Source organism: Luteibacter sp. 329MFSha (assembly GCF_900111665.1).
In the GTDB taxonomy this organism is placed as follows: domain Bacteria; phylum Pseudomonadota; class Gammaproteobacteria; order Xanthomonadales; family Rhodanobacteraceae; genus Luteibacter.
The window spans coordinates 1,775,954-1,889,875 of the sequence record NZ_FOJE01000001.1 but is presented as its reverse complement, the minus strand read 5'-3'; the positions used below and the strand labels follow the sequence as shown (position 1 = coordinate 1,889,875).

The 113,922-nt window shown below is 66.5% G+C and carries 99 protein-coding genes, 6 tRNA genes and 1 pseudogene (1 of these 106 running past the window's edge); 55 read left to right on the top strand and 51 right to left on the bottom strand.

Annotation, left to right across the window (positions count from 1 at the left end):
* The first annotated feature begins 239 nt into the window (after positions 1–239).
* The 10 genes from BMW54_RS08515 to BMW54_RS08470 all read left to right on the top strand — a co-directional run bounded on the left by BMW54_RS08515 (position 240) and on the right by BMW54_RS08470 (position 11,539).
* On the top strand, positions 240–755 hold the full coding sequence (locus BMW54_RS08515; RefSeq protein WP_090054601.1) for a chemotaxis protein CheW: 516 nt from the start codon (positions 240–242) through the stop codon (positions 753–755).
* Between the two features lie 21 nt (positions 756–776).
* Positions 777–2,492 carry a methyl-accepting chemotaxis protein gene (locus tag BMW54_RS08510; protein WP_090054600.1) on the top strand — a complete coding sequence of 572 codons (1,716 nt, stop codon included), beginning with the start codon at positions 777–779 and terminating at the stop codon, positions 2,490–2,492.
* A gap of 3 nt (positions 2,493–2,495) precedes the next feature.
* A complete protein-coding gene (locus BMW54_RS08505; RefSeq protein WP_090054598.1) occupies positions 2,496–3,365 on the top strand; it encodes a CheR family methyltransferase in 870 nt (289 codons plus the stop codon).
* A complete protein-coding gene (gene cheD, locus BMW54_RS08500; protein ID WP_090054596.1) occupies positions 3,362–4,021 on the top strand; it encodes a chemoreceptor glutamine deamidase CheD in 660 nt (219 codons plus the stop codon). Before BMW54_RS08505 ends, cheD begins: the two co-directional genes overlap by 4 nt.
* Positions 4,022–4,105: 84 nt before the next feature.
* Complete coding sequence (locus BMW54_RS08495) at positions 4,106–5,203, top strand: protein-glutamate methylesterase/protein-glutamine glutaminase (RefSeq protein ID WP_090054595.1); 1,098 nt, start codon at positions 4,106–4,108, stop codon at positions 5,201–5,203.
* 17 nt (positions 5,204–5,220) lie between these two features.
* The gene (locus BMW54_RS08490; RefSeq protein ID WP_090054593.1) at positions 5,221–6,399 is read left to right on the top strand and encodes a methyl-accepting chemotaxis protein; all 1,179 of its coding nucleotides are present in this window, start codon (positions 5,221–5,223) and stop codon (positions 6,397–6,399) included.
* A 12-nt stretch (positions 6,400–6,411) separates the two neighbouring features.
* Entirely contained in the window at positions 6,412–6,717 is a 306-nt protein-coding gene (locus BMW54_RS08485) for an STAS domain-containing protein (RefSeq protein ID WP_175472811.1), read from the top strand.
* Between the two features lie 315 nt (positions 6,718–7,032).
* Complete coding sequence (locus tag BMW54_RS08480; protein ID WP_090054591.1) at positions 7,033–8,574, top strand: collagen-like triple helix repeat-containing protein; 1,542 nt, start codon at positions 7,033–7,035, stop codon at positions 8,572–8,574.
* A gap of 111 nt (positions 8,575–8,685) precedes the next feature.
* Complete coding sequence (locus BMW54_RS08475; protein WP_090054590.1) at positions 8,686–10,350, top strand: ShlB/FhaC/HecB family hemolysin secretion/activation protein; 1,665 nt, start codon at positions 8,686–8,688, stop codon at positions 10,348–10,350.
* Between the two features lie 82 nt (positions 10,351–10,432).
* Complete coding sequence (locus BMW54_RS08470) at positions 10,433–11,539, top strand: catalase family protein (RefSeq protein WP_090054588.1); 1,107 nt, start codon at positions 10,433–10,435, stop codon at positions 11,537–11,539.
* A 101-nt stretch (positions 11,540–11,640) separates the two neighbouring features.
* On the opposite strand, the gene phbB is transcribed toward BMW54_RS08470, so the two are convergent.
* Complete coding sequence (gene phbB / locus BMW54_RS08465) at positions 11,641–12,381, bottom strand: acetoacetyl-CoA reductase (protein WP_090055833.1); 741 nt, start codon at positions 12,379–12,381, stop codon at positions 11,641–11,643.
* A gap of 56 nt (positions 12,382–12,437) precedes the next feature.
* Positions 12,438–13,319, bottom strand: a complete 882-nt coding sequence (gene gluQRS / locus BMW54_RS08460) for a tRNA glutamyl-Q(34) synthetase GluQRS (protein WP_090054587.1) — start codon at positions 13,317–13,319, stop codon at positions 12,438–12,440.
* Between the two features lie 198 nt (positions 13,320–13,517).
* On the opposite strand from gluQRS, the gene htpX reads away from it, so the two are divergent.
* The 4 genes from htpX to BMW54_RS08440 all read left to right on the top strand — a co-directional run bounded on the left by htpX (position 13,518) and on the right by BMW54_RS08440 (position 18,102).
* Positions 13,518–14,408 carry a protease HtpX gene (gene htpX / locus BMW54_RS08455; RefSeq protein ID WP_090054585.1) on the top strand — a complete coding sequence of 297 codons (891 nt, stop codon included), beginning with the start codon at positions 13,518–13,520 and terminating at the stop codon, positions 14,406–14,408.
* Positions 14,409–14,720: 312 nt separating this feature from the next.
* A complete protein-coding gene (htpG, locus tag BMW54_RS08450) occupies positions 14,721–16,589 on the top strand; it encodes a molecular chaperone HtpG (protein WP_090054584.1) in 1,869 nt (622 codons plus the stop codon).
* A 167-nt stretch (positions 16,590–16,756) separates the two neighbouring features.
* A complete protein-coding gene (locus BMW54_RS08445) occupies positions 16,757–17,662 on the top strand; it encodes an AEC family transporter (RefSeq protein WP_090054582.1) in 906 nt (301 codons plus the stop codon).
* A gap of 41 nt (positions 17,663–17,703) precedes the next feature.
* The gene (locus BMW54_RS08440; RefSeq protein ID WP_090054581.1) at positions 17,704–18,102 is read left to right on the top strand and encodes an RNA-binding S4 domain-containing protein; all 399 of its coding nucleotides are present in this window, start codon (positions 17,704–17,706) and stop codon (positions 18,100–18,102) included.
* A 461-nt stretch (positions 18,103–18,563) separates the two neighbouring features.
* Here the strand turns inward: BMW54_RS08440 and mutS are convergent, their stop codons facing one another.
* The 33 genes and pseudogenes from mutS to BMW54_RS08255 form a co-directional block, all read right to left on the bottom strand.
* Positions 18,564–21,152 (bottom strand): DNA mismatch repair protein MutS, encoded by a 2,589-nt coding sequence (gene mutS / locus BMW54_RS08435; protein ID WP_254779164.1) that lies wholly within the window; start codon positions 21,150–21,152, stop codon positions 18,564–18,566.
* 350 nt (positions 21,153–21,502) lie between these two features.
* A complete protein-coding gene (locus BMW54_RS08430; protein ID WP_090054579.1) occupies positions 21,503–23,185 on the bottom strand; it encodes a type IV secretory system conjugative DNA transfer family protein in 1,683 nt (560 codons plus the stop codon).
* A gap of 116 nt (positions 23,186–23,301) precedes the next feature.
* Positions 23,302–24,744, bottom strand: coding sequence for an XVIPCD domain-containing protein (locus tag BMW54_RS08425; protein ID WP_090054578.1), 1,443 nt, complete (start codon positions 24,742–24,744; stop codon positions 23,302–23,304).
* Positions 24,745–24,746: 2 nt separating this feature from the next.
* Positions 24,747–25,265 (bottom strand): hypothetical protein, encoded by a 519-nt coding sequence (locus BMW54_RS08420; RefSeq protein ID WP_090054576.1) that lies wholly within the window; start codon positions 25,263–25,265, stop codon positions 24,747–24,749.
* An 84-nt stretch (positions 25,266–25,349) separates the two neighbouring features.
* Positions 25,350–26,843 carry an XVIPCD domain-containing protein gene (locus BMW54_RS08415; protein WP_175472810.1) on the bottom strand — a complete coding sequence of 498 codons (1,494 nt, stop codon included), beginning with the start codon at positions 26,841–26,843 and terminating at the stop codon, positions 25,350–25,352.
* Positions 26,844–26,917: 74 nt separating this feature from the next.
* Entirely contained in the window at positions 26,918–27,610 is a 693-nt protein-coding gene (locus tag BMW54_RS08410; RefSeq protein ID WP_139206070.1) for a hypothetical protein, read from the bottom strand.
* 2 nt (positions 27,611–27,612) lie between these two features.
* Positions 27,613–28,131, bottom strand: coding sequence for a hypothetical protein (locus BMW54_RS08405; RefSeq protein ID WP_139206069.1), 519 nt, complete (start codon positions 28,129–28,131; stop codon positions 27,613–27,615).
* A 136-nt stretch (positions 28,132–28,267) separates the two neighbouring features.
* Positions 28,268–28,579, bottom strand: a complete 312-nt coding sequence (locus tag BMW54_RS08400) for a hypothetical protein (protein ID WP_090054570.1) — start codon at positions 28,577–28,579, stop codon at positions 28,268–28,270.
* A 35-nt stretch (positions 28,580–28,614) separates the two neighbouring features.
* Entirely contained in the window at positions 28,615–29,106 is a 492-nt protein-coding gene (locus BMW54_RS08395; protein ID WP_090054569.1) for a DUF4189 domain-containing protein, read from the bottom strand.
* Positions 29,103–30,179: a TrbL/VirB6 family protein gene (locus BMW54_RS08390; RefSeq protein ID WP_090054567.1), complete on the bottom strand. Its 1,077-nt coding sequence runs from the start codon at positions 30,177–30,179 to the stop codon at positions 29,103–29,105. Before BMW54_RS08390 ends, BMW54_RS08395 begins: the two co-directional genes overlap by 4 nt.
* A gap of 78 nt (positions 30,180–30,257) precedes the next feature.
* Positions 30,258–31,064, bottom strand: coding sequence for a hypothetical protein (locus BMW54_RS08385; RefSeq protein ID WP_139206068.1), 807 nt, complete (start codon positions 31,062–31,064; stop codon positions 30,258–30,260).
* Positions 31,065–31,067: 3 nt separating this feature from the next.
* Positions 31,068–33,527 (bottom strand): VirB4 family type IV secretion/conjugal transfer ATPase, encoded by a 2,460-nt coding sequence (locus tag BMW54_RS08380; RefSeq protein WP_090054564.1) that lies wholly within the window; start codon positions 33,525–33,527, stop codon positions 31,068–31,070.
* 59 nt (positions 33,528–33,586) lie between these two features.
* Positions 33,587–33,898, bottom strand: a complete 312-nt coding sequence (locus tag BMW54_RS08375; RefSeq protein ID WP_090054562.1) for a VirB3 family type IV secretion system protein — start codon at positions 33,896–33,898, stop codon at positions 33,587–33,589.
* Positions 33,891–34,274, bottom strand: a complete 384-nt coding sequence (locus BMW54_RS08370) for a TrbC/VirB2 family protein (RefSeq protein WP_254779263.1) — start codon at positions 34,272–34,274, stop codon at positions 33,891–33,893. Before BMW54_RS08370 ends, BMW54_RS08375 begins: the two co-directional genes overlap by 8 nt.
* Positions 34,275–34,453: 179 nt before the next feature.
* Complete coding sequence (locus BMW54_RS19155; RefSeq protein WP_175472837.1) at positions 34,454–35,464, bottom strand: transglycosylase SLT domain-containing protein; 1,011 nt, start codon at positions 35,462–35,464, stop codon at positions 34,454–34,456.
* 43 nt (positions 35,465–35,507) lie between these two features.
* A complete protein-coding gene (gene virB11 / locus BMW54_RS08360) occupies positions 35,508–36,548 on the bottom strand; it encodes a P-type DNA transfer ATPase VirB11 (RefSeq protein ID WP_090054557.1) in 1,041 nt (346 codons plus the stop codon).
* A gap of 2 nt (positions 36,549–36,550) precedes the next feature.
* Positions 36,551–37,828 carry a TraB/TrbI/VirB10 family type IV secretion system protein gene (locus tag BMW54_RS08355; RefSeq protein WP_090054555.1) on the bottom strand — a complete coding sequence of 426 codons (1,278 nt, stop codon included), beginning with the start codon at positions 37,826–37,828 and terminating at the stop codon, positions 36,551–36,553.
* The gene (locus tag BMW54_RS08350; RefSeq protein ID WP_254779261.1) at positions 37,825–38,562 is read right to left on the bottom strand and encodes a TrbG/VirB9 family P-type conjugative transfer protein; all 738 of its coding nucleotides are present in this window, start codon (positions 38,560–38,562) and stop codon (positions 37,825–37,827) included. Before BMW54_RS08350 ends, BMW54_RS08355 begins: the two co-directional genes overlap by 4 nt.
* Positions 38,563–38,633: 71 nt before the next feature.
* Entirely contained in the window at positions 38,634–39,641 is a 1,008-nt protein-coding gene (locus BMW54_RS08345; protein ID WP_090054552.1) for a VirB8 family type IV secretion system protein, read from the bottom strand.
* Between the two features lie 21 nt (positions 39,642–39,662).
* Complete coding sequence (locus BMW54_RS08340) at positions 39,663–40,130, bottom strand: hypothetical protein (protein ID WP_090055828.1); 468 nt, start codon at positions 40,128–40,130, stop codon at positions 39,663–39,665.
* A gap of 2,589 nt (positions 40,131–42,719) precedes the next feature.
* A complete protein-coding gene (locus BMW54_RS18805; protein WP_175472809.1) occupies positions 42,720–42,863 on the bottom strand; it encodes a hypothetical protein in 144 nt (47 codons plus the stop codon).
* Between the two features lie 1,817 nt (positions 42,864–44,680).
* Positions 44,681–45,160 (bottom strand): DUF4189 domain-containing protein, encoded by a 480-nt coding sequence (locus BMW54_RS08310; RefSeq protein ID WP_090054544.1) that lies wholly within the window; start codon positions 45,158–45,160, stop codon positions 44,681–44,683.
* Positions 45,161–45,167: 7 nt separating this feature from the next.
* Complete coding sequence (locus BMW54_RS08305; protein ID WP_090054543.1) at positions 45,168–46,259, bottom strand: TrbL/VirB6 family protein; 1,092 nt, start codon at positions 46,257–46,259, stop codon at positions 45,168–45,170.
* A gap of 24 nt (positions 46,260–46,283) precedes the next feature.
* Positions 46,284–47,111 carry a hypothetical protein gene (locus tag BMW54_RS08300; protein WP_090054541.1) on the bottom strand — a complete coding sequence of 276 codons (828 nt, stop codon included), beginning with the start codon at positions 47,109–47,111 and terminating at the stop codon, positions 46,284–46,286.
* Between the two features lie 15 nt (positions 47,112–47,126).
* On the bottom strand, positions 47,127–49,571 hold the full coding sequence (locus BMW54_RS08295) for a VirB4 family type IV secretion/conjugal transfer ATPase (RefSeq protein WP_090054540.1): 2,445 nt from the start codon (positions 49,569–49,571) through the stop codon (positions 47,127–47,129).
* Between the two features lie 47 nt (positions 49,572–49,618).
* Positions 49,619–49,930, bottom strand: coding sequence for a VirB3 family type IV secretion system protein (locus BMW54_RS08290; RefSeq protein ID WP_090054539.1), 312 nt, complete (start codon positions 49,928–49,930; stop codon positions 49,619–49,621).
* Entirely contained in the window at positions 49,923–50,345 is a 423-nt protein-coding gene (locus BMW54_RS08285) for a TrbC/VirB2 family protein (protein WP_254779259.1), read from the bottom strand. The genes BMW54_RS08290 and BMW54_RS08285 overlap by 8 nt, the downstream gene beginning before the upstream one ends.
* Positions 50,346–50,612: 267 nt before the next feature.
* Positions 50,613–51,035, bottom strand: a pseudogene (locus BMW54_RS19005) (lytic transglycosylase domain-containing protein); the annotation flags it as partial.
* Between the two features lie 8 nt (positions 51,036–51,043).
* Positions 51,044–52,114 (bottom strand): P-type DNA transfer ATPase VirB11, encoded by a 1,071-nt coding sequence (gene virB11 / locus BMW54_RS08275; RefSeq protein WP_090054534.1) that lies wholly within the window; start codon positions 52,112–52,114, stop codon positions 51,044–51,046.
* A gap of 1 nt (position 52,115) precedes the next feature.
* Positions 52,116–53,429 (bottom strand): TrbI/VirB10 family protein, encoded by a 1,314-nt coding sequence (locus tag BMW54_RS08270; RefSeq protein WP_254779161.1) that lies wholly within the window; start codon positions 53,427–53,429, stop codon positions 52,116–52,118.
* Complete coding sequence (locus tag BMW54_RS08265) at positions 53,426–54,178, bottom strand: TrbG/VirB9 family P-type conjugative transfer protein (RefSeq protein WP_090054532.1); 753 nt, start codon at positions 54,176–54,178, stop codon at positions 53,426–53,428. The genes BMW54_RS08270 and BMW54_RS08265 overlap by 4 nt, the downstream gene beginning before the upstream one ends.
* An 89-nt stretch (positions 54,179–54,267) precedes the next feature.
* Complete coding sequence (locus BMW54_RS08260; RefSeq protein ID WP_090055822.1) at positions 54,268–55,185, bottom strand: VirB8 family type IV secretion system protein; 918 nt, start codon at positions 55,183–55,185, stop codon at positions 54,268–54,270.
* 10 nt (positions 55,186–55,195) lie between these two features.
* A complete protein-coding gene (locus BMW54_RS08255) occupies positions 55,196–55,612 on the bottom strand; it encodes a hypothetical protein (protein ID WP_254779159.1) in 417 nt (138 codons plus the stop codon).
* Positions 55,613–56,417: 805 nt separating this feature from the next.
* Here BMW54_RS08255 and BMW54_RS08250 point away from each other — a divergent pair.
* From BMW54_RS08250 to BMW54_RS08225, 6 genes are all read left to right on the top strand, one after another.
* Entirely contained in the window at positions 56,418–56,927 is a 510-nt protein-coding gene (locus BMW54_RS08250) for a CinA family protein (RefSeq protein WP_090054531.1), read from the top strand.
* 97 nt (positions 56,928–57,024) lie between these two features.
* Entirely contained in the window at positions 57,025–58,065 is a 1,041-nt protein-coding gene (gene recA, locus BMW54_RS08245; RefSeq protein ID WP_090054529.1) for a recombinase RecA, read from the top strand.
* Positions 58,052–58,558: a regulatory protein RecX gene (locus BMW54_RS08240; RefSeq protein WP_090054527.1), complete on the top strand. Its 507-nt coding sequence runs from the start codon at positions 58,052–58,054 to the stop codon at positions 58,556–58,558. Before recA ends, BMW54_RS08240 begins: the two co-directional genes overlap by 14 nt.
* A 68-nt stretch (positions 58,559–58,626) precedes the next feature.
* Entirely contained in the window at positions 58,627–61,260 is a 2,634-nt protein-coding gene (gene alaS / locus BMW54_RS08235; RefSeq protein WP_090054526.1) for an alanine--tRNA ligase, read from the top strand.
* Between the two features lie 304 nt (positions 61,261–61,564).
* Positions 61,565–61,759, top strand: a complete 195-nt coding sequence (gene csrA, locus BMW54_RS08230; protein ID WP_090054525.1) for a carbon storage regulator CsrA — start codon at positions 61,565–61,567, stop codon at positions 61,757–61,759.
* Between the two features lie 71 nt (positions 61,760–61,830).
* Positions 61,831–61,923, top strand: a tRNA-Ser gene (locus tag BMW54_RS08225).
* 55 nt (positions 61,924–61,978) lie between these two features.
* Here BMW54_RS08225 and BMW54_RS08220 read toward each other — a convergent pair.
* From BMW54_RS08220 to BMW54_RS08210, 3 genes are all read right to left on the bottom strand, one after another.
* The gene (locus BMW54_RS08220; RefSeq protein WP_090054523.1) at positions 61,979–63,991 is read right to left on the bottom strand and encodes a beta-L-arabinofuranosidase domain-containing protein; all 2,013 of its coding nucleotides are present in this window, start codon (positions 63,989–63,991) and stop codon (positions 61,979–61,981) included.
* 96 nt (positions 63,992–64,087) lie between these two features.
* Positions 64,088–64,630 carry a DUF922 domain-containing protein gene (locus BMW54_RS08215; protein ID WP_090054522.1) on the bottom strand — a complete coding sequence of 181 codons (543 nt, stop codon included), beginning with the start codon at positions 64,628–64,630 and terminating at the stop codon, positions 64,088–64,090.
* Positions 64,631–64,849: 219 nt separating this feature from the next.
* Positions 64,850–64,926: transfer RNA gene (locus BMW54_RS08210), tRNA-Pro, on the bottom strand.
* A gap of 154 nt (positions 64,927–65,080) precedes the next feature.
* Between BMW54_RS08210 and hisS the strand changes: the two genes are divergently transcribed.
* Together hisS and BMW54_RS08200 are read left to right on the top strand one after the other, a co-directional pair.
* Positions 65,081–66,466, top strand: a complete 1,386-nt coding sequence (gene hisS, locus BMW54_RS08205) for a histidine--tRNA ligase (protein WP_090054519.1) — start codon at positions 65,081–65,083, stop codon at positions 66,464–66,466.
* Between the two features lie 28 nt (positions 66,467–66,494).
* A complete protein-coding gene (locus tag BMW54_RS08200) occupies positions 66,495–68,384 on the top strand; it encodes an HAL/PAL/TAL family ammonia-lyase (RefSeq protein ID WP_090054517.1) in 1,890 nt (629 codons plus the stop codon).
* Here the strand turns inward: BMW54_RS08200 and BMW54_RS08195 are convergent.
* On the bottom strand, positions 68,305–69,084 hold the full coding sequence (locus BMW54_RS08195; RefSeq protein WP_090054515.1) for a response regulator: 780 nt from the start codon (positions 69,082–69,084) through the stop codon (positions 68,305–68,307). The two genes, BMW54_RS08200 and BMW54_RS08195, sit on opposite strands and share 80 nt — an antisense overlap.
* Before the next feature lie 146 nt (positions 69,085–69,230).
* Between BMW54_RS08195 and BMW54_RS08190 the strand changes: the two genes are divergently transcribed.
* From BMW54_RS08190 to hisIE, 9 genes are read left to right on the top strand one after another with little or no spacing between them, the layout of a single operon-like run.
* Positions 69,231–69,551 carry a YerC/YecD family TrpR-related protein gene (locus BMW54_RS08190; protein WP_090054513.1) on the top strand — a complete coding sequence of 107 codons (321 nt, stop codon included), beginning with the start codon at positions 69,231–69,233 and terminating at the stop codon, positions 69,549–69,551.
* Positions 69,548–70,441: an ATP phosphoribosyltransferase gene (gene hisG / locus BMW54_RS08185; protein WP_090054511.1), complete on the top strand. Its 894-nt coding sequence runs from the start codon at positions 69,548–69,550 to the stop codon at positions 70,439–70,441. Before BMW54_RS08190 ends, hisG begins: the two co-directional genes overlap by 4 nt.
* A complete protein-coding gene (gene hisD / locus BMW54_RS08180; RefSeq protein WP_090054510.1) occupies positions 70,438–71,745 on the top strand; it encodes a histidinol dehydrogenase in 1,308 nt (435 codons plus the stop codon). The genes hisG and hisD overlap by 4 nt, the downstream gene beginning before the upstream one ends.
* Positions 71,742–72,806 carry a histidinol-phosphate transaminase gene (gene hisC, locus BMW54_RS08175; protein ID WP_090054508.1) on the top strand — a complete coding sequence of 355 codons (1,065 nt, stop codon included), beginning with the start codon at positions 71,742–71,744 and terminating at the stop codon, positions 72,804–72,806. Before hisD ends, hisC (BMW54_RS08175) begins: the two co-directional genes overlap by 4 nt.
* On the top strand, positions 72,803–73,867 hold the full coding sequence (gene hisB / locus BMW54_RS08170; protein WP_090054506.1) for a bifunctional histidinol-phosphatase/imidazoleglycerol-phosphate dehydratase HisB: 1,065 nt from the start codon (positions 72,803–72,805) through the stop codon (positions 73,865–73,867). Before hisC (BMW54_RS08175) ends, hisB begins: the two co-directional genes overlap by 4 nt.
* Positions 73,867–74,457 carry an imidazole glycerol phosphate synthase subunit HisH gene (hisH, locus tag BMW54_RS08165; protein WP_090054504.1) on the top strand — a complete coding sequence of 197 codons (591 nt, stop codon included), beginning with the start codon at positions 73,867–73,869 and terminating at the stop codon, positions 74,455–74,457. The genes hisB and hisH overlap by 1 nt, the downstream gene beginning before the upstream one ends.
* Positions 74,454–75,206: a 1-(5-phosphoribosyl)-5-[(5-phosphoribosylamino)methylideneamino]imidazole-4-carboxamide isomerase gene (locus tag BMW54_RS08160; protein ID WP_090054502.1), complete on the top strand. Its 753-nt coding sequence runs from the start codon at positions 74,454–74,456 to the stop codon at positions 75,204–75,206. Before hisH ends, BMW54_RS08160 begins: the two co-directional genes overlap by 4 nt.
* Positions 75,200–75,970 carry an imidazole glycerol phosphate synthase subunit HisF gene (gene hisF / locus BMW54_RS08155; protein WP_090054500.1) on the top strand — a complete coding sequence of 257 codons (771 nt, stop codon included), beginning with the start codon at positions 75,200–75,202 and terminating at the stop codon, positions 75,968–75,970. Before BMW54_RS08160 ends, hisF begins: the two co-directional genes overlap by 7 nt.
* A complete protein-coding gene (gene hisIE, locus BMW54_RS08150) occupies positions 75,967–76,572 on the top strand; it encodes a bifunctional phosphoribosyl-AMP cyclohydrolase/phosphoribosyl-ATP diphosphatase HisIE (protein ID WP_090054498.1) in 606 nt (201 codons plus the stop codon). The genes hisF and hisIE overlap by 4 nt, the downstream gene beginning before the upstream one ends.
* A gap of 165 nt (positions 76,573–76,737) precedes the next feature.
* On the opposite strand, the gene arsC is transcribed toward hisIE, so the two are convergent.
* The 4 genes from arsC to BMW54_RS08130 all read right to left on the bottom strand — a co-directional run bounded on the left by arsC (position 76,738) and on the right by BMW54_RS08130 (position 80,270).
* On the bottom strand, positions 76,738–77,073 hold the full coding sequence (gene arsC / locus BMW54_RS08145) for an arsenate reductase (glutaredoxin) (protein WP_090054496.1): 336 nt from the start codon (positions 77,071–77,073) through the stop codon (positions 76,738–76,740).
* A 5-nt stretch (positions 77,074–77,078) separates the two neighbouring features.
* Complete coding sequence (locus BMW54_RS08140) at positions 77,079–78,527, bottom strand: pseudouridine synthase (RefSeq protein WP_090054494.1); 1,449 nt, start codon at positions 78,525–78,527, stop codon at positions 77,079–77,081.
* Positions 78,524–79,363, bottom strand: a complete 840-nt coding sequence (gene scpB / locus BMW54_RS08135) for an SMC-Scp complex subunit ScpB (RefSeq protein WP_090054492.1) — start codon at positions 79,361–79,363, stop codon at positions 78,524–78,526. The genes BMW54_RS08140 and scpB overlap by 4 nt, the downstream gene beginning before the upstream one ends.
* A gap of 100 nt (positions 79,364–79,463) precedes the next feature.
* Positions 79,464–80,270: a segregation and condensation protein A gene (locus BMW54_RS08130; protein WP_217642649.1), complete on the bottom strand. Its 807-nt coding sequence runs from the start codon at positions 80,268–80,270 to the stop codon at positions 79,464–79,466.
* A 394-nt stretch (positions 80,271–80,664) separates the two neighbouring features.
* On the opposite strand from BMW54_RS08130, the gene dinB reads away from it, so the two are divergent.
* Both dinB and BMW54_RS08120 read left to right on the top strand, forming a co-directional pair.
* On the top strand, positions 80,665–81,852 hold the full coding sequence (gene dinB / locus BMW54_RS08125; protein ID WP_090054488.1) for a DNA polymerase IV: 1,188 nt from the start codon (positions 80,665–80,667) through the stop codon (positions 81,850–81,852).
* A 129-nt stretch (positions 81,853–81,981) separates the two neighbouring features.
* Positions 81,982–82,338, top strand: coding sequence for a PilZ domain-containing protein (locus tag BMW54_RS08120; RefSeq protein ID WP_090055818.1), 357 nt, complete (start codon positions 81,982–81,984; stop codon positions 82,336–82,338).
* A 32-nt stretch (positions 82,339–82,370) separates the two neighbouring features.
* Here BMW54_RS08120 and BMW54_RS08115 read toward each other — a convergent pair whose 3' ends face one another.
* The gene (locus tag BMW54_RS08115) at positions 82,371–84,059 is read right to left on the bottom strand and encodes an AMP-binding protein (protein WP_090054486.1); all 1,689 of its coding nucleotides are present in this window, start codon (positions 84,057–84,059) and stop codon (positions 82,371–82,373) included.
* Between the two features lie 113 nt (positions 84,060–84,172).
* Between BMW54_RS08115 and BMW54_RS08110 the strand changes: the two genes are divergently transcribed.
* Positions 84,173–84,619 (top strand): hypothetical protein, encoded by a 447-nt coding sequence (locus BMW54_RS08110; protein ID WP_254779156.1) that lies wholly within the window; start codon positions 84,173–84,175, stop codon positions 84,617–84,619.
* 63 nt (positions 84,620–84,682) lie between these two features.
* Here BMW54_RS08110 and acnA read toward each other — a convergent pair whose 3' ends face one another.
* Positions 84,683–87,427: an aconitate hydratase AcnA gene (gene acnA / locus BMW54_RS08105; protein WP_090054484.1), complete on the bottom strand. Its 2,745-nt coding sequence runs from the start codon at positions 87,425–87,427 to the stop codon at positions 84,683–84,685.
* A 215-nt stretch (positions 87,428–87,642) separates the two neighbouring features.
* Between acnA and BMW54_RS08100 the strand changes: the two genes are divergently transcribed.
* Complete coding sequence (locus tag BMW54_RS08100) at positions 87,643–88,584, top strand: LysR family transcriptional regulator (protein ID WP_090054482.1); 942 nt, start codon at positions 87,643–87,645, stop codon at positions 88,582–88,584.
* A gap of 47 nt (positions 88,585–88,631) precedes the next feature.
* Here the strand turns inward: BMW54_RS08100 and hflD are convergent, their stop codons facing one another.
* The 3 genes from hflD to BMW54_RS08085 are packed head-to-tail and all read right to left on the bottom strand — an operon-like array spanning position 88,632 to position 90,874.
* Positions 88,632–89,258 (bottom strand): high frequency lysogenization protein HflD, encoded by a 627-nt coding sequence (gene hflD / locus BMW54_RS08095; RefSeq protein ID WP_090054480.1) that lies wholly within the window; start codon positions 89,256–89,258, stop codon positions 88,632–88,634.
* A gap of 33 nt (positions 89,259–89,291) precedes the next feature.
* Positions 89,292–90,389, bottom strand: coding sequence for a tRNA 2-thiouridine(34) synthase MnmA (gene mnmA, locus BMW54_RS08090; protein WP_090054478.1), 1,098 nt, complete (start codon positions 90,387–90,389; stop codon positions 89,292–89,294).
* Complete coding sequence (locus BMW54_RS08085; RefSeq protein ID WP_090054477.1) at positions 90,386–90,874, bottom strand: NUDIX hydrolase; 489 nt, start codon at positions 90,872–90,874, stop codon at positions 90,386–90,388. The genes mnmA and BMW54_RS08085 overlap by 4 nt, the downstream gene beginning before the upstream one ends.
* Positions 90,875–90,996: 122 nt before the next feature.
* Here BMW54_RS08085 and clpS point away from each other — a divergent pair, with 122 nt between their 5' ends.
* Together clpS and clpA are read left to right on the top strand one after the other, a co-directional pair.
* Positions 90,997–91,329, top strand: a complete 333-nt coding sequence (clpS, locus tag BMW54_RS08080) for an ATP-dependent Clp protease adapter ClpS (RefSeq protein WP_090054475.1) — start codon at positions 90,997–90,999, stop codon at positions 91,327–91,329.
* A 78-nt stretch (positions 91,330–91,407) separates the two neighbouring features.
* Entirely contained in the window at positions 91,408–93,675 is a 2,268-nt protein-coding gene (gene clpA, locus BMW54_RS08075) for an ATP-dependent Clp protease ATP-binding subunit ClpA (RefSeq protein ID WP_090054473.1), read from the top strand.
* Between the two features lie 180 nt (positions 93,676–93,855).
* On the opposite strand, the gene infA is transcribed toward clpA, so the two are convergent.
* Both infA and BMW54_RS08065 read right to left on the bottom strand, forming a co-directional pair.
* A complete protein-coding gene (gene infA, locus BMW54_RS08070; protein ID WP_019466733.1) occupies positions 93,856–94,074 on the bottom strand; it encodes a translation initiation factor IF-1 in 219 nt (72 codons plus the stop codon).
* A 102-nt stretch (positions 94,075–94,176) separates the two neighbouring features.
* Positions 94,177–94,452, bottom strand: coding sequence for a polyhydroxyalkanoic acid system family protein (locus BMW54_RS08065; protein ID WP_090054471.1), 276 nt, complete (start codon positions 94,450–94,452; stop codon positions 94,177–94,179).
* Between the two features lie 127 nt (positions 94,453–94,579).
* Here BMW54_RS08065 and BMW54_RS08060 point away from each other — a divergent pair, with 127 nt between their 5' ends.
* Positions 94,580–95,350, top strand: coding sequence for an FHA domain-containing protein (locus BMW54_RS08060; protein WP_090054469.1), 771 nt, complete (start codon positions 94,580–94,582; stop codon positions 95,348–95,350).
* 4 nt (positions 95,351–95,354) lie between these two features.
* Here the strand turns inward: BMW54_RS08060 and BMW54_RS08055 are convergent, their stop codons facing one another.
* Positions 95,355–102,101 (bottom strand): Tc toxin subunit A-related protein, encoded by a 6,747-nt coding sequence (locus tag BMW54_RS08055; protein ID WP_175472808.1) that lies wholly within the window; start codon positions 102,099–102,101, stop codon positions 95,355–95,357.
* Positions 102,102–102,130: 29 nt separating this feature from the next.
* Here BMW54_RS08055 and serC point away from each other — a divergent pair, with 29 nt between their 5' ends.
* The 17 genes from serC to BMW54_RS07975 all read left to right on the top strand — a co-directional run.
* On the top strand, positions 102,131–103,216 hold the full coding sequence (gene serC / locus BMW54_RS08050) for a 3-phosphoserine/phosphohydroxythreonine transaminase (protein ID WP_090054465.1): 1,086 nt from the start codon (positions 102,131–102,133) through the stop codon (positions 103,214–103,216).
* An 81-nt stretch (positions 103,217–103,297) separates the two neighbouring features.
* Entirely contained in the window at positions 103,298–104,398 is a 1,101-nt protein-coding gene (pheA, locus tag BMW54_RS08045; RefSeq protein WP_090054463.1) for a prephenate dehydratase, read from the top strand.
* Entirely contained in the window at positions 104,395–105,507 is a 1,113-nt protein-coding gene (gene hisC, locus BMW54_RS08040; protein WP_090054461.1) for a histidinol-phosphate transaminase, read from the top strand. Before pheA ends, hisC (BMW54_RS08040) begins: the two co-directional genes overlap by 4 nt.
* Positions 105,504–106,814 (top strand): 3-phosphoshikimate 1-carboxyvinyltransferase, encoded by a 1,311-nt coding sequence (aroA, locus tag BMW54_RS08035; protein WP_090054459.1) that lies wholly within the window; start codon positions 105,504–105,506, stop codon positions 106,812–106,814. The genes hisC (BMW54_RS08040) and aroA overlap by 4 nt, the downstream gene beginning before the upstream one ends.
* 76 nt (positions 106,815–106,890) lie before the next feature.
* Positions 106,891–107,682 (top strand): 3-deoxy-manno-octulosonate cytidylyltransferase, encoded by a 792-nt coding sequence (kdsB, locus tag BMW54_RS08030; protein ID WP_090054457.1) that lies wholly within the window; start codon positions 106,891–106,893, stop codon positions 107,680–107,682.
* A gap of 212 nt (positions 107,683–107,894) precedes the next feature.
* Positions 107,895–109,718, top strand: coding sequence for an excinuclease ABC subunit UvrC (uvrC, locus tag BMW54_RS08025; RefSeq protein WP_090054455.1), 1,824 nt, complete (start codon positions 107,895–107,897; stop codon positions 109,716–109,718).
* A gap of 48 nt (positions 109,719–109,766) precedes the next feature.
* A complete protein-coding gene (pgsA, locus tag BMW54_RS08020) occupies positions 109,767–110,381 on the top strand; it encodes a CDP-diacylglycerol--glycerol-3-phosphate 3-phosphatidyltransferase (RefSeq protein ID WP_090055814.1) in 615 nt (204 codons plus the stop codon).
* A 38-nt stretch (positions 110,382–110,419) separates the two neighbouring features.
* Positions 110,420–110,495, top strand: a tRNA-Gly gene (locus BMW54_RS08015).
* Between the two features lie 80 nt (positions 110,496–110,575).
* Positions 110,576–110,649: transfer RNA gene (locus BMW54_RS08010), tRNA-Cys, on the top strand.
* A gap of 19 nt (positions 110,650–110,668) precedes the next feature.
* A tRNA-Gly gene (locus tag BMW54_RS08005) sits at positions 110,669–110,744 on the top strand.
* A 76-nt stretch (positions 110,745–110,820) separates the two neighbouring features.
* A tRNA-Leu gene (locus BMW54_RS08000) sits at positions 110,821–110,907 on the top strand.
* 274 nt (positions 110,908–111,181) lie between these two features.
* A complete protein-coding gene (locus BMW54_RS07995; protein WP_090054453.1) occupies positions 111,182–111,637 on the top strand; it encodes a carboxymuconolactone decarboxylase family protein in 456 nt (151 codons plus the stop codon).
* Between the two features lie 54 nt (positions 111,638–111,691).
* Positions 111,692–112,138, top strand: a complete 447-nt coding sequence (locus BMW54_RS07990) for an Rrf2 family transcriptional regulator (RefSeq protein ID WP_090054451.1) — start codon at positions 111,692–111,694, stop codon at positions 112,136–112,138.
* On the top strand, positions 112,131–113,045 hold the full coding sequence (locus BMW54_RS07985; protein WP_090054449.1) for an NAD(P)/FAD-dependent oxidoreductase: 915 nt from the start codon (positions 112,131–112,133) through the stop codon (positions 113,043–113,045). Before BMW54_RS07990 ends, BMW54_RS07985 begins: the two co-directional genes overlap by 8 nt.
* 108 nt (positions 113,046–113,153) lie before the next feature.
* Complete coding sequence (locus BMW54_RS07980; RefSeq protein WP_090054447.1) at positions 113,154–113,408, top strand: hypothetical protein; 255 nt, start codon at positions 113,154–113,156, stop codon at positions 113,406–113,408.
* A 201-nt stretch (positions 113,409–113,609) separates the two neighbouring features.
* The gene (locus BMW54_RS19110) at positions 113,610–113,735 is read left to right on the top strand and encodes a hypothetical protein (protein ID WP_256374574.1); all 126 of its coding nucleotides are present in this window, start codon (positions 113,610–113,612) and stop codon (positions 113,733–113,735) included.
* A gap of 88 nt (positions 113,736–113,823) precedes the next feature.
* Positions 113,824–113,922, top strand: the 5' portion of a protein-coding gene (locus BMW54_RS07975) for a hypothetical protein (RefSeq protein WP_090054446.1). It continues 114 nt past the right edge of the window; only the first 99 of its 213 coding nucleotides appear in the window; it begins with the start codon at positions 113,824–113,826; its stop codon lies off the right edge, out of view.

The window sequence follows — 113,922 nt, the reverse complement described above, 5'->3', positions numbered from 1 at the left end:
GCTTCTCGCCGGAAGCAACAGGCCCTGCGGCTCTTCGCCAAAAGCAGTCGCGGCCTGGTCCGCTCCCACAGGAGTCAGCGGCTTCACGGGTGTCCGAGGCACAGCCCCGGCCAGGGCCGCTCCCACAGCGTGTCGCGGAGCGCCCTGCCATTGAGATTACTCCTCAAGTCCGGCCTGCCGCGGCCGATACCTCACAAGTAAGGGGTTACACCGCCGCTCTGATCCGCCGTGGGAAAGACATGAACCAGCCAGTCAACAGCGCCATCGACGCGACCGCCGAGGCCGCGCAGTACCTGACCGTGAACCTCGGAAACGAGGAATACGGGGTCGACATCCTCGCGGTCCGCGAGATCCGTGGCTGGACCCCGGTCACCCGCATTCCCCAGGCGCCGTCCTACGTGCTGGGCGTCCTCAACCTCCGTGGCGCCATCGTCCCCGTGCTCGACCTCCGCCTGCGCTTCGGCCTGGCGCGCGAGGAGTACACCGCGACCACCGTCTGCGTGATCGTGATGGTCGCCGGCCGCCAGTTCGGCGTGGTGGTGGACGCCGTTTCCGACGTGGTCGAGGTCCTGCCCGGCGCCGTCCGTCCGGTGCCGGACATGGGCACCACCGTCGATACCGAATACCTCAAGGGCCTGACGTCCGTGGGCGAGCGCATGGTGCTCCTGCTCGACGTCGATCGCCTCCTCCAGCCGCAGGATGCGCAGATGCTCGAGGCGGCCCTCGCCTCTCCCGAAGTCAAAGCCGTCGCCTGACGCCTGCCGATTGGAATCGTGATGAAGAAGTTCAAGTTCAAGCTCCCCGCGATGACCGTACGTGGCCGCCTGTATGGCGTGCTCGGCCTGCTCACGCTCATGCTCCTGGGCGGCGCGGCCGTCGGTCTCGGCGCCATGCATTACCAGAACGAGGGCATGCGTCAGGTCTACGAGGAAGAGCTCGTCCCGTCGGAGATGCTCACCCGGATCAACACTAACTCGCTGATGTCGTTCATTGTCCTCGGCGAGGCGGCGGCCAAGGTGGGCAATCCCGATCAGGTGAAGCAGAAGGTCGCCGAATTCCAGAAGTATCAGGCGGACCTCGACGCGACGAAGGCGGAGTTTCTCAAGGTACCGATGTCGGCTGACATCAAGAAGCTCTACGAGAAATGGCAGGCGACCAACGACGACTACGCCCAGGCCAAGGCCGACATGGTCGACGCCCTGAACCAGGGTGACCAGGGCGCGACCGACGTGCTCGAGCTGCAGGTGCGCCCGCTGCTCATGGATCGTCAGTCGCAGCTGAGCAAACTCGTCGAGGCCAAGCGCGACGAAGCGGCCGCGATCTTCGCGAAGGAGACCGCGCAGTACAAGACGATCCGCGCCATCAGCATCGTCTCGCTCGGCGTGGGCCTCGTGGTCTGCCTGCTGATCGCCGCGCTCGTGGTCCGCTCGATCATCCGCACGCTTTCGCACGCCGTCTCCGTCGCGCACCTCATCGCCGAGGGCAAGCTGGGCCACGACGTGCAGGTCACGCGCAGCGACGAGCTCGGCCAGCTGCAGGGCGCGTTCCGCGCGATGGACGAGCGTCTCAGCGCCATCGTCTCGGAAGTGCGCCATGGCGCCGGCTCCGTCAGCACCGCCGCGCAGCAGATCTCGCGCGGCAACGACGACCTCTCGCAGCGCACGCAGGAGCAGGCCTCCAGCCTCGAGGAAACCGCGTCGTCGATGGAGGAAATGACCTCCACGGTGAAGCAGAACGCCGAGAACGCCAGCCACGCCAACCAGCTCGCCCGCGGTGCGCGCGAACAGGCCGAGCGCGGTGGCGAGGTCGTCGCGCAGACCGTCGTCGCCATGCGCGAGATCAATACCTCCAGCAAGAAGATCTCCGACATCGTCAGCCTCATCGACGAAATCGCCTTCCAGACGAACCTGCTGGCGCTCAACGCGGCCGTCGAAGCCGCCCGCGCCGGCGAGCAGGGCCGCGGCTTCGCGGTCGTCGCCACCGAGGTGCGCAATCTCGCGCAGCGTTCGGCGGGTGCCGCGAAGGAGATCAAGGGCCTCATCAACGACAGCGCCAGCAAGGTGGCCGCCGGTTCCGAGCTGGTCGACCAGTCGGGCAAGGCGCTCGCCGAGATCGTGGACAGCGTGAAGAAGGTGACCGACATCGTCGCCGAGATCGCCGCCGCCAGCTCCGAGCAGTCGGCCGGCATCGACCAGGTCAACCACGCCGTGCTGCAGATGGACGAGATGACCCAGCAGAACGCCGCGCTGGTGGAAGAATCCGCGGCCGCCGCCCGTGCCATGCACGAGCAGGCGACCGAGCTCAGCCGCCAGGTCGCGTTCTTCCAGATCACGGGCCAGGCGGGCGGTGCGCCGGCCGCGCGTGCGCCGCGCAAGGACGCCGCGCAGGAAGAAATGGAAACCGTCTTCGCCGCCGTCCGCAGCGCACCGGCGCCGCGCGCTCCGCGTCCGGTCGCCGAGTCGGCCGACGCCGGGGTGTGGAAGGAGTTCTGATCGATGAACGCGCTCGTCGACAACGGCGATGCCGCCGGTCTGGCGGGCGCGGGACCGAGCCTGGGTGAAGCCGAATTCGCGTTCCTGCGCGAATTCGTGCTCCAGCACTGCGGCATCTCGCTGGGCGACCACAAACGGCAGCTGGTCCAGGGTCGCCTGCTCCGTCGGCTGCGCGCGCTGGGACTTAGCGGGTTCGCCGACTACTGCGACCTGTTGCGCCGCGATCCGGACGCGGAACTGGGCGAGCTGGCCAGCTGCATCAGCACGAACGTGACGTCGTTCTTCCGCGAGATGCACCATTACGACCTGCTGGTCGACGAACTCCTGCCGCGCTGGCTCGAAGAAAAACGCGGCGGTCGTCTGCGCATCTGGTCGGCGGGCTGCTCCACCGGCGAGGAACCCTACGCCATCGCGATGGTGCTCGCCGAGGCGCTGGAACGCACCGGCGCGGGCATCGACGCGAAGATCCTCGCGACCGACCTCTCGCCGCAGGCGCTGGCGGCGGCGCGCAAGGGCGTCTATCCGATCGATCGGCTCGGCGGCGTGAGCGACGCGCGGCGCAAGCGCTGGTTCCTGCGCGGCGAAGGCTCGTTCGACGGCTTCGTGCAGGTGCACCCGCGCCTGCGCGAGCTGGTGACGATCCAGCCGCTCAACCTTCTCCACGACTGGCCCATGCAGGGCCGGTTCGACGCGATCTTCTGCCGTAACGTGGTCATCTACTTCGACAAACCGACCAAGCAGCGCCTGTTCGCCCGCTACGCGGGCAAGCTGGAAGATCGCGGCTACCTGTTCCTCGGCCACTCCGAATCGATGTACGGTCTGTCCGACGATTTCGACCTGATCGGCCGTACCGTCTACCGGAAGCGGCCATGAGCGACGCGTTCGCGGCACAGCCGCGCACTTTCGCGGGGTTCGATCCCAAGAGCGTGCTGCCCGGCTTCGAGCACGTCCGCCGTTTCTGGGATCCCGCCCAGGAAGTGGTCACGGTAAAGATCCTGCCGGGCGAGTACTACGTCAGCACGCAGGAGGAGATGATCTCCACGGTGCTCGGCTCGTGCGTGTCGGCCTGCGTCCGCGACGCGCGCCGGCGCATCGGCGGCATGAACCATTTCATGCTGCCGGAACCCGCCGGCGAGCGCGACAGCTGGAGCTCCACGATCGGTCGCGCGGCGCGCTATGGCAACGACGCCATGGAGCAGCTGATCAACGCGATCCTCAAGGCGGGCGGTCGTCGCGACGACCTGGAAGTGAAGATCTTCGGGGGAGGGCGCGTCCTCGCCACCATGACCGACATCGGCCAGCGCAACATCGCCTTCGTGCAGCGGTACATCGCCACGGAGAAGCTGAAGCTCTGCGCTGCGGACGTCGGCGACATCTACCCCCGCCAGGTCCAGTTCTTCCCGGTCAGTGGCAAGGTGCGGGTGCGCCAGCTGCGGGCCATGCACGACCACAGCCTGGCCGATCGCGAGAAACGATACCTCAAGCGATTGGCCGACGATCCGATAAAGGGAGAGGTGGAACTTTTCTGACGTGTCCCGTCGGAAGTCCGCCCAGTGAAACCATCCGGTCGGTTCGCCGACAGGGACGTCCCGCCACCCGAGTTGCAAGAGCCCATGCAGAAAGTACGCGTTCTCATCGTCGACGACTCCGCGCTGGTGCGTAAGGTGCTGTCGACCATGCTCGAGTCCGATCCGGGCATCGAGGTCGTGGGCACCGCGGCCGATCCGCTGATCGCGCGCGACAAGATCAAGCAGCTCAACCCGGACGTCCTCACGCTGGACGTCGAAATGCCGCGCATGGACGGCCTGACGTTCCTCGAGAACCTCATGCGGCTGCGCCCGATGCCCGTGGTGATGGTGTCCACGCTGACCGAGCGCGGCGCCGACGTCACGCTCCGCGCCCTCGAACTGGGCGCGGTCGATTTCTTCACGAAGCCGGCGGCCGATCTGGCCAACACCTTCATGGAGCACGCGCCGGAGATCTGCGCCAAGGTGCGCCTCGCCGCCGGCGCGAAGCCACGCGAGCGCAGCGCGGTGACCAAACTGGATGTCGCGCCACGCCTTTCCGCCGATGCCGTGCTTCCGCGCGCCCAGAGCGCAGGTACCCGCGGCGGCACGCGCATCATCGCCATCGGCGCCTCCACGGGCGGCACGGAGGCCATCCGCGTCGTGCTCGAGGCCATGCCGCCCACCGCGCCGCCGATCGTCATCACCCAGCACATCCCAGCCGCCTTCAGCGGTCCGTTCGCGGCGCGCATGGACGCCTGCTCCGCGATGCGCGTCTGCGAAGCGCGCGACGGCCAGCCGATCCAGGCGGGTCATGCCTACATCGCCCCCGGCAGCCAGCATCTGCTGGTGATGTGGGACGGCGCACGTCATGTCTGCCGCCTGCACGACGGCCCGCCGGTCAACCGGCACAAGCCCGCGGTCGACGTCCTGTTCCGCTCGATGGCCGCCAGCGTCGGCGCGGCGACCATCGGATGCCTGCTCACCGGCATGGGCGACGACGGTGCGCGCGGCCTCGGCGAACTGAAGGAAATCGGCGCGCCCACGCTCGTGCAGGACGAAGCCAGCTCCGTCGTCTGGGGCATGCCGGGTGCCGCCTGGAAGGCCGGCGCCGCCGGCGAAATGTTGCCGCTCGACGCCATCGCCGCGCGTCTGCTCGCGCTTGCCCACACTCCCGTGTCCGTCGCCGCGCGCGTCGGCACCTGAACTCTCGAGACGTCATCATGTCGATTCCGAAAAACGAACGCATCGTGGGATTCGCCGCCAGCGCGGTCGCCCTCGTCGTTGTCCTCGTGTTCCACGCCGCCTGGGTCGCCCCCGTGGTCGTGGCCCTGCTGACGGCGACGTGGATCGCGATCGGGCTGCGCCCGGCACGCCTGCCCGACGTCGAAGTGGTGCTCAGCAGCGCCACCAGCGACGAGGCCTCGGTGCGCGAAGCCATGGAAGACGTGCGCAGCGCGATCGTCGACGAACTCGGCCATGCCAGCCGTGAACTCAACCAGGCGCTCGACCTGCTGCGCGACGCGGTCGCCGAACTCGGCGGCGGCTTCAACGGCCTGTCGCAGAAGACCGGCAAGCAGCAGAAGCTGCTCAGCGAGATCATCGAAGGCGGTGGCAAGGGCATCTCGGTGCAGGACTTCGCCGACCGCACCGCCGGCTTGCTCGAGCACTTCGTCGGCCTGATCGTGCAGCTCTCGCGCGAGAGCCTGCGCATCGTCTATCGCATCGACGGCATGGCGAAGGAGATGGACGCCGTGTTCGCCCTGCTGAAGAACGTCAACACCATCGCCGAGGAAACCAACCTGCTGGCGCTGAACGCGGCGATCGAAGCGGCGCGTGCCGGCGAGTCCGGTCGCGGTTTCGCGGTCGTCGCCGGCGAGATCCGCAACCTCGCGCAGCACAGCAACCAGTTCAACGAGAAGATCGGCACGCACGTCGAGCGCTCGCGCACCGCGATGGAGCAGCTGCGCGAGCTGGTCGGCCACATGGCGTCGCAGGACATGAACGTGGCGCTCTCCGCCAAGGGCGGCATCGACGCGATGATGTCGACGATCACCGAATCGAACGCGCGCACCAGCGCCGCCGCCGACGAAGCCGCCACGATCAACCGCGGCCTGGGCAACGACGTTTCCACGACGATCCGCTCGCTGCAGTTCGAGGACATCCTCAGCCAGTTGCTGCACCAGACGCGGTCGCGCCTGGTCGAGCTGCAGGAGATCACCGCGGACTGCACCCGCGACATCGAGGAACTGGCCTGCGCGCCGTCCGACGCCGCCGAACTCGGTGCCCGCGCCCAGCGCGTCCGCTCCCGTCTCGCCGAGCAGCGCGAGCGCGCCCGCCTGCGCTCGCGTGGCCCGGCCCTCCAGCAGTCCATGGCTGCCGGCGACATCGACCTGTTCTGAGGAAGCCCACGCATGTCCATCAACGTCCACCACGACACCGAGCAGGGCTGCCTCACCCTTCACCTGGGCGAGCGCTTCGACTTCTCGATCCACCGCGCCTTCCACGACGCCTGCCTGGGCGATGTCACGCCCGCGCGCAGCTACGTGCTCGACCTGGAGCAGGTCACCGGCATGGACAGCTCGGCGCTGGGCATGCTGATGCTCCTGCGCGAACATGCGGGCGGCGACCGCGCCGAAATCCGCATCGTGAACGCCGGCGCGGAACTGCGTAACACGCTGCGCATCGCCGGCTTCGACAAGTTGTTCACGGTGCACTGAAGCGCCGTTCCAAAGGCGATTCCATGGCCCGCTGGCTGGTCCAGCGGGTTTTTTTTGCCCGGCGAACGCGTCTGGCTAGGTCGCATTGACCATCCCTCTACGCTTCGTCGAGGCGGCCGCAATCTTCCTCTAAGCAACGTATAGAAACGGCCGAAATTGCATGTCGGAAGCCGGCTGCCGTGCCGCTTTTGCGCAGTCGCTCATCGGGCCTCAGCGTCTCATGAAATCGCGGTGTGACGAGGGTCACACTCGATATTTCGGGCTCCCGAATGGCAGGGGGCACTACCCAAGGCGTGCGACGCCTGAGGAGTGATCATGAGCGAGCAGACGATCGGTAAGGTTTTGACGCGTACCCTCCTGGCGAGTTGCATCCTCGCCGCGTCGGTGTCCATCACGGCATGCAGCGGGCACGGGTCCACCCGCTCGGGCGGCGGCTCGGGCGGGACGGTTCAGCCCGGCGGTGCCGGCGACACCGGCGGTGGCGGTGCTGGTGCCGGTGGCGGTTCGGACGGTGGCGGATCGGGTGGCACGGGCGGCACCGGCGGGACAGGTGGCGGCACGGGTGGCGGTACCGGCGGTGGTGGTACCGGCGGTGGTGGTACCGGTGGCGGTGGCACGGGCGGTGGCGGTGGAACGGGTGGCGGCGACGGCGGTGGAACCGGCGGTGGTGGCACGGGCGGCACGCCCGCACCGAGCAACGCGGTCGGGGCGGTGGCAACAGGCACCGGAAACATCATCACGGCACTGGGCAACACCGTCTCGGGCGTCGGGGCCCAGATTCCCGCGACGACGATTCTCGGCGGCACGTCGGGGCTCGGCACGGGTCTCGGCAATGCCGTCGACGGCATCGGCGGCGCCCTCACGACGATCGGGAACGGCGTCAGCGATGGCCTCGGCCAGACCGGCAACACGGCCAATCCTGTCGGCACCACGACGGATTCCCTCGGCAACGCGGTCGTCCAGATCGGTGACGGCGTGCAGGACCTCGGTGGCGGTCTGCCGACCGTGGGCGAGGGCACACCGATCGCGCCCATCACCTCGCTCGTCGGCAACGTCGTCGACGGCACCGGGAACGCGGTGTCGCAGGTCGGGCAGGGGCTCGACGGCGTCCTGCAGTCAAACGGCACGAATGCGCTCACGCAGACGCTGAGCGACACGGTGACGCCGCTCGCCAGCGCGCTGGGCGACAGCAGTTCGCCGATCCAGTCGACGAACCTCATCGCCGCCACCGGGAATGCGAGCGGTGGTCTCGTCGGTGGCCTCGGCGGCGCCGTGGCTGGACTTGGCGCGAACATCGCCAGTGCGCAGGTGCCCGGAGCGGCGAACAGCCTGACGTCGCCCCTGGGCAACACGATCGAAGGCGTCGGCACGTCGCTCGCCTCGCTGAGCAGTGGTTTGCAGGGTGGCCTTGGCACGTCGGCGCCGGGCGCTGGCGATGTCGTGGGCACGACGCTCGGCGGGCTCACCGGCACCGTCTCGGGCCTTGGCGACACCGTGGTCGGTGCTGGTACGGGCGCCCTCTCGCCCCTGGCTCCGCTGACGACCGCCGCCGGCACGGCCATCGGCAGCATCGGCGAGGGTACGACGGCGGCCGTGAGTCCCGGCGGTGCCCTGTCGGGGGTGACGGGCGCGGTGAGTGGTGTGGTGAACGGCGTCGCCGGCGTCACGACGATCAATGGTGGGACGACCTCCGGCGGCACCGGAGCGACGGCGGGTCTCGTCAGCACGGTCTCGGGCGTCACCAATACGGTCGGCGGCGTGGTCGGTGGGCTGGTCGGTGGCCTTACGAGCGCCGCGGACGGTGGCGGTGCGGGCGACGCACCGCTGAAGGGCATCCTCGGCAAGCGCGGCCGCTGATCCCGATGCTCCCCGGGTGGACGGCGCCCCCCGCGCCGTCCACCCCGGCCTTCGGGCCCTTCGCGCGCGGAGGCACCCGCGCGTTTTTTTTGAAATGAAGAAGGAACGTCCATGTCCCGATGGTTCGGTTGCCTCCTTGGCATGACCGTCGTCTGCTCCGCCCACGCGCAGGTCCGCGCCCCCGCCAACCCTTTGCAGACCCTTCCCCGCGCGGAAGCGCCGAAACAGGCGCCATCGGTGCAGGTGAACGTGCAGGCGCCCAACCCGGCGCTTGAAGCCCTGTTGTCGACCCATCTCACGCCCACGCGCTTCGACGTCATGGGCGTGCACTCGGTGCCTTTCGCCGAGGTGGCTGCCGTGTTCACGCCGCTCAAGGGCAAGGACGTGACCGTGCGCGACCTCGTCGCGGCCGCCGACAAGGTCACCGCGATGTACAAGGCGCGGGGCTATGCGCTTTCGTTCGCGTTCGTTCCGGCGCAAAACCTCGCCGGCGGCGTCGTCCGCATCCAGGTGGTCGAGGGCTATGTGGCCTCCGTCGACGTGACGGGCGATCCCGGCAATCTCGAACCGCGCATCCGCGCGATGGCCGCGCATGTCGTCGGCGAGCGCCCGCTGCGCCAGGAGACGTTCGAGCGTTACACGCAACTGCTCGGCCAGCTGCCCGGCGTGAAGATCGCCGCGAACGTCCCGCCGCCGACGACCACCGATGGCGCGACGAAACTCGATCTCGCGGTGACGCGACAGCGCTACGACGTGAGCTATGGCCTCGACCTCAACCATCCCGGCGCGCAGGGCGTGTTCACGCTGCTGGAAAATGGCGCGACGCCGCTGGGCGAGCAGCTCAGCCTGTCGACGCTGTTTCCGAACGGAGGCGGCCAGCGCTTCTATTCGGCCGGCTACCTTCAGCCCATCGGTTCGCGCGGGTGGCAGGGCAAGGTGGATGCGAGTCGTTACTGGGGCCAGCCGGACACCGACGAGCAGCTTCCGTCGTACCTCGATCACCGGCTCACGCAGGAGCGTCTCGCCCTGTCGGCCATCTATCCGATCGTGCTGAACAATTCGGAACGCCTTGGGGTAACGACGGGCATCTACGCATCGCGCCAGGACGATCGTTATCGCAATGTCGACACCGGCGCCATGGTCGCGCTGCAATCGAGCGTGCGCGTACTCAACGCGGAACTCTCATGGTTGAAAGTGAGCACGACGCAGACGCGGCAGTTCTCGTTCGCCGTCGCCCACGGATTCGCGAGCCTCGGTGCGTATTCGCGCGCGGTCAGCAACGTGGGTGAGCTGGGTCTGGCGACGCCCGACGTCTCGTTTACCCGTTACACCGGCAACCTCGTCTGGTCGAACCAGTGGGCGCACCATCTCGGCACGGTGTTCCGCGCGACCGGACAGTACAGCGACTCCGCGTTGCCCTCGACGGAGCAGATCAACTTCGGCGGTCCGAGCTTCGCCTACGCGTACGACCCCGGCGACGCCGCGGGCGACAGCGGTTGGGCGGCGTCCGGGGAGGTGAATCGCAGCTTCGTCTCCGGTGCCCGATGGATCAAGTCGATCGTGCCGTACGTGGCCTACCAGACGGCCCGCGTCTACCTCAACGGCGCCCGCCCGTTGATCGATCGGCTCGATTCCGCGGCGGTGGGCGTGCGGGCCTCCGACAACAAGCACTACTCGGTCGATTTCGCGCTCGCCTGGCCCACGGGTGACAAGCCGCCCGAAACCCGTGACCGCGACATGCGCTGGAACCTGACGTTCAGCTACAAGCTCATGTGACCGGGCAGGGGCGTCCGGCGCCGACCGGTCCTTCACGGCACCGGCGCCAATATCCTGCGACACGCCAGCGCCGAGCCATGCCATGCCCCTCAACCTCAGCCCACCGCCGATCCTCTTCGACGAATCGCTGGAGCATGTCGAACCCGACGAGGCGGAGACCACCGAGCAGCTGATCGAGACGCTGACGAAGATCAACCAGACGACGCTGGAACACGAGAAGCACGCGCATCGTTCCGTGCATGCGAAGAGCCATGCGCTGCTGACGGGCGAACTGATCGTCCCGGACGACCTGCCGCGCGAGCTCGCGCAGGGCATCTTCGCGAAGCCGGGGCGCTATCCCCTGGTGATGCGCCTCTCGACGGTGCCGGGCGACATCCTCGACGACAGCGTTTCGACGCCGCGCGGCATGGCGGTGAAGATCGTCGGCGTGGAGGGTGAGCGTCTCCCCGGCAGCGACGGGGACGTGACGCAGGACTTCGTCCTGGTCAACGGTCCGGCCTTCTCGGCGCCGAACGCGAAGCGTTTCGCGGGCACCCTGAAGCTGATCGCCGCGACGACGGATCGCGCCGAAGGCGCGAAGAAGGCGCTTTCCGCGGTGCTCCGCGGCACCGAGCGCGTGATCGAGGCCTTCGGCGGCCGGAGCCCGACGCTGCTCGCGCTGGGCGGCCAGCCGGAGACGAATCCGCTAGGCGACACCTACTACTCGCAGGCGCCTCTGCGCTTCGGCGATTACGTGGTGAAGGTGTCGATCGCGCCGCACTCGCCGAACCTGACGGCGCTCACGGATGCCACGCTCAACGTCAACGGCAAGGCCAACGGCTTGCGCGAGGCGATGGTCAACCACTTCGCGGAAGAAGGCGGGGAATGGGACCTGCGGGTGCAGTTCTGCACGGACCCGGAGACCATGCCGGTCGAGGACGCGTCCGTGGTCTGGCCGGAGGAGAAAAGCCCTTACATCGATGTCGCGCGCATCGTCGTGCCGCCGCAGGCCGCGTGGAACGCCGCGCGTCGCGCCGCCATCGACGATGGCCTTGCCTTCAGCCCGTGGCACGGCATCGCCGCGCACCGGCCGCTCGGATCGGTCATGCGCGCCCGGAGGCTGGCGTACAAGGTCATGGCGAAGTTCCGCGCGCACCATAACAACGTGAGCGTCGTCGAACCCCGTTCGATCGAAGAACTCGGCCTGTAGGAAAGGCCCTGGCCGCGGTTTCCGGGTTCACGCGTCAGCGCGCAGATTGGGCGAGAAGCTGTCGCGGCCGGGTCCGCTTCCACACGGCCTCTCCGGTGTTCCTACCAGCCCATGTAATGGCCGCCATTGATGGCGAGGTTCGATCCGGTGATCCAGCTGGAATCCTCGGAGGTGAGGAACGCGACCGCGTGGGCGATTTCCTCGGGCCGGCCGAGGCGGCCGACGGGGATCTGCGCGACGATCTTGGCGCGGATGTCCTCGGGCACGGCCATGACGAGGTCGGTGCCGACGTAGCCGGGCGAGACCGTGTTCACGGTGATGCCGAACTTCGCGTTCTCCTGCGCCAGCGAGATGGTGAAGCCGTGCACGCCGGCCTTCGCGGCGGCGTAGTTGGCCTGGCCGTACTGGCCTTTCTGCCCGTTGATCGAGCTGATCTGGACGATGCGGCCCCACTGGCGCGAGCGCATGCCCTCAATCACGGGGCGCGTCACGTTGAAGCAGGCATTGAGGTTGGTGTTCACCACCTCGGTCCACTGCTGGTAGTCCATCTTGTGGAACGTCGTGTCGCGGGTGATGCCGGCGTTGTTGATCAGGATCTCGACCGGGCCGGCCAGGTCCTCCACGCCGCGGATCATCGCCTCGGCCGACGCGGGGTCCGACACGTCGCCCGGCACCATCACGACATCGATGCCGTCGCGGATCATGTCCTCGCGCCAGGCGGCCGCGCGGGCCTCGTCGCGGTAGTTGGTGGCGACCCGGTGGCCCTGCCGGGCAAGGTAGCGCACGATCGCCGTACCGATGCCGCCCGTGCCGCCGGTCACCAGTGCCGTGCGCTGCGTCATACCCTGCTTCATCGTCCCGATCGTCCCGTCGTGGCCCGCGTGCGGGCAAACCTTCGTTATAACGTCGCGCCCCGGGTAAGACTACTGCGGCGGAGCGTCGCAGGCGCGAATTCGCGCAGGGCGTCGCGCAACAGGTCGGCGGGGTTCGTGGCGGCGCTCGTGGTGGGCACGCCGAGCCGATCCAGCGCCAGACGCAGGGCGGGCAGGGGATCGGTCGGATCCACCGGCAGGGCGGCCGACGACTTCGACAGTTTCCGGCCTTCCGCGTCGACGACCAGCGGCAAGTGGAGGTAACCCGGGCTACGAAGACCCAGCAGGCCCTGCAGGTAGATCTGCCGCGCGGTGGAGTCGAGCAGGTCGGCGCCGCGGACGACGTGTGTGATGCCCTGTTCGCCGTCGTCGACCACACAGGCGAGCTGGTACGACCACAACCCCTCGACCCGGCGGATGACGAAGTCGCCGGCGACCTCCCGGAGGTTTTCGGCCTGGGGACCCTGGAGGTCGTCCGTCCACGCGATCACCCGGTCGGGCGAGCGCAAGCGCCACGCCGGTGCGCGCGACGGATCGGGAGGCGCGATGCACCGGCCGTCGCGATGCAGGCCGCCGTGCGCGGCGAGCTCGGCGCGGCTGCACCAGCAGGGAAACAGATGGCCCTCGTCGCGCAGGCGTGCGAAGGCGGACTCGTAGAGCGCATCGCGCCGCGACTGGAAGACGGGCGGCGCGTCGGGCGTCATGCCGAAGGCGTCGAGCGTCGAGAGGATGGCCGCGGCCGATCCGGGAACCTCGCGCGGAGGATCGATGTCTTCGATGCGTACCAGCCACTGCCCACCGGCGTGGCGGGCCACCAGCCAGCTGCCGACGGCCGCGACCAGCGAGCCGAAGTGCAGGGCGCCCGTGGGCGAGGGAGCGAAGCGTCCGCGATAGGCAGGCACTGTCATGGATCGGTAATTGAGAGGTTTCTCATGGCCGCGACGGGCGGATATGTCAGTGTAGGCGATGCGCGTTCCGCTGCCAGCGGCCACGTGACGCCCTTCGCGCCGGTGGATGCCCGTGCGGCCATTGAATCATTCAGTGTCCGCCCCGAAAAATTGCCTTGTGCGGCGCCACTTAGCCAGCCGCCATGAGAGAGACAAACCATGTTCAAACGCATCGCCTTGTTCGTCGCCACCAACCTCGCGGTCATCCTGCTCCTGACGATCGTCTGCCGGGTCCTCGGCATCGATCAGTGGGCCGCCCAGCGCGGCATGGGTATCGGTGGCCTGATCGTCTTCGCCTCCGTCTTCGGCATGGGCGGCGCCTTCATCTCGCTGGCCATCTCGAAGTGGACCGCGAAGATGTCCACCGGCGCCCAGGTCATCAAGGAGCCGCGCAACGAAACGGAGCGCTGGCTGCTCGAGACCGTGCGCCGCCACGCCGAGAAGGCCGGCATCGGCATGCCCGAGGTCGCCGTCTACGACGCGCCGGAAATGAACGCCTTCGCCACCGGCATGTCGCGCAACAACGCGCTCGTGGCCGTGAGCACGGGTCTCCTGCAGCAGATGGACCGCGAGCAGGTCTCGGCCGTGCTCGGCCACGAGATCGGCCACGTCGCCAATGGCGACATGGTCACCCTGACCCTGATCCAGGGCGTGCTGAACACGCTGGTGATCGTGCTCGCCCGCGTCGTCGGCCGCGTGGTCGACAGCTGGCTCAGCGGTGGCCGCGAGCGCGACGGCGAGGGCGGCATCGGCTACTTCGTGGTCGTGATGGTGCTGCAGATCGTGTTCGGCCTGTTCGCCTCGATGATCGTCATGTGGTTCTCGCGCTGGCGCGAGTTCCGGGCGGACGCCGCGGGCGCCAGCCTCGCCGGCCGCGCCTCGATGATTTCCGCGCTGCAGCGCCTCTCGGGCAACCACGGCGACACGTCGCTGCCGCAGACCATCCAGGCCTTCGGCATTTCCGGCCACCTGGCCTCGGGCTTCAAGCGGCTGTTCATGAGCCACCCGCCCATCGAGGAACGCATCGCGGCGCTGCAGGCCGCGAGGTGATCGGAACAGGAGGCCGCCGGAAGGCGGCCTCTTTCTTTTGCGGGGACCGGAGAGGGACTACGTGGAGGTGGGGGATGGGAAGTGGGGGCGCGGTCCCGGCGTGCGGTCGAGGGGGCGGCAGCGCCTCGAGCGCCTCACGCACCCGGTGGGCGACCGGTGCCCTCGGACGCACGATGTCGCGCCCCCATTTCCCATCTCCCATCCCCAACGCCCCCCCTCACGGCCTCAGGACGCGGCACCACCCACCACCCCCTTTTCCCGCCCCCGTCCCATCCCCATACTCCCCTGCCTGTCCCACCCTGAAGGAACGGCATCGTGAGCCAGGAAACCCGTAAGTTCGAAGCCGAGGTCGCGCAGGTCCTGCACCTGGTGACCCACTCCCTCTACTCGCACAAGGAAATCTTCCTGCGCGAGCTCATTTCCAACGCCTCCGACGCGTGCGACAAGCTGCGCTTCGAGGCGATCGCGGATCCCTCCCTGACCGACGGCGATGCCGAACTGCGCATCCAGGTGACCTGGGATCCGGACGCACGCACGATCAGCATCCGCGACAACGGCATCGGCATGAGCCGCGAGGACGTCGTGGCCAATATCGGCACGATCGCCAGCTCCGGCACCCGCCGCTATCTCGAAGCGCTGTCGGGCGAGCAGAAGGCGGACGCCCGCCTGATCGGCCAGTTCGGCGTCGGTTTCTACTCGGCATTCGTCGTGGCCGACAAGGTCACCGTCATCACGCGCCGCGCGGGTCAGCCGACCGAGGCCGGCGTGCGCTGGGAAAGCGACGGCAAGGGCGAGTACTCGCTCGAGGACACGAACGTCACCGAGCGCGGCACCACGGTCGTGCTGCACCTGAAGGCCGACGAGGACGAGTTCCTCAACGCCTGGAAGCTCCGTTCGCTGGTGACCAAGTATTCGGACCACGTGGCGTTCCCGATCCGCATGCCCGCCGAGAAGGACGGCAAGCCGGACCCGACCGAGTGGTCGAACGTCAACTCGGCGTCCGCGCTGTGGTCGCGCCCGAAGAGCGAGATCACCGACGAGGAATACAAGGAGTTCTACAAGTCGTTGGGGCACGACTTCAACGATCCGCTTGCCTGGAGCCACAACCGCGTCGAAGGCTCGCAGAGCTTCACCACGCTGCTCTACGTGCCGGAACAGCCGCCGTTCGACCTGATGATGGGCGGCCGCGAGGAGCGCAAGGGCCTCAAGCTCTACATCAAGCGCGTCTTCATCATGGACGCCGCGGAGGAACTGCTCCCGAACTACCTGCGCTTCGTGCGCGGCGTGGTGGACGCCGACGACCTGCCGCTGAATGTCAGCCGCGAGATCCTCCAGCAGAATCGCCAGCTCGAGCGCATCAAGAGCGCCTGCGTGAAGCGTGTGCTCGATGTGCTCGAGAAGATCGCCCGCGACGAGCCGGAAAAGTTCGCGACGTTCCTCGCCGGCTTCGGCAACACGCTGAAGGAAGGCATCGTCGAGGACACTGCCAACCGCGAGCGCATCGCGAAGCTGCTGCGCTTCGCCTCGACGAAGGGCGACGGCGCGGCGAAGACGGTTTCGTTCGACGACTATATCGGCCGCATGGCGGTGGGACAGGACGCCATCTGGTACGTCACCGCCGATAGCTACACCGCCGCCGCGGGCAACCCCGCGCTCGAGGCGCTGAAGGCGAAGGGCATCGAAGTGCTTCTGATGTCCGACCGCGTCGACGAGTGGATGCTCGGTTACCTCACCGAGTACGAAGGGAAGCGTCTGCGCAACGTGTCCAAGGGCGAGTTCCCGCTCGACGAGGCCGACAAGGCGAAGCAGGAAGCCGCCACGGCCGAGGCCGCGCCGCTGATCGAACGCGCGAAGTCGTTGCTCGGCGATCGCGTGAGCGACGTGCGCGTGTCCGCGCGCCTGACGGATTCGCCGTCGGTGCTCGCGCTGGCCGATTTCGACCTCGCCCCCCACCTGGCGCGCCTGCTGCGCGAAGCGGGCCAGGACGTGCCGGCGTCGAAGCCGGCGCTGGAACTGAACCCGTCGCATCCGCTGGTGCAGCGTCTTGCCGGCGAAGCCGACGACGCGAAGGCTGGCGACCTCGCCAGCCTGTTGCTCGAGCAGGCGGAGATCACCGCGGGTGCTCAGCTCGCGGATCCCGCGGGCTTCGTGCAGCGGATGAACCGGGTGCTGCTGGGGTAAGCGCGAGACCCTCCGCGCTCCGCGAAAAGCGGTCGCGGCCGGGTCCGCTCCCTCGCCGTTGTGGAGCGGACCTGGCCGCGACATCTCCTCGCGAGGCGCCACAGGCCCACCGGTCTCACAGCCACGTCACCCCAAGGACGACCGCCTGCCTGCTATCGTCCCCGCCCATGTCCGCGCTCCTGATCCTCTTCCTCTGCCTCGCCCTCGGCATCCTCGCGCGCCGTTTCGCGACGCTGCCGGACGGCATCGTGCCGGGCATCAACTGGTGGGTGCTCAACATCGCGCTGCCCGCGCTGGTGCTGGCGCTCGTTCCCCACGTCACGATCGACGTGAACCTCTGGTTCCCCGTCGTCGGCATGTACGTGACCTTCTTCGGCGCCTGGGCGCTGTTCGCCACGCTGGGCCGGCTCTTCGCGTGGAGTCCCCAGCGCATCGGCTGCCTCACGCTCGTCTGCGGCCTGGGCAACACCTCGTTCATCGGCTATCCGATGATGGAGGCCTTGCACGGCAAACCCGGCCTCTCCATCGCCGTCATCGCCGACCAGCTCGGGTGCTTTCCGATGCTCGCCGCGGGCGGCATCGTCGTGGCGTCGATGTACTCCGGGCGCGGCGCGAGCGCCGCGTCGATCGTCCGCCGGGTGCTGACGTTTCCCGCGTTCGTCTGCCTCGTGATCGGCGTGACCGTCGGCCTCCTCGGCGGCTGGCCGGCGATGGTCGAGAAGGTGTTGCTGCAGATCGGCCAGACGCTGACGCCGCTCGCGCTGTTCTCGGTCGGCCTGCAATTCCGCCTGCACCTGCGTCGCGGGCAGGTGGGGGCGCTCTCCGCCGGCCTGGCGTGGAAGCTGCTGCTCGCACCGCTGCTGGTGCTCGGCATCGGCGTGGCGGCCGGCGTCGGCGGCCTGACCCTGACCGTCGGTGTGCTGCAGGCGGCGATGGCACCGATGATTTCCGCGGCCATCCTCGCCGACCGGTACGACCTCGAGCCGCAACTCGCCAACACCGTGCTCGGCGCCGGCATCCTGCTCTCGCTGGCGACCATTCCGATCGGCAACCTCTTCCTCCCCGCGGCGTAAGCGGGGCTTGCGATCGCCCGGGCCGACCCTATCACTCGAAGATGACCGATACCTCGACGACCTCCGGCGTTCGCGCCGACGTGTGGCTCTGGGCCGCACGCTTCTTCAAGACCCGCAGCCTCGCCAAACAGGCGATCGACGGCGGCAAGGTCGAACTCAACGATGCCACCTGCAAGCCGGCCAAGGCGGTGCAGGTGGGTGACACGCTGCGGATCACCCGTGGGGAGGAGCGAATCGTCTGCACCGTGACGGGGCTGTCGCAGAAGCGCGGCCCGGCGCCGGAGGCACGCAAGCTCTACGCGGAGACGGAGGCCAGCGTCGCCGAGCGCGAACGCCAGCGTGAAGACCGCCGCCTGACCGGCGGCGCGTTGCTGCGCCCGGACGCGCGTCCCGACAAGCGCGATCGCCGGCTGATCCAGGATCTGAAGAAGACGCTCTGAAGACGGAGGTCGCGGCGGTCCCGTGCGCCCTATCGCCGATACGATCGGCTCCCACCCTCCGGTAGTCGCCCCACCGCAAGCCCGCTACCGGAGGGGTAGGAGCCGATCGCATCGGCGATCCCGCGTAGCGGGCCAAGGGCCGGTGTAGCCAAAAAAACAGCCCCCGCGAGTCCACCCCGGGCTGCTGACGCGGGATGGGGCGGGGGCTGTCGCGGGCCGTTGGATGGAGAGTCGTCTTGCCCGCTTGAAGCCGGTGCGCGTTCGGCGCCGCACCGGAGATGACTATAGGAAACCGGACCGATCGATGGAATTCGTTTGTTCGAATGGCGTCGATAGGCCATCCCAATCGCAAGCGATCCCTTGTAGGAGCGCGCCCTGCGCGCGACATCTTCTGGCGGTGAGCGTCAGGCCCTGAGCTCTTCGCGAAAACATGTCGCGCGCAGGGCGCTCCTACGACCGCATCAGCGCAGCATCTTCTTCAGCTTGTAGAGCTGATCCAGCGCCTCGCGGGGCGCCAGATCGTCCGGATCGAGCGCACGCAGGGCCTCTTCCACCGGCGACGGCAGCGGCGGCGCGAACAGGCCCATCTGCGGGGCCGCGGGCACCGGCGCGGCGACCGCGGCGGTCACCTCGTGTCCCTGTTCCAGCGCGGCGAGGTAGCGCCGCGCATCCGCGATCACCGTCTTGGGCAGCCCCGCCAGCGCGGCCACCTGAAGGCCGAAGCTGCGGTTCGCCGGGCCGTCCTTGACCGTGTGCATGAAGACCAGTTGCTCGCCGTATTCCACGGCATCCAGATGCACGTTCGCGATGGTGCGGAACTCGCCCGCGAGCTCCGTGAGCTCGAAGTAATGCGTGGCGAACAGCGTGAACGCGCAGCTGGTCGCCGCCAGGTGCACGGCGGCGGCGCGCGCGAGCGACAGGCCGTCGTACGTGCTGGTGCCGCGGCCCACCTCGTCCATCAGCACGAGGCTGCACTCGGTGGCGTTGTGCAGGATGTTCGCCGTCTCGCTCATCTCCACCATGAAGGTGGACTGGCCGCGCGACAGGTCGTCGCCCGCACCGATACGCGTGAAGATCCGATCGATCGGGCCGATCGTCGCGCCCGACGCCGGCACATAGCTGCCGACGTGCGCGAGCAGCACGATCAGCGCGTTCTGGCGCATGTAGGTGGACTTACCGCCCATGTTCGGGCCGGTGATCACCAGCATGCGGCGGCTCTTGTCCAGCGCGAGATCGTTCGGCTCGAACGGCTCGTCGCGCACCTTCTCCACCACGGGGTGACGGCCGCGGTCGATGCGAATGCCGGGCACGTCGGTGAGCTCCGGTGCGGCCCAGTCGAGGGCTTCGGCGCGATCGGCGAGATCCGCCAGGACGTCCAGCTCCGCCATCGCGGCCGCGCCGATCTTCAGCGCCGGCAGCCGCTCGATGAGCCGGTCGAGCAGCAGCTCGTACAGCGCGCGCTCGCGCATCAGCGAGCGCTCCTTCGCGGAGAGCACCTTGTCCTCGAACTGCTTGAGCTCTTCGGTGATGTAGCGTTCGGCGTTCTTCGTCGTCTGTCGGCGCGTGTAGTGCTGCGGGGCCTTGTCGGCCTGCGCCTTCGTGATCTCGATGTAGTAGCCGTGCACGCGGTTGTAACCGACCTTCAGCGTCGGGATGCCGCTGGCCGCCTTCTCGCGTTCTTCCATGTCGACCAGGAACTGGTCCGCGTTGGTCGAGAGGCGCCGCAGTTCGTCGAGTTCCTCGTCGTAGCCTTCGGCCAGCACGCCGCCGTCGCGCAGCAGCACGGGCGGCTGCGCGATGATCGCGCGCGCCAGGAGATCGGCCGTCTCGGCGTGATCGCCGATGCGGTCGACGAGGCCGTGCAGCAGCGGGCTGTCGAGGCCCGCGATCTCCTCGCGCAGCAAGGGCGCCGCGGCGAGGCCATCGCGCAGCGTCGACAGGTCGCGCGGACGCGCCGAGCGCAACGCCACGCGCGCGAGGATGCGTTCGAGGTCGCCGACGCCGCGCAGCCGCTCGCGCAGCGACACGTGCCGGCGCGAGTCGATCAGGCTGCCGATCGCCTGATGCCGGGCGCGCAGCACGCCGCGGTCGCGCAGCGGACGGTTCAGCCAGCGGCGCAGCAGGCGCGCGCCCATCGGCGTCACGGTCTCGTCGAGCACGCCGAGCAGCGTGTTGTCGACGCTGCCGCTCTGGTGCGTGTCGATTTCGAGGTTGCGCCGGGTCGCGGCGTCCATCGCGATCGTCTCGCCCGCGTTCTCGACCGCCATGCCCGTCAGATGGGGCAGGGCGCTCTTCTGGGTTTCTTCCACGTAACCCAGCAGGCAGCCCGCCGCGGCGATGGCGAGCGGCATGCCGTCCACGCCGAAGCCGAGCAGGTCGCGCGTGCGGAAGAATCGGCAGAGTTCGCGCGTCGCCGCATCACCGTCGAAATGCCAGGGCTGCCGCTTGCGCAGGCCCGGTAGCGACGAGACCAGCTTCGGCCATGCGACATCCTCGCTCACCAGCGTCTCCGCCGGTTGCAGGCGCGCGAGTTCGGCGGCGAGGCCCTCGGGGGAGGGCACCTCGGTGAGCAGGAACCGGCCGGTCGAGAGATCCACCCATGCGAGCCCGTAGCCCTTCGGACCCGCGGAGATCGCCAGCAGGAGGTTGTCCCGGCGCTCTTCCATCAGTGCCGCGTCGGTGACGGTGCCCGGGGTGACGATCCGCACCACCTCGCGCTTCACCGGGCCCTTCGACGTCGCCGGGTCGCCGATCTGCTCGCACAGCGCGACGGACTCGCCGAGCTTCACAAGCCGGGCCAGGTAGTTCTCCACGGCGTGATACGGGACGCCCGCCATGGGAATCGGCGCGCCGGCCGACTGCCCGCGCTGGGTCAGGGTGATGTCCAGCAGGCGCGCGGCCTTGCGCGCGTCGTCGTAGAACAACTCGTAGAAGTCGCCCATCCGGAAGAACAGCAGGATGTCGGGATGCTCCGCCTTCGCCGCCAGATACTGGCGCATGAAGGGCGTATGCCCTGCGGTGGCGGAGCGGTCTTCTTCAGCGATGGCCATGCGTGTCTTCGGTCGATGCGTGACGGCGCGCCACCCATGGCACGCCAGCCACACATGATAAGCGACCGGGGGAGGGGGTGCCGCCTGGCGCCCAGGCATGAAAAAGCCCACGGAGGGGAGGCCGTGGGCTTTTGGGGTATTCCATCTTCGCACCAGCGGAAGGGGAACCGCCTTATGTGCCTGGGACCGGCGCCATCTCGGCTGCCTTGGGAATAACTATACCGACCGGTTTATGAACTCAGGTTAAGCGGGCCGGGCAAGCCCATGCCAGAATCTCGAATCTTCCGCGAGCCCGCCGAAGGGTGGGAGCCGATCGCATCGGCGATCCGGCCGGCCCCTCCCTAGGACCCTCAGACCGCCAGCGTCGGCACGTTCACCTTCGGCAGCAGCCGTTGGGTGAAGTACTTGTCCTGGTAGTAGCGGATCTTGGTGCACATCACCGGGTGCGGAATGCCCTCGTACAGGAAGACCTCCTTGTCCGGCCCCATGGCCTTCAGCTCCTGCGGCAGCATCAGGGCGCGCTTCTCCTCCGAGTGGCTCTTCGAAACGTCGCCCTTCTTGCTCTTCGTGATGTTCTCCCGCCGCACGGTGGTGTAGCCGAGCATGTCGGAGTAGTCGTTCGCATCCTGCTGCTCGCGCGGCGCATAGACGATCTGCAACGCGTGGTTGGTGATGACGGTGCGCGAGACATCCTTGCCGTACACCGCGTCCAGCTGCGCCATGCTCTGGATGATCGGCAGCAGGCGGATGTTGTAGCCGGCCATGTACGCGACCGCGGACGCGATGATCTCGACCTTGCCGATCGACGTGAACTCGTCCATCAGGAGCAGGCACTGATGCTTGAGGGCCGGGTTGTTCTCCGGCCGCTCCTTCGTGTTGAGGTTGATCAGCTGACTGAAGAACAGGTTCACGATCAGCCGGCTCTCGGCCAGCTTGTTCGGCTGGATGCCGATGTAGATCGTCATCTTCTTCTTGCGCACATCCGTGAGCAGGAAGTCGTCCGCGCTGGTCGCGGCGTCCAGCACCGGGTTGATCCACGCGTTCAGGGGCTCCTTGAACGTGCCGAGGATCGACGCGAAGGTCTCCGCCGCCTGCGACAACAGGTTGGCGAACGCCGACTGCGCGTTGGCACTCAGGAAAGGCTCTTTCGACAGGCGCGTGTAGAGCTCCCGCAGATCGGTGCCGTCGCCCGAGGACAGCCGGTAGATCATGCCGAGCGTCGGCTTGCTCCGCACGATTTCCGGGCGACCGTGCTTCTCGTCGTCGTCCCACTTCTCGCACAGGTACAGCGAGAACGCCATGAACGCGTTGCGCGCCTGGCTGACCCAGAATTTCTGGTCGTCCGAACCGTCGGGGTAGAGCATCGCCGCGATGCTCATCAGGTCCGAGACGCGGAACGCCGGGTCCTTCGATACGTAAGTGAGCGGGTTCCAGCGATGCGTGCGCCGATCTTCCGCGAACGGGTTGAACAGGTAGATCTCCTGCCCCTGCGACGCCCGCCAGCCGCTGGTGAGGTCGAAGTTCTCCTGCTTGATGTCCAGGACGACCGTCGATTCCTGGTAGTCGAGCAGGTTCGGAATCACCACGCCCACGCCCTTGCCCGAACGGGTCGGCGCCGCGAGGATCACGAACTGTTGCCCGGGCAGGCGCACCAGCTGGCCGCCGAACTTGCCGACGAGGATGCCGTTCGGCGACGCCGAGAGCATCTTTTGTTTACGCAGATCGGCCGCGGTCGCGAAACGCGCGTCGCCATGGATCGCCTTGGCCTTGCGCTTCATGAGCAGGTAGAGCGCGAACAGCCACGCCACCATCGGCAGCAGGAAGCCGACGATACCGGCGGTCTCGATCCGCCACGCGTAGGGCTGAACCTGTGGATGGTTCAGCGCGCGGATGTAGCTGAGATAGGTACCCCATCCCGTCGGCACGTCCGGGAGGCGAAGAAACGCCAGCGTCAACCAGCCCGCGAAAAAGTTACCGACCACCAGAGCGACGACGCCTAGCACCGCCGCCCAAAATCCCTTGTTCTTCATCATGCGTGAATCTGCCTCGATCCTTGTGGTGTTTGATCGAACGTATCGAATGTTCTATGCAGAGCGAAGGAGCGGACCCGGACGCGACCTCGTTTCGCGAACGCCCTTCGGGACATGCATCAAGCCCGCCCGGGGACGGGCGCCGGCGGCTCCGGCGAGACCTGCTGGCGCTGCGCCTCGGCCACCTGGCGCTGTTGTTCGGCGACCGTTTTCCAAGCCTCGGAGCTTTGCTCGACCGGTGTCTGCAAGGCCTGCACGGTCGGCACCTCGGTGACGCGTTTCAGTGGCGAATCCATGGAACCCTGCACGGCGTACAGGCGTGACGCGTCGGCGCTGAGGACGGCGTGATCGATGCGGTCCAGCCCATCGCGGCGCGCGGCTACCGTGAGCACGGCCGCGGCGTTGCCGCTGCGTTCGTCGGAGGCTCGCCCGTGCTGCGCGTCGAGCCGACCGATAGCGCCGTGAGCCTGCTCGAACAACGCGTGATCCGGGTGCGACGGGTGATCGATCCGCGGCACATCCTTCTTGTCGTGATCGAACCACGAACCCGGGTGCGTGATCGTGTCCCATGCACCGCGCGCCTTGTCGCCGATGGCATGCACGCCCTCGGCGATATCGTCCCTGACGTGCTCGAAGGTTTCCTTCACCTCGTGCGCGGCCTCGCCGATGGCGTGTTCGATGGTGTGCACGCCGTCGCGGACCGCGTGGGCCACGGAACGCCCCGCGTCGATCGCCCCCTCGATCGCGTGCTTCGGCACTTCCCACGGCGCGGAAAGACCCTCCCGTAGCGCCATGACATCGCCGCGGTAGCGATCGATCATGGTGTCGTGCGCGCGGTACCTTGCCTGGTTCTCGGGGGAGATGATGCTCTGGCCCAGCAGCTTGCTGTCTGGGACGAAGTTATCGATCGCATGCGCGTCGAAATCCGTCGCCTTGAGCGGGTTGCGCAAGCTGAGCGGTCCGCCGTCGTCGCGGTAGCCCGCCTTGCCGAGCGTATCGATATCCTGCTGCGCGGCGTAAACGCGCACCTCACCAAAGTGCGGGCTCGCGGCACTGACGAGGTCGCCGGCCCGTACGTGGTCGATGACCTGATTGCCACCATCGGGCACACCGAACAGACTGCCCGCGCCATAGGCATTGAACGTTTCGCCACGCAGGCCGTATTTCGCGGCATTGATCTCAGCGAGCGTGCCGCCGAGGGAGTGGCCGGTGACGGTTACCGTGATCGCTTCGGCTCTGTTCCCCTGTTGTTCCTTGGCGGCAGTAAGAACCCGCTCGGTGAACGCGGCAGCATCATGTTGCTGGCCATTCAAGCCAAGTAACACCATGCCCGCATCGACACCTCCGTCATGGACCGGCTCCCTATCGAACTCGGTGCCGCGGTAGGCGATGACGATCTCGCGCGTATCCTGCCGCTGATACGCCGTTCCCTGAAAGCCGGTGGCCGGGTTATTTTCCGTCGCGATCGCCGCATAGCTCACGCCGCCGAGCGTGAAGACTTTGTTCAGCTCGGGATCGCGGTAGCTCTCTTGCGCAAGCAATGCATAGTCCGTGGACCGCATGCTCACGGCGACATCTCCGTCGCCTTCAGAGTGATGGAGAATGTCTCGTCGGGCTTCTTGTATGCGTTACGTGTATCCGCGCCGATCTCGATTCGGTTGACCTTCGCATCGCGGTAGTCGCCGTTTGCAAACCAGCGCTTCACCGACCCGCGCTCGAAGATGTCCTTGTGCATGATCGCCGGGCTGAACCGCACGGGGCCGTGCACGAGACTCGCGCTGGCGCCCACGACCGACCAGCGGCACACCCCTTGACCGAAATAATCCTCATCGAGAAACCGGTCGGCGTAGAAGAATGCCTTGTAGACGTTACCGCCCACATGTTCGAACGTCAGTGGCGCATCGGCCTGCGGTTCCACCGTGGCGCCGCTGAACGGCGTCAATGGAACGCTGTTCGGATTGCTGACGTGGTAGTCCACATGCCCCTCGATCTTCTCGAAGGGACCCGGCGCTCCTTCCACCGTCATCGTGATCTCATAGCGCATCTTCGGATGAGGATTGAGCTTGATGTCCGGCTTGTTCATGGGTGCACCGTGGGCCTGAAGGGAAAGGGCGAATAGCGTGGCGAAGGGTAGGGCGAGTCGTCGTGACATGGCGCTCTCGTGCTCCTATCGGCTGAAACTCGGGCCGGCGTGGCCCTGTGTGGGTTCAGCGGGCGACTGCACCAGGGCGGCCGTCGCCGCTCTGGCCTGCATGTCCCGGTCGTCCGCCCGCTGCCACGCGTCGCTGCTCTGCGCGACCGTCGTCGAGATGCCGAGTTCAGTGGCGACCGTCGCTACTTTCTTGTGCGGATCGCTTTCGCTGCCCTGCACGGCGAAGGCCCAGCTGGCATCCTTGCTCAGCTTGACGCTGTCGATATGCGACATCCCTTGCTCCCGTGCCGCGGCGGTCAGCGCGGCGGCGAGATTCGCGCTGAGCTGATCCGGCTGACGGCCCACCTCGGCGTCCAGCTTCTCCACGTCGAACAGCGCAGTCCTGAACATGCCATAGGCAGGGTGGGTCGGCTCGTCGAGGCGTGCGTTCCGGGTTGGCGTGTCGTACAGGTCTCCTCGATCCGTCAACAGAGGCGATGTGAGGGGACTGGCATAAGCCGCGACGCGTGTCGCGTCGCTGAGCCGTTCGCCGATGCCGTTACCCACAACGCGCAGGTCGTTCCCAAGGGCACTGGCGTGCCCGGCGAGATAGTCGTGAGTACGGTCCGCCGCGGTCTGCGCGCCGTCGCCAAGAGCGTGGCCGAAGCGTCCTGCCTCATCGAAAACGTGGCCGGCACCGGAGGCGACGCCCAGGCCAAACGCTTCGGCACCGTGCTCCACGTGTCGGGCGGCGCGCGTAACCGTGCGATGGACCTCCCGGCCGATCGCATCCGGCACCTCCCAACTCAACGACGCGCGCTCCCGGATGAAATGGATGTCGGACCGGTACATGTCCACCAGCGATTGATTCGCTCGGTAACGAGCCTGCGACTCGGGCCCGAGGATCGATGCGCCGTTGATGGCGTTGCCGTCGACGAAGTTATCGATGCCGTGCGCCGCGAAATCCACAGACCTCACCGTGGTGAGGTGGCTCTGCCGGTCGTGCGCGGTGTAGCCGGATAATTTCAGTCGGTCGATGTCGCTCTGCGTGGCGTACACCTTCACCGTGCCGACGTGATCGGCCGCTGCGCAGACAGGATCGCCGGCGCGGCAGTGATTGACGATGCGGCCGCGGCCCTCGTGAAGGTCGGGATCGAGATTCTGGGAGCCGTACGCATTGAACGTGTGGGCGTCGAGGCCGAACTTCGCGGCGTTTAGCTGGGCGAGGGTGCCGCCGAGGGAGTGGCCGGTGACGGAGACCTCCGAAGTGACGCCCGTCTGTTGACGGTGCTGGTGCACCTGATCCAGGACTTGTCGGGTGAAGGATTCAGCCGCGGCACGCTGTGGATTGACGCCGGCAAGTACCATTGCAGCGTCAACGCCGCCGTCGCGGAGAGGTTCGCGGTCAAGCTCAGTCCCCCGATAGGTGATGACGATATCAGACCAGTTTTGGGTTCGATAGGCAGTCCCTTGGAAGCCGAATGGGGAGCCCTCGCTGGTATCCAGGACAGTGAATGCCTCCCCACCCAACTCTACTTCCTCTTTCCTCTGCCTCGCGGTGTATGAGTCTCTGGCTAGCAAGGCGTACGAGTCTGCTGAGCGCGTCATTGCCGCACCTCTCGCGCAACGACCGAGATCGTGAACAGGTCATCGCGGTTAGGATAGATCGATGGCGTGATGGACCCGCCTTCAGCGAATCCTGTTTCCTTCGATCTTAGCCAGCTTCGCGGGTAGTAAATGAGGATATGGCGTCCCTCGAACATGTCCTTGGAAATGAGCGAGGAAGTGAGCTCCTTGCCCTGTCGTTTCCAAACCAGCGTGGTCGCGGTCAGCGCCCAATGACACACGCCATGTCCAAAGTAGTCCTCGTCAAGCAATGCGTCTGGATACGCTGTGACCTGATACGTGGAGCGGTCGATCGGACGAGTCGTGAGAGGAATGACTTTGTTCGGAACCTTTCTCACGCCAGACACAGGCACACGCGGCGCGCACGCCTCGTTCGTTACCTGATACGAACCGATCGCTTCTACGCTATCGAAGGCGACCGAGGGATCATCCACTGTGTACGTGATCTCATACCGCATCGACGGGTCAGGATTCAGATGAATATTCGGTTCCACGTTTCCACCACAAGCTGCGAGTGAGAGAAACAGGCCAGGGACGGTGACCTGCACGAAACGCCGTAATAGTCCTTTCAGGACAGAGCGGCGTGGTGCGATCGGGACGTATCGCGTTACGGCTTTATCGACAAAAGCCAGCACCCGCTTTGCGAGTCGGGCGTAGTCCGTCGAGCGCATGCTCACGGCCTCCGCCCCGTCGCCTTGAGCGTCACCGAGAACGTGTCGTCCGGCTTCTTGTAATCGGAGCGCTTCTCCGTCCCGATGTCCGGCCCGCTAAGAGGTGAGTCGCGATACGACTGGTTTGCGAACCAGCGTCGGCTTTGTCCCTGCTTGAAGACATCGTCGACGACGATCGCCGGGCTGAACTTCGCCTTGCCATGCAGGAGGTTCGCACTCACCGCCACGAGCGACCAGTGGCATGTGCCTCGGCCGAAATAGTCCTCGTCGAGAAAGCGGTCCGCGTAGACGTACGCCCTGTACGTCGTGTCGTCGACGCGCTCGAACTCGATCGGCGTGTATTCCTGAGGCTCGACGGTGGCACCGGTGAACGGTGTCAACGGGACGCTGTCGGGATTGCTCACGTGATAGTCGACGCGGCCTTTGACGGACTCGAAGCCGCCGGGCGCTCCCTCCACCGTCATCGTGATCTCGTAGCGCATCTTCGGACGAGGATTGAGCTTGACGTCCGGCTTGTTCATGGATGCACCGTGGGCCTGAAAGGAAAGGGCGAACAGCATGGCGAAGGGTAGGGCGGATGCCTTGGTCATCGCGTTCTCACGTTGCCGTTGTCCGTGGTGCGTTACCGTCCGGGGCTCCGGTTCCGCCACGGTGTCGTCAGAGCCCGGGACTGGCGTCGGCAGGATCACGCATCGCCGACCGGCTCGCGGGTGTCGCGGCGCTCATGCCACCCTTCGAGCAGACACGCTCATACATCTTCGCCGAGTAGCTCTTGAAGCATTTTCGGTCGATGACGCGGTACTTGCCACGTTGTGGATCCGTCGGAACCCAGCAGTCTTCCGGAACGCCTAGCTTGCAGAACACGAATGGATTGTTGCCGTAGTAAGGGATGAACTCATAGTGGCCCATTTGCGCGAACGCGGATGGGCAGAGGCCGATCGTCATGATCATCGCCATGAGCTTTCGCATATTCACTCCTTCCTCCTTTCGACAAGCGGACGTGACTACTGCTTTGTGGGCAGACTGCACGCCGAATAGTAGACCTCGCACTTGCTATTCCCACGCCGGCATCCTTGCATCGCACTTTCCTCGGCTTCCGCCTTCGTCGCGCCCATCTGGATTTCCCTCGTCGTAACCCCGAGGACCATCGCGACACATCCGTTGACAAGAGCGATGTCGATCTTGCAATCCTGCCCGCCCTTCGCCTCGCAATCCGCCAGGGCGTCACGGATCGCGCTTTGATTCGTGGTCCGGTCGACCGCCGAACCAAGAATCCCCAGGTGCGAATCGGTGGCGATGGCCTGATAGTGATTTGTCCAGCGGACCGTGGGTACCGACATCTGTTGGTTCTGCTCTCCCGGAATGGGTACGCACGCCTGCCAGCCCTGACCGCCCTGAGGATATTGGCCAGGTGGGCAGCCTCCCTCCGCCTGGGCGGCGGTTGCGAACATGGCGAGCACGAGTGTGAAGAGCAGTGCGGGCAGACGTTTCGTCATTGTCGGGTTCTCGCGACGGATTGCTGATTCTTTATCGCTTCTTGCGTGGGCGCGGGGCCTGCGCCCGTCACCCGATTGGCGAAGCCATCCACGGGCTGCGATCCTGTTTGGCCATTCGTAGCGCCCCGCGCTTCGGGTGACCCGGGAGGTTGACCCTGGGGGCCGGGTCTCGTGCCGACACCGCCGAACACCGTATATGTCAGAGCGCTCCCCAACGTGCCCTGGAAGAACATGGCCGCCATCGGCGGCACCGACACGATGAGGATGCTCAGCAGGAGGCCGATGCCGCCCTGTTGCATGGCGGTACTGGTCAGACCTTCGGTCTTGTCGCCGAGGAGCAGGTGATTGACGATCTTGGCACCCCACATGGCACCACTTACACGAAGGGTGAGTTCGAGCACCATGCTGGCGACGACGCTCAGGAGGGCCATCGAGAAGATGGTGCCGATGCCGTACAAGAGCCAACGACGGAAGAGGTCCTTCGTCTGATCGAAGATCAGGCAAAGAATGAACAGCGGTCCGAGGCCGATGAAGAGAGCGATGGCGAACTGATAAAGCAGAAGCATCGCGCCAGCGGCCATCGGCGGGCTTGCGCTTCCGATGGTGGCGATGAAGGCGGAGCGCTCCTTGGCATTGAGCATCTCGGGGTCGGTGCTCACGACCTTGACGGAGTTGATGGTCGAAAGCGCGATCTGGGTGTAGGCGAGGTTTTCATCGATCGCGCTCGAGGTCCGCTTGTTCTCGTTGCCGGTGAACAGGTAGTGGATTTCCTTGTCGAGCTGCACGGTGAGGAAGTTGTTCAGATCGGTGCTGGCGATCGCCATCGTCGTCGCGGCACCGACGATGACGACGATCCGACCCATCTGGAGGACGATCTCCATCAGCGGTTCGCGCGAACGGCCCGAGACCACGCGGAAACCCTGGACGAGGATCCACAAGGTAACGAGCGTCAATGCGATGGCGCTCGCCCATGTCATCATCCGGCGCATCAGCTCCATGCCGAATGTGTTGATCTCATCGCTGAGATAATCGTAGATCAGCTGAAAGTAAACGTAGTTCGCGATATCTGACATGTCTGACTCGTTCCATGTCATGCAGGCTCGCTGCCATGACCGGGGGTGACCGCGCCGCATCGTGCAGCGCGGGCCGGATTACTTCGTAAGCGCAGCCTTCAGTGCTGCCATGTTCACCAGTGTGCCGAGGGTCGTCGGCTCCTGGCCGTTGATCGCCTGCCTCGACAGGACGCTCTGGCGCCGCTCGAGCATGGCTATCTGCATATCGAGCTGCGCCTGGTTCGTCTGCCAGACTTCACGCGCGTGCGTCATGTCCGCTGCGTACTTGGTGGTGTCCGCGGTGTACGACGACAGCTTTCCCGGCGACTGCATGATCTGGAATATGCGCATGTTCGCCAGCTGCTGCAAAGCGTTGCCCTGCGCGCCGATCTCCTGGAGATACTTGCGCGTGCCCTCGTATTTCTGGTTCTTCGTCAGTTCGATCATGACGCAGACGTTCTGTTGCTGCGTCGTGATGTCGTTCGTGATCGACCCGAACAGGTTGCGAAGGCCGCTCGTGATGTCGCCAGTCACGCCACCACCGGAGGCACCGGGACAGTTCTCCTTGACGCCGAAATCCGCCGGAAGCTTCGGGAATTGCTGCTGAACGGTGAATAGCTGGAAGTTGAGGCTCTGTATCTTGACGAGCTGCTCCTGCCAGAACGCGAATTCGTCGCTCCATTGCTTGAGCGTCTGACCCCAGCGGGCAGCCGTCTGCCCATATTCGATGAGGCTGTTCGAAATCTGGGCGGGATCCGCGACGATCCACTGGGCGCGCGTGGGTGGCGATGCCGTACTGGCGATGGAAGCCAGGGTCGCGCCCAACGCGAGCTTGAGGGTCGTCGTGCGCCACACCCGGGCGCCGGACTTGGGCATATCCATATCTGTCTCCGGAGATGTCTTCATGGCTCAGGCCGCCTGCCTGGAGCGCGAGGGCGTGGGGCTCGACGGGCCCTTGCCGCTGCCTTTGCGATGTTCGTAGAACGTCGCCAGCCACTGCTCGGGCCGCAGGTCGTCCGGCGCGACGCCTTCGGCTTCCGCGCGCACCTTGAGTACGTCGTGCATGATTTCGATGTTGTCGGTCGACGCCGAAATAACGGCGAGAACGTCGTCCATGCCGCGCAGATTGAGCTGGCAGACCGCCGAGGCATGACCCTGCTTCACCAGGAAGCAGCGGGAGCGCTCGTCCAGGCTCACCACGACGTTGTACTCGGCTTCGGTGAGCTTCAGGCCATCCACGTAGTCTTCGCGGCTGGCGTTCGGGTTCGGCAGAAGGATCATCGTCGCCGTCTGTTCTATGAGCGCCGAGGCGATGTCGCTGGCGAGCGCGTCTTCGGGGCTCTGCGTGGCGAAGATTCCCATGCCGTTTTGTTTACGGATGGTCTTCTGCTTGTTCTTCGCGAATTCCTTGAGCCCGCCCTTGCCGTCGAGGATCTTCCAGAACTCGTCCATGACGTAGATCAGGCGGCGACCGTCGATGAGATCCTCGAGTCGGTGCAGCAGGTAGTTGATGACCGGCGCCCGGACTTCCGGATTGTCGATGATATCCGTGTAGTCGAAGCCGATGATGTTGGCGCGACTGAGGTCGACGGTGTCGCGCGGATTGTCGAAGACCCAGCCGAGCGAGTTGCCGGCGGTCCACTTGCGCATGCGGATGAAGAGTCCGTCGTCGCCCAGGTTCGGCAGGCTCTTCTGGAAATTCGTCATGGTGCGCAGATGCATCGGCGTGTCGAGGATGTTCTCGACGGCACGGAAGATGTCTTCCTCTTCGCGGGAGCTATAGATGCTCTTGCCCGCCAGGACCTTGATCAGCTCTCCGAGGAACTGGACGTTCTCTTCGGTGCGTGCGCACTGGAACGGGTTGAAGCCGGTGGGCTTGCCGTTCTCGAGCGCCAGGTAGTTCCCGCCGCAGGCCCGCACGAAGATCTCGGCACCGCGATCCTTGTCGAAGAAGAAGATCGTGGGCGACGGATCGAGCTTCTGCACCTGACTGAGCAGGAAGTTGATCAGGGCGGTCTTGCCGGTGCCCGACTTGCCGATGACCATCGTGTTCGCGATCGCCTTTTCGCCCAGCGAGTTCTCCGCCGGATGGGTGGCATGGAAGTTGAAGAAGTAGGGCTGGCCGTTGGTGGTCTGCAGGGTGGTGACGCAGTCGCCCCACGGATTGCTGTCCCGCTTCCCGGTGGCGAAGTTGTGCAGGGGCGACAGGCCGAGGAAGTTCAGCGAACTGACGTTCGCGAGCCGCGTGCGGTACTTCCAGTTGCCTGGCAACTGCGCGAAGAAGGCGGCCGTGACGGCGAGATCCTCCTTTACCGTCACGAAGCCGGCATTGGACAGTTCGGCGCGCGTGGTGGCGATCTGTTGGGCCAGGGCTTCCTGTGTCGGGGCGTAGATGGCGATCGTGAAGTGATATTCGCCCAGGACGAAATTGCCCGATGCCAGCTGGTCCATGGCGTGGTCCAGCTCGATGATCTGGCTCACGGCCTTGTCCCCCGACGACACCATCATGCCCTTGGTGCGGTCCAGCGCGCGCAGCGCATCCTGCCGACCCATGGGCGTGAACGAGTGCGTGATGACGTACTCGAAATCCAGGAACTTGAGGCCGTTGAGGATACCGGGGTAGGTCGAGTCGACGTATTCCTTCAGATTGAGGATCGCGCCGAAGTGGTTCGTACCGCTCGGTGTCGTGAGCACGAAGTCGCCGGTCTTGGCGGAGAAGCGTTGACGGCTGACGGGCAGGTAGTCGTAGACGGCGGCGTTCAGCACCGGAACGGGCTCGTCGACACGATTGAGGATGAAGCCGAAGAGCTCGAGGACCTCGGAGAACACGATGCCGTTCGAGGCTTCGTACATGCCCAGACGCGTCGGTGCGTAGTCCTTGAGCACCGCCTCGATGTTCCCCGCCAGTTCGAGGACCTGGGCGATGGCGGCGTCCTGCTCGGCTCTCAGGCGTGCGACGTCCGAGCTCTTCTCCGCGAACATCTTCCCGGAGACGATCGGACGGTAGATCATCGTCAGGTAGAGCTCGTTCTGCATGAGCTTCTGTTCGGAGAGCGACGCGAAGTAGGCGTCGGACAACTCCTGGTTGAAGCGCTGGCCGAACTTCGAACGATCGCGGATCGCGCGGCGGCGACGGATGTCGTGCACCCAGAACGCCACGTTGGTGTAGTCGGGCGCACGCAGCGTCTGCAGCATGCGGTTGAAGGTATTGTGGCGGTGTTCGAGCTCCCACTCGTCGCGGCCCACGAACGGAAGTCCACCCAGGCGCCAGGTCAGCAGATAATCGCCGCCGGTCGTCTTGACCACGGAAGGCGATACATGGGCGGATAGCGTGATGTGGACCGAGATGGGAGCGTCTGGAGTGAACATGTCGTCGTTGGCCGGTGGAAACCGAAAGTCCCTGGCCCAGGGGCCAGGGAACCCGTCTTCTATTTCTTCTTTTCCGTTTTCGGATCGCGGTAGTTGTTGGGCGTGAAGACCCACATACCGTCGTGCAGCGGAACGTTCCGGATGCGCGAGCGGAACTGCAGCCGCAGGCCGAGCAGGCGGAAGATCATCTCGTCCCGCCTCGCCATCTGCCGCATCACGAGGATGGCGACCGGAATGAAAAGCAGGAACCAGAGGTTGAAGTACATCCCGAGCAGCAATCCGGTACCCGCGCCCATGAAGAACGGGACGTAGGGAACGCCCATGAACATGGGCGGCCGGGTGCAGCCGCGGAACAGGGCGTTCTTATGCATGGATCTGCAGCAGATGCATCGCGGCGTTCACGGCGTCGATGAGGAAGGCGCCGCCGCTGCTCGAGGTGCAGGCGGTGGCACCGCTGCCGCTGCCGTTGCCGCCGACGACCATCTTCGCGACCTGGGCGGCCGCACCGATCAGCACGCCGCCGCCGAGCGCCGGGGCGACTTCCGCGATGCGCTTATGGGCGAACGCGATCTGATAGCCCGAGAAGATCACGGCGATCGTGACCACGACGATCGACGCGGCATTGAGGAGCGAGTTGATGTTCTCGAAGAATCCGCACACCTTGGTGCCGGTTTCTCCGACCTGCGCGATCGCGATGCCCGGCACCATGAGGGCCGTGAACAGCGCGGCGAGGCCCACGGCGGTCATGACCGGGCGCGTGGACTTGGCAAAGACCTGGGACAGGGAGGGCAGGGACATCTCGTGGTTCCTTATCGGTAGTTCAGGTGTTGACGACGGCGGGTGCCGCCACGCTGGAAGACGGCTCGGCGACGAGCCGCGTCGGGGGTCGCCATGCGCGTGTGGCGAGGGCGATGCATGAGTGGACATCAGAAGACGAACGCATCGTCGTGGCCTCCTGTGCGCAGGTCCGCCGGGTCGCGCGCCGGCGCGGCCTGCCGTGCGGGAGCGCGATTGGACGGCGCGGGTGTTTCTCCGGGCGCGCGCACCTGGGGCACGAAGATGGACGCGTCGCCTTCAGGAGCGGCCGGCGCGCTGCCGGTCGCGTTCGAGCTGATGCCGATCTGTGACATGACGGCGGCCGTGCCGGCGTCGGTCGCGATGCGGCCGGGCGGCGGCGGAGTGGTCGCCTGCGGAATCCGCGGCCCGACCTGCGACATCGCCGCCGCGGTAGCCGCGTCCGTGGCGATGCGGCCGATGGGCCGCGGCGCCCCGGCCGACGCCGGTGCGTCCGCGACCGGCATGGTGGCGTTGCCCGGCGGAATCACGGGCGTCTGTTCGGACGCCATGGCGGGAGCGATCACCGCCGAGGTGGCGGCATCGAGCACCCGGCGCATGGCGATGCGGTAATCCGGGGTATCGGTCTTCAGGCCGTTGACGTCGGTGCCCTTCGCCACCACCTTCACCGGGCCGCGCGGCCGCTCGAGCGGGATGGGCGACGCCGTGCTGACCATGCCGCTGCGCGTCATCGAGTCGTAGATGCGCTGCACGTAGCCGTGCTCGTAACCGGTCGTGAAGTTGCCCGAGTAATAGCAACTGAAGGCCTTGCCCCAGTTTCGGCCCGCGCTTTCGTAGCACTGCGCGAGGATGCGCGAACCCGCTGTCACGTTGGGGCAGTATTCGAAGGCTTTCTCGAACGTGTCGAGGCCGAACTTTCCCAGGTTGGATCGGTTCACCTGGGCGATGCCCAGCGAATAGTTGTAACCGCGCTGCTCGAGCATGCGGACGGTGGCGACGGCCTCGCCGATATTGGTCGGCTGGCGCACGAGACGACCGCCCACGACGCCGATGGCGAAGGGATTGCGGCTCGATTCCACATTGACGACATGCTGCATCACCTCGGCCGGTACGGCGAGGTTCTGACAACCCATCATTTCCATGCCTGCGATCACGTCGTTTCGGGCTCCATTGCCAACTGACCGATCAACCCGCGCCCGCGCCGAGCGCGCGCGACGGGTCGAAGTCGATACCGGTGATGTAGCGCCGGCCGCCATGCGCCTTGATGTGCACGACGATGTCGATCGTCAGCATCAGCAGACGCTTGATCGTCGCGAACTCGAGGCCCGCCCCTTCCGAGGAGGCCTTCACCATCAGCGCGAGCTGGTCCCAGGTCTGTTCCACGCTGCCTGCATGACAGCTTGTGATCGAACCGGGATGTCCGGATGCGCAGTTTCGGATGAAATAGAAGGACTCGTCGCCGCGAAGCTCCGCCAGGATGATCCGGTCCGGCTTCATGCGAAGGCACGCCTCCATGCAGCTCTTGGCGGTGACATTGGCCGCGCTCTGCCCTCCCTTCGAATACAGGAGGTGCACGACGTTCGGCTGTCCGATGAACAGCTCGCGGGCGTCCTCGATCGTCACCAGGCGCTCGTCGTCCGGAATGTGGTTGACGAGCGACTTCATGAAGGTGGTCTTGCCGCTTCCCGTCGCGCCCGCCACGACGATGTTCTTCTTACCGAGCACGGCATGCCGGAAGAAGTCCTCGTAGCGTCGCGCGGAGCGCAGCTCGAGAAGCTCCCGATCGATCTGACTGATGGTGTGGGCGCCCTCGAGGATCTCGTCGAAGAAACCGTCCTCGCTGTACTGCGCGAGCGTGCGCGTCTGCCGGGAGGGCAGGCGGATGGTGATCGAGACACGGCCGGCTTCGCATGCGGGAGGAATCACGAACTGCGCACGTTGTCCCGTCGGAAACGTGAGCGAGACCACCGGGTCGGTATCCGTGATGCGCTGGCCGGTGTTGCTCTCGTTGACCACCGCCGTGCAGAACTGCCGTGCCCGCTCGAAGGTCAGCGAGGGCACCTCCACGCGCTGCCACCCGCCCCGGCGCTCCAGATAGAGCTCGCCGGGGCGGTTGATGCATATCTCGGTGACGTCGGCGGACGCGAGGAAATCCTTCACGCCCAGTACCTCGTACTGGTAGTCGAGGAAATCGCTTCCGACGGCGGCGAGTGCGCTCTCGCTCATGCTCAGTACCGCGCCACGACGCCGGTGAAATCGACGTCCTTCGCCACGTAGATCGCAAGCACCGTGCCCTGGTTGATCGTGACCGTGGCCGGGCGGTTCGCGGCACGGCGTACCGCCTGGTTGGCAAGCTGCTGCACCGTGTCGGCGGTGTTGCTCTCGAACGGACTCTGCGTCACGACGCCGTTGCTGATCTGCGTCTGGCGCGGGCCGTGCTCGGCGGCCTCGTACTTGAAGGCGTCGCTGAGCAGGCTGATCAGCAGGGCCGAGCCGATGCGGCTGCCCCAATGGGCGTCGTAGTGACCTGGGTGGCCCGCGCCGCCCAGCGTATCGATACCCGGGCTGGCCATGTTCACGTCGATTCCCGTCGGCGTGACGATGCGGTCCCAGATCACGGCCACGCGCGGACCGTTAGGCTCCATCTCGTACTTGCCGAGGACCTTGGAACCCTTCGGCAGAAGCATCCGCTTGCCCGTGAACGAGTAGATCGGCTCCGTCACCACGCACGACGTGAAGCCGGGCATGTCGGTGATGATCCTCGTTTCGAGCACGCAGCGAATGAAGGTTCCTCGGACCATCAGGGTGTCCGGGTGCTGCAGCGGCGTGGCCGTGGAGACTTCCGGCAGATCTTTCGCGGTGTACGCGATGTTGTTGGTCGCACTCATCAGCGCGCGCTGCTCGGGCGTCGCGGGTTCGCCAGGCATGCCGGTTCCGGGCATGGTCATGCCAGCTGCGAGACCTGCCGCATAGGGGCCACCCGGCGCGTCGGCGACGGCCTGCGTGCCTCCGTTGGCAGCCGCGATACGGCGTTCCAGCAGCGTCGGCACGTGTGGCGCCGGCGTCGCGGGTTGTTGCGGCTCCGGCGGGAGCGGGGGCACGTCGCGCTGCGGCGGCAACTCCGGGGCGAGGCTGATCGCCCGTGGATCCGTAGCGGGGGCGGTCGCCAGCGACGTGATGGGCGCATCGGGAACCGAGACGGTCTCCTCGCGCGGCTTCGCGACGGGGCTCTTCCCGGTGTCCGAACTGTGGAAAAGCCAGAAGGCGACGACGACCAGGAGCAGGACGATGCCCGCGAGCAGGCCGAGGGCGCTGCGGTTCATCCGGCGCATGTCGCTGCTGGTGAGTTGCGGCGCGCCCCGGTCGAGGTCCGGCTGCGGCGCTTGCCGCTGCTGGTTCAGGTAAGGGTTGCCGGCGAGCGGGTCGCGATGATCGCCCGACGCGTCGGCATGACCGTCTGCACCGCGCGCCTCGTCTTCGGGATGGTGGGGAGTGTTCTGGCTCACTTCTTCGTGTTCCTTCGCAGACCGACGACATTGTTGTCGTGGCGAATGACCAGGTAGGGGTACGTACCGTGGATGACGATCGTGTTTCCTTCGACCGTCGAGTTCACCAGCGAGTCTTCGCCGTGCTCTTTCTCGCGCATGTACACGGTCGGAAAGTTACCCGTCGGAAACTGCTTGAGGTCCGGCATCTTGATGTACGTGAAGCGTCCATCGTCGTAGACATTCGTCGGGACGAGCCACGGCGCGGTCTTGCGGGTCTTCGCGTAGTCGTAGTCGAAGTTGTAGTCACGCCCCTTGACCAGCGAGGTATCCAGCTCGGGCGTTTCCTTCACCTTCTTCGCTTCCGAGAGGAAGCTCGTGTCGGCCGGGTACGTGAACGCGACCTTGTACTGCACGCCGGCGCGTCGCGCCTGCTCGAGGGTTTTCCAGTCGGTGGCGACGACCTTCAGCTCGAGGATGTACGAGTGCGTCGCCGTGCGGATCATCATGTTCGTGTCGACGTCGACGTTCTTCGGCTTGACGTAGAACACGTTGTCGCGTCGCGTCAGGTCCCAGCCGCTGCTGAAACCCGTGCTGTAGTCGAGGATCTGCTCGTTCGGGCTGAGTTCGATCTGCGTCGTGATGCCCAGGCCGGTACGCACCTGGTAGATGCGTTCGGGCTGGTATTCGTACGGCTGCACGGCGTCCGTGGCGGGGCCGGCCATCGCCGTGGATGCGGGAGGCGTGGAATCCATCGCGACCGACGTCGTCGCATGAAACGCGACGACGGCGGCGAGGGCCAGCGTGAGCTTGCGCATTCGGGTCATCAACGGCGCCCTCCATTGGCGGCGCTTCTAGGGTTGGTGCGTGCCCCGGGCTGTGCCGTGGCCTGCGTTGGGGTGACCCCGGCGTTGCCTTGCGGCGACGCGTAGGCGTCGTCGCCGGGAATGGTGGAAAGAGGAATGGCCGTGGCGGTCGGCTGGGCGTTCGCGGGCGGAAGCGCCTGTGGATTCTGCGTGCCGTCCTGAGGGAGCGACGACGAGCTGTCGTCCGATACCGGCTGGGCGGCCGACGTTGCCGCCTGGCCTGGAACGAGGACCTCCGAGGGCGGCGACGACGCGTAGTCGTTATCGACCCGGTAGCTCATGACCTGGAAGCCGAGCGGATTCTCGATCCGATACTGGTCGTCCATGCCGAGATTCGCTTTGTAGGTGAACTCGATCGTCGCGATCTTGCTGTCGATGGGTGTGGTCGCGCCGTTGGTCTTGTCGAAGAGACTGCGCTGGAAGCGAACGGTGGCGCCCGTCGGCGGAGTGTCGGGCCCACCACCCAGCAACACGATGCTCAGGATCTTCACCCGGATCGCCTTGGACTTGCCGTAGAGCTTGTACGGGCTCTTTTCGTTGTTCTGCGCATGGAGCGCGAGGTAGGGCTTCGCGACCGGCTCCGAGGCCATCGTAAGCACCGTCGGCCAGTCGCGGAGATTGGTCAGCGCAAGGTCGTAGGACTCGCGCGCCAGGACGAAGTGGGCCACGTTGCTGCGGTTGACCGCTTCGCTGGAGGTGATGCGTCGATTGACGAGGTCGTCGGACAGGCGAGCCAGCGACGAGACGCCCGAGGCGGCATCCGCCAGCACGACATAAGGCACCGTCTGCTTCAACGGAAGCATGTAGAAGTAGCCGCCCGCCAGAATGAGCGACATGCCGACCGCGCACCACGCGACGATCCAGGCACGGCGCTCGCCGCGGCGCGCGATATCGGCGATCGATACCTCGAAGTTCACGCCCTGGGCGACGGCGGCATCGATCTTTGGAGAGTTTCTTTTCCTGAGCATGGTACGGGCAGCCTTCCTGACTCAGTGGGCGTTCGGCGTGGCGGCGACGCTACCGATCGTCGTCCGTGTCTGCGCTTCCGCCTGCGGCGCCGAAGGCGCGCTGCCGGCATGGGGGACGATCGCCGAGGTTTCTTCGACGACGAGCGAGGGACCATCGACGAGCACGGACACACCCTGGGGCGCGTAGATCGCGCTTAGCTGGGACGCCGCATCGCGTACTTCGGTCGTGTGAATGCCGGACGCGGCCTTGGTGAGGGTGAAGTCGGAGCGCAGCTTGTAGTCGAGTTTCATGCCGTTATCGCTTGTCCAGCGCGTCAGCATGTTCTTCAGGGTGCCGTCCATCGGAGCGGCGTAATACGTGTAAGGAACCGCAAGCGGGATCTCGACGACCTTCTCGTCGTACTTGTTCACCGGCCTCCATTGGCCGCCGAAGTCCTTGGCGGGAGGCGTGCCGCAGGCAGCCAGGGCGGCGACGAGGCAGAGGGTCAGGGGAAGAGTCAGGACTTTATTCACGCGGCACTCGTTCGATCAGGAGGCAAGTGGAAATCGTCGGCGGCCCAAGGGGCTCGCCGGACGGCGCGGCCGTGTAACCGTTTACATCGCGACGAGAAAATGCGCCCGCGCGCCGGCCTGGCGCCGGATCGGGTGGCAGCGATGAGCAGGCCCTGCGCCGCAGGTCGCGGACACACCGGATCCTGCGCCGTACGGCGCCCGGCGGCGGCCTGAATGTCGCGCCACCGCGGCGCGAAACGTATGCAATTCGTCCATACAACATCCTGTAGCGGGCGCTTTCGCGCCCTTGCATCTGATCCAAGCGAAGAAGGGTCGACGCGGCATGGGGCGGAATGACGCGCCAACCATGGGTTGCGATAAAACGACCGTGATTTTCCCCACCCCTACGCGGCACCCTGTCCGCGACGTAAAGGTAACGCAACAAGAATTTTCTGACTACCCATCCAGGCCACTGATTTCGCGTGCTATGTCACACATTCTCGGCATGTAATGTGTATGAAACGCTTCAAACGGTTGACCGAATTCTCATTCCTCATGAGCGCACGCTCACGAAATCGCAAGAATGTGCATGGCACGTGAAGGTTGCCGTCGCAACCTTCACGGATCGATCACGAATGTCGTTTCGTGCGCGGGGGGCCGCCATGCTTGCCCTATCGCGGCGCGCGCGAACGCGCCGGCGATCCCGCGGGGCGGGGCCAGTGCTCTCTATACCGAAAGCTTTCCCGCATGCCGACGAGGACGCGCTTGCTGGCGTTCTCTCGGCAGCGGGACATGCGACACGCCGCCAGGACATGCGAAGCCATACCCTATGACCGCGCCCCCGGGCGACCGTCATGCGGATGGCCAAACGCGGATGTGCTCGGCGCTATCGCGGTGCGCCCGACATCCGTCCGCTATGGAGCACGACGGTATCCATTTCCCGGCGCTTCCACGGCGATCATCGAGACTGAGTCTGATCCCCGCGCCGGACTCACGAGTCAGTGGCCTTCCATCGTGCCGGTAAACGCTAATGCCGGGTGTTCTCAGGGAACCCACTCGGCCGGGCTACAGGAGGAATGGTAGATCCTTGGTTGCTTCGCGGCTCCGACACAATGATCGAGCGCGTTTCGTTTCAGCGGCCAGTGCGCTGACAGGGCGGAGCCGCGTCTTCAGGTCTTCAGGCCAAACCTATCGTCGGACCGGATCCGCCGGCCGGAGCTGTCTGCCTACATGGGATCGTGGAAGAGGCGACCGTTTACGGCACGAGTTCCGCCTTTCGGCAGAACGAGTGAAAGACCCTGCATTTTTGGTTGTGGTCGAGGCACGATTCCATGGCGCGACTCTCAGCGTCATCTAGCTCCGCTGCGGAGCTGAATAGCATTTTTTTCTCGCCAACTGCCATCGCCAGGCATCCGTTTTTTGCCGATATCTGGAGCTTGCAGCGAGTGCCGCCTTGACGCGTGCAGTCATGAACAGCGTGACTCTCGGCTCCGAGTTGACTTCCGAAACCGGCAGCCGTCCCTATGACGCCTATGTCTGCATCGGTCGAGATGGCATTCCAGCGTGCCTCCCAATGCGGAGCGACCCGAGCCGGTGCAGATGGTGCGCCCTCTGGATCGGGAACGCAGGCCTGCCATCCTTGCCCTTGTTGAGGAAAGTGTCCTGGTGGGCATCCGCCCTCGGCACATGCGAGAAAAGGAATCAGTGTCGAAGCGATCATCAAAACGTACTTCATGCGGTGTCTTATTCCTTCAAGTTTGGACGCACGGCTTTACCTTCATTACGCGGCGTGGCCTGGGGCGAGCCTGAAATTCGTCCGCCGAGAAGCATTCCGGCATCGAAACCCCTGGCGTGGCCACGGCGATCCTCAGGACCCTCGTTTGATTCCCGTACTGGGCTCCACGAGCCAGGCGGCCTTCCATCCGGGCCATACCCGTGTTGCCACCGCCGAAGGCGAGTAGCTCATGGAGCTAGCCAGAGCACCCTAGAAAACAACACGGGAGACGCCGGGGCGAAATGCATGTCTGTCAGGTTGGCGTCTTTCATTCACCTGAGCGTCCTCAAGGGACCAATTCGGCCGGGCTACAGAACGAATGGTAGATCCTTGGCTGCTTCGCAGCTCCGACACAATGATCGAGTGCGTTTCGTTCCGCCCGTTCGATAGTAGTTCCAGAACTGAAGCATATCCTGTCCCCACCAATGGCCATGGCGACGCATTCGTTGTCGCGAGTTATCTGTAACTTGCACTCCGAGCCACCTTGCTTCCTACAGTTCTCCAAGGCTTCCGCCTTTGCCTCGTCCTCGCTCCGCGCCCGCGAGGCGGTGCCTAAGGCGGCAGCCTTTCCATCGGTGGCAATGGCCGCCCATCGAGTCTCCCAGTGCGGCGACGACCGCGTGGGCTCATCATAAGCGGACGGATCAGGTACGCATGCCTTCCAGCCCTGGCCTTGCTGCGGAAGTTGCCCACGCGGGCATCCGCCTTCGGACCATGCTTCGGTAGACAAGGCAATGGCCATTAGCGATACGAGCTTCTTCACTGCATTGACTCCGCGCGTTCGGTGGGTCCGCGATGTTTGGTGGCATCTGCTACGGCGGGTGCAGCCTGTTGTCGCCGCCGAAGGCGGAATAGCTCATGAAGCTGCCGAGCGTGCCCTGGAAGAAGGCGGCGGCCATGGGTGGGACGGAGACGATGAGGGCGGTGAGGAGCAGGCCGATGCCGCCTTGCTGCATGGCTTTGCTCGTCGGGCCTCGGTGTTGTTGCCGAGGGAGTTTGGTTGACGGCGGTGCACGCGCTCACGGGACGAGCTCGGCAAGACTGCAAAAGGAGTGATATATCTTGCATCGCTTGTCCGTTCTGCCGCATTCATCAAGGGCGCGACGTTCGGCCAACTCGAGATCGCGTCCTGGCATAAAGTTCATCATCTTTTCCCCGACGGCCATCGCGACACAGCCATTTCCATGTGAGATTTGAAGTTTGCATGTCGAGCCGCCCTGTCGCCGGCAATCGTGTATCGCCTGAGCCTCGGCTAGTTCCCTGCTTCGTGCGCCCGCCGCTGTGCCGAGCGCGGCAGCCTTCGCATCGGTCGCCATGGCCGCCCATCGATCTTGCCAGTGCGGTGAGGAACGCCTGGGTACGTTGTATTCCGTTTGGTCGGGCACGCATGCGCGCCAGCCTTGGCCCTGTTGGGGATAGTGACCTGGGGGGCAACCACCTTCTGCCAACGATGTTGAGGAGTAGGCCATCAGGACTAGAAATAGTTGCTTCTTCATCGCGGGGAATCCTCTCGAGATATCGATGGCGCGCGCTTGATCGCGTCGTTTGCTGCGGGTGGGGAGTCCGATGAGACGCGGCCAGAGAAGAGTTCGCTCTCGTGCCTTGAGTTTTTCTCCCCAGCTCGCTCCCTTGACTCGTTGCGCCCGTCAGCTACGGAACCCCACGAGCCAGGCGGCCTTCCATCCGGCCCGTACCCGTTGTTGCCGCCGCCGAAGGCGGAGTAGCTCATGAAGCTGCCGAGCGTGCCTTGTTAGCCATGGGTGGGACGGGAGAGAAGCACAGAGCAGGCGGATGAAATCGAGAAGCGAGATTTTCTCCGTCGGCGGCCCCGGGGGGGTGAGGGGAGGGCCAGCAACGCGGCCGACAAGGGTACGTCGTGCTTCAAGGTCTGCGCGTGCGCTCATGGCACCAACTCCGCCATGCTGCAGAACGAGTGATAGATCTGGCATCTCTCGTCGCTGCGACGACATTCAGCCAGCGCTCTTTCCTCGGCGATCTCGATCTTCTGCCCGGTGGCGTACGACGAAGTTTTCCTACCGACGGCCTTTGCGAGACATGTGTTCCCACTCGCTATTCGAGGCCTGCAGTCGAGGCCACCCTGCCGCCTGCAATCCTTGACAGCTTGGGCTTCAGCCGCCGCCCGGGTTGGCGCACCAAAAGCCGTGCCGAGGACTGCCATGTCGTTGTCGGTAGCCATCGAGCCCCAACGTGTTTCCCAGTGCGGAGTCGGACAGGTGGTTGTTCGATTGTCTGTCTCCATCGGGACGCAGGCTTGCCAGCCTTGGCCATTCTGTGGGTGATGTCCTGAAGGGCATCCCCCTTCGGCCAGCGCTGGTAAGGCGAAGGCGGCAAGGAGGAGGGTGATGAGATTCTTCACTGTTGGTAATCCTTCACAGGACTCGACGCGCCTCGTTTGATTGCGTCGAGAGTGCGAGCTTCCTGTCGTGCACTAAGTCGATGAACTAGGGTGGTTTCGTCAAGGCTGGCGATAGCGTTACCGGCCTGTCGATTCATTTCCTTTCCCGGTCGCCTCGCTATGCCAAGACCCGAATAGCCCCTTGCAGCAAGCACCCGCTGTTACCACTGCCGAAGGCGGAATGGCTCATGAGCATGCTGGGTGCCCACCGGGCGTGGCGGACATGTGCGATAGGGACACGGCCAATGCGCAAATAAGATGGGGCCGCCTCACTAGATTTCAGGCTAATCCTATCGTCGTTCTGAATCCGTACGTCGACGCGGTCTGATTACATGAGATCGTGGGGCAGGCGACCGTCTACGGCACGAGTTCCGCCTTTCGGCAGAACGAGTGAAACACCCTGCACTTTGAATTCTTTTCTAGGCAGGACTCCATGGCGCGACTCTCGGCCTTTTCGAGTTCCGATCCAGTACTGAACATTATCTTCTTCTCACCAACGGCCATCGCCAGGCATCCATTTTTTACTGAGAGCCCGACCTTGCAGCTGTTGCCGCCCTGACGCGTGCAGTCATGAATGGCGTGCTTTTCTGCTTCGGCCTGGCTTCCGTAACCGACGGCCGTCACGATAGCGCCTATCTCCGTATCAACCGAGATGGCGCTCCATCGTGCCTCCCAATGCGGAGCGGCCCGAGGCGGTGCTGACGGAGCGGCCTCTGGATCGGGAACGCAGGTCTGCCACCCCTGCCCCCGTTGAGGAAAGTGCCCCGGTGGGCATCCGCCCTCGGCATATGCGAAATAAGGAATCAGTGTCGCGGCGATAATCAGAACGTACTTCATTGGTGTCTTATTCCTTCAAGTTTGGACGCCCGGCTTTGACTTCATCGCGTGGCGTGGCCTGGGGTGAACCTGAAATTCGTCCGCCGAGAAGCATTCCGGCATCGAGACCCCTACCGCCGCCACGGTGATCCTCAGGACCCTCGTTTGATTCCCGTAATGGGCTCCACGAGCCAGGCGGCCTTCCATCCGGTCCATACCCGTTGTTGCCGCCGCCGAAGGCGGAGTAGCTCATGAAGCTGCCGAGCGTGCCTTGGAAGAAGGCGGCGGCCATGGGTGGGACGGAGACGATGAGGGCGGTGAGCAGCAGGCCGATACCGCCTTGCTGCATGGCTTTGCTGGTCAGGCCCTCGGTGTTGTTGCCGAGGATGAGCTGGTTGACGGCGTTACCGGCCCACATCGCGGCGCTGACTCTCGCGGTGAGGTCGAGGACGATCGTCACCACCACGCTGAGCAGGCCCATCGAGAAGACGGTGCCGAGGCCGTAGAGCAACCAGCGTTTGAACAGGTCCTTGGTCTGCTGGAACATCAGGCAGAGGATGAAGATCGGGCCGAGGCCGATGAAGAGCGCCATGGCGAAGTGGTAGATGAGCAGCATCGCGCCGGCGACCATGGGCGGGCTGGCGGTGCCGAAGGTGGCGATGAGGGTCGATCGCTCTTTCGCCGTCTGCATTTCGTCGTCGCCGGGCATGACCTGCACCTTGTTGAGCAAGGCGAGCGCGATCTGCGTGTAGGCGAGGTTGCGGTCGATTTCCTTCGAGGTATCGCCTTCGGTACCCGTGAACAGGTAGTGCACCGCCCGGTCGACGTCGTGCGTCAGCAGGTTGCGCAGACCCGTCCCGGCGACCGCCATCGTGCTCGCGGCGGCGACGATCACGGCGACACGACCGAGTTCGATGACCGTGACCATGAGCGATTCGCGCGATCGACCGGTCGCGATGCGGAAGCCCTGGATGAGGATCCACAGCGTCACCAGGGTAAGCGCGGCGAAACTTGCCCACGCCATGGCGCGTTCGAGCAGGCCGGTGCTGAACTTGTCGATCTGGGCAATGAGGAATTTGTAGATCAGCCGGAAATAGACGTAGTCGGCCAGATTGGACATGAGGATCCGCGCTCCTTCGCGAGGTCAGAGTTTGAGAGCGGCCTGGAGGGTCAGCGTGTTCACCAGAGTTCCCCATACGCTTGGCTTGCCGTTCATGGCGCGACGGGAGAGGATCGACTGCTTTTGCGTGAGCATGGCGATAATCGTTTCCTGCTGTTTCATGTTGGTTTCCCACTGAGCCCGGGCGTTTTCGAGGTTGGACGAATAGCGCTGCGTATCGGTGAGCACCGAATTCAGGTCCGCCAGTGACTGGGTCACCTTGTCGAGTCGTGAGGTGTGCACGTCGACGAGATCGGCCGTGGACTTCTTCACGAAGTCGAAGTAGTCGACCGTCATGTTGTATTTCAGGTTCTTCGCCTTGACGATGGCGACGCAGACCTCTTTCTGCTGCGACACGATGTCGCCGCTCAGATCGGACGCGAGAGCGCTGAGGATCGACTTGATGTCGAGGCTGCCACCGGTGGCGCCCTGGCACGTTTCCGCGACGCCGAAGTCTTCCGCGATGCGCTTGAACTCGTATTCCGATTTGAAGAGCTCGAGCTTGAGGCCCTTCAGCTTGACGAGCTGTTCTTTCCAGAACTCGACCTGCTGCAGGAAGTGCTTCGTTGTCTGGGCGTAGTGCTGGACGGTTTCGGCATAGTGCTTGGCGGTTTCGATCCATCGCGCCGCTTCCCGTATGTGCTCCGTTATCGCCGTGACGATCGCCGCCGGGTCGTTGACGATCCACTGCGCCGTAGCGTCGGGACTGCGGACGCTGAGGCTCGCGACCAGGCACGCGGCGAGCGCCGTCCGTGTGAGTCGCCGGCGGTATCCGGAACGGGGCGTCGGGGTGGTTGGTGGCTTGGTGTCCATGCGTATCCTCGGGCTTCAGATGGCGCGTTTCGGCGCGGCGTCGTGCTTTCCGCTGCCCTTGCGCTCTGCGTAGAACCGGGGCAGCCATTGCTCGGGCATCAGCGCGCTGGGGGTCGAGCCATGGGCGGCGGCGGCTTCGTCGAGCACGCGATGCATGACGTCGATGTTGTCGGTCGATGCCGAGATGACCGCGAGCTCGTCGTCCAGGCCGCGCAGGTTGAGCTGGCACACCGCGGAGCACTGGCCCTGCTTCACGAAGAAGCTGCGTGAGCGCTCGCCGAGCCCGACGACCACCTTGTACTCGGCCTCGGTGAGCTTCAGGCCGTCCACGTAGTCCTCGCGGCTGGCGTTGGGATTCGGGAGCAGGATCATCGTCGCCGTCTGCTCGATCAGGGACGACGCGATGTCGCTGGCCAGGGCGTCCTCGGGGCTTTGCGTGGCGAAGATGCCCAGGCCGTTCTGCTTGCGGATGGTCTTCTGCTTGTTCTTCGCGAACTCCTTGAGACCGCCTCCGCCGTCGAGGATCTTCCAGAACTCGTCCATCACATAGATGAGTCGGCGGCCGTCGATCAGGGCTTCGAGCCGGTGCAGAAGGTAGTTGATGACCGGTGCGCGGACCTCGGCATTGTCGATGACGTCGGTGTAATCGAAGCCGATGATGTTGGCCCGGCTGAGATCGATGGTGTCCTCGGGGTTGTCGAAGACCCAGCCGTGGGAGTGGCCGGCGGTCCACTTGCGCAGACGGACGTAGAGTCCGTCGTCGCCGAGGTTTGGGAGGCTCTTCTGGAAGTTGGTCAGGTTCCGCAGCGGCATGGGCGTGTCGAGGATGTTTTCGACGGCGCGGAAAATGTCTTCTTCCTCGCGTGAGGTGTATTCGCGTTTGCCCGCCAGCACCTTGACCAGGTCGGCAAGGAACTGGACGTTGGCCTCGGTTCGCTCGCACTGGAAAGGGTTGAATCCCGTCGGCTCGCCGTTCGCCAGGGCGAGGTAGTTGCCGCCGCAGGCGCGCACGAAGATCTCGGCACCGCGGTCCTTGTCGAAGAAGAAAATCGTCGGTGCCGGGTCGAGCTTCTGCACCTGGCTGAGCAGAAAGTTGATGAGCGCGGTCTTGCCGTTGCCGGACTTGCCGATGACCATCGTGTTGGCGATCGCCTTCTCGCCCCGGGAATCCTCGCCCGGCTGCGTATAGTGGAAGTTGAAGTGGTAGGGCTGACCGTTGTTGGTCTGCAGCGTGGTGACGCAGTCGCCCCACGGATTCATGTCGGCCTTGCCGCTGGCGAAGTTGTGCAGCGGCGACAGGCCAAGGAAGTTGAGCGAGCTGACGTTCGCCAGCCGCGTCCTGTACTTCCAGTTGCCAGGGAACTGGGCGAAGAAAGCGGCCGTGATGGCGAGGTCTTCCTTGACGGAGACGAATCCCGCGTTGGAAAGCTCCGCCCTGGCTGCGGCCAGTCGTTGGGCGAGCGCCTCCTGGCTCTCGGCGTAAATGGCGATGCCGTAGTGATACTCGCCCAGGACGAAATTGCCTGAAGCGAGCTGGTCCATGGCGTGGTCCAGTTCGACGATCTGGCTCACCGCCTTGTCCCCCGACGAGATCATCATGCCCTTCGTGCGGTCGAGCGCCTTGAGGGCGTCCTGGCGTCCCATCGGCGTGAACGAGTGCGTGATCACGTACTCGCTGTCGAGGAACTTCATGCCGTTGAGGATGCCGGGCCAGGTGCCGTCGACGTATTCCTTGATGTTCAGGATCGCGCCGAAATGGTTGTCGCCGTGGGGCGTCGTGAGCACGAAGTCGCCCGAGCGAGGACTGAAGCGCTGGCGCGAGAGTGGCAGGTAATCCGGCACCGGCGCTTTCAGCACCGGCACCGGCTCATCGACGCGGTTCAGGATGTACCCGAAGAGCTCCAGGACTTCCGAGAACACGAAGCCGTTCGGACCTTCGTACATGCCGAGCCGGTTCGGACCGTAGTCCTTCAGCACCGCCTCGACGGTACCCGCCAGGTCGAGCAAGGTCGCGATGGCGCGGTCCTGCGCCGCTTGCAGTCGTACCGGATCGGCGACCTTCTCCGCGAGCGCTTTTCCGTGTACCAGCGGGCGGTAGAGCATCGTCAGATAAAGCTCGTTCTGCATGAGCTTCTGCGTGGACAGCGACGCGTAGTAGCCGTCGGACAGGCGTTGGTTGAACGACTGGTTGAAGGTTGGCTTGTGGCGAAGGCTGCGTCGCCGACGGATGTCGTGCACCCAGAAGGCGACGTTCACGTAGTCGGGCGCGCGCAGCATCTGCAGCATGCGATTGAACGTCAGGTGTCGGTGCTCCAGCTCCCAAGGTTCCCGGCCGACGAAGGGGAGGCCGGCGAGCCTCCAGGTCAGCAGGTAGTCGCCGCCGGTCGTCTTGAGGACGGTCGGTGAGACATGGGTCGAGAGGGGGATGTGGCTGGCGATGGGAGCGTCGGGTGTGAACATGGCATCGATCGGAGTGTCGCCCTGGCTGAATGTGCCAGGGCGTAGGTTTACCGGCGCTTTTCCCGGGCCGCATCGCGGTAGGCGTTCGGCGTGAAGGCCCAGGCGCCATCGTGAGCGGACACGTTGCGGACCCGGGTGCGGAAGCTGAGGCGGAGGGCGAGAAGCCGGAAGATCATCTCGTCGCGCCGTGCCATCTGTCGCATCGCGAGGATCACCGGCGGCATCAGCAGCAGGAGCCAGAAGTTGAAGTACATGGCCAGCAGAAGACAGGTGCCCGCGCCCAGGAAGAACGGGATGTACGGCACGCCCATGAACATGGGCGGACGCGTACAGCCGCGGAAGAGGGCGTCCTTACGCATGGAAGGCCAGCAGCCGCATTGCGGCGTCGACGGCATCCATCAGGAAGGCGCCGCTCGGCGAGCACGCCTTGGTGCCGCCGCTGCCGCCTTCGCCGACGACCATCTTCGCCACCTGCGCCGCCGCACCGATGAGTACGCCGCCGATCAGCGGCGGTGCGACGTCTGCGATGCGCTTGTGCGCGAAGGCGATCTGGTAACCCGAGAAGATCACGGAGATGGTCACTACGACCACGGATGCCGCATTGAGCAGCGCATTGATGTTCTCGAAGAACCCGCAGACTTTCTCGCCGGCTTCGCCGATCTGGGCCAGCGCGAGTCCCGGCATCAGGAGGGCGGTAGCCAGGGCCGCGAGCCCCACCGCGCGCTGGAGGCTTCGGGTCGCGAATACGGAAGGATGCGGGGCGTTGGGATGCAACATGTGGAACTCCTTGTCGCTTGGGGCTGAGGGAAACGGTCAGAAAACGAATGCGGGATCCGATGCGCCGGGCACGGCCGGCTTAGGATCGGCGGCGGGTTCGCGCGGTGTAGGCGTGGCGGCCGGAGGGGGCTCCGCCGGTCCGCGTACCATGGGTACGAAAGCGCGCGTGCTCGTCTCGGCGTCGGTGTCGAGGGATGGCGTCGCCGTCGCCTCGAACCGCGTCCCGGCCGGCATCGCCGCTGCCGGTGACCGGGAAGGATCCGAGGCCCGGCCCATCGCGGCGAAAACGCGCTGGACGTAGCCGTGCTCGAAGCCCGTGCGGAAGTTGCCGGAGTAGTAGCAGCTGAAGGCCTTGCCCCAGTCGCCGCCGGCGCGCTCGCGGCACTCGGCGAGAATGCGGGCGCCGACGGCGAGGTTGCGGCAGGGATCGAAGGCGACGTCGTAGTCGTCGAGCCCGAATTTGCGCAGGTTGCTACGGTTCACCTGGGCGAGGCCGAGCGAATAGTTGAACCCTTCGCGCTCGAGCATGCGTGCCGTCGCGACCGCCTCGGCGAGCGTTGCGGGCTGGCGCGCGAGACGACGGCCGACGACACCGATGGCGAACGGATTCCGGCCCGACTCGACGGCGACGACATGCTGCATGACCGCGTGGGGCACGGCGAGGTCGGGACAGGCGGCCATGTCGATGGGCGCGATCATGGCGTGGCTCCCGTCACGGAAGCTTGGCTATCCGGAACGACGCCGAGAGTACGCCACGGGTCGAAGTCGATACCCGTGATGCGGCGCTTGCCTGCATGCGCGCTGATGTGCACCACGATGTCGATCGTGAGCATGAGCAGGCGCTTGATGGTGGCGAATTCCAGTCCGGCGCCTTCGGTCGACGCCTTGACCATGAGTGCGAGCTGGTCCCATGTCTGGCTGACGCTGCCCGCATGGCAGCTGGTGATGGAGCCGGGGTGGCCGGACGCGCAGTTGCGGATGAAGTAGAACGACTCGTCGCCTCGCAGCTCGGCCAGAATGATGCGGTCGGGCTTCATGCGCAGGCAGGCTTCCATGCAGCTTTTCGCCGTGACGTTGGCAGTGCTCTGCCCGCCCTTGGAATAGAGCAGGTGCACGACGTTGGGCTGGTCGAGGAACAGCTCGCGCGCGTCTTCGATCGACACCAGCCGTTCCCCGTGGGGAATGTGGCTGACAAGCGACTTCATGAACGTGGTCTTGCCGCTACCGGTGGCTCCGGCCACGACGATGTTCTTCTTGGCTAGCACGGCTCGCCGGAAGAATTCGGCGTAGCGCCGCTCCGCGCGAAGTCGCAGCAGTTCCTCGTCGGCCGCGTCGATAGTGGGTCCACCTTCGAGGATATGCTCGAAAAAGCCGTCGGCCTGGTATTGGTCGAGCGAGCGCGACTGCCGCGAAGGCAGTCGGATGGTGATCGATACGCGGCCGGCTTCGCACGCCGGCGGCAGGACGAACTGGGCGCGTTGGCCGGTGGGGAACGTCAGCGACACGACCGGATCGACATCGGTGATGCGTTGCCCGGTGTTCGTTTCGTTCACAACCGCGGTGCAGAACTGACGCGCGCGGTCGTACGTGAGGGACGGTACCTCCACGCGCTGCCACCCACCGCGGCGCTCGAGATAGAGCTCGCCCGGACGATTGATGCAGATTTCGGTCACGTCGGGTGACGCGAGGAACGGCGCGATGCCGAGCACCTCGTACTGGTAATCCAGGAAACCGCGGGCGATCGTGGCGTGCGTCTGGCCGTCCATGTTAGTAACGCGCCACCACGCCAGCGAAGTCGACGTCCTTGGCGACATAGACCGCCAGGACGGTGCCCTGGTTGATCGTGACGGTGGCGGGGCGATTCGCCTGCCGCCGCACGGCCTGCTTCGCGAGCTCCTGGATCGTGTCGGCCGTGTTGCTTTCGAACGGGGTCTCCGTCACGACACCGTTGGTGATGGTGGTCTGTCGTGGCCCGTGTTCGGCGGCCGCGTATTTGAACGCGTCGCTCATGAGGCTGATGAGCATGGCGGCGCCGATGCGGCTGCCCCAATGAGCGGCATAGTGTCCTGGGTGGCCGGCGCCACCCAGGGTGTCGGCACCCGGGCTGGCCATATTCACGTCGATGCCGCTTGGCGTGACGATGCGATCCCAGATCACGGCCACGCGCGGGCCGTTCGGTTCCATCTCGTACTTGCCGAGCACCTTCGAGCCCTTAGGCAGCAGCATGCGCTTGCCGGAGAACGAATACACCGGCTCGGTGACGACGCAGGACGTGAAGCCTGGCTGGTCCGTGACGATGCGGGTTTCAAGGACGCAGCGGATGTAGGTGCCGCGCATCATCAGCGTGTCGGGGTGCGTCAACGACGCCGCGCTTGACACGTCGGCCAGGGGCTTCGCTTTGTACGCCACGTTGGGCGGGATCTCGCTGAGGTCGCCGGACGATGCCGCCGCGACCACGGGGAGGTTCGGCATCTGGAACGCCGGGGGTGCCGCTGGTCCGGCGTCGCCCGTACCCAGCGCGCTCCCGGCCTGAGCGGCCGCGATGCGTCGCTCGACGAGCGTCGGGCCTTGCGGTCGTGGCGCGGGCGCGTCGGTCTGGGGCGAACCGTCGCGATCGCGGGACGGAGCGCGTTCGTCGATCGCGCCGGCGCGTCGCGACCTCGTCTCGGGAACCAGGGGAATGGGAAAGCCGTCGCGCGTCGACACAGCCTGCTCATGGGTGCCCGTGGCAGGGGGCGCCTTCTCGGACGCCCCTGGCTGGAGAGGGGATTCCGGCACCGATACGGACTCGTCGCGCCGCGCTGCCGTCTTGTCGGAGGTGCTTCCCGACCGGAGGAGCCAGATGCCGGCGACGGCAAGGAGGAGCACGATGGCCGCGAGAAGTCCCAAGGCCTTGCGGTTCATGTCGCGGACCTCGGTCTGCGTCATGCGCGGCACGTTGCGCTCGAGATCCGGAGGCGGCGACGCGTGCCGCTGCGCGTACGGGTTGTCGAAGGGGACCTGCGCCTCGTCGTTCGCGCTCGGCGGCTCGACCGCGGCGACATCGTCGGTGTCAGAGGGATTCGGGGTATGCGGCTTCACTTTTTCGCGTTCCTTCGCAGGCCGACGACATTCTTGTCGTGGCGGATCACCAGGTAGGCGTAGGTGCCGTGCACGACGATCGTGTTGCCTTCGATCGTCGTGTTGACGATCTCGTCGTCGCCATGGCCTTTCTCGCGCATGTAGATCGTGGGGAAGTTTCCGGTTGGGAATCGCTTCAGGTCGGGCATGTGGATGTACGTGAAGCGGCCATCGTCGTAGACATGTTTCGGCACGAGCCAGGGCGCCGTCCGACGGCGTTTCGCGTAGTCGTAATCGAAGTGGTAGTCGCGGCCCTTGACCAGGCCGGTATCGAGTTCGGCCGTCTCGGTGGGCCGGCTCGCGTCTTCGGCGCGCTTTCCGTGTGCGGGCTTTGTCTCGGGCTGGAAGCGCGTGTCGGGCGGGTAGGTGAAGGACACCTTGTACTGCACGCCTTCGCGTCGGGCCTGGTCGAGCGTTCGCCAGTCGGTGGCCACGACCTTGAGCTCGAAGATGTACGAGTGCGTCGCCGTACGAATCATGAGGTTGGTATCGACGTCGACGTTCTTCGGCTTCACGTAGAAGACATGGCCGCGGCGCTCGATGTCCCAGCCCGTGCTGAACCCGCTGCTGTAATCGAGGATCGTCTCGCTCGGACTGAGTTCGAGCTGCGTGGCGATGCCGAGACCCGTGCGGATCGTGTAGATCCGGTCGGGCTGATACGCATACGTGTCGACACCGGACGTGCGGCTCGTGGGCGTAGCACCTGTCATAGATGCGGCGCTTTGCGCGATCCCCGGGTGGGAGCTGGCGATCGCGACGAGCGCTAGCGCACATCGCAGTCGTGGGGGAGTGGTGCGGATCATCGGGTGCGCCCTCCATTGGCGTTGCCGCGTTTGGCGGATGTCGGAGAAGTCGGTCGAGATGGTTGGGTGGCACGCTCGGTGGTGCTGTCATCGGCCTCGACGGCCAGCGGGGCAGGCGGGATGCCGTCGTCGGTCAGGAGGTCTTCCGACGTCGCGTCAGCACGGGGCCTGGCGGATGCGACTTCGGCGGGCGGCGCCGAGCCGTAGTCGTTGTCGACGCGATAGCTCGTGACCTGGAAACCGAGCGGATTCTCGATCCGGTTCCGGTCGTCCATGCGCAGATGCGGCTTGTAGACGAACGCGATCGTCGCGATCTTGCTGTCGAGCGGGTAGGTGGCGCCGCTCGTCTTGTCGTATACCGTGCGCTGGAAGCGGACCGTCGCACCCTTGGGCGTCCGTCCGGGGTCGCCGACGAGGACGATGCTGAGAATCCGTACACGGATCGCACTCGTCTTGCCATATTGCCGATACGGACTCGCCTCGTTGCTGGTCGCGTGCAGAGCCATGTAAGGCTGCGCGACCTCGGGCGATGCCATGGTGAGGACCGTCGGCCAATCCCGCAGGTTCGTCAGCGCGAGATCGTACGACTCGCGCGCGAGGACGAAATGCGCGACGTTGCTGCGATTGACCGCTTCACTTGCGGTGATCTTCCGGTCGACCAGGTCGTCGGTCAGGCGCGCGAGCGTACTGGTGCCCGAAAAAGGATCGGACACGACGAGGAACGGTACGGTCTCCTTCAACGGCAGGACGGCGATGTAACCGCCGGCAAGCACGAGCGCGACGCACAGCGCGGCCATGGCGACGGTCCAGGCGCGTCGTTCGCTGCGTCGCGCGACGTCGGCGAGCGTAATCTCGTAGTTCACGCCCGCGGTGACGGCCTGGGCTATCTTTTCAGTGTTGCGCTTCTTCAGCATCGACGTGCGCTCACGGTGCGCCGGCCGCGGCATCCGCCGCACCCGCCTCGACGAGAAGCGAAGGTCCCTCGATGCGCACGACGATGCCCTGCGCCGCATAGATGGCGGTGAGTTGCGCGGCGGCATCGCGTAGTTCGGTGGTCCGCACCTTCGCGGCCGGGCGCGTCAGCGAGAAATCGGACCGCAGGCGGTAGTCGAGCTTCATGCCGGTATCGCTCGTCCAGCGCGTCACGAGCGCCTTGAGCGTGCCGTCCATCGGCGCGACGTAGTACGTGTAAGGTGCTTCCAGAGGCATCTCGACGACCTTGTCGTCGAAGCGATTCACGGGACGCCAGCGTCCGCCGAAGTCCTTCGGGCCGGGCACGCCGCAGCCGGCAAGGGTGGCAATGAGCAGCAGGACCAGGAGCGGGTGCGGGAAGTTCTTCACGTCGGACTCGATAAGCAGTGTTGAGGGTTTGCAGGCGCGCACGAGCGCGTTGCCGATGGAGACGGCTCGCGGGCAGAGGTAGCGAGTGTTCGCGCCGGTCGGCGCGGGACACGGCGACGGTCAGGCGGTGGCGCTGGAGAGGCGGCTCCGGGCGCAACTTGCCGGCGGTCTCGACCGGAAAGATCGATGGGCTTGCTTTGAAGAGCCGACAGCGCGGGGGACGGACACCGCGAGAGGGGCGAGAGATTGCTGCTTCATCGTTACTACATCCTGTAGTTGGGCGACGGCGCCTGGTCGGGCACGCGTCCTCCGGTTCGATCGTCATCGGCTCATCTGGCCGCGACGTGGCACGTATCGGGTGTCGAATCTTATGATCCTGGCACCCGAGAAGTGCGCGGGGCGGGACGATAAACGACTTGCGTAGCTTTGGCTAGTGGTTTCTTTGTTCTCCCTGTCAGACGCGGCGGTAGGCGGTCGTCACTTGTCGCACTGGCGTTCTATGTCACGTCGCGGTGTCGTTCGAATCGCATTGATCGCACGAAAGCATTGTGTTTTGCGTCCGACCCGGCTGAGGGGCTTCTCGCGCGGCGTGGAAGCGGCCGTCGATGCCGCTAAGACCTTAGCTGCGTGGTTCGTATGATCCTGAACGCGGGCAGCCTGATGCAGAGGATGCGGCTGATGATTCGGTAGGTGGGAAGCGGGAGTAGACAGCGGGCGCACCCTTGTTGGGCCGGGGGCGAGCCCTTGCGGCATCGACAAGGCGGGGAGCCGGGAGTAGAACGTGGCCTTTTACCAAGGAGCCCGCATGGCCCTCGAAACCTCCCCGTCCGACGCCGAATTGACCGCCCTCGCGAAAGATGTGGCCGCGGCGGCGCAGGAAAGGCGCGTCATGGTCGCGACGGCCGAGTCGTGCACCGGCGGATGGATCGCGAAGACGCTGACGGACCTTCCCGGCAGTTCGGCCTGGTTCGAGGCGGGCGTGGTCACCTATAGCTATAGCGCGAAGGAGTCCCTGCTCGGGGTCAATCCGCGCACGCTGGAGCGCACGGGTGCCGTCAGCGAAGAGACGGTCCTGGAGATGGTGTCGGGCGCGCTGGCGCGCTATGGCGCAGGCGTGGCGGTGGCTGTCACGGGGATCGCCGGGCCGTCGGGCGGTACCGCGGACAAGCCCGTTGGCACCGTCTGGATCGGCTGGAAACGGCGCGGGGGCTATGCCCACGCGAAGCTGTTCCATTTCGACGGGGATCGCGAGGCGGTCCGGCGGCAGACGGTGGCGGCCGCGCTTGCTGGAATGACCGCCGAACTGCAGGGCTGAACCCGGCCGCCTGTGGCAAACTTGCCGGTCGCGGATCGCAGTCCCTGAGATCACGCTGCGGCAAGATACCTACCTACACACGAGATCGGAAACCACGATGGACGACAATAAGCGCAAGGCGCTGGCGAGTGCCCTCGGCCAGATCGAAAAGCAGTTCGGCAAGGGTGCCGTCATGCGTCTTGGCGACCGGGTCGACGACCAGATCGACACCGTGTCGACCGGTTCGCTCGGCCTCGACATCGCCCTGGGCATCGGCGGGCTGCCGCGTGGCCGCATCGTCGAGATCTACGGCCCCGAATCCTCGGGCAAGACGACCCTCACGCTCCAGGCCATCGCGTCGTGCCAGCGCAACGGCGGCACGGCGGCGTTCGTCGACGCCGAGCACGCGCTGGATCCCACCTACGCCGAGAAGCTTGGCGTGAACGTGGCCGATCTCCTGGTCAGCCAGCCGGATACCGGTGAGCAGGCCCTCGAAATCGCCGACATGCTGGTGCGCTCCGGCGCGGTGGACATGGTGGTGGTCGACTCGGTGGCGGCGCTGACGCCGAAGGCCGAAATCGAAGGCGAGATGGGCGATTCGCACGTGGGTCTGCACGCCCGCCTGATGAGCCAGGCGCTGCGCAAGCTCACCGCCAACATCAAGAAGTCCAACTGCCTGGTCATCTTCATCAACCAGATCCGCATGAAGATCGGCGTGATGTTCGGCAGCCCGGAAACCACCACGGGTGGTAACGCGCTGAAGTTCTACGCCTCGGTGCGCCTCGACATCCGCCGCATCGGCGCGGTGAAGAAGGGCGAGGAGGTCATCGGCTCCGAGACCCGCGTGAAGGTCGTGAAGAACAAGGTGGCGCCGCCGTTCCGCCAGACCGAGTTCGAGATCCTCTACGGCGAAGGCACGTCGCGCGAAGGCGAGATCATCGAGCTGGGCGTCCGCGAGAACCTGATCGACAAGTCCGGCGCCTGGTACAGCTACAAGGGCGACCGCATTGGCCAGGGCAAGGAAAACGTCCGCCAGTTCCTGCGCGACAACCCGGCCATCGCCAACGAGGTGGATGCCGAACTCCGCGCCCGCCTGCTCGTGAAGCCGGGTACCAAGTCCGAAGCCTCGACCGAGGCCGACGAGCTTGAGGAAGTCTGATAAGGGCAGGGGGAAGGGCGACGGCAAGGCCGATCGCCCGACCCGCACGGCCTACGACAAGGCGCTGGGGCTCCTGGCGCGACGCGAACACTCCCGCCGCGAACTCAAGCAGAAGCTCGAGCGCGGCGGTTTCGCGCGTGAAGAAACGACGGCCGCCGTCGAGCGCCTGGGCGACCAGGGCTATCAGGACGACAGCCGCTTCGCCGAAGCGCTCGTCCGCAGCCGGGTGGGGCAGGGCTATGGGCCGGCCCGCATTCGCGCGGAGCTGCGCAGCCAGGGTATCGGTGACGCCGCGGTCCGCGAACTGATCGAATCGGCCGACGTCGACTGGCACGATCTGGCGGCCAATCAGCTGCGCCGACGGTATGGCGGCCCCTCCGCCGACCCCGCTGAGCGGGCTCGACGGGCTCAATTCCTCTTGCGTCGCGGCTTCGCCGCCGCCACAGTACGTGTTCTTACCCACGCCGATGCGGAAGACGCCGACGACGACTGAAGGCAGCGAGCCTTGATTCTGGACGGAGCGTCTTGCGCGACCTCGCAGCTCCCAAGCCACGATCGCTCATGAAAACCGCCGAAATCCGTTCGACCTTCCTCGACTTCTTCCGTTCCAAGGACCACACCATCGTGCCTTCGGCATCGCTGGTGCCGTCGAACGACCCCACGCTGCTGTTCACCAATTCGGGCATGGTGCCCTTCAAGAACGTCTTCCTCGGCAGCGAGAAGCCGGGTTACGTGCGCGCGGCCGACGTCCAGCGCTGCCTGCGTGCCGGCGGCAAGCACAACGACCTCGACGCCGTCGGCTATACGGCGCGGCATCACACGTTCTTCGAGATGCTCGGTAACTGGTCGTTCGGCGACTACTTCAAGCGCGACGCCATCCGCTATGCCTGGGAACTGCTCACGGCCGTCTACAAGCTGCCGGCCGAGCGCCTGTGGGTCACCGTCTATCACACCGATGACGAGGCCTACGACATCTGGCACAAGGAAGTCGGCGTGCCGGCCGAGCGCATCGTGCGCATCGGCGACAACAAGGGTGCGCCGTTCGCCTCCGACAACTTCTGGCAGATGGCCGACACCGGTCCCTGCGGCCCGTGCACGGAGATCTTCTACGATCACGGCGCCGATGTCGCCGGCGGTCCCCCGGGCTCGCCCGACGAGGATGGCGATCGCTACATCGAGATCTGGAACCTCGTCTTCATGCAGTTCGATCGCGCGCCGGACGGCACGCTGACGCCGCTGCCCGCGCCGTGCGTCGACACCGGCATGGGCCTGGAGCGTCTGGCGGCCGTGCTGCAGCACGTGCATTCGAACTACGAAATCGACCTGTTCGCCCACCTGATCCGTGAAGCGGGCCGGCTGACGAACACGGCCGATCTCTCGAACAAGTCGCTGCGCGTCATCGCCGATCACATCCGCGCCTGCTCGTTCCTCATCGTCGACGGTGTGCTGCCTTCGAACGAGGGGCGCGGCTACGTGCTCCGTCGCATCATCCGTCGCGCGCTGCGCCACGGATGGATGCTGGGCGTGCGCGGCGATTTCTTCTGGAAGATGGTCGCGCCGCTGGTGGAGGAGATGGGCGAGGCCTATCCCGAGATCGCGGCAAAGCGCGCCTTCGTGGAGCAGGCGCTGAAGACCGAGGAAGACCGTTTCGGCGAGACGCTCGAGCACGGCATGCGCCTGTTCGACGACATCGCGGCGAAGTCGGGCCAGATCATCCCCGGTGCGGACGCGTTCCGCCTGTACGACACCTACGGTTTCCCGGTCGACCTCACCGCCGACATCGCGCGCGAGCGCGACATGAGAGTCGACATGGAAGGCTTCGAGCGCGCCATGGGCGAGCAGCGCGCCCGCGCGCGCGCGGCCAGCAACTTCGGCACCAAGGCCCAGCTGCCGGCCGAGGTCGCCAGCGCCGTGGCGCCGACGATCTTCACGGGCTACGACGACCTCGATCTCGCCGACGCGAAGGTCGTCGCCATCGTCCGCGACGGCAAGGCGGTCGAGTCCCTTTCCGAGGGCGAGGACGCCTTCGTGCTGCTCGACCGCACGCCGTTCTACGCCGAGTCCGGTGGCCAGGTCGGCGATACCGGCATGCTCAGCAATCCGTCCGGTGCGTTCGCCGTCTCGGACACGCAGAAGGTCGGCGGCGCGTTCTTCGCCCACTTCGGCTCGTGGCAGGGCTCCGCGCCGCTCCTGCGCGGCGCCGTCGTGGCCGCGTCGGTGGATGCGGCCCAGCGCAAGGCCACGGTCCTGAACCACTCCGCGACCCACCTGCTGCACGCCGCCCTGCGCACGGTGCTTGGCGACCACGTCGCCCAGAAGGGCTCGCTGGTGGCGCCGGAGCGCCTGCGCTTCGATTTTTCGCATTTCAAGCCGCTCACGCCGGAAGAACTGGCGCAGATCGAGCGCATGGTGAACGATCAGATCCGTCATAACGACGACGCCGAAGTCCATCACATGGGCTACGACGAGGCGATCGATTTCGGCGCGATCGCGCTGTTCGGCGAGAAGTACGGCTCCGAAGTGCGCGTGCTGAAGATGGGTGGGTTCTCCACCGAGCTGTGCGGCGGCACGCACGTGTCGCGCACCGGCGATATCGGCCTGTTCAAGATCGTGTCGGAGTCCGGCGTGGCCGCGGGCGTTCGCCGCATCGAGGCCGTCACCGGCGCCGGCGCGATCGCTCGCGTGGCCGACGAGGAGCGCATCCTCGCCGAAGTCTCCGGCCTTCTGGCAGCGCAGGGTGACGATGTCGTCGAGAAGCTGCGACAGCTGTTCGACAAGCAGAAGAAACTCGAACGCGAGATCGAATCCTACAAATCCAGGGCCGCCAGCTCGGCCTCGGCGGACCTCGCGGCGTCGGCCGTGGACGTGAACGGCATCAAGGTCGTCGCCGCGCGTCTCGAAGGCCTCGACGCCAAGTCGCTGCGCGACAGCATGGATGTCCTCAAGCAGCAGCTCGGCGACAGCGCGATCGTGCTCGCCGGCGCGTTGGACGGCCGGGTGTCGCTCGTGGCGGGCGTCGGCGGCTCGGCACTGGGACGGGTCAAGGCCGGCGATCTGGTGGCCGAGGTCGCCTCGCGGATCGAAGGCAAGGGCGGCGGTCGTCCGGACATGGCGCAGGGCGGCGGCGTCGACAGTCCCGCGTTGCCGGGCATCCTCGCGGGCATTCCCGCCTGGGTGGAGGCGCGCCTGCGCTGAACGGCAGATGGCCGGGGTGTGCGCCGGATTGCCGTAAAGGCGCTCCGGTGCACGCATTAGCGGCCATGTGCGTTGCGTCCCCCGCTTTGGCTCGGCTAGTATGATCCGAATGTCGAAATGCATCCGTCGACATCGATCCATCGGATCGCGATGGCAGGACAGCTGGTCAGCGACACACACAACTAGAGCCGGGGAAGGCAGTTCGGCCTTCGATGGTCGAAACGTCGATCCATTGACGGCAAGCACTCGGGGTGAGGTTGTCGTTGGTGGGGAAGCCAATACCTGATTTTATGGAGTATCAATCATGCTGATTCTGACCCGCCGGGTCGGTGAAACCCTGATGATCGGCGACGAGGTGACCGTTACCGTTCTGGGTGTCAAGGGTAACCAGGTGCGCATCGGCATCAATGCGCCGAAGGACGTCGCTGTGCATCGCGAGGAAATCTACCAGCGCATCAAGAACGAGGGCGATACCGGCCACTCCGGGGACGAGAAGTAAAGACTTGTCGGGCCGTGCAAGGCCAAGTATCCTTGCTGGCTCGTTAAGGTGCCTACCTCGACGAACGATCCGGAGAGTTGCCCGAGAGGCCGAAGGGGCTCCCCTGCTAAGGGAGTATAGGGTCAAAAGCCTTATCGAGGGTTCGAATCCCTCACTCTCCGCCAGTTTGCAAAAAGCCCTGTTTATCAGGGCTTTTTTGTGTCCGGAGCGCGGGCGCGGTCAGCCGGCCGGGCTGTCGGCCTTGAGCGCCGGGAACGACGTGATGCGCAGCTTGGCACCCGCGTATGGCACGAGTCGAAGCGTCGTGACGGGGTCGCCCTCGGCGATCACTTTCGCCGGCACCGGGTCGGCTGCGCCTTCTTCCGCCTTCCACGCCACGAGTCGCCCGCGCACGTTGAGCGTCATCGCCGGGGTCGCACCAGCGAAGGGGCGTTCGCCGATCGGATGGCGCTCCATCGTCGCTCCGGGCAGCACCCCGTAGTTCCACGACGACGTCGGATACACCTGCCAGTCGTTGGTCAGGCCGCGCTTGCGCCACTTCACCCATGCTTCGCCGATCGGCAACGAGAACACCAGCGGGCCACGGCTGAAGCTCACGGATTCGTTGAATCCCGTCTCGGCCACGACCTCGGCGGGGAGCGATAGCTGGATCGTGTCGCCCGCTTTCCACTGGCGGTCCACCGTGACGAAGCCATCGACCGGTGCCGTCTTCACGGCTTCGCCGTTGATCCGCACGGATGGCGAGCGGCACCACGCCGGTATGCGCAGGCGAACCGGAAACGCCACCGGCGATGCGGGGCGCAGCGTCATGGCGATGTCGTCGCGGAAGGGATAGTCGGTGTCTTCGTCGATGTCGACCGGAACGCCGCGCACCGTGGTGCTGACGCGACAGGGTGCATACAGCGCCGCCGCGAGGCCGCCGTCGGCGCTGGCCATCCATAAGCTCGCTGTCAGCTTGGGCCAACCCTGGTGGAAATTCGCCGTGCAGCAACCGAAATGCGGATCGAGGCCGAACAGGTTCGCTTCCGGCCCGTTCGTCGTCCACGGACGTTTGTGCAGGCTGCACTCCACTTGGTTCGGCTGCTGGTCGTACTGGTGTGCCCACATGTCGTCGGTGAACGCGCCCGGCAACGCGTTGTAGGCGATGCGCTCGATGCGATCGCCCAGCGTGGCGTCGCCCGTGATCGCGAGCGCGACTTCGAGCGAATACATGGCCTCCACGACGGCACACAGTTCCACACCCTGCGACGGGCTGCGCCCGGCGAGATGCTCGTCGGCCGAGAACATGCCGTTGGCGAGCCCGTGGTACCGGTCGAGTTGCGCGAGCTGGTGGCGTACGGCGGATCGGTCGTCCGCGTTGCGCGATATCAGCGACCACACGGCCGAGGCCTTGAGCGCCTGCGCGACGTTGACGCCGTGCACCTGAAGCCCGTCGTCTTCCATGAAAGCGTTCTTGCCGCCCTTCGCCTCGACCACGCTCGCGTCGGTCTTCTCGCGGAAGGGGAAGTCCGCGAACATGGCCTGCCAGTCGTAGCCTTGCCTTTTCAGCAGCGCCGCCAGCTCCAGAAGCTTCGGATCCTGGGTGCGCGAGTGCAGCCAGACGATCACGGCTACCTCGTCCTGCCAGCGCATGCGGCCCCAGTCGCGCAACGGGCGGTCGGGCAGGGCGCTCAGCTGGTAGTGGAAGTAGCGCGTCATGAACGGCACCACGCGCGCGTCGCCGGTCAGCTCTTGGTACTGCGCGAGCACCTTGAGCATGACCATGCGCGGCCACCAGTCGTCGTTGCTCTTCGGGCCGAACATGCCGTTCGGCCAGGGGTTCTCGAGCGTCCAGTCGATGAACCGCTGCGCCTTCGCCTTCAGCGTCGGCGAGTCGAGCTGCCAGGCGAGCGGCAACAGGCCGTCGAGAAAATACGGACCGCGCTCCCACGCCTCGCCGTCGCCACCAAGCCAGCCACTGCGAGGGCCAAGGTCCGGCCATGTCTCATCGACGCGGCCGCCAAGTCCGGCCGCCTGGATGTCCAGTTGCCGGCGCAGCCATCCGGACGGCCGAATCGATCCGGCGGAAAGCAGCTGGAATGGTTGCGGTGCGAGAGGTGGCCGCGGGAATGTCGCCGCGGCGGGAGGTTTCGATGGTGCGACGGTTTCCGCTGTCGCCAACCATGGCGTCAGTGCGCCGATGACGGATGCGCGGAGAAATCCGCGCCGGCCTGAAAGGTGGGACTCGCGCATTCGGGAAGATCCTCTCGCTGTCGACCGGAATCGTAATGTATGACATTTTCGCGAGAGGGGTGTCGCGTCATGGCGCATGGCGACGAAGGCGAACGATCACCACGCGATACCGACGCCTTCCGAGCTGCCGTGCGCGGTGCGGGCGTCGAGTTCGGCGTTCCGTTTTTTCTCCGCGTCGAGGATCGCGCGTCCGCGCGCCCGTAGCGTCGCGTCGAGTCGCGCGCAGGTCGTGTCCGATGCCTGCTCGCGCATCAGTGAGGTGAGCGCGTCGCCGGTGTCGCGGCTGAACTGCGCGTGTTCGTTCTCGTGTTTCTTCAGCGCGTCGAGCATGCGGTTCCACTTCGCGACAATCGTCGCGTCGACACCGAGGGGTGGTTTCCACGAGGGAAGGGTGATGTCGATCGTGACGAGCACGCCCGGCTTCACCAGGACGCAGATGCCGCCTGCCAGGCGGACGTCGTAGCTCCAGGACACGCCTGCGTCCGTCCTTGCCCAGTACCTTCCATCCGGCTTCGTCGGACCTTTCCGGTTCATCTCCCTCACGAGGTCTTCTTCCCGCGACCCGGTGATCTCGTAGTAGGCGATGTGTTCCCGAACGACGGGTTCCGGAACGACGACGGGCGGTACGGCGAAGAGCATGGCTTCGGTCCGTGAGGGCGATGCCGTGGACGAGCAAGGCGTGTGCCAGCACGGCGACCGCGTCGCGGCGCGCCACGGGCGTCGTGTGTCGCGTCCGCGGACGACCGGCGGTGTCCGCGATGGGCCCAGGCCGAAGCGGGGCCGATCACAGCACGGCAAAGAAAAAGGCCCTGAAAGCTCGCGCGGACGCGGTTTTCAGGGCCTTTAAACTTCGAATATTGGTCGGGGAGACAGGATTCGAACCTGCGACTTCTACGTCCCGAACGTAGCGCTCTACCAGGCTGAGCTACACCCCGACGGGAGCCGCGTATATTAGCCATGGCCCGGTCCCTTGGCAACAGGTCGTCGCATCTTTTTTACACGCGGGCGTCCGGGGCGTCCCTGGCCATCTGCTAATCTATGCGGCTGCCGCATGGCGGCGCCCGTACAGCCTGTCCGAAGAGGAATTGCATGGCACTCACCCCGGCCCGCACCATGCCCGGTGTCCTCGAGCTCCTTCCGCTCGACCAGATCGCCTTCCAGCGCATGCTGGACACGATTCGCCGCAACTACGAGCGATTCGGCTTCCTGCCGATCGAGACGCCGGTGATCGAGCATAGCGATGTGCTGCTGACCAAGACGGGCGGGGAGACCGAGCGCCAGGTGTACTTCGTCCAGTCGACCGGCGCGCTGGGCGCGGCGGCCGAAAAGGGTGGCGTGCCGGAGCTGGCGTTGCGCTTCGACCTCACGGTGCCGCTGGCGCGCTACGTCGCCGAGCACGAGCACGATCTGAGCTTCCCGTTCCGTCGCTACCAGATGCAGCGCGTCTACCGCGGCGAGCGTGCCCAGCGCGGCCGCTTCCGCGAGTTCTACCAGTGCGACATCGACGTCATCGGCAAGGATTCCCTCTCGGTGCGCTACGACGCCGAGATCCCGGCGGTGATCTACAGCGTGTTCAAGGAACTGAACATCGGCGCGTTCACGATCCAGCTCAACAACCGCAAGCTGATGCGCGGTTACTTCGAGAACCTGGGCGTCGCCGATCCGGACCAGCAGATGCTCGTGCTGCGCGAGGTGGACAAGCTCGACAAGCGCGGCGCCGATTACGTGCGCGAGACGCTCACCGGCGACGCGTTTGGCCTGTCGGCCGAGGTCGCCGCGAAGATCCTCGCGTTCGTGCAGGTGCGTTCGACCTCGGTCGACGACGCGTTCGCGAAGCTCGACGCGCTCGGCAGCGGTTCCGAGACGTTCGAACAGGGCAGGGCGGAACTGAAGGAAGTGCTCGGCCTGATCCGCGACTTCGGCGTGCCGGAGACGCATTTCGCGCTGAATCTGTCGATCGCGCGCGGCCTCGATTACTACACGGGCACGGTCTACGAGACCACGCTCAACGACCACCCGGGCATCGGCTCGATCTGTTCCGGCGGTCGCTACGAGAACCTCGCCGGCCAGTACACCAAGTCGCACCTGCCGGGCGTCGGCATTTCCATCGGCCTCACGCGCCTCTACTGGCAGCTGCGCGACGCCGGTCTCGTCTCGACGGCGCGCAGCACGGTCGACGTGCTCGTGACGCAGATGGACGCGGCGCAGATGCCGGTCTACCTCGCCGTGGCTTCGGAGCTCCGCAGCGCGGGCATCGCCACCGAAGTGGTGCTCGAGGGCGGCAAGCTCGGCAAGCAGTTCAAGTACGCCGATCGGGCCGGCATCCGCTTCGTCGTCGTCCTCGGCGAGGACGAAATCGCCAAGGGCGTCGTCACGGTGAAGGACCTGCGCCGCGAGGACCAGTTCGAGGTGCCGCGCGCGGATCTCGTCAAGACACTCCGCGTCGAACTCGCCCAGGCCGAAATCGGCCGTTGATCCTCCACTTTTTCGCACGGCGCCAACCATGACCAGCAGCATCCTCCTCGACGGCCGCAGCCTCACGCGCGCGCAGGTCGCCGCCATCGCGCGCCAGGGCGCCACGATCCGCCTCGACGAGGCGCAACTGGTGAAGGTGAAGCGCGCCGCGGATTTCCTGGCCGAGAAGGTGGGTGGCGGCGAGCCGATCTACGGCGTCACGACGGGGTTCGGCAGCAATGCCGACAAGCTGCTGGGCGCGCACCGCGTGCGCGACGAACTGCCCGGCGGCAACCCCGAGCCGCGCTCGGGCACGCTGCTGGAAGAACTGCAGCACAACCTCATCATCACGCACGCGGTCTGCGTCGGTAAGCCGTTCTCCGTGGACGTCGTGCGCGCGATGCTGGCCATCCGCGTGAACACCCTCATGCGCGGTCATTCCGGCATCCGGGTCGAAACGCTGCGCGCGCTGGCCGAGCTGCTCAACCGCAACGTCATTCCCGTGATTCCGGAGAAGGGTTCCGTCGGGGCCAGCGGCGATCTCGCGCCGCTGTCGCACCTGGCGATCGTGCTGCTCGGCGGTGGCGAGGCGTTCTACGAAGGGCGGCGCATGCCGGGCGCGGAGGCGCTGGCCGCCGCCGGTCTCGAACCCGTGCGCCTGTCGTTCAAGGAGGGCCTCGCGCTCAACAACGGCACCACGCAGATGCTCGCGACGGGCGTGCTCGCGCTCGACACCATGGACATGCTGATCCGCACGGCGGACCTCGCCGCCGCGATGACGCTGGACGCGTTCGCGGGCCGCACCGGCGCCTACGCCGAAGAAGTCCACGCGCTGCGCCCGCATCCGGGCCAGGTCGCGGCGGCGCGCAACATCCGCGATCTGCTGGAAGGCTCGACGCTGGCGGATATCGCGTATCACCTCGTGCCGCGGTTCCGTCCGTGGCTGTCGGACTCCTGGGCCGATCCGGCCGACCAGGCCCATCGCTTCGACATCGGCTGGGACTGGGTTCCGGCCACGCAGCGTCACGGCAAGGAAGCCTTCTATTCGCGCTTCCTGCCCTTCAAGGGCGGCAAGAAGCACCAGCCGCAGGATGCGTACTGCCTGCGCTGCGCCCCGCAGGTGCATGGCGCCGTGCGCGACGCCTGGGAGCAGGCCTGCCGCGTGTTCGACGTCGAACTCAACGCCGTGACCGACAACCCGCTCGTCTTCCCGGACGCCGAGAACGCCGAGGTCATCGAGGATCAGGTCATCTCCGCCGGCCACTTCCACGGCATGCCGCTCGCGCTCGCGATGAGCTACGTGAAGGCGTCCATTCCGGTGCTCGCCTCGATTTCCGAGCGCCGCACGGCGAAGCTCGTCGATCCCGCGAACAACGACGGCCTGCCGGCATTCCTCATCGGCAACGAGGACGCCACGGATTCCGGATTCATGATCGTCCAGTACACCGCCGCGGCGCTGGTCAACGACCTCGCGACGCGCGCGCATCCGGCGTCGGTGTATTCCGTGCCGACGAGCGCCAACGCTGAGGACCATGTGTCGATGGGCGCCAACGAAGCCCGCCACGTGCTGGAGATGACCGAAGACCTCGGCCACGTCCTGGCCATGGAGCTCTACACCGCCGCCCAGGCGCTGGAATACCGCCAGGACATGCTCAACGCCGCTCGCACCCTTGCGCATCGCGGCGACTGGCAGGCCCTGGCATCGAAGATCTCGGGTGCGCCTCGCTCGGATTCGCCGCACTACGCCCGGTTCGAGGCGGAAGTGCGGGCGCTGATGGACGCCCTGGCGTCGGCGGACGACTTCCACGGCGGCGTGGCCGTGCGCGCCGCGCTGAAGACGCTGCGCGACCACGTCGCGTTCATGCAGCGGGATCGCGCGATGGACGGCGACGTGCGCGTGGTTTGCGAGCTGGTGGCGTCGGGGCGGCTCGTCGCCTGACGCCGCCCCCGGGCACGATGCGCTTCGCGGCGGCTTCGATCGCCGGCGACCAGTCGTCGAGCGATGCCGCGCGCACCCCGGCGAGGAACTGATACAGCTGGGCGTCGTTGACCAGACCCAGCTTCGCCATGGCCGAACGCTTCTGCCGGCTGATCGTCTTGAAGCTGCGGCCCATCATCTCGGCGATGGCGGCCTGCCCATGGCCTTGCGCATAGGCGCGGAGGACCTCGATCTCGCGCGGTGACAGCCGCGTGGCGAGCTCGTCGTGCCCGGAGGCGCAGTCGGCTTCGTGAAAGAGTCGGCGTATCGCGGGGCTGAGATAGGAGCGGCCGACTTCCGCGGCATGCACGGCCACCGGGATGTCCCGGAGGTTGGTGCGTTTGTCGAAGATCGCGGCGACGCCCATGTCCAGCAGGCTGCGCAGGATGGCCGGATTGGACAGCATCGTGAGCACGACGATGCCGGCGTCCGGGCGGACCGTGCGGATGCGGCGGATCATCGGCATGCCGTCGGGCTGCGAGCCTTCGGGCATCGAGTAGTCGGTGACGACGACGTCGCAGGGGTTGTCGCGGAGGGTCTCGAACAAGGTGTCCGTGTCGTGGGCGCGTGCCACGACGTCGTAGCGGTGGGCCCGGAGGATGGTCTCGACCCCTGCGACGACGACGGGGTGGTCGTCGGCAATGATCACGGAACTCGACATGGCGGGCTCATGGCATGGAAATGCCCGCCATGGTGGCGATCGCTGAATCCGAAATATATGGAAGAAAAGCGCAATTTCGCGTCGGCGGTTGCCACGGCCCCGTTGCAGAGTTACGATGCGTTATCGTATTAACGCGTTAGTACACTATGAAGCGTCGTTCGCTCGATCCCGATACCCCGGCCGACTCGGCCGAGACCAGCCTCTGCGAAGCGATGGCCGCGCTCTCGAGCGTCGACGAGATGCGCGCCTTCCTGCACGACCTCTGCACCCCCGCGGAGATCGAGGTCATGGTCGACCGCTGGCGCGTGGTGCCGCACCTGCTGGAGGGGCGCTCCTACCGCGAAATCCACGAGCGTACGGCCGTCAGCATCACCACGATCGGGCGGGTCGCCCGTTACCTCAACCAGGGCAGCGGCGGTTACATGGCCGCCGCCGCGCGCCGGAACCTGCTCGGGGGTGCCGCATGAAGTCCCGCGACCGCCTGCGCATCGCCATGCAGAAATCGGGACGCCTGACCGAGCCGGCGCAGGAGCTGCTGGCGCGCTGCGGCCTGAAGTTCCGGCAGAGCCGCGACAAGCTGTTCTGCTTCGGCGAAGGCGAGCCCGTCGATCTCCTCCTCGTCCGCGACGACGACATTCCCGGGCTGATCGCGGAGGGCGTGTGCGACCTCGGCATCGTCGGCCGCAACGTGCTGCGTGAGTTCCAGCTCTCCAATCCGGAGCCGGGTGCGGGCCTCGACGAACTGCGCTCGCTCGGCTTCGGCCATTGCCGCCTGTCGATCGCCGTCCCGCAGGAGGACGCCTACGACGGCCCCGCCCAGATGGAAGGCCTGCGCATCGCGACCTCGTATCCCGGCCTGCTCGGCGAATGGCTCCGGTCGAACGGCGTGGACGCGAAGGTGGTGATGCTCGCCGGTTCGGTGGAGATCGCGCCGCGCCTCGGCACCGCCGACGCCATCTGCGACCTCGTGTCGAGCGGCGCGACGCTGGTGGCGAACCAGCTGCGCGAGGCCGCGGTCGTGGTCGAGAGCGAAGCCGTGCTGGCGGGTCATCGCGAGCTGCCGACGGACGAGCGCGGCGAAATCGCGGAACTGCTGCTGCGACGTCTCGATGGCGTCATCCAGGTGCGCGATTCGCGCCTGATCCTCATGCAGGCACCGCGCGACGCGCTGGCCGCGATCACCCGCCTGCTGCCGGGCAGCCCCGTGCCGACGCTCACGCCTGTCGACGGCGCCCCGGATCAGGTCGTGCTGCAGGCGCTCTGCGCCGGATCGGTGAGCTGGCGACAGCTCGAGGACATGAAACGCGCCGGGGCCCGCGACATGCTGGTGCTGCCGGTGGAGAAGATGCTGGCATGAAACGGATCGACTGGAACACCCTCGACGAGAGCGGCCGGGACGCGGCGCTCGCGCGCCCCGCGCAATCCCGCGCCGCCGAACTCCGCCAGGGCGTGGAGGCCATCGTCGCCGACGTCCGCGCGCGCGGCGATGTCGCGCTCATCGAACTCACGGCCCGCTACGACGGCAGCACCCTCGACGCGCTGGCCGTGACCGACGACGAATTCGACGCCGCGGAAGCGCGCCTGTCCGCCGAACTGAAAGCCGCGGTGCTGGAAGCCGTCGGTCGCATCGACACCTTCCACCGCGCGGCCGCGCCGCGGCCGGTGGCGGTCGATACCGCGCCGGGCGTGCGGGTCGAGCGCGTGTTGCGACCGATCGCACGCGTCGGCCTCTACGTGCCCGCTGGTGGCGCGCCGCTGCCGTCCACCGCCATCATGCTCGGCGTGCCGGCGGCGATCGCCGGTTGCCGCGAGGTCGTGCTGTGCACGCCGGTGCAGGCGAACGGTCGTTGCGACGACGCCGTGCTGTTCGCGGCGCGTGCGGTCGGTGTGCACCGCGTGTTCAAGCTCGGCGGAGCGCAGGCCGTCGCCGCGATGGCCTATGGCACCGCGTCGGTGCCCCGCTGCGACAAGATATTCGGCCCCGGCAACGCGTGGGTGACGGAAGCCAAGCTGCAGGTGGCCGGCGATCCCGCGGGCGCGGCGATCGACATGCCCGCCGGCCCGTCGGAGGTGCTCGTCATCGCCGACGATGGCGCGGACCCGCGGTTCATCGCCGCCGACCTGCTGTCGCAGGCCGAGCACGGCCCCGATTCGCAGGTGCTGCTGGTCAGCCCGTCGGCGGCGTTGCTCGATCGCGTGGCGGAGGAGGTCGATCGCCAGTGCGCGCTGCTCCCGCGCGCGGACGTGGCGGCCATCGCGCTGGGCGAAAGCCGGCTGGTGCTGGTGCGCGATCTCTCCGAAGCGCTGGACGTCAGCAACCGCTACGCGCCGGAACACCTGATCGTGCAGACGGCGGACCCGCGCTCGCTGCTCGACGGCGTCGAATCCGCCGGCTCGGTCTTCCTCGGCGAGTGGACGCCCGAGTCCGTAGGCGACTACTGCAGCGGCAGCAACCACGTGCTGCCGACGTACGGCTATGCGCGCAGCTACAGCGGCGTGTCGGTGGCGAGCTTCCAGAAGCAGGTGACCGTGCAGGAAGTCACCGCCGACGGCCTGCGCGCGATCGGCCCGTGCGCCGCGACGCTGGCCGAGGCCGAGCAGCTCGAGGCGCACCGCCGCGCCGTGACCCTGCGCCTCGCCGCGATGGATGCCGCCGCATGAGCGTCCTCGACCTGGCCCGCGCCGAAATTCGGGCGCTCTCGCCTTACTCCAGCGCACGCATGGAAGCGCAGGGCGGCACCGTGCTGCTCAACGCGAACGAATCGTCCCGGCCGCCGAACATCCCGGGCGGTGACGGTCTGAACCGCTATCCCGACCCGCAGCCGCGCGCGCTGGTCGACGCCCTCGCCGAACTCTACGACAGCGGCCCCGACCGCATCCTGGTGACGCGCGGCAGCGACGAAGCGATCGACCTGCTCGTGCGCGCGTTCTGTCGCGCGGGCGAGGACGCGGTGCTGATTTCGCCGCCGACGTTCGGCATGTACGCCGTCTGCGCGCGCATCCAGAACGCCGCCGTCATCGAATCGCCGCTCGAACCCTCGGGCGCGTTGCGCGCCGACACGCTGCTCGCGGCGGTCACGCCCTCGACGAAGCTCGTGTTCGTCTGCACGCCGAACAATCCCACCGGCAACCTGATCGGGCACGACGTGCTCGCGCATCTCGCGCGCGAGCTGTCGGGCCGTGCCGTGCTCGTCGTCGACGAGGCCTATGCGGAGTTCAGCGGCGCGCCGAGCGCCACGTCGCTGATCGACGCCCACGACAACGTGGCCGTGCTGCGCACGCTGTCGAAGGCCTGGTCGCTCGCGGGCGCGCGGGTCGGCGCGCTGGTGGCACGGCCCGAGGTGATCGGACTGCTGCGCCGGATCATCCCGCCGTACCCGCTGCCGTCGCCTTGCGTCGATGCCGCGCTGGGCGCGCTGTCGTACGAGGGGCGGCGCGTGCAGCGCCATCACCTGCAGGAGATCCTCGGCGAGCGTGCGCGGATGTTCGCGGCGCTGCCGGGCCTGCCGGGCGTTCGCGACGTGCTGCCTTCGCACGCGAACTTCCTCGCGGTCCGCTTCGACGATCCGGCGGGAACCTATCGGCGCCTGATCGCCGCGGGCATCGTCGTCCGCGACGTGACGAAATACCCCGGCCTGGAGGATGCCCTGCGCATCACCGTGGGCACGGGCAATGAGAACGACCGCGTGCTCGCGGTGCTGCGTGCGGGAGCGGGCGCATGAGCCGCAAGATCCTCTTCGTCGATCGCGACGGCTGCCTCATCGAGGAGCCGGCGGACGAGCAGATCGACAGCTTCGACAAGCTGGCCCTGATGCCTGGCGTGATCGCCGCCCTCCAGCGCTGCGTCGCCGCCGGCTACGAGCTGGTGATGGTGAGCAATCAGGATGGCCTCGGCACGCCGTCGTTCCCGCAGGAGGCCTTCGACGGACCGCATGCGCTCATGCTGCGCATCTTCGCCTCCCAGGGCATCGCGTTCCGCGAGCAGCTGATCGACCGCAGTTTCGCGCACGAACATCGCGACACGCGCAAGCCGGCCACGGGCCTCGCGCGCCACTGGCTCGCGGACGACGGCTGGAGCCGCGCGCAGTCGGCGATGGTCGGCGACCGCGAGACCGATCTCGCCTTCGCCGCCAACATGGGCGTGCGTGGCTTCCGCGTTGGCCCCGAAGGCATGACATGGGGCGAAGTGGCGCATGCGCTGCTCGACGCGCCGCGTACCGCCCAGGTGGTGCGCCGCACGCGCGAGACGTCGATCCAGGTCGATGTCGACCTCGACCGGGTGGCCGATCCCGTCGTGCATACCGGGCTGGGCTTCTTCGATCACATGCTCGAGCAGATCGGCAAGCACGGTGGTTTCGCGCTGCGGCTTCGCTGCGACGGCGACACGCACGTCGACGAACACCACACCATCGAGGATTCGGCGCTGGCGCTCGGGCAGGCGCTGCGCGAGGCGCTCGGCGACAAGCGCGGCATCGGCCGCTACGGGTTCGCGCTGCCGATGGACGAGAGCGCGGCGCGCGCGGAGCTCGATCTTTCCGGGCGGCCGTACTTCGTGTTCGACGGCAGCTTTCCGCGAGAGCGCGTCGGCGACATCCCCACCGAACTCGTGCCGCATTTCTTCCGCTCGCTGTGCGAGACGCTCGGCGCGAACCTGCACCTGACCGTGCACGGCGAGAACGCGCACCACATGGTCGAGGGCTGCTTCAAGGCCGTCGCGCGCACGCTGCGGCAGGCCATCCGCCGCGAGGGCGAAGAGCTGCCGAGCACGAAGGGGACGCTCTGATGGCCGTCGTCCTCGTCGATGCCGGCGGCACGAACATCGGCTCGGTGCGCTACGCGCTGCAGCGCCTGGGCACGGACGCCGAACTCACGGCGGACGCCGATGCGATCCGGGCCGCCAGCCACGTGATCCTGCCCGGTGTGGGTGCCGCGGGCCCCGGCATGCGGCGCCTGCGCGAAGCGGGGCTCGTTGACGTCATGCGCGGACTGACGCAGCCGGTGCTCGGTGTCTGCCTCGGCATGCAGTTGCTGTGCGAGCGCTCGGAGGAGGCCGACACCGAATGCCTCGGCGTCATTCCCGCGCCGGTGCGCCGGTTCGCCGAGGCGCCGGGACTGCGCGTGCCGCACATGGGCTGGAACGGTTTGCGCGTCACGTCGACGCATCCGCTCGTCGACGGCGTGCGCGATGGCGACAGCGCGTATTTCGTGCACAGCTACGCGGTTCCCACCGGCGACTGGGCCCTGGCCGAGAGCGAGCACGGCATACCGTTCGCCGCGATCGTCGCCCACCGCAATTTCATGGGCATGCAATTCCATCCCGAGCGCTCCGCGTCCCTCGGTGCGCAGCTCCTACGGAACTTCCTTTCGCTATGACGTTACCCATTCCCGCCATCGACCTCCGCGAGGGCCAGGTGGTGCGCCTGTTCAAGGGCGACTACGCCCAGCAGACCACGTTCGCCTTCGAGCCCGAGGCCCTGGCCGCGCGCTACGCCGACGAAGGCGCCTCGTGGCTGCACGTCGTCGACCTCGATGGTGCGCGCTCCGGCCGCTTCGAGAATCTCGCGGTCATCGCCGGTATCGCCTCCGCCGGACGCTTGCGGGTGCAGGCCGGTGGCGGCATCCGCGACGAGGACGGCGTGCGCCGGCTGTTCGAAGCCGGTGTCGAGCGGGTGGTCGTCGGCAGCCTCGCCTCGCGCGATCCGGAAACCGTCGCCACGTGGATCGCGCGTTACGGCGCGGAGCGCATCGTGCTGGCACTGGACACCCGCTTCCGCGACGGCCTGTGGAAGTTGCCCAGCGCGGGCTGGACGGCCGACGAGGCGCGCACGCTCGACGAACTGCTGCCGTGGTACGAGGCGGCCGGTGCGCGCCACCTGCTGTGCACCGACATCGATCGGGACGGCACCATGACCGGGCCGAACACGGCGCTCTACCGGCACGTCGCGGCCCTGGCGCCGACGCTTCGCGTGCAGGCGTCCGGTGGCGTGAGCTCGCTCGGCGATGTGGAAGGCCTCGCGTTGCAGGGCGTCGCCGGGATCATCCTCGGCCGCGCGTTGCTGGAAGGCGCGTTCGGTCTGCGCGATGCGTTCGCCGTCGCGGCGAAGGCGGATGCGACATGCTGAGCCGGCGCATCGTTCCCTGTCTCGATGTCCGCGACGGGCAGGTGGTCAAGGGCGTGCGGTTCCGCGACCACGTCGTCGTCGGCGAGATCGTCGAGCTGGCGCTGCGCTACCGCGACGAGGGCGCCGACGAGCTGGTGTTCTACGACATCACCGCGAGCCCCGAAGGTCGCCGCGTGGACCGCGACTGGGTCGAGCGCGTGGCGCGCGAGATCGACATTCCGTTCTGCGTGGCGGGCGGCATCCGCAGCGTGGACGATGCGCGCGAGGTGCTGCACGCGGGCGCGGACAAGATCTCGATCAACTCGCCCGCGCTCGAGCGGCCCGAACTCGTGCGCGAGATCGCCGACGCGTTCGGCGTGCAATGCGTCGTGGTCGGCGTCGACAGTCTCCGCGACGACGACGGCGAGTGGCGCGTGCGCCAGTACACGGGCGATCCGTCGCGAACGCGCGCGCTGCGCAAGCGCACCCTCGACTGGATCGAGGAGGTGCAAGGCCTGGGCGCCGGCGAGATCGTGCTCAATTGCATGGGTACCGACGGGGTGCGCCGCGGTTACGACATCGAACAACTGAAGGCCGCGCGCGCTGTCTGTTCCGTGCCACTGGTCGCGTCGGGCGGCGCCGGCACGCCGGCGCATTTCGTGGACGTATTCATCGAGGCCGACGTGGACGCGGCGCTGGCCGCCAGCGTGTTCCACGGCGGAGACATCGCCATTCCCGCGCTGAAGCGCGAGCTGCGCGCGCAAGGTATCGAGGTGAGGTCATGAGCATGCGGGATCCGGATTTCGCCAAGGGCGGCGGGCTGCTTCCCGCCATCGTGCAGCATGCGCGCACGGGCGAGGTGCTGATGCTCGGGTACATGGACGCGGCGGCCCTGGCTGCGACGCGCGAACTGGGCCTGGTGACGTTCTTCAGCCGCAGCAAGCAGCGGCTGTGGACGAAGGGCGAGACGTCGGGCGACACGCTCGCGCTCGTGGACCTGCGCCTGGATTGCGACGCCGATACGATCCTGGTGCGCGCCCTGCCGGCGGGACCGACCTGCCACACCGGTACGTCGAGCTGCTTCGGCGACGACGTGTCGCCGCCGCTGGGCTTCCTCGCCGAACTCGACGCGCTGGTCGCATCGCGGTACGCGGAGCGGCCCGCTGGAAGCTACACGACGAGGCTGTTCGAGGGCGGCATTCGCCGCATCGCGCAGAAGGTGGGCGAGGAGGGCGTCGAGACCGCGCTGGCCGCCGTCGCGGAAGACGACGACGCGCTGATCGGCGAGGCCGCCGATCTGGTGTTCCATCTCATGGTGGTGCTGCGCGCGCGCGGCATCGGGTTCGACGCGGTGGCGGCGAAGCTGCTGGAGCGGCACGCGGGGTAGACGGTCGCCATCCCGGGAACCGGGGCCGTGGATACCGGCGTACGCCGGTATGACGATGAGGGGTGACCAGCGTGCGTCGTAAGACGGTGAGGGGGGTTCCCGTCGCACCGGCGTACGCCGGTGCCCACGGCGAGGCGATCGGTTGTCGCGACAGCGCCGCCCGCGCTACAGGATCGCGAGCACTGCTTCCGGTGGACGACCGATCGCGGCCTTCTCGCCGTGGATCACCACGGGACGCTCGATGAGCTTCGGCGTCGCGATCATCGCGGCGATCAGCGCGTCGCGTGACGCATCGGCCGGCACCCCGGCGTATTCGGCTTCGCCCTTGCGCATGAGCGCGCGCGGCTCGATACCGAGAAGCCCGAGCACGCGCTCGAGCTCGGCCGCCGACGGCGGCGTCTTCTGGTAATCCACGATCACCGGCGAAAGGCCACGCGCTTCGAGCAGGGCCAGCGTTTCCCGCGACTTCGAGCATCGCGGGTTATGCCAGATCGTCAGCATCGCGATCAGCGATTGCCGCCGCGATTGCCGCCACCGCCACGGTTGCCGCCACCGCCGCCCGGACGGCCACCACGGTTGCCGCCGGGACGCGGACCGCCCGCCCGGTTGCCGCCGCCACCCGGGCCGCGACCACGGTTGCCGCCGCCTTCGAAGCGGGCACCCGGCGCGCGGTTGCCCTCGGCGCGACCCGGGCCCGCCGCGCGGTTGCCGCCGGCGTTACCACCGCGACCGCCCGGACGAGGACCACGGTTGCCCGTCGTGTTACCGCCAGCAGCGTTGCCGCCACCCGTGCGGCTGTCGCCCGCGAACCAGGTGCGGATCGACGGCAGTTCCTGGCCCGGGGCCACGCGGCGCGACTTGCGCTGACCGCCGCCCGCACCGCGCTCGGGACGAGCCACGTTGCCGTTGACCTCGCGGCGCGGACCGCCGCCCTGGCCGCCGCGACCGCCCGCGGCACCGCGACCACCACGACCGCCACGCGGGTTGTCGTCGCGGATGCGATCGAACGCGGTCAGCTCGCGCGCCTCGTCATGGCGGCCCGAGCTCCAGGCGCCGGTCGCGCGGTTGTCCGGACGGTATTCCGTGACATGGCGCGGCGCGCGGCGCTGGTGCACGACGGCGCTCAGCGTGAGCACCGGTGCCGGCGCGCCGAGGCCCGCGCGTTCGCGCAGTTCCTTGATGGCCGTCTCGTCGAGCGACTCGCAGTCGCCGCGACGCAGGGCGCGGGGCAGTTCCACGGTGCCGTAGCGGATGCGCTTCAGGCGGCTGACCAGGAAGCCCTGCGAATCCCACAGACGGCGGACTTCGCGGTTGCGACCCTCGCGGATCGTCACGCGGAACCAGCTGTGGCTGCCGCCACGGCTGATCACGGCGATCTCGTCGAAGCGGGCGGGGCCGTCTTCCAGCTCCACGCCGGCCTTGAGGCGTTCGATCACCTCGTCGGGCACTTCGCCGTGGACGCGGCAGAGGTATTCGCGCTCGAGGCCGCTCTTCGGATGCATCAGCGCGTTGGCGAGTTCGCCGTCGGTCGTGAGCAGCAGCAGGCCGGTGGTGTTGATGTCGAGGCGACCCACGGCGACCCAGCGCGCGCCGCGCAGGCGGGGCAGCTGTTCGAACACGGTGGGGCGGCCTTCGGTGTCCTCGCGCGTCGTCACCACGCCTTCCGGCTTGTGGTAGACGAGCACTTCGGCGTCGTTGCGGTTGTCGGTGGCGACGACGAACTGCTTGCCGTCGAGGGCGACGCGGTCGCCCGCGTGGACGCTCGCGCCGATGGTGGCGACGGTGCCGTTGACCTCGACCTCGCCGGCCTGGATGCGCTGTTCGAGCATCCGGCGCGAGCCGAGTCCGGCGTTGGCGAGCACCTTGTGCAGGCGCTCTTCAAGCTGGGCGGTGGATTCGGTGGCGTCGCCGCCGCCGCGCTTCAGGGTGAGCAGGGATCGCTGGGGCGCATTCATGCGCGTGACTCCTCGGTATCTTTCTCGGCGTCGTCTTCGACGTCGCCTTCGGGGTTCTCTGCCTCATCGGCAGTGGGGGAAGCCGCGGCGACATCGTCGCCGTCTGGCAGCTGGTTCGCGGCCCCGCTCGCGTCGCCTTCGGCGGCGTCGATCGGGGCGGCGGTGTCTTCGATCGTCGTGGACCGCGCCACGACATCATCGTCGTCTTCGGTATTCGTGGAACTTTCGCCGGTGCCTTCGTCAGGCATCGCGGCCCGCGCCGCCGGCGGCACCGCGTCGCCTTCGAGGCGCATCTGCGGGTTGAGCTCGTCGAGGTCGCGGATCTCGGACAGCGGGGGCAGCGCGTCCAGCGACTTCAGGTTGAAGTAGTCGAGGAAGAGGCGGGTGGTACCGAACAGGGCGGGCTTGCCCGGCACGTCGCGGTAACCCACCACGCGGATCCACTCGCGTTCTTCCAGGGTCTTGATGATGTTCGAGGAAACGACCACACCGCGGATCTGCTCGATTTCCGGGCGGGTGATCGGCTGGCGGTAGGCGATCAGCGCGAGCGTCTCGAGCAGGGCGCGCGAGTAGCGGCTCGGCTTCTCGGCCCACATCCGCGACACCCAGCCGTGCACCTCGCGGCGCACCTGGTAGCGCCAGCCCGAGGCGACCTCGAGCAACTCGACGCCGCGCCCCTCGCAATCCGCCGCGAGCGCGTCGAGCGTCTGCTTCAGTTCGTCCGTACCGACCTCTTCGTCCTCGCCGAAGATCGCCTTCAACTGCGCGATCGTCATCGGCTGGGTCGACGCCAGGAGCGCCGCTTCCACGATGGGTTTGAGTTGTTCGGGTTGCATAGGCCTATGTGTGCCGCGCCCGTCTGGCGCGGTCAGGTCGGTTCGTACGCGGGAGGATCGCTTCCGCGACGTCCCGGTGTCGTGCCCCTTCGCGGGGCCGTCAGGCGAGCGCTTCTTCCGGCGCGGCCTCCGTGTGTACCTTGGTCTTCAGGTAGATCGGCCCGAGGGCCTCTTCCTGAACGATCTCGATGAGCATTTCCTTAGCCAGTTCGAGCATGGCGAGGAAGGTGACCACGACGCCGAGCCGGCCCTCGGTGACGTCGAACAATGTTTCGAAGCGGTGGAAGCCGCCGGTTTCGCCGAGCGAGCCGAGCAGGTCGCCCATGCGCTGGCGCACGCTGAGCGGTTCGCGCTGGATCGCATGGTGCGTGAACAGATCCGCGCGGTTGAGCACATCCTTGAGCGCGAGCAGCAGTTCCTTCAGATCGAGCGGTGGCGGCACGCGGACCACGTTGTGCTCGCCGACGAAGGCGTGGACCACCGTGGTGTCGCGTTCCAGCCGGGGCAGTTCCTCGATGTCCGCCGCGGCCTTCTTGAAGCGTTCGTACTCCTGCAGGCGACGAACGAGTTCGGCGCGGGGATCCTCCTCGAGCCCTTCCTCGGCCGGCGGCCGGGGCAGCAGCAGCCTGGACTTGATCTCCGCGAGGATCGCGGCCATCAGCAGGTATTCCGCCGCCAGCTCCAGCCGCATCACCTCGCGCATCATGTCGATGTAGTCCATGTACTGCCGGGTGATCTCGGCGACAGGGATGTCGAGGATGTCGAGGTTCTGCCTGCGGATCAGGTACAGCAGCAGGTCCAGCGGCCCTTCGAACGATTCGAGGATGACTTCGAGCGCGTCCGGCGGGATGTAGAGATCCTGCGGCATCTGCAGCACAGGCTGCCCGCGCACCAGCGCGAGAGGCATTTCCTGCTGCTGCGGGATGCCTGCGAAGGCACCCTGAGTTTTTTCGACCACCTGGACGTCGGTTGTCTCGTTAGTCATCGGCACACGTCAGAAGGGTCGCGAGTGCGACCAGGAACGCAACAATCGATGCCGTCCGGCGGCTGTACCGCCACCTCGTCCGCGCTTGCCACGCATCGTCGCCGACGAGCGAAGGGCAGGCCACTGGACACCCCAGGAGGGTCACCGTCTGTGAAGGAACGTCGGGAGCAGAGCGCGGCCGGTCCGTGAAAGGGACCGGTGAGGGCGCGACGCCCGAAAAAAGTTCACCCGATTGACATACAGGGTATCGCCTGCGCCTGCGCAAGTCCAGCGGCCGGGCCGCCCGGCGGCATGCCCTTGCGGCACAATAGAGGGCATGCAGCCGGGTCAGCGAGCCATCATCCACGTCGACATGGACGCGTTCTACGCGTCCGTGGAAGAGCTGGACGATCCCTCCCTGGTCGGCAAGCCCGTGATCGTGGCGGGCCTCGGCCGCCGGGGCGTCGTCTCCACGGCGAACTACGAGGCGCGGAAGTACGGCGTCCGCTCGGCCATGGCCACCTCGGAAGCCCGCCGGCGCTGTCCGGACGGCGTCTACATTTTCCCCCGGCACGACCGCTACGCCGCGATCTCCGCCGTCGTGTTCGGCGTGTTCGCCGAGGTCACCCCGATGATCGAGGGGCTGTCGCTCGACGAGGCGTTCCTCGACGTCACCGCCAGCCTGCGCCTGTTCCATTCCATGGAGGCGATCGGGCGCTGGGTGAAGGACACGATCCGGGAGCGGACCGGCCTCAACGCGTCGGTGGGGATGTCGCACAACAAGCTGCTCGCCAAGCTGGCCAGCGAGCTGTCCAAGCCCGACGGCTTCCTCGCCATCGCGCCGGAGGACGTGCGCGGATACCTCGATCCGCTGCCGGTCGGCCGCATGTGGACCGTGGGCAAGGTGGCCGAGGAGGCCCTGCAGAAAGCCGGCATCCGTACGATCGGCGACCTCGTCCGCTCGGACGCCTGGCGGCTGAACCGGGCCGTCGGCGAACGCCATGCCGCGCAATTGCGGGAGCTGTGCCGCGGAGAAGATCGCCGGCCGGTGGTGACCGACGCCCCGGAAGTCTCGATCGGTTCGGAATGGACGTTCGAATACGACCTCGAGGAACTGGCGATCGCGGAGGCCTGGCTGCTGCGGCAGTGCGAAAAGGTGGGGGCCAGGGCGCGGGGCCGTGGCGTCGACGCGCGCACGGTGTCGGTGAAGCTGCGCGAGCCGCCCTTCGTGACCCATAGCCGGCAGGCCCAGATGCCGGTGCCGGGCAACGCCACGCCCGACATCTATGCCGTGGCACGGCGCTTGCTTCAGGTCTGGTGGAACCAGCATCCCAGGCCGAGGCTTCGCCTGCTGGGCGTCACGTTGTCGGGGTTCGACGCCCGGCGCGGCGACGAGCAGCAGGACATGTTCGCGGCGCCCGCTTCGGACAAGCGCTCCGACGGCGTACAGGACATGATCAACGGTCGCTTCGGCGCCGGGGCGCTGGTCCGCGCCGGCGTACTGAAGACGCGCGGCAGCGAATGAACGCAGACGGCGGCATGTGGCACCGGGACTGCGCTAATGTGTCCGTTTGTGACACGGAAGGTAAGGCGACGAGGTGCGGCCATGCCAGGCACGGGCAGGGACCGAATGACAGGTTGGGTGGAGGACGTGATGTCGAGTGACAAGGACGACGCGAATACGCGCTATCGCCATGCCCGCATGCGGGTACAGACGGCGGTGCTGATGAGCCGTGGCGGCGAGGCGCACCCGACCGACCTGGTCGACATCTCGGCGACCGGCGCGCTGCTGCGCCGTCCGCTCGGCTGGCGCGGCGAACCGGGGCAGACCTGGATCCTCGACATGATCTTCGGCCACGACCTGCACATCCACCTCGAGGCGTCGGTCGCCCGCGTCTCCGCGCGGCAGATCGGCATGGCCTACACGCTCATTCCCGAGGACAAGCAGGCTTCGCTCTGGGAGCTGCTCGGCGGCTATGCCGACACGCTCGAGGCGTGGCACGACGAATAGCGGCGCTCCCACCCGAGGGTGGGGAGCTCCCGTCAGGCCTTCGCTTTTTTCCGCTCTTCGTCGCGCAGTTCGCGGCGCAGGATCTTGCCGACGTTGGTCTTCGGCAGCGCGTCGCGGAACTCGATCTGCTTCGGACGCTTGTAGCCGGTGAGGTTCTCGCGGCAGTACTCCTTGAGCGCCTCCACCGTGAGCGACGGATCCTTGCGGACCACGAACAGCTTCACCACCTCGCCGGAGTGCTCGTCGTCGACGCCGACGGCCGCCACTTCCGCCACGCCCGGGTGGCGCATGACGATGTCCTCGATCTCGTTCGGGTACACGTTGAACCCCGAGACGAGGATCATGTCCTTCTTGCGATCGACGATGAACGCCTGGCCGGTCGGATCCATGCGCGCGATGTCGCCGGTGCGCAGCCAGCCGTCGGCGTCGAGCACCTTCGCGGTTTCGTCCGGCTGGCTCCAGTAGCCCTTCATCACCTGCGGGCCGCGGATGCACAGCTCGCCCACCTCGCCGATCGGCAGTACCGCGCCATCGTCGCCACGGATCTGCGCATCGGTGCCGGGAATCGGGAAGCCGATGGACCCCGTGTAGTCGGTGATGTCGACGCGATTCGCGAAGGCGACCGGCGAAGTTTCCGTCAGGCCGTAACCTTCGATGATCGGCTTGCCCGTGACATTCTTCCAGCGCTCGGCGACCGCGCGCTGCAGCGCCATGCCGCCCGCCATCGACAGGTGCAGGTGCGAGAAGTCGACCTGATCGAAGCCCGGCGTGTTGAGGAGGCCGTTGAACAGCGTGTTGACGCCCGTGATCGCGGTGAACTTCGTGGCGCGAAGCTCCTTGACGAAGCCCTTCATGTCGCGCGGGTTCGTGATCAGGTGGTTGAGGCCGCCGAGGCTCGTGAAGATCAGGCAGTTCACGGTCAGCGAGAAGATGTGGTACAGGGGCAGCGCGGTGATCACGGTTTCCGCGCCCGGCGTGGCATGGCCCGCGACCCAAGGCCGCGTCTGCAGCATGTTCGCGACCATGTTGCGATGCGTGAGCATGGCGCCCTTGGCCACGCCCGTCGTGCCGCCCGTGTACTGCAGGAACGCGAGGTCGTCGTGGTCGATCTGCACCGACGGCAGCGCGTGCGCCTTGCCGCGCGAGAGGGCGTCGCGGAAGCGGACGGCCTTCGGCAGGCGGAACGGCGGGACTTCCTTGCGGACGGTCTTCACCACGAAGTTGATGATGTTGCCCTTCGGGAAGCCCACCATGTCGCCGACGGCCGTCGTGATGACGTTCTGCACCTTGGTGCCGTCGAGCGCCTTCTCCGCCGTGGCGGCGAAGTTGTCGAGGACCAGCAGCGCTTTCGCGCCCGAGTCTTCTAGTTGGTGATGCAGTTCGCGCGTCGTGTACAGCGGATTCGTGTTCACTACCGTCAGGCCGAGGCGAAGCGCACCGAACAGCGCGATCGGATACTGCAGCAGGTTGGGCAGCATGATCGCCAGGCGGTCGCCTTTCTTCAGGCCCAGCTCGCCGGAGAGGTAGCCGGCGAAGGCGCGGGAAAGTTCGTCGACCTGACCGTACGTGAGGACCTTGCCGAAGTTCGAGAACGCGGGGCGGTCGCGAAATTTCTCAAAGGACTCTTCGAAGACGGCCGCCACGGAGCGGTACGCGTTGACGTCGATGTCGGCGGGAATGCCGGCCGGGTAATGGTCAAGCCACGGACGCTCAATGCTCATGAATCGGACGGACTCCAGAAAGTGACATTCGCACGGCGCTCGCCGTCGTACGATCGCGGCATTGGAGCATACGCCCGCGTATAGCGGCAAGCCGCATTGCAACGGGAAAAAACATGGGCAAATACGGTATGTGGAAGGTGGCGGCGGTGGCGATGTCGCTCGCGCTCGCGGGGCTGGGCGGATGCCGCCATGCGCCGGACGAGACGCGCGTTCGCGACGCCATCGCCGCGACGGCGGAGGCCGCGGAGGGGGGCAAGGCGGGCGACACGGTCGCTGCGCTCACCGAGGATTTCGACGGCAACGCAGGGCAGCTCGACCGGCGTTCGCTCGCGAATCTCGTGCGGGTGTTCGCGCTGCGCGGCCAGAAGGTGCACGTGCTCATGGGGCCCGTCGACGTGGACCGTCGCGGCGAGCGGATGACCGCCACGTTCACGGTGACGCTGACGGCGGGAGCGGGTGTGTTGCCCGAGAACGCCGGGGCGTACGTCGTCGAGACGGGCTGGCGCAGGGAGGGCGGCGACTGGCGATGCTTCACCGCGACGTGGAAGCGCGCGCTGTAACTCCCCTGGCGCCCGGACGAAAAAAAACGCCCCGGTTTCCCGGGGCGTTTCGTCGGTCGGCTATCAGGCCGCCTTCGCCAGCTGGCGCAGCACGTACTGCAGGATGCCGCCGTGGCGGAAGAACTCGCGCTCCTTCGGGGTCAGCAGCAGCACCTTCACGGTGAACTCCTTGCTGGTGCCGTCCGGACGCGTGGCCTTCACCGTCGCGCGCTTCGACTCGCCGCCTTCCAGGCCGGTGATGTCGAACACCTCGTCACCCTTCAGGCCGAGCGTCTGCGCGTTCTCGCCGTCGAGGAACTGGCAGGGCAGCACGCCCATGCCGACCAGATTGGAACGGTGGATGCGCTCGAAGCTCTCCGCGATGACCGCCTTGACGCCCAGGAGCAGCGTGCCCTTCGCCGCCCAGTCGCGCGACGACCCGGTGCCGTATTCCTTGCCGGCCAGCACGACCAGCGGCGTACCGTCGGCCTTGTACTTCATGGCGGCGTCGTAGATCGCCATCTGCTCGCCCGTCGGGATGTACTTCGTGTAGCCACCCTCGACGCCGTCGAGCATCAGGTTCTTGATGCGGATGTTGGCGAACGTGCCACGGACCATGACGTCGTCGTTGCCGCGACGCGAACCGTAGGAGTTGAAGTCCTTCGGCTCCACGCCCTTGGAGATCAGGAAGCGGCCCGCCGGGCTGTCCTTCTTGATCGAACCGGCCGGCGAGATGTGGTCGGTGGTGATCGAGTCGCCGAAGATGCCCATGGCGCGCGCGCCGTGGATGTCTTCGATCGTGCCGGCCTCGGCGGACATGCCGTCGAAGTAGGGCGGGTTCTTGATGTACGTGGAATCGTCCCACGCGTACGTCTGGCCATCCGGCGAGGCGATCTGGTTCCAGCGGCTGTCGCCCTTGAAGACGTCGGCGTACGCGCCCTTGAACATCTCCGGGCTGATCGCGCCAGCGATGAGGTCGGAGATTTCCTGGTTGCTCGGCCAGATGTCCTTCAGGTAGACCGGCTGGCCGTCGCTGCCCACGCCGATCGCGTCCTTGGTGAGGTCGATGTTCAGCGTGCCGGCCAGCGCGTAGGCGACCACCAGCGGCGGCGAGGCCAGGTAGTTCATCTTCACTTCCGGATGCACGCGGCCTTCGAAGTTGCGGTTGCCGGAGAGCACGGACGCCACGGCGAGGTCGCCCTCGGCGATGCCCTTGCTGATCTCGGCCGGCAGCGGACCGGAGTTGCCGATGCAGGTGGTGCAGCCGTAGCCGACGACGTAGAAGTTGACCTTCTCGAGTTCCTCGAGGAGGCCGGTCTTCTTGAGGTATTCGGTGACGACCAGCGAGCCCGGGCCGAGCGAAGGCTTGACCCACGGCTTGGACGTCAGGCCACGCGCGGCGGCCTTCTTCGCGACCAGGCCGGCGGCGAGCATCACGGCCGGGTTGGAGGTGTTGGTGCACGAGGTGATGGCGGCGATGACCACCGAGCCGTCGTTGATGCGGAAGCTCTTGCCGTCCTTCTCGACGAGCACGCCTTCCTCGGTGATGGCGTTCGTTTCGTTGCCGATGGCCGTGCCGCCGCCTTCGTTGCTGAAGCGCGAGGTGTCGCCGTTCTTCGTCTTGCGGTTGGCCGTGAGCGGGCCGACGACGTCGAGGAAGCTCTGCTGCACGCCTTCGAGCAGGACGCGGTCCTGCGGACGCTTCGGACCCGCGAGCGACGGCTTGACGTCGGCGAGGTCGAGTTCGAGCACGGTGGTGAATTCCGGCTCCGGCGAATTCGCGTCGTGCCACAGGCCCTGGGCCTTGGCGTAGGTCTCGACCAGCGCGATCTGCGCTTCGTCGCGGCCCGACAGGCGCAGGTAGTTAATGGCTTCCTGGTCGATCGGGAAGATGCCGCAGGTGGCGCCGTATTCCGGGGCCATGTTGGCGATCGTGGCGCGGTCGGCGAGCGGCAGGTTCTGCAGGCCATTGCCGAAGAACTCCACGAACTTGCCGACGACGCCGAGCTTGCGCAGCATCTGAGTGACGGTCAGCACGAGGTCGGTGGCGGTCACGCCTTCCGACAGCTTGCCGGTGAGGCGGAAACCGACGACCTGCGGGATCAGCATGGACGACGGCTGGCCGAGCATCGCGGCCTCGGCCTCGATGCCGCCCACGCCCCAGCCGAGCACGCCGATGCCGTTGATCATCGTCGTGTGCGAATCGGTGCCGAAGACGCTGTCCGGGTACGCGAACGACTCGCCGTTCTGATCGTTGACGAACACGACGCGCGCCAGGTTCTCGAGGTTCACCTGGTGGACGATGCCCGTGCGCGGCGGCACGACCTTGAAGTTGTTGAAGGCCTTCTGGCCCCAGCGCAGGAACGAGTAGCGCTCCTGGTTGCGCTCGAACTCGATCTCGACGTTCTTCTCGAGGGCCGACTCGGAACCGAAGGCGTCGACCTGCACCGAGTGGTCGATGACCAGTTCGGCGGGGGCGAGCGGGTTGATGCGGTTCGGGTCGCCGCCGAGCTTCGCGACGGCGTCGCGCATCGCCGCGAGGTCGACCACGCAGGGCACGCCGGTGAAGTCCTGGAGGACCACGCGGGCGGGCATGAAGGAGATTTCGGTATCCGGCTCGGCCTTGGCGTCCCACTGCGCGACGGCCTCGATTTCCTTCGAGGTGACGTTCACGCCGTCTTCCTGGCGGAGCAGGTTCTCGAGGAGGATCTTCATCGAGAAGGGCAGGCGCTTGATGTCGAACTTCTCGCCGAACTTGGCCAGGCTGGCGATGCTGTGGCGCTTGCCGTTGACTTCGATGCTGTCTCGTACCGAGAACGAGTCTTTCATGCTGTACTCCTGGCGTGACGTTCTTTGCTGGGGAGGCCGGACGGACCGGAGGCGGGCCGTCCAAAGGCGTCGATTATCGCGCAGTCCGGCGCCGCCGTGCGACCGTCGTGAGACGGGTCCCGGCTAGAATGCCGGTTCGACGGGCTGGCCGCGCTGGAATCGGGGCGGCAAAAGGATGAGGGCGGCGGTCCATGGGCGCAAACGTATTTGATGGCATGCAGCGTTCGATGATTTCGATGGCCCTGTCGTCGGTCTCGCTGCGCGACCTGGCGCTGGTGCAGGCGGTGGCGCGTGAAGGCAGCTTCAACAGCGCCGCGCGCGCCATGTACATCAGCCCGTCCGGGCTGTCCCACCAGGTGCAGAAGGTGGAGCAGGCCCTCGGAGTGCCCCTGTTCGAGCGCGGCGGCCGCCGCGTGGTGCCCACCGCCAGCGGTCAACGCCTGCTTGGCTATATAGAAGAGGTGCTGGCCTCGGCCGAGCACCTCGAGCACGCCGCCCGCGCCGGCGACGTCGCCTTCGGAGGCGAGCTGCGGCTCGGCGTGCCGTCCACGCTGGGCCCGTACCTCCTGCCGCATTTCATCGAACCGTTCCCGCAGCGGTTTCCCGGGGCCCGGCTGACCATTTCCGAAGGCAAGCCGCGCGGCCTGCTGCGCCGGCTGCAGGAGGGCGAGCTGGACGCGGTGCTGGCGCCGCCCACCGCGTCGGTGACGGGGCTGGACGAGACCGCGCTGTTCTTCGAGCCCTACGAGTTGCTGTTGCACCGGGGGCATCCCCTGGCACACCGGCCGTCGATGGCGCTGGCGGACCTGGACGCCGCCGACGCCACGCTGATGACCGAAAGCCACGGCAACGGCATGTCCGACCTGGGCATGACCGGCTCGGCGCGGCCCGAGCGCATCCAGGATCTCAGCCTGGAGAGCCTGGCCACGCTGGTGGCGCTGCGCGGCGGCTATACCCTCGTGCCGATCCTGGCGCACGACCGCCTCGGCTCCATCCCGAACGTGGTCCTCGCGGCGGTGGACGGCGCGCGGCCCGGGCGGCACATCGCGCTGTTCTGGCGCAGCGCCACGCCGTGGCGCGAGGACCTCGCGCGGTTCGGCGACCTGCTGCGCGCGCTGGCCGAGGCGATTCCGGGGCTGGACGCCGCGGCGGGTTGAATCGCCGATGCGATCGGCTCCCACCCTCCGGTAGACAGGCCGCGGCTTCAGCCGCCGTCGTCGAGGGTCGATCCCGTGAGGAGCCCCCGGGCCAGCATCGCGCACTGCCGGCGCGAGATCAGCAACTGCCACTGACGGCCGCCGATCTGGTGCCAGAGCACCGCGGAGCGCACGGAGGCGAGCAGCGCGGCGCGGACGCGATCGACGTTCGTCTTCTGCTGGAGATGGGCGGGCGTGCCGGTGACCATCACGCGCGGTTTCAGCGTCGAGAGCGTGGACGAATAGAGTTCCGCGAGCCGGGCCGACACGTTGGGGTGGCCAAGGCCGAAATGCTCGACCTGCCGCTGGGTGGCGACGATGCCCTCCCGCAGGCGATCGAGCAGGGCGCGGTTCCGCGAAAGCGAACGCTCCAGCCGCAGCACGGTGATCGCCATGCGCATCACCGCGACGTCGCGGGTCTGGTCCTCGAACTGGTCGACCAGCGTGCGCAGGCCGCGCCGCACGCCCGAGACCCCGCCGTACACCGCGGCGACCGAATCCGCGTCGATCCGGAACACGCTGGCGAGGCTCGCCTCGTACTGCGCTTCGTCGCAGCGGCCCTCGCTGGCGAGCTGCTGCGCCAGCGCGGCGCCCTGGAAGACGCCGGCGAGGGCGAGGACGCGTTCTTCATTCATGCGGAAAGCCTGGGAGGAAGGGGGTGGGGTGGTTCATGCGACGAGCCCGCCATAGGGCGCGTCGGTGGCGGCGATCACCGCGCCGCCGAGGCAGGCCTCGCCGTCGTAGAGCACCACGGACTGGCCAGGCGTCACGGCGCGCTGCGGTTCGTCGAAGACGACGTCCAGCGTGTCGCCGCGAACCTCGACCGTGCATGCCTGGTCGGCCTGGCGGTAGCGCGTCTTCGCCGTGCAGCGGAACGACAGCGCCGGGGGTTCCCCGGCGACCCAGGTGGCGTCGGTGGCGTGCAGGCGCGTCGATTGAAGCCAGCGGTTCTCGCCGCCCTGCGCCACGATCAGCGTGTTGCCGGCGACGTCCTTGCCGACGACGTACCACGGCTCGTTGGGCGCGTCGGCCCGGCCGCCGATGCCCAGCCCGTTGCGCTGGCCCAGCGTGTAATACATCACGCCCTGGTGTTCGCCGATGACGCGGCCATCGGGATCCACCATCGCGCCGGGCTTCGCGGGGAGGTACTGCGACAGGAAAGCGCGGAAATCTCGCTCGCCGATGAAGCAGATGCCGGTCGAATCCTTCTTCGCGTGGGTGGGCAGGGCGGCGTCGCGGGCCATCTCGCGCACGCGCGGTTTTTCGATCTCGCCGACCGGGAACAACGTCGCCGCGAGCTGCTTCTGTCCGAGCGCGTGGAGGAAGTAGCTCTGGTCCTTCGCCGCGTCGACCGCGCGCAGCAGGCGGTAACGACCGTCGCGGAAATCGACGCGCGCGTAGTGACCCGTCGCGATCTTCTCCGCGCCGAGCGCCTGCGCGTGGTCGAGGAACGTCTTGAACTTGATCTCGCGATTGCACAGCACGTCGGGATTCGGCGTGCGGCCGGCGGCGTACTCCGCAAGAAAATACGCGAACACGCCGTCCCAGTATTCCCCGGCGAAGTTCCGCGCATGGAAGGGGATGCCGAGCCGGCCGCAGACGGCGACGGCGTCCTTGCGATCCTCGTCGGTGGTGCAGGGACCCGAGCGGTCGTCTTCTTCCCAGTTCTGCATGAACATGCCTTCGACCTTGTGTCCCGCCTGCTGGAGTAGGAGGGCCGCGACCGAGGAGTCCACGCCACCGGAAACGCCGAGGATCACCTTCACGCGCCAGCCCCCGGGAGCAGGCTCGACACGACGTCGAGCGGCAGGCGGCGGCCGTCGAGCCAGGCGTCGATGGCCGACAGCACCAGCGGCGTGCGCAGGCGGTCGCCCAGCGCCTCGACCTCGTCGCGGCGCAGCCACAGGGCACGCTGGATGCCGGTGTCGAGCGGGCGGTCGACATCGTGCGACAGCACGTGGCCCGCGAAGGCGAAGCGCAGCACCTGTTCGCCGTGCTCGGGACTCATCCACTGCCAGACGCCGAGGAAGGCGTCGAGCGCGACATGGTGGCCGGTTTCCTCGAGCGTCTCGCGCACGGCGGCGGCCTGCAGCGTTTCGCCCGGATCGAGGTGGCCGGCCGGCTGGTTGTACGCGATACGCCCGCCGATGTCCTCCTCCACGATGAGGAAGCGATCGCCGCGTGCGATGACGCAGGCGACGGTGGCCCGGGGGCACCACACGGATTCGCTGGCGGAGGCAGGCTGGGACATCGGCTTTATGGCGTAGGTGGCTCTGGAAAAAGGCATATTGTGCCATCACCTGTGGAAATCGACCCGGAAGGACGGTCGGTTTCCGGTGTATAAACGAATCGCGTACCGAAGGTTCCGAATTAATGTCCCAAGAACACGAACACGATCAGGAAAGCGAGCGCGGACACGGCCTTGCCGTCGAGACGACCCGTCCCGAAACCGCACGGCCGCCGCTGTTCCAGGTCGTCCTGCTGAACGACGACTTCACGCCCATGGATTTCGTGATCGAGGTATTGCGCAGCTTCTTCGGCATGGACCAGGAACGGGCGGTCCAGGTGATGCTCCATGTCCACACCCGTGGCAAGGGCGTCTGCGGCGTATTCACCCGGGAGGTGGCAGAAACGAAGGTGACTCAGGTCAACGAGTACTCCCGGTCTCATCAGCACCCGCTTTTGTGCACTATGGAAAAGATGTAGCCGATACCCCATCTGGAGTTCATGCGGCATCGACAGGGGCTGGTCCCCGCCGCCCACAGCTATCGGAGACGGTCCGTTATGTTCAGCAAGGATCTCGAAGTCACCATTGGACACTGCTACAAGCAGGCCCGCGAGCAGCGCCACGAATTCATGACCGTGGAGCATCTGCTGCTCGCCCTCACGGAGAACACCTCCGCCCTGTCCGCCCTGCGGGCATGTGGCGTCGATCTGCCGCGCCTCGCGGCCGATCTGCAGCGGATCATCGCCGAAACCGTGCCGGTGCTGCCGGCCGGCGACGAGCGCGACACCCAGCCCACGCTGGGCTTCCAGCGCGTGCTCCAGCGCGCCGTGTACCACGTCCAGTCGTCGGGCCGTAAGGAAGTCACGGGCGCCAACGTCCTCGTGGCGATCTTCGGCGAGAAGGATTCCCACGCCGTGTATTTCCTGCACCAGCAGGAGATCACGCGCCTCGACGTCGTCAATTACATCTCGCATGGCATCGCCAAGATCGGCGACGAATCGGCAGCCGCGGCCCCGAATGCCGAGCGTGACGGCGAGGAAGGCGGCGAGGGCAAGGGCAACCCCCTGAGCGAATACGCCTCGAACCTGAACGAGCTCGCCATTCAGGGCAAGATCGATCCCCTCATCGGCCGCCAGGACGAGGTGGAGCGCACCATCCAGGTGCTCTGCCGCCGCCGCAAGAACAACCCGCTCTACGTGGGCGAGGCCGGCGTGGGCAAGACCGCCCTGGCCGAGGGCCTGGCCAAGCGCATCGTGGAAGGGCAGGTGCCGGAAGTGCTGGAAGACTGCACGATCTGGTCGCTCGATCTCGGCGCGCTGGTCGCTGGCACGAAGTATCGCGGCGACTTCGAGAAGCGTCTGAAGGCGGTCATCGGCCAGCTGAAGAAGCAGCCGAACGCCATCCTGTTCATCGACGAGATCCACACCATCATCGGTGCGGGTTCGGCGTCGGGCGGCACGATGGATGCCTCGAACCTGATCAAGCCCATGCTGGCCTCGGGCGAGCTGCGCTGCATCGGCTCGACGACGTTCCAGGAGTTCCGCGGCGTCTTCGAGAAGGACCGCGCCCTGGCCCGTCGCTTCCAGAAGATCGACGTGGTCGAGCCCACCGTGGCCGATTCGATCGAGATCCTGAAGGGTCTGAAGACGCGTTTCGAAGAGCATCACTCCGTGGAATACACGGGTGAGGCCCTGCGTGCCGCGGTCGACCTGTCGGTCAAGCACATCCCCGACCGCCTGCTCCCGGACAAGGCCATCGACGTGATCGACGAGGCCGGTGCCCGCCAACGCCTGCTGCCGGAAGACGAGCGTACCGGCAAGGTCGACGTGCCCGAGATCGAGTACATCGTCGCCAAGATGGCGCGCATTCCGGCCAAGCAGGTCTCGGCCTCGGATCGCGATGTCCTGCGCAACCTTGAGCGCAACCTCAAGATGGTCGTGTTCGGCCAGGACGGTGCGATCGAGGCGCTCGCGTCGTCGATCAAGATGGCCCGCTCGGGTCTCGGCGATCCGTCGAAGCCGATCGGCAGCTTCCTGCTCGCCGGCCCCACGGGCGTCGGCAAGACGGAGGTCACACGTCAGCTCGCGATGCAGCTGGGCATCGAGATGGTCCGCTTCGACATGTCCGAGTACATGGAGGCGCATTCGGTGTCGCGCCTGGTCGGTGCCCCTCCGGGGTACGTCGGTTTCGACCAGGGTGGCCTGCTGACCGAGCAGATCACCAAGCATCCGCATTGCGTGCTGCTGCTCGACGAGATCGAGAAGGCCCATCCGGACGTCTACAACATCCTGCTCCAGGTCATGGATCGGGGCGTGCTGACGGACACGAACGGCCGTGAGGCGAACTTCAAGAACGTGATCATCGTGATGACCACGAACGCGGGGGCGCAGCTGGCGTCGCGTCGCGGCATCGGCTTCGTCAAGCAGAACCACACGCTGGACGCGATGGAGACGATCCGCCGCCTGTTCACGCCGGAGTTCCGCAACCGTCTGGACGCCATCGTCCAGTTCAATGCCCTGGACTTCGACCACATCCTGCGCGTGGTCGACAAGTTCCTGATCGAGCTGGAAGCCCAGCTGGCCGAGAAGAAGGTGGCGGTGGATGTGACGCCGGAGGCCCGCCGCTGGCTGGCCGAGCACGGCTTCGACCCGCAGATGGGTGCCCGCCCGATGGCTCGCGTGATCCAGGACAAGGTGAAGCGCGCGCTGGCCGACGAGCTGCTCTTCGGCAAGCTGGCCGAAGGCGGCAAGGTGACCCTGTCGGTCGATGGCGACGAGCTGCACGTCGAGACGGAGTCGGCGGAGCCGGCGACGGCGGAGGCGTAAGGTTGTAGGAGCGGACCTGGCCGCGACGGCTTCTCGCCGAACCCCGGAGCTGGCGCGCCAGATTCCGGACTGGCGCGAAAAGCGGTCGCGGCCAGGTCCGCTCCTACAACAGCAACGAAAAAAGCCGCGGCAATGCCGCGGCTTTTTTCGTGTTCCGGCGAAGCCGGCGCGAAGCGCGCCTTACTTCATGCGATAGGTGATGCGACCCTTCGTGAGGTCGTAAGGGGTCATTTCGACCTTCACCTTGTCGCCCGTGAGGATGCGGATGTAATGCTTGCGCATGCGACCGGAGATATGGGCGGTGATGACGTGCCCGTTCTCGAGCTGCACGCGGAACATGGTGTTGGGCAGGGTCTCCTGGACCGTGCCTTCCATTTCGATGACGTCGTCTTTTGCCATGTGTTCCGGGTCGGATGAACGGCCGGAGTGGCCGCATAAGTCCCCTATTATGGCACAGGGGCTGGGATCAGGCCACCCGGCGAGGCCGGGCGGGGCGGTGGCTCAGGCGAACTTCTCGTCGAGCTTCTGGCGGATCTCGTTCTCGATCATGCCCTTCATCGGCGTCAGCAGCATGCCCAGCTCGGCGGTGACGTGGACGTCGGCCGCGGAGACGGCGATCGCGCCTTTCACGCCCGAACGCGCGAAGACGTAGGTGTCGCCCTGCCAGCCGCCTTCGGTACCGAGCTTCTCGTTCATGCGGCTCGCCACGGCGTCGACGACGGCACGGGCCTCGGCGACCGTCTTGCCATGCGGGCGGCGGATATCGATCTTCGCCATCGTGGACTCCTCGCGGCTGGAAAAGGCGGGAGTCTAGCAGCGGCGGACGTGCATGATGCGTACACCTTTGCGTTCAAACAGATACCGCACTCTGCTAAAGTCGTGTCGTCAACGTCCCGGTTCCTCCATGCGCATCGAATTCGTCAGCTCGGCTCGCGGTGATTTCCACTGGTCACGACCCGTGCTCACGATCGGCCGCGGGGACGACAACGACCTCGTGGTGTCCGAGCCCCAGGTCGCCGCGCGCCACGTCACCATCCAGCGGGACCGTCGCGGCCTCGTGCTTTCCGTGTCGCCGGATGCCGGCCGCGTGTACGTCAATGCGCGCCCCGTGCGCGAGCGCGCGCTGCTCCGGCCGGGCGACAGCCTCTCGCTCGGCGACTGCCGCATGCTCCTGCGCGACGATGCCGACCTCGACGCACGCGAAACGCTCGCGCCCACCGAGTCGCGCTGCACGGTGGCGTTGCGCCCCGTCGCGGGTCCGCTCTCGGGCCGCGTGGTCGCGGTGGGCGATCGTCTCGAACTGGGCTCGACGCACGGCGCGCTGCCGCTCGAGCTGCCGGGCAACGATCCCGCGCTGCTTACCCTGTCCTGGGACGGCGACGAACTCGTGCTCGACGCGTCGCGCGTTCCGGCCCGCCATGCCGTGCGCGTCAATGGCGTCAAGATCGTGCGCACGTCCGTGCAGCCCGGCGACCAGATCGGCATCGCCGCGCACCGGTTCATCGTCGATGGGCCCGGCTGGACGGCGGAACCCGTCCCGGTCGTCGCGGAGCCTGAAGCGGACACGGCGACCGCCCCGGTCGAGCCGTCACGAGGCGGCGAGGTCTGGTGGCTCATTCTCACCGCGGCGCTGCTGGCGCTCGGCATCGCCGCCGTGTTGTTCGTGCACTTCTGAGCCATCACGGGCCCGCCCCCTGACGCGCGGTGTAACGGATGTGCAGGATGATGTCGGTGATGCTGTCGAGCAGCGTTGTCTGCGGCCGCTGTGCGGTGTCCGGAAAGCTCAGCGCGAATGTCCCTTTACCGTTGACAGGGATGCCTTCGAACGGCAGGTAGCGTCCGTCGTTGAAGTCGAGGACGAATTGCCCGCTGTCGGCCAGGCCGCGCGACACGGCCACCGCGGAACAGCCTGCCGGCAGCGTCGACGCATATTCTCCGGTGTAGCTCAATACCGCGCGCACGTCCTCGTACGGCCCCAGCAGGGCCGGCAGCGTCACCGCGATCGATTTGATGCGTCGTTCGCTACCGACGCCCATGTTGTCCGGGTAGTCGTCGACCAGCTTCATGCCAGGCAGGGGCGCCTCGATGCGGAGTATCTCGTCTTCGTAGGAGAGCTCGAGGTTCTCTCCGCCCGACGAGCCGTTCATTTTCGCGAGGGCAATCAGTTCGGAAAGCCGTGCATCGGGCGCAAGCGCCTGCAACGACACGGTGCGTTCGATTTCCATGCACCTCGCGTCGTGTTCCAGCCACGCCTGTTCGAGGCGTTGCAGGCTGAGCAGGAGGTGTTCCCCGGCAAGCAGGCCCTGATAGCGGTCGTCCCAGGCGCCGGGCTTGATGACGGTGTCCGTGTCGCCCGTCTCGAAGGCGTAGGCCTGCTGAGCCTGCGCGCAGAGGCCGAGGCAGGCGTCGTAGAGCTGGTAGTACAGCGTGCTCAGACGGCTCGCCTGCCAGTCGTAGAGCGCGCGAGCGCTGAAACGACTCCCGAGGAGATCCAGCACGGCCTGCGCATGGCCCTGTTCCCTGTCCATCAACGACAGCTGCGCCCGCGCGGCGGCGAGACTGGCGCGTTGGGCGAGCTCCTGCTTTTCGAGCGAGGCATGCGTTGCTTCCGCTTCGGCGACCTCGCGTTGCCAGTCGATGGCGCGTCGCCGGTACGTCGCCGCCATCTCCATGTTCGTCGCCGAACTCTCGAGCGCCTGTCCCGCCATGGCCAGCGCGTTGGCGACGCCCATCGGGATGCCCGACCAGCGCGAGCCGCCCACGCCAGACGCGACGCCGGCTATGAACATGTTGGGGGCCGTGTCGAGCGCGCCGGCGAGCACCATGCCTGCACCCGATGCGACGGCGGACGCACCGCCGGCCGTTCGCAGCGCCATGCCCGTGATCTCTTCCGGAAGCATGTAGGTGGCGATCTGGCGAGTGAAGTGAGCGGCGCGCTCCTGGGCTGCGCGCTTGCTGACGGTCAGTGACTCCAGCGAGCGCTCGATCGACTCTATGTTGCGCTCGTGGATCGCGCGGGTGAGCTCGAAGAGGGAAGTGTGGTGGGCCTGTTGCAGCACGGTGAGCGCGTCGCCGTCGCGACGTTCCAGCGCGCCCTGCAATCCGCTGCCGAACGGCATGAGGTTCTGCACGGCGACCCGTGCGCGATCGAGAAGGACCGGAAAACGATGCGACGGTGTCGTCTGCGTGCCGGCACCCGGGAGCGGACTACCACTGTCGGCGGCGACGCGCCGCATCTGCAGTTCGCGTGGGTCGACAGGCGTTTCGTAAAGCGGCAACAGCATCGGCAGGCCGTCGATGGAAAGCCCGTGCCGCAGGTTGTAGAGCCGCTGCTCGACGACGTCCCACCAGTGCAGCGTGGCGCTGTCCACGGGGGCGAGGAACAGGCCGTCGGCGAGCCGGACATGGTCCATCCGGGGCGCCTCGTCGCGCGCCACCGGATCCGGCAGCAGGCGGTCCAGGTCGTCGAGCGACGTGTTGATGGCCTGCTCGGCCACGGCGACGGTGGGATCGGGCCATCGGTTGGCGGGGAGGGTGTGCGTAAGAGGCCGCGGCCCGAGCATCTGCGCGGCCTGCACGTACCACCGTCGCGCTTCGACCAGACTGTCGCGCGTCTGCTCGCGGAAGGCCACGTCGCCGCGTTCGACCAGCAGGCGGATCCAGCGGAGGAAAATCGCAAGCCGGTAATTCAGTGGTTCGGCGCGGGCGACGACATCGGGGTCGTCGGTGTCGGGAGGTGCCGTGTCACCTTCGGTATCGTCCTGCAGCGGGCGATAGCCCCAGTACAGTGGGTTGCCGGCGGTGTCTTTTCGCAGATGGCCGGCGCTGTCGTGAAAGCCGTCGGGCCGGAAGAGGTAACGCAGCCAGACTTCGGCCTCGTCGAAGCGCCGCTCGTCGAGAAAGCGCGATGCGATGAGAAACGGCGCGTGCAGGAAGATCTCCGAAAGGTAGAGCCCGACTGCTCCGACCAGCCTCATCTTGGTGCCGTGCTCCTTGGGCTCGTAATCGATCGTCTGCGTTTCGTAGTCCAGGAGTCGGCTCACGCCGTCATTGAGGCGCTTCAATAGCCGAGGTGCCGCAAAGGTGGCGAGGGCACTGGACCGGGTTCCGATATCTATATTGGCCCACCCGCCTTCGAGCGCGCCCATGAGATAGCCCATATGCTTTAAGAAAACCTCCACCGCCACCGGGCCGGATGTATAGCCCGTCTGGTCGACTTCATATGAGCGCCACCAGTTTGGCATGGTCGGTGCTTCCTTTTCGTAACGCTGGCCCTTCTTTAGGTCGAGGAACTCCGTATGGAGGTTCCCGCCGTCGTACAACCGCACGGCATCCAGATCCCTCGTGGCGTCTACGCCTACGTAGTAGAGGTTGCCGTCAATGGCGGACCCAACGAAATGCATGCCGGGGTCCACACCGGGGTCCGTCAACTTTTCCCCCCATCCTGGGCGAGTCGTATATCGGAGCGCCCGAGTGGAATAGCCAGGTCCGCCCTTGGGATACCAGAAGCTGGACTCGTCCGTGCTTGCCACGAGTCGCGCATTGATGTGAAAGTCGCGAAGGGTAAGTTCGTCACGTTCAAAGTCGGACACTCTTACGAAGAGATGCTCTTCGTCGTGAAATTCGTAGGTGGTGACCCAGAAATGCTCGAGCGACTGCACCTTGAGCAGCTTTGCTTTCTCTAGCGGCGACTCTTCAAGCGGGTAGGCGTTGATGGCCCATGTGTCATCGTCATTGCGGGATGCAAGCATGAAATAGGCGGCCTGAGCCGTTTCGCCTTTCTCTTCATCGGCGTGCGGACTACTGGAGGGGGGCGCGGGCGGCGGTACGTGCGCTTCGGCCTGGACGGGGCCGGAAGTGCTCGCGGATGTCCAGATCGCGCCCTCGAGGACGGCGTGCAGCCGCGTTTCCCTCCATTCGATCCACGCGACACGCAGTTTCCCCGCGAAGTAAACGATCGAAGGCCGTCTCATCATGGGTCTGATGGGTGCGTCGATGGGCGTCCATCCCGACCAGTGGCTCTGCTCTTCGGTGACGGGCGAAGAAGCCTGTCGCCAGTAGTAGCGGGGCGTCGCGCCGTTGTCCCGGGCCAGAAACCATGCCTGGCGATCTAGTTCGCCGGCCAGGTACCCGTCCAGCCAGGTCAGGTCGAGCATGCGGCATGTGTCGGCCACGAAGGTCCGGAACGCGGCGTCCGCCGTCGCGCCGGTCAGGCGCCCCTGGGAAAGCGCCTCTTCGAAGGCCTTGAATTGCGCCGTCTTCTGGTACCGCAACGACGGCTCGATATAGCTGGCCGGATAACGTATCAGACGCTGCAGACCCGCCCACGTCGCATAGCGTCGATGGTAGGCATCCCAGCGGGCGAAGAAGCCATTGGCCTTCGAATGGTTCGCCAGCGCGTTGGCGTTCACGTCGGGTTCGAGACCATCGCGACAGCGGTGGATGTACAGCTGCACGCTGGCGATCGCTTCGGCGATGCGGGACGTCGTCAGCACCGCGCTGATCTTCGTGTCGATCAGCAGGTACTCGTAGAGATCGTCGGCGGTAACGATCTTCTTCGCGATGTCCGCGGGCAGGCCGCCCGCGTCGCCGAGGTGTTGAATGGTGTAGGCGACGCATGCCGTGCGGAGGGCTTCGGCGATGGCGCCGTCCAGTGTGTCGTTGCGCCCGCCGCGGCCCGTCTTCGCATGCGCGGCCGCGGAGACGAACGCGGCCGCGCGCGCGCGGCAGGCGGTGGTCTCCTTGGCCGTCACGTCGTCGCTGCGCGACAAGGTGGTCAGGTCGTGCAGGTCCCGTGGCGACAAGCCGTGATCGAGGGCCGTGGTCATCCAGCGCCACAACTGGTGTACGTCGGGGAACGTACGCGGAGGCGCCGTCGTGAGGCCGAGCAGCGCCGCCATCTCGTCCATCATGGTCTCGTTCCATCCATGAAGCGCGGCGAGCCCGCCTTCCTGTAGGTCCGGCTTCATGGCGGCCCGGTGCAGCCAGTCCAGCGCGTCCGGCGTGGAATCGCCAAGCGAGTCGCGCCACGCGGCGTATTCGCCGAGCCAGTAGATGCCATCGAGGTCCAGCACCGGCGGGGCACCGCCAGTGAGCGGTGAAACGTCTTCCTCGGGCGCCACGATCAGCGCGATGTCGCGCTCGGTCAGTCCCGCGAACTGGCAGGCGAGCGAGAACCGGGCGAGCACCTGGCAGTAGGCGAACATCGCAATCGGAACAGGCTTGCTCTTGTCCCGGTGGACGTCGTTCCAGAATTTCACCATGGAATAGGTCGTCAGGGGCTCTCCCAGGCGGGGCAGCACGCGGTCGATCCAGCGCAGCATGGCAGCCGACACCGTCGCCGTGAGGCCGAACGCGGTAGCGACGTGTCGCGATAACTGGCCGCGAATCGCCTCATCCGCAGGGATGGCGAGGCCGCGCAGGGACGACGGCGCCACGGTGCTCTCCTGCACGCTCGCGACGAACGTGTCGATCAGTGGCGTGGTCGTATCCCGGTACGACGTCGACAGCATGGTCGTCAGCACCTCGGGGGCGAGTGCGCGTTCCTGCGCCCAGCGCGACAGGGAAAGCGTCGCATCGAGCACGATGGCAGCGGCGAGCGAGACGGCGGCGAAGTGGTCGGCATTGACGTCCATCGACAAGATGCCGGGGATGTCATGCTTCGGCGACATGACAGACCACAGCCGGAACAGGTCGTCGAGCGTGAACGTCGAGACACGGGCGATCTCGCAGAGGCGGAACGCGGCCGATACCAGAGCGTCGCTCAAAGGGGCCTTGGTCGCGTCCATGCCTTCGTTGTAGGCACAGTAGACGTTCACGAGGCGCACGAGCATCGAGTCGTCGATGCCGAGCCCGGCGCACAGGTTCGCGCGTACGGCGCGCGAGCGCTCGTCGACGTCGCCCAGTGCGCTCGCGAAATCGATTTCCGACCTTACCCCGACGTGTGCTGCCACGTTGCGACCGAAGCGCTGCTCGATCTGCGAGGCGTGTCCGCGCCGCGCGATGTTCGGGACCGCGCTGACAATGCCGGCGTAGGCCCAGGGATCGAGCGCATACTCGTCGCGCAACACCTTCATATGTGCCAGGTGCTTGAGACCCTGTGCGAGGGTGGGCTCGCCGCGGTCGGCGGTAGCGATGTAGTCGAGGACCTCGAACGTGCCACCTGCCGCCGCATGCAGGCGGATCATGCGCTGCATGCGCTCGAACCGCGCGGAGGTGGTGTTTATCAATCGGGCGGCCGCGTCATCCTTGCCGAATTCGATCGCGACCGAAGGTACCTCGTCGGGGCTGTCGCAATTGAGGAAGCGTGAGCCGTGGTAACGTGGGGCGGAAGTGATGTCGTCGGGCTTTCCATCCGTCTGGCGCCAGAAGTACAGACCTTCCGTCCCGATGAGGTCGTTCAGTTCCGCCAGTGAGAGGCCGGTGATCTGGAGCAGTTCGGCAAGGGAGAGGTCGGCCGGGTCTTTGCCTGCCCACCAGGCCGGGCCGTCCGACGCGGCGTCCGGCGCGATCATCCTCGCGTAGGTGAGGGGGCACAGGCCGAGGAGCGACCTTGCCCACTCGGCGGGGAACCGCGTGTCGAAGTCGAGTTGTGCAGCCGAATCGGTTTCGAACCTCAGCTTCCAGTCCGCGACCGTCGTCTTCAGGCGCCTCACGAAGTCCCACGACGGTCTCGCCAGTACCGGCATGCTCTTGTCGAGCGTGCTGGCGTCATGGTCGTACGGCAGCGGGAACGGGAAGGGCGCGGTCAACAGGGAGCTCGTGCCTTTCGTTCTTTCGAGCAGGATCTCGTTGACGAGATCCAATGTGCGGACCTCGGTGTCGAGATTCTCCTGCGTCAGCGCGAGCTTCGGAATGTCCGGCCGTCGCCTGGCGAGGTTCAGGGCGTGAAAGTCGCCATGCAGGAGGTGGGCGACGTGGTAAAGCTGGACGAGGTAGCTTCCCGGCGAGAACAGGGACGCGATCGAGGCGTCGTCGGCATAGACACCGTTGCGCGCGAACCAGTGGTCGTAATCGGTGCCTTCGCTAAGCCCCAGTGGCGCGGTCCTCTCGGGGCCGTTGCCGGCGCCGAGCTTCGCGATCCCGCGGACGGCCGGTTCCTCGCGACGGAGCAGGGCGTTGTGCACGCGCGCCACGTAGGCGGCGCGTCGTTCGGCGGCGTCGTAGATCGCGTCCGCCTCGTCGTGCTGCATAGTCGCGACGAAGGTCTCCCGCGGTTGCCGCACGATGTCGAACACGGACGTATACCCCCGGGATTCGACCGCCGCGATGAGATCGGCGCGGGCCGCGTAGGGCGACTGGGACGGGTCTTGAGTATTCATGCGCGCCACTCCATGGCTCGGCGGGGAAACAGGGGGCCGTCCTCGCGTGGCCCCATCGACGTCATCGTTTTCCGCCAGGGCGCGCGGCACGTCAAGTACGCGCATAATGGGCATCTTTCGACGTGGAGGCGGGCGTGGACAGAGCGTGGAATTTCAGCGCGGGACCGGCGGCGTTGCCGGAAGCGGTGTTGCGCCAGGCACAGGCCGACCTGCTCGACTGGAATGGATCGGGCGCTTCGGTCATGGAACTCTCGCATCGCGGAAAGCGGTTCATGGAGCTCGCCGCGGCGACTGAGGAGCGCCTGCGCCGGCTGATGGGCATCCCCGCGAACTATCGCGTGCTGTTCCTGCAGGGCGGCGCGACGCAGCACTTCGCGCAGATCCCGATGAACCTCGCGCCGCGTGACGGCAGCGCCGACTACATCGTCACCGGTGTGTTCAGCCGGAAGGCGGTGAGCGAGGCGGCACACCATGTGAACGCGAACGTGGCGGCGACCTCGGAGGCCGACGATTTCCGCAGCCTGCCGCCGCGCGACACGTGGAGGCTCGATCCGTCCGCGTCGTACGTGCACTACACGCCCAACGAGACGATCCGCGGTCTGGAATTCCACGACGTTCCCGACGTGGGCGACGTGCCGCTCGTCGCCGACATGTCGTCGAACATCCTCGGCGCGCCGCTGGACGTCTCGCGCTTCGGTCTCATCTACGCGGGCGCGCAGAAGAACATCGGGCCGTCGGGGCTGGTGGTGATGATCGTGCGCGACGACCTCCTCGAGCGAGCGCCGCAGCCGATCGCGAAGATCCTGCGCTACGCGGAGCAGGCGAAGAACGATTCCATGCTCAACACGCCGAACACATGGGGCTGGTATCTGGCGGGGCTCACGTTCGAATGGATCGAAGGGCAGGGCGGGCTCGCGGTGATGGGCGAACGCAATGCGCGGAAGTCGGCGACGGTGTATGCCGCGATCGACGGCTCGGACGGTTTCTATCGAAACGATGTGCAGCGGAGCGCGCGTTCGCGCATGAACGTCTCGTTCGTGCTGCACGACACGGCGCTCGATGCGGTGTTCCTCCAGGAATCGGAAGCCGCCGGCTTCATCGGTCTGAAGGGCCACAAGGCCATCGGTGGCATGCGCGCGTCGCTCTATAACGCGGTGTCGGAACCCGCCGTGGACGAACTCGTGAAATTCATGCGGGACTTTGCGGCGCGGCACGGTTAAAGTCGGAGGTCGCCGCACCGCAACATGATGGTGGCGGCGGTAACCGTTTCATCTGCAACCACTTTTCAGCCGTTGGAAGCCATGAGCAAGACCCCCGCCGATAAGCAAGCCACGCTGGCCGAGGCGCGCACGCGCATCGACAGCATCGATCAGCAACTGCAATCGCTCATCAGCGAGCGCGCCCGGTGGGCGCAGCAGGTCGGCCGGGCGAAAGGCCCGTTGAAGGCGGCGGTGGAGTATTACCGACCGGAACGGGAAGCCCAGGTGCTTCGCGGCGTCATCGATCGTAACGATGGTCCGCTGCCCGATGGCGAGCTCGTCCGGCTGTTCCGCGAGATCATGTCCTCGTGCCTGTCGCAGCAGCAGCCGCTGAAGATCGGCTTCCTCGGTCCCGAAGGCACCTTCAGCGAGCAGGCCGTGCGCAAGCATTTCGGCCATGCCGCCTACGGCCTGCCCCTGGGAAGCATCGAGGAGGTGTTCCAGGAAGTGGCCGCCGGCAATGCCGATTTCGGCGTGGTGCCCGTGGAGAACTCCGGGCAGGGCATGATCCAGATGACGCTGGACATGTTCCTCGTGTCGAAGGCGACGATCTGCGGCGAAGTCGAGCTGCGCGTGCACCAGAACCTGCTCTCGCTCAGCGGCGAGCTGAAGGACGTCAAGCGGGTGTACTCGCATCCGCAGTCGCTGCAGCAATGCCAGGGCTGGCTGCGCGTCAACCTGCCGCATGCCGAGCGCATCGCGGTGTCGAGCAACGCCGAAGCCGCGCGCACCGCGCGCCTGTCGCCCGAGTCGGCGGCGATCGCCGGCGAGACCGCCGGTCGCGTGTACGGCCTGAAGACCGTCGCCGGTCCGATCGAGGACCGTTCCGACAACACCACGCGCTTCCTCGTCATCGGGCGCTCGATCTTCCCGCCGTCGGGCAACGATCGCACCTCGCTGCTGGTGTCGGTCCGCGACAAGCCCGGCGCGCTGTACGACGTGCTGAGTCCGCTCGCGAAGGAAGGCATCAGCATGAACCGCATCGAATCCCGTCCGGCCCACACGGGCAAGTGGCAGTACGCGTTCTTCATCGACGTGTCGGGCCACGTGGACGATCCCGCCCTGCAGAACGCCCTCGAGGCCATGAAACCCGCCGCCGCCGACGTGCGCGTGCTCGGTTCCTACCCCGTCGCCCTGCCATGACCGCCAGCTTCGACGCGGCCGCGCTCGCCAACCGGGCGACGTCGGCCCTGCGCGCCTACGATCCCGGTCACGATCTTCCCGCCCTGCGCCTGCGCTTCGGCGCGGTGCTTTCCGAACTCGGTTCCAACGAGAATCCGCTCGGGCCCAGCAAGCTCGCGATGCGCGCGGCGACGCGCGTGCTCGAGGACATCTGGCGCTATCCCGATCCGCTCGGCGCGTCGCTCAAGGCGAAGCTGTCGTCGGAACTGGGTCTGCCCGTGTCGGGCATCACGCTCGGCAACGGCTCGCATGAACTGCTGATGCTGCTGGCGCAGTGTTTCGCCGACGCCGCTCATCCGGTGGTGCATTCGCAGTATGGATTCGCCGTTTTCCCGATCGCCGCGGCGGCCGCCGGCGCGCCAGCGGTCGCGGTTCCCGCCTTGCCCGCGGATCATCCGGAGGCACCGTACGGCCACGACCTCGATGCCATCGCGGCGGCGGTCACGGCCGATACGCGCATCGTCTATCTCGCCAATCCGAACAACCCGACCGGCACCTGGTTCACGGACGCCGCGCTCGAGGCCTTCCTCACGAAAGTGTCCAGCGACACCCTCGTGGTCGTCGACGAGGCGTACCACGAGTACGTGGATGCCGAGGGGCTGAGCACGGGCCTGCACCTGCTCGCGCGCTTCCCGAACCTGATCGTCACGCGGACGTTTTCCAAGGCGTACGCGCTGGCAGGCCTGCGTATCGGATACATGCTCAGCCATCCGTCCGTCGCCGCCGTATGCGAGCGGCTCCGCGAGTCGTTCAACGTCAACGGCGTCGCGCTGGCCGCCGCGGAAGCCGCGCTCTCGGATCACGAACACCGCGCCCGCGTGCGCGAAACGAACCGGCGCGACCGCGATTGGCTCGCCGGTGAACTGACGGCGCGCGGCCTGCGCGTGCTGCCGTCGCAGACCAACTTCCTCCTCGTCGACCTCGGCCGCGATGCCGCGGACACCGAGGCACATCTGTTCGAGCGCGGCGTCATCGTCCGGCCCATGATCGGATACCGCCTGCCGCATACGGTGCGCGTGAGCGTCGGCAGCCGTGCCGAACTCGAACGCCTGCTGGAGAACCTGCCATGACGCGCCTCGACTGGATCAGCGAACCCACCGGGACCGAGCTGCTGGGGGAGGTCGTCGTGCCGGGTGACAAGTCGGTGTCGCACCGCGCGTTGATGTTCGGCGCGATCGCCGAGGGCGTATCACATATCCGCGGTTTCCTCGAAGGCGAGGACACACGCGCCACGGCGGCGATCCTCGGCAGGCTCGGGGTGCGTTTCGAAACGCCGGCGCCGGGTGAGCGCATCGTCCATGGCGTGGGCCTGCACGGCCTTCGCGGCACGTCCGAGCCGCTCGACTGCGGCAACGCCGGCACGGGCATGCGTCTGCTCGCGGGCCTGCTCGCGGGACAGGCGTTCGATTCGGTGCTCGTGGGCGACGAGTCGCTGTCGCGCCGGCCGATGCGCCGCGTGACGGATCCGCTGACGACGATGGGCGCGTCGATCGACACCCACGACGGGCGTCCGCCGCTGCGGATCCACGGTGGTGCGCCGTTGCGCGGCGTCACCTATCGTTCGCCGGTGGCCAGTGCGCAGGTGAAGTCGGCCCTCTTGCTTGCCGGCCTCTACGCCGACGGTGCGACGGAGGTGATCGAGCCGCACCCGACGCGCGATTACACCGAGAGCATGCTGAAGGCGTTCGGCTGGCCGATCGACTACGCCCCCGGCCACGCGCGTCTGGAAGGCGGCCATACGTTGCGCGCGGTGGACGTCGAAGTGCCCGCGGACATTTCCTCGGCCGCGTTCTTCATCGTGGCCGCGTGCATCGTGCCGGGCTCGTTGCTGCGCCTGAAGGGGGTGGGACTCAATCCGCGCCGCACCGGTCTCCTGGCGGCGCTCGAACTCATGGGTGCGAACATCACGGTGGAAAACGAACGCACGAGCGGCGGCGAAGCCATCGGCGACCTCGTGGTCCGGCACGCCCGCCTGCGCGGCGTGGCCCTGCCGCTGGACATCGTCCCGGACATGATCGACGAGTTTCCTGCACTGTTCGTCGCGGCGGCCATCGCGGACGGCATGACCACGATCCGTGGCGCGGCCGAACTCCGCGTGAAGGAGTCCGATCGCATCGCCGCGATGGCCAACGGGCTGAAGGCGTGCGGCGTGCTGATCGACGAGTTGCCGGACGGCGCGATCATCCGCGGCGGCAGGATCGGGGGTGGTTTCGTCGACAGCCATGGCGATCACCGCATCGCGATGAGTTTCGCCGTCGCCGGTCTCGTCGCCTCGGCGCCGATCACGATCGGCGATTGCGCCAACGTCGCCACGTCGTTCCCCGGCTTCATGGAACTGGCCAACCTGACGGGCTTCGATCTGCATCCGGCGCCGTGACGGCCCCTCCGCGCCGGACGTTCCACGCCGCGCGCGGAGGCGTTACGCTTTCCATTTCCCGCAGCCGGATGCCGCCATGGCCGAGAAGATCCCTCCGTTCGTCGTCGTGGTGCCCGCCCGCTACGGGTCCACGCGCCTGCCCGGCAAGCCGCTGCTGAAGATCGCGGGAGAATCGATGATCCGCCGTGTCGCCCGCCGCGCGACGCAGGCGGGCGCGGCGCAGGTGGTGGTGGCCACCGACGACGATCGCGTCGCCCACGAGCTGCGCGGCTGCGGTGACGACATCCTCGTCTGCATGACGCGCCCCGACCATGCGTCGGGCAGCGACCGCATCGCGGAAACCGCCTCCAGCTTCGGTTGGCCGGAGGACACGGTGATCGTGAACCTGCAGGGCGACGAGCCCTTCGCGCCGGCGTCGGGCATCCGAGCCGTGGTGGCGACCCTTGCCGGCGACGACGCCCCGATGGCGACCCTGGCGACGCCCATCGAGGACATCGACGAGCTGTTCGATCCGAACGTGGTGAAGGTCGTGCGCGGCGCGAACGGACGGGCGCTGTATTTCACCCGCGCGCCGGCGCCCTGGGCCCGCGACGCCCTGGCCCACGACCGCTCCGTCCTTCCGGGCGGCGTGCCGTTTCTCCGTCACATCGGCATCTACGCCTACCGGGCCGGCTTCCTCCGCCGGCTGGCCGCGCTCCCGCGCACGCCGCTGGAGCAGGCCGAATCGCTGGAACAGCTTCGGGCTCTCGAGCATGGCTACGCCATTTCCGTCCGTCCGACACCGGAGCCGTTCCCGCCGGGGATCGACACGGCCGAGGACCTGACCCGCGCCGAGCGCTGGCTGGCGGGGCAGGGGCGCGGCCTGTAGGCGATTTCCGGCCTCCGGCGAGGGCTTCGCGGGCGCCTTCTCGCGGCCCGCGCCGGGCGCGCCGCCATGGGCCCGGACGTAATCTGTCCCCCGTCGCCACACGCACCCCTGACAGGACGGCGGCGCATCCATGGACGGCGACGCCGGCACGACTCATCCACGTGCCGGCGTCTTTTCGCGTCGGGCATGCGCCGACGCGGTAAAATGGCGGCATGGAGCACACCGAGTCGCACCCGTTCGACGGCAAGGCCTTCGTCCGACACCTCACCACCTCGCCCGGCGTCTATCGCTACTTCGATGCGGACGACGAGTTGCTGTACGTCGGCAAGGCGGCGAACCTCAAGAAGCGCGTCGGCAACTACTTCCTGAAGCCGCCGATGGACCCGCGCATCGCGTCGATGGTGTCGCAGATCGCGCGCGCCGAAGTCACGCTCACGCGCACCGCGGGCGAGGCGCTGCTGCTCGAGTCCCAGCTGATCAAATCGCTGAAGCCGCGTTACAACATCGTGCTTCGCGACGACAAGAGCTACCCGTACATCTTCCTCTCCGGTGGCGAGGATTATCCGCGCCTCGCGTTCCATCGCGGGGCGAAGAGCGCGCCGGGGCGCTATTTCGGGCCGTACCCGAGCACCTTCGCCGTGCGCGAGAGCCTCGGCCTCATGCAGAAGCTGTTCAAGGTCAGGCAATGCGAGGACAGCTATTTCAAGAACCGCTCGCGCCCTTGCCTGCAGCACCAGATCGGTCGCTGCAGCGCGCCCTGCGTGCGGTTGATCGAGGTCGACGACTACCGCAACGACGTGCGCCACGCCGAGATGTTCCTCGAAGGGCGTAGCAGCGCCGTGATCGACGAGCTGGCCGTGTCGATGGAGCAGGCCTCGCGCGACCTCAAGTTCGAGCGCGCGGCGGCCCTGCGCGACCAGGTCGCGGCGTTGCGCAAGATCCAGGCGCAGCATTTCGTGCAGGGCGCGAGTGCCGACATGGATGTGATCGCGTGCTGCATGGAAGGTGGCATGGCATGCGTGAGCGTGCTGTTCTTCCGCAACGGCGTCAGCCTCGGCTCGCGCGACTTCTTCCCGCGGCTGCCCACGGATGCCTCGGTCTCGGACGTCCTTTCGCAGTTCATCGCGCAGTACTACCTCGAGCGGCAGGTGCCGCGCGAGCTGGTTCTCAGCGACGCCGTCGAGGACATGGACGTGCTCGCGCAGGTGCTGTCGGAACACGCGGGGTACGTCGTATCGCTGAAACCCAGCGTGCGCGGCGAGCGGGCGCGTTTCCTCGAGATGGCCCAGCGCAACGCCAGCGCCGCGCTCACGTCGCGGCTCGCCAGCCGGCACACGCTGCTCGTCCGCTTCGACGACCTGCAGAAGGTGCTGGAGCTCGACGCGGCGCCCCGGCGGATCGAGTGCTTCGACATCAGCCATACGCGGGGCGAGCTGACCGTCGCATCCTGCGTAGTCTTCGGTCCCGAAGGCCCGGAGAAGTCGCATTACCGGCGCTTCAACATCACGGGGATCACGCCCGGCGACGATTACGCCGCCATGCATCAGGCGCTCACCCGCCGCTTCAAGAAGGTGGTGGAGGGCGGCGCCAAGCCCGACATCCTCCTGATCGACGGCGGCACGGGGCAGGTGGCCCAGGCCGTCGACGTCCTGCGCGAGCTGGGTGTCGACGGTATCCGCGTGGTCGGTGTCGCGAAAGGTCCGGGTCGACGCGCCGGCGAGGAAACCCTCGTGCTCGCCGACAGCGGGAAGACGCTGCATCCCGGTACGTCGTCGCCCGCGCTCCACCTCGTGGCGGCGGTGCGCGACGAGGCCCACCGCTTCGCGATCAGCGGTCACCGCCGCCGACGCGAGGCGGCTCGCGAGCGGAGCACGCTGGAGGACGTGGCGGGCGTGGGCGCGCGTCGCCGCGCGGCGTTGCTCAAGGCCTTCGGCGGCCTCGCGGGTGTCGAGGCCGCGGGCGTGGAAGAACTGATGAGCGTCAAAGGCATTGATCGCGGTCTCGCCGAACGCATCTATGCCATGCTGCACCCCTGATCGAACGGAGGCGTGGCCATCCACCCGCCTCCCGCCACGGCCGAACTCATGCGAATCAACCTACCCACCTGGCTGACCCTGTTCCGAGTGCTCCTGCTGCCGGTGATGGTCGTCGTCTTCTACCTGCCGTTTCGCGGAGCGAACCTGACGGCTGCGATCGTCTTCGTTCTCGCGGGCGTCACGGACTGGCTCGACGGTTACCTCGCCCGGCGAATGAACCTGACCTCGGCGTTCGGCGCCTTCCTGGATCCGGTCGCCGACAAGCTCATGGTCGCGGTCACGCTCTTCCTCCTCGTGCAGTCGCATCCGGGCGGGTGGCAGGGCGTGCTGATGGCCGTGACGGCCTCCGTCATCGTCGGACGCGAGATCAGCGTGTCGGCGCTGCGCGAGTGGATGGCGCAGATCGGTGCCCGTTCGAAGGTGAAGGTCGCCTTCCTCGGCAAGCTCAAGACGGCGATGCAGATGGTGGCGCTGGTGGTGCTCCTGCTGCAGAAGGACGCGGAGACGCTGCGGCTGTACCACATCGGCGAGGCGCTGCTGGTGATCGCGGGCGTGCTCACCATCTGGTCCGGCCTGGACTATCTGCGTGCCGCCTGGCCGAGCCTGCGCGGGGATTCGGGCGACGTGAAACAAACCGAAAAAAAACCGGTGCAAAGTGGTTGACACATTCCCGATCTGATCTAAAATAGCTGGACAACGACGCGGGAATAGCTCAGTTGGTAGAGCACGACCTTGCCAAGGTCGGGGTCGCGAGTTCGAGTCTCGTTTCCCGCTCCAAGTATTTCCACAAAGCCTCGGGGAACCGAGGTTTTGTTTTTTAAGCGCCACGCGGATATTCTTCGCGCTGCGCAAGCGATGGCCGGGTGGCAGAGTGGTCATGCAGCGGACTGCAAATCCGCGTACGCCGGTTCGATTCCGACCTCGGCCTCCATCGCCGCGACACAATTTAAGCGGGAATAGCTCAGTTGGTAGAGCACGACCTTGCCAAGGTCGGGGTCGCGAGTTCGAGTCTCGTTTCCCGCTCCATGTACTCACAAAACCCCGGCCATGCCGGGGTTTTGTCTTTTCGGGGCCGCACGGATATCCTCCGTGACTCGCATCTGCCCGGATGGCGAAACCGGTAGACGCAAGGGACTTAAAATCCCTCATCCGCAAGGGTATGTGGGTTCGAGTCCCACTCCGGGCACCAACGCGCCGTCCGTACGTAGCTGTCCCGATGACGCAGACCAGCCAGCACGATGCTGGCTTTTTTTGTGCCCCGAATTCCATGGCCGCGGATCGAAGAGCGTTCGTATTCGAGTGCGCGGCGTCTCTCGCCCCCGGGGTCGTCGATACATCTGCGACGTTGGGGTGGAGACAGGCTCATCCCCGTCAGTGTCACAACGGCGGGTCGTGAATCGTCTGGGTAGTGATCGGCCGGCATGTCGCTCGGTCGCACACCTGTATCGATGAGGATCCTGACGATGAATCGCGCCAACTGGTTTACCGTTTCCCCCGAAGGCGCCAAGGCGCTCGGCGGCTTGCATCACTTCGTCACCACGGGCACCGCGCTGCCGGCGAAGCTGGTCCACCTCGTTTTCCTGCGCGTGTCGCAGATGAACGGGTGTGCGCATTGCATCGACATCCATTCGCGGGATCTCATCAAAGCGGGCATGTCGATCGACACGCTCGTGCTGGTACCGGTCTGGCACGAGGCCGCCTACCTGTTCACGGACCAGGAGCGTGCGGCGCTGGCGTGGGCCGAGGAGGTGACGCGCGTGGGTGAAACGCAGGCTTCCGACGAGGCGTACGCCGCCGCCGCTGGCGTCTTCTCCGAGAAGGACCTGGTCGACCTGACCCTCACCATCGCGGCGATGAACGCGATCAACCGGATGGGCGTCAGCTTTCGCCTGAAGCCGCGGGCCAGGCCCGATCAATGAGCTGTCCGGCGCGCCCGGTGGCGCCGTCGCATAAAATGTAATATCGTTAGTTACATGAACCGCGACAGCCGACTTTCTTCCGTCCTGCACGTCATGCTCCACATGGCGCACAGCGATCAGCCGCTCACGTCCGGCCAGCTGGCCTCGTATCTTTCCACCAACCCCGTGCTCGTCCGGCGCGTGCTGGCGAATCTTCGCGAGCTCGGCTACGTGTCGGCGAGCAAGGGACATGGCGGTGGTTGGGTCATCTCGTGCGATCTGAATGAAGTCACGCTGCACGACATCTACACAGCGGTGGGGGCACCCACCGTCTTCGCGATGGGCAACCGCGTGGAGCATCCGGAGTGCCTGGTGGAGCAGGCCGTGAACAACGCACTGAACGAGGCGTTTCTCGAAGCCGAGGCCTTGCTCGTGGCACGTCTTTCGACGATCTCGCTCGCCGACCTGTCCACGGATTTCAACCGTCGTCACATCGTGCACAAGGGACACGCACATGTCTGAGGATACAGCGGCGTCCGCGTTCGACGTCATCGTGGTGGGCGGCAGCTATGCGGGAATGTCGGCGGCGTTACAACTGGCCCGGGCGCGGCGTCGCGTACTGGTCGTGGATGCGGGACGGCGCCGCAATCGCTTTGCCGATACGTCCCACGGCTTTCTCGGCCAGGACGGTGTCGCACCGGACGTCATCGCGTCCGTCGGCAAAGCCCAACTGCTCTCCTATCCATCGGTAACCTGGGTCGAGGGCACCGCGCGACATGCGTCGCGCGTCGATGACGGGTTCGAGGTCCATCTCGAAGCAGGTGACCGTCACATCGGCAAGCGGTTGATCCTCGCCGTGGGTGTCACGGACGAGCTGCCCCCCATCGAGGGTCTGCCCGAACGCTGGGGTCGACATGTCTTTCATTGCCCGTATTGTCATGGTTATGAGTTGGATGGGGGGCGCATCGGCGTGCTTGGCGTGAGCGCAATGTCGATGCATCACGCGTTGATGCTTCCGGACTGGGGCGCGACGACGCTCTTTCTGAACGCTGCGTTCGAGCCGACGGCCGAAGATCTGCGGGCACTGAACGATCGTGGCGTCGTGCTGGAGCGTTCGCGTGTCGTAAGGCTGTCGGGCGACGCGACGGTCGAACTGGCGGACGGACGACATCTCGCGATGGATGGCCTGTTTACGTTGTCCCGCACGGACATCGCATCGCCTGTCGCGGCGCAACTCGGCTGCGCGTTCGAAGAGGGACCCATGGGGCCCTTCATTCGCAATGATGGCGTGAAACAGACCTCGGTGGAGGGCGTCTTCGCCTGCGGGGACGCGGCGCGGATGGCAGGCAGCGTCGCCTTCGCTGTCGGTGACGGTGCGCTTGCGGGCGTTTCCGCGCATCGCAGTCTGATGTTCGGCCTGCAGGGCTGAGGTCCGCACCACCCACCCGGAGCCGGGCGAAGGACCCGCGGCGGCGGGTTGCCAGCCTGCCGCGCCTCTTGCACCATCGTCGTATCGTAAGGGAGCGAGCGACCACCGATGGCGAATGCGCTGAAGGTAGGGGCCCACTGGGCCGTGATCGAGACCACCGCGACGTCGGATGGTCAGTGGCGCGCGCAATGGGCTCTCTACAAGGAGCTCGCCGCCGCGATGGAAGTTGGCCAACCCGAACGCATCCGCTCCGCGGTCTCGGGGCGGACGGCCGGTTTCCGTGTCGAGGCCGATGCCCTCCAGCAGGCGGAAGAGGATGCCGCACGGACCGAGCGCGTGCTGAGCGGCACCTACGTCATGTAGCGATCCTGAGGGCAGGGCGGCGTGTGTCTGCGAAGCGCGTAGGCCGGATGGCCATCCTGGCGAGGGCCACGGCAAGTCGCTTTCTTCGTTTTGTAGGATTACGCCTACAGACGCGTCACGTTCCGGCCGGTAATGTAGCGTCCGGTCAGGGGACAGAGGCTCGAACGTGCCAGGAAAGACGATACATCGGGCGGTGGCAGCATGACCGCGCTCGCGACCATCGGCGTGTTCGCCTTCTTCATTACGCTCGTGAACCTTCCTAAGAACGCCGCCGCCCGGATTCCGGGTGTCCGGACCGCGTTCCGCCGGCGCCGCCAGGGGCCGTGACGAAGCGATCACCGGCCCGGCCCGATCATGCGCTTCGGCGACGCGTCGACAGGACGACGGAGCCGCATCGACCCGTCGGAGCACGCCCGTGATCGAGACCATCGGCAACTACACCCTGCATGTCACCACCACCCAGGCCGACGGTCGCTTCAGCGGCCGGTGGTCGCTTACCCGCAATGACGACGCG

Bases quoted from the DNA above. Each gene is read 5' to 3' on its own strand.
- aroA (WP_090054459.1), top strand. From the start codon at position 105,504: ATGACGCGCCTCGACTGGATCAGCGAACCCACCGGGACCGAGCTGCTG.
- BMW54_RS08305 (WP_090054543.1), bottom strand. From the start codon at position 46,259: ATGTCCAATCTGGCCGACTACGTCTATTTCCGGCTGATCTACAAATTC.
- BMW54_RS19110 (WP_256374574.1), top strand. From the start codon at position 113,610: ATGACCGCGCTCGCGACCATCGGCGTGTTCGCCTTCTTCATTACGCTC.
- BMW54_RS08420 (WP_090054576.1), bottom strand. From the start codon at position 25,265: ATGAACAAGCCGGACATCAAGCTCAATCCTCATCCGAAGATGCGCTAT.
- BMW54_RS08345 (WP_090054552.1), bottom strand. From the start codon at position 39,641: ATGCTCAGGAAAAGAAACTCTCCAAAGATCGATGCCGCCGTCGCCCAG.
- BMW54_RS08065 (WP_090054471.1), bottom strand. From the start codon at position 94,452: ATGGCGAAGATCGATATCCGCCGCCCGCATGGCAAGACGGTCGCCGAG.
- BMW54_RS19155 (WP_175472837.1), bottom strand. From the start codon at position 35,464: ATGGAAATGATGGGTTGTCAGAACCTCGCCGTACCGGCCGAGGTGATG.
- BMW54_RS08115 (WP_090054486.1), bottom strand. From the start codon at position 84,059: ATGAGCATTGAGCGTCCGTGGCTTGACCATTACCCGGCCGGCATTCCC.
- BMW54_RS08110 (WP_254779156.1), top strand. From the start codon at position 84,173: ATGGGCAAATACGGTATGTGGAAGGTGGCGGCGGTGGCGATGTCGCTC.
- hisH (WP_090054504.1), top strand. From the start codon at position 73,867: ATGGCCGTCGTCCTCGTCGATGCCGGCGGCACGAACATCGGCTCGGTG.
- BMW54_RS08250 (WP_090054531.1), top strand. From the start codon at position 56,418: ATGGCCCTCGAAACCTCCCCGTCCGACGCCGAATTGACCGCCCTCGCG.
- infA (WP_019466733.1), bottom strand. From the start codon at position 94,074: ATGGCAAAAGACGACGTCATCGAAATGGAAGGCACGGTCCAGGAGACC.
- BMW54_RS08445 (WP_090054582.1), top strand. From the start codon at position 16,757: ATGTCCGCGCTCCTGATCCTCTTCCTCTGCCTCGCCCTCGGCATCCTC.
- BMW54_RS08265 (WP_090054532.1), bottom strand. From the start codon at position 54,178: ATGACAGGTGCTACGCCCACGAGCCGCACGTCCGGTGTCGACACGTAT.
- BMW54_RS08505 (WP_090054598.1), top strand. From the start codon at position 2,496: ATGAACGCGCTCGTCGACAACGGCGATGCCGCCGGTCTGGCGGGCGCG.
- phbB (WP_090055833.1), bottom strand. From the start codon at position 12,381: ATGACGCAGCGCACGGCACTGGTGACCGGCGGCACGGGCGGCATCGGT.
- hisC (WP_090054461.1), top strand. From the start codon at position 104,395: ATGACCGCCAGCTTCGACGCGGCCGCGCTCGCCAACCGGGCGACGTCG.
- BMW54_RS08475 (WP_090054590.1), top strand. From the start codon at position 8,686: ATGTCCCGATGGTTCGGTTGCCTCCTTGGCATGACCGTCGTCTGCTCC.
- BMW54_RS08055 (WP_175472808.1), bottom strand. From the start codon at position 102,101: ATGCGCGTACTTGACGTGCCGCGCGCCCTGGCGGAAAACGATGACGTC.
- BMW54_RS08300 (WP_090054541.1), bottom strand. From the start codon at position 47,111: ATGGACACCAAGCCACCAACCACCCCGACGCCCCGTTCCGGATACCGC.
- BMW54_RS08490 (WP_090054593.1), top strand. From the start codon at position 5,221: ATGTCGATTCCGAAAAACGAACGCATCGTGGGATTCGCCGCCAGCGCG.
- uvrC (WP_090054455.1), top strand. From the start codon at position 107,895: ATGGAGCACACCGAGTCGCACCCGTTCGACGGCAAGGCCTTCGTCCGA.
- BMW54_RS08215 (WP_090054522.1), bottom strand. From the start codon at position 64,630: ATGCTCTTCGCCGTACCGCCCGTCGTCGTTCCGGAACCCGTCGTTCGG.
- kdsB (WP_090054457.1), top strand. From the start codon at position 106,891: ATGGCCGAGAAGATCCCTCCGTTCGTCGTCGTGGTGCCCGCCCGCTAC.
- BMW54_RS08160 (WP_090054502.1), top strand. From the start codon at position 74,454: ATGACGTTACCCATTCCCGCCATCGACCTCCGCGAGGGCCAGGTGGTG.
- recA (WP_090054529.1), top strand. From the start codon at position 57,025: ATGGACGACAATAAGCGCAAGGCGCTGGCGAGTGCCCTCGGCCAGATC.
- BMW54_RS08405 (WP_139206069.1), bottom strand. From the start codon at position 28,131: ATGAACAAGCCGGACGTCAAGCTCAATCCTCGTCCGAAGATGCGCTAC.
- gluQRS (WP_090054587.1), bottom strand. From the start codon at position 13,319: ATGACAGTGCCTGCCTATCGCGGACGCTTCGCTCCCTCGCCCACGGGC.
- BMW54_RS08200 (WP_090054517.1), top strand. From the start codon at position 66,495: ATGACCAGCAGCATCCTCCTCGACGGCCGCAGCCTCACGCGCGCGCAG.
- BMW54_RS08485 (WP_175472811.1), top strand. From the start codon at position 6,412: ATGTCCATCAACGTCCACCACGACACCGAGCAGGGCTGCCTCACCCTT.
- BMW54_RS08260 (WP_090055822.1), bottom strand. From the start codon at position 55,185: ATGCTGAAGAAGCGCAACACTGAAAAGATAGCCCAGGCCGTCACCGCG.
- hisG (WP_090054511.1), top strand. From the start codon at position 69,548: ATGAAGTCCCGCGACCGCCTGCGCATCGCCATGCAGAAATCGGGACGC.
- cheD (WP_090054596.1), top strand. From the start codon at position 3,362: ATGAGCGACGCGTTCGCGGCACAGCCGCGCACTTTCGCGGGGTTCGAT.
- hisC (WP_090054508.1), top strand. From the start codon at position 71,742: ATGAGCGTCCTCGACCTGGCCCGCGCCGAAATTCGGGCGCTCTCGCCT.
- BMW54_RS08375 (WP_090054562.1), bottom strand. From the start codon at position 33,898: ATGCATAAGAACGCCCTGTTCCGCGGCTGCACCCGGCCGCCCATGTTC.
- BMW54_RS08140 (WP_090054494.1), bottom strand. From the start codon at position 78,527: ATGAATGCGCCCCAGCGATCCCTGCTCACCCTGAAGCGCGGCGGCGGC.
- BMW54_RS08380 (WP_090054564.1), bottom strand. From the start codon at position 33,527: ATGTTCACTCCAGACGCTCCCATCTCGGTCCACATCACGCTATCCGCC.
- BMW54_RS08310 (WP_090054544.1), bottom strand. From the start codon at position 45,160: ATGAAGTACGTTCTGATTATCGCCGCGACACTGATTCCTTATTTCGCA.
- BMW54_RS08390 (WP_090054567.1), bottom strand. From the start codon at position 30,179: ATGTCAGATATCGCGAACTACGTTTACTTTCAGCTGATCTACGATTAT.
- pgsA (WP_090055814.1), top strand. From the start codon at position 109,767: ATGCGAATCAACCTACCCACCTGGCTGACCCTGTTCCGAGTGCTCCTG.
- BMW54_RS08470 (WP_090054588.1), top strand. From the start codon at position 10,433: ATGCCCCTCAACCTCAGCCCACCGCCGATCCTCTTCGACGAATCGCTG.
- csrA (WP_090054525.1), top strand. From the start codon at position 61,565: ATGCTGATTCTGACCCGCCGGGTCGGTGAAACCCTGATGATCGGCGAC.
- hisS (WP_090054519.1), top strand. From the start codon at position 65,081: ATGGCACTCACCCCGGCCCGCACCATGCCCGGTGTCCTCGAGCTCCTT.
- BMW54_RS07985 (WP_090054449.1), top strand. From the start codon at position 112,131: ATGTCTGAGGATACAGCGGCGTCCGCGTTCGACGTCATCGTGGTGGGC.
- clpA (WP_090054473.1), top strand. From the start codon at position 91,408: ATGTTCAGCAAGGATCTCGAAGTCACCATTGGACACTGCTACAAGCAG.
- BMW54_RS07995 (WP_090054453.1), top strand. From the start codon at position 111,182: ATGAATCGCGCCAACTGGTTTACCGTTTCCCCCGAAGGCGCCAAGGCG.
- hflD (WP_090054480.1), bottom strand. From the start codon at position 89,258: ATGAATGAAGAACGCGTCCTCGCCCTCGCCGGCGTCTTCCAGGGCGCC.
- pheA (WP_090054463.1), top strand. From the start codon at position 103,298: ATGAGCAAGACCCCCGCCGATAAGCAAGCCACGCTGGCCGAGGCGCGC.
- virB11 (WP_090054557.1), bottom strand. From the start codon at position 36,548: ATGAGCGAGAGCGCACTCGCCGCCGTCGGAAGCGATTTCCTCGACTAC.
- virB11 (WP_090054534.1), bottom strand. From the start codon at position 52,114: ATGGACGGCCAGACGCACGCCACGATCGCCCGCGGTTTCCTGGATTAC.
- hisF (WP_090054500.1), top strand. From the start codon at position 75,200: ATGCTGAGCCGGCGCATCGTTCCCTGTCTCGATGTCCGCGACGGGCAG.
- acnA (WP_090054484.1), bottom strand. From the start codon at position 87,427: ATGAAAGACTCGTTCTCGGTACGAGACAGCATCGAAGTCAACGGCAAG.
- BMW54_RS08295 (WP_090054540.1), bottom strand. From the start codon at position 49,571: ATGTTCACACCCGACGCTCCCATCGCCAGCCACATCCCCCTCTCGACC.
- BMW54_RS08195 (WP_090054515.1), bottom strand. From the start codon at position 69,084: ATGTCGAGTTCCGTGATCATTGCCGACGACCACCCCGTCGTCGTCGCA.
- BMW54_RS07980 (WP_090054447.1), top strand. From the start codon at position 113,154: ATGGCGAATGCGCTGAAGGTAGGGGCCCACTGGGCCGTGATCGAGACC.
- BMW54_RS08385 (WP_139206068.1), bottom strand. From the start codon at position 31,064: ATGAAGACATCTCCGGAGACAGATATGGATATGCCCAAGTCCGGCGCC.
- htpX (WP_090054585.1), top strand. From the start codon at position 13,518: ATGTTCAAACGCATCGCCTTGTTCGTCGCCACCAACCTCGCGGTCATC.
- BMW54_RS08130 (WP_217642649.1), bottom strand. From the start codon at position 80,270: ATGCCTCTCGCGCTGGTGCGCGGGCAGCCTGTGCTGCAGATGCCGCAG.
- hisIE (WP_090054498.1), top strand. From the start codon at position 75,967: ATGAGCATGCGGGATCCGGATTTCGCCAAGGGCGGCGGGCTGCTTCCC.
- BMW54_RS08495 (WP_090054595.1), top strand. From the start codon at position 4,106: ATGCAGAAAGTACGCGTTCTCATCGTCGACGACTCCGCGCTGGTGCGT.
- hisB (WP_090054506.1), top strand. From the start codon at position 72,803: ATGAGCCGCAAGATCCTCTTCGTCGATCGCGACGGCTGCCTCATCGAG.
- BMW54_RS08510 (WP_090054600.1), top strand. From the start codon at position 777: ATGAAGAAGTTCAAGTTCAAGCTCCCCGCGATGACCGTACGTGGCCGC.
- BMW54_RS08395 (WP_090054569.1), bottom strand. From the start codon at position 29,106: ATGACGAAACGTCTGCCCGCACTGCTCTTCACACTCGTGCTCGCCATG.
- BMW54_RS08085 (WP_090054477.1), bottom strand. From the start codon at position 90,874: ATGTCCCAGCCTGCCTCCGCCAGCGAATCCGTGTGGTGCCCCCGGGCC.
- BMW54_RS08060 (WP_090054469.1), top strand. From the start codon at position 94,580: ATGCGCATCGAATTCGTCAGCTCGGCTCGCGGTGATTTCCACTGGTCA.
- BMW54_RS08515 (WP_090054601.1), top strand. From the start codon at position 240: ATGAACCAGCCAGTCAACAGCGCCATCGACGCGACCGCCGAGGCCGCG.
- BMW54_RS08190 (WP_090054513.1), top strand. From the start codon at position 69,231: ATGAAGCGTCGTTCGCTCGATCCCGATACCCCGGCCGACTCGGCCGAG.
- BMW54_RS08290 (WP_090054539.1), bottom strand. From the start codon at position 49,930: ATGCGTAAGGACGCCCTCTTCCGCGGCTGTACGCGTCCGCCCATGTTC.
- scpB (WP_090054492.1), bottom strand. From the start codon at position 79,363: ATGCAACCCGAACAACTCAAACCCATCGTGGAAGCGGCGCTCCTGGCG.
- BMW54_RS08410 (WP_139206070.1), bottom strand. From the start codon at position 27,610: ATGCGCTCGACGGACTACGCCCGACTCGCAAAGCGGGTGCTGGCTTTT.
- BMW54_RS08430 (WP_090054579.1), bottom strand. From the start codon at position 23,185: ATGATGAAGAACAAGGGATTTTGGGCGGCGGTGCTAGGCGTCGTCGCT.
- BMW54_RS08370 (WP_254779263.1), bottom strand. From the start codon at position 34,274: ATGACCGCCGTGGGCCTCGCCGCGCTGTTCACGGCCCTCATGGTGCCG.
- BMW54_RS08220 (WP_090054523.1), bottom strand. From the start codon at position 63,991: ATGCGCGAGTCCCACCTTTCAGGCCGGCGCGGATTTCTCCGCGCATCC.
- mutS (WP_254779164.1), bottom strand. From the start codon at position 21,152: ATGGCCATCGCTGAAGAAGACCGCTCCGCCACCGCAGGGCATACGCCC.
- hisD (WP_090054510.1), top strand. From the start codon at position 70,438: ATGAAACGGATCGACTGGAACACCCTCGACGAGAGCGGCCGGGACGCG.
- BMW54_RS08425 (WP_090054578.1), bottom strand. From the start codon at position 24,744: ATGCGGTCCACGGACTATGCATTGCTTGCGCAAGAGAGCTACCGCGAT.
- BMW54_RS18805 (WP_175472809.1), bottom strand. From the start codon at position 42,863: ATGCAGCAAGGCGGCATCGGCCTGCTCCTCACCGCCCTCATCGTCTCC.
- clpS (WP_090054475.1), top strand. From the start codon at position 90,997: ATGTCCCAAGAACACGAACACGATCAGGAAAGCGAGCGCGGACACGGC.
- BMW54_RS08350 (WP_254779261.1), bottom strand. From the start codon at position 38,562: ATGGATTCCACGCCTCCCGCATCCACGGCGATGGCCGGCCCCGCCACG.
- BMW54_RS08120 (WP_090055818.1), top strand. From the start codon at position 81,982: ATGTCGAGTGACAAGGACGACGCGAATACGCGCTATCGCCATGCCCGC.
- arsC (WP_090054496.1), bottom strand. From the start codon at position 77,073: ATGCTGACGATCTGGCATAACCCGCGATGCTCGAAGTCGCGGGAAACG.
- BMW54_RS08480 (WP_090054591.1), top strand. From the start codon at position 7,033: ATGAGCGAGCAGACGATCGGTAAGGTTTTGACGCGTACCCTCCTGGCG.
- dinB (WP_090054488.1), top strand. From the start codon at position 80,665: ATGCAGCCGGGTCAGCGAGCCATCATCCACGTCGACATGGACGCGTTC.
- BMW54_RS08100 (WP_090054482.1), top strand. From the start codon at position 87,643: ATGCAGCGTTCGATGATTTCGATGGCCCTGTCGTCGGTCTCGCTGCGC.
- BMW54_RS07990 (WP_090054451.1), top strand. From the start codon at position 111,692: ATGAACCGCGACAGCCGACTTTCTTCCGTCCTGCACGTCATGCTCCAC.
- alaS (WP_090054526.1), top strand. From the start codon at position 58,627: ATGAAAACCGCCGAAATCCGTTCGACCTTCCTCGACTTCTTCCGTTCC.
- BMW54_RS08440 (WP_090054581.1), top strand. From the start codon at position 17,704: ATGACCGATACCTCGACGACCTCCGGCGTTCGCGCCGACGTGTGGCTC.
- BMW54_RS08400 (WP_090054570.1), bottom strand. From the start codon at position 28,579: ATGCGAAAGCTCATGGCGATGATCATGACGATCGGCCTCTGCCCATCC.